The organism is Klebsiella sp. 141198, from assembly GCF_050600785.1.
GTDB lineage: Bacteria > Pseudomonadota > Gammaproteobacteria > Enterobacterales > Enterobacteriaceae > Klebsiella > Klebsiella aerogenes.
Map to the genome: position 1 here is coordinate 287,946 of NZ_JAQIRM010000005.1, position 104,337 is coordinate 392,282.

At 55.6% G+C, this 104,337-nt stretch carries 89 protein-coding genes (1 of these 89 cut by a window edge); 51 read left to right on the top strand and 38 right to left on the bottom strand.

Features of this window, described 5'->3' with window-relative positions:
• Positions 1–480, top strand: partial view of a beta-lactamase regulator AmpE gene (gene ampE, locus PGR10_RS19070; protein ID WP_087860876.1) — the 3' portion only. It extends 375 nt beyond the left edge of the window; only the last 480 of its 855 coding nucleotides appear in the window; the start codon falls outside the window, past its left edge; the stop codon is at positions 478–480.
• A 120-nt stretch (positions 481–600) separates the two neighbouring features.
• Here the strand turns inward: ampE and PGR10_RS19075 are convergent, their stop codons facing one another.
• The 3 genes from PGR10_RS19075 to aroP all read right to left on the bottom strand — a co-directional run bounded on the left by PGR10_RS19075 (position 601) and on the right by aroP (position 4,502).
• Positions 601–1,551, bottom strand: coding sequence for a glycoside hydrolase family 43 protein (locus PGR10_RS19075; RefSeq protein WP_430923943.1), 951 nt, complete (start codon positions 1,549–1,551; stop codon positions 601–603).
• On the bottom strand, positions 1,551–2,957 hold the full coding sequence (locus PGR10_RS19080; RefSeq protein ID WP_430923944.1) for a glycoside-pentoside-hexuronide (GPH):cation symporter: 1,407 nt from the start codon (positions 2,955–2,957) through the stop codon (positions 1,551–1,553). Before PGR10_RS19080 ends, PGR10_RS19075 begins: the two co-directional genes overlap by 1 nt.
• 171 nt (positions 2,958–3,128) lie before the next feature.
• A complete protein-coding gene (aroP, locus tag PGR10_RS19085) occupies positions 3,129–4,502 on the bottom strand; it encodes an aromatic amino acid transporter AroP (RefSeq protein WP_430923945.1) in 1,374 nt (457 codons plus the stop codon).
• A gap of 645 nt (positions 4,503–5,147) precedes the next feature.
• Here aroP and pdhR point away from each other — a divergent pair.
• The 5 genes from pdhR (at position 5,148) to PGR10_RS19110 (ending at position 12,748) form a co-directional block, all read left to right on the top strand.
• Positions 5,148–5,927 (top strand): pyruvate dehydrogenase complex transcriptional repressor PdhR, encoded by a 780-nt coding sequence (pdhR, locus tag PGR10_RS19090; protein ID WP_015368223.1) that lies wholly within the window; start codon positions 5,148–5,150, stop codon positions 5,925–5,927.
• A 140-nt stretch (positions 5,928–6,067) separates the two neighbouring features.
• The gene (aceE, locus tag PGR10_RS19095; protein WP_015368222.1) at positions 6,068–8,731 is read left to right on the top strand and encodes a pyruvate dehydrogenase (acetyl-transferring), homodimeric type; all 2,664 of its coding nucleotides are present in this window, start codon (positions 6,068–6,070) and stop codon (positions 8,729–8,731) included.
• A gap of 14 nt (positions 8,732–8,745) precedes the next feature.
• The gene (gene aceF, locus PGR10_RS19100; protein ID WP_430923946.1) at positions 8,746–10,668 is read left to right on the top strand and encodes a pyruvate dehydrogenase complex dihydrolipoyllysine-residue acetyltransferase; all 1,923 of its coding nucleotides are present in this window, start codon (positions 8,746–8,748) and stop codon (positions 10,666–10,668) included.
• A gap of 206 nt (positions 10,669–10,874) precedes the next feature.
• Positions 10,875–12,299, top strand: coding sequence for a dihydrolipoyl dehydrogenase (lpdA, locus tag PGR10_RS19105; RefSeq protein WP_015368220.1), 1,425 nt, complete (start codon positions 10,875–10,877; stop codon positions 12,297–12,299).
• A 164-nt stretch (positions 12,300–12,463) separates the two neighbouring features.
• Complete coding sequence (locus tag PGR10_RS19110) at positions 12,464–12,748, top strand: hypothetical protein (protein ID WP_087860872.1); 285 nt, start codon at positions 12,464–12,466, stop codon at positions 12,746–12,748.
• 44 nt (positions 12,749–12,792) lie between these two features.
• On the opposite strand, the gene PGR10_RS19115 is transcribed toward PGR10_RS19110, so the two are convergent.
• Complete coding sequence (locus PGR10_RS19115; protein ID WP_430923948.1) at positions 12,793–13,599, bottom strand: DUF2950 family protein; 807 nt, start codon at positions 13,597–13,599, stop codon at positions 12,793–12,795.
• A 10-nt stretch (positions 13,600–13,609) separates the two neighbouring features.
• Positions 13,610–15,265 (bottom strand): DUF3300 domain-containing protein, encoded by a 1,656-nt coding sequence (locus PGR10_RS19120; RefSeq protein WP_430923949.1) that lies wholly within the window; start codon positions 15,263–15,265, stop codon positions 13,610–13,612.
• Between the two features lie 355 nt (positions 15,266–15,620).
• On the opposite strand from PGR10_RS19120, the gene acnB reads away from it, so the two are divergent.
• Both acnB and yacL read left to right on the top strand, forming a co-directional pair.
• Complete coding sequence (acnB, locus tag PGR10_RS19125; RefSeq protein ID WP_072201386.1) at positions 15,621–18,218, top strand: bifunctional aconitate hydratase 2/2-methylisocitrate dehydratase; 2,598 nt, start codon at positions 15,621–15,623, stop codon at positions 18,216–18,218.
• 186 nt (positions 18,219–18,404) lie between these two features.
• The gene (gene yacL, locus PGR10_RS19130) at positions 18,405–18,767 is read left to right on the top strand and encodes a protein YacL (protein ID WP_015368214.1); all 363 of its coding nucleotides are present in this window, start codon (positions 18,405–18,407) and stop codon (positions 18,765–18,767) included.
• Positions 18,768–18,839: 72 nt separating this feature from the next.
• Here yacL and speD read toward each other — a convergent pair whose 3' ends face one another.
• The 5 genes from speD to PGR10_RS19155 all read right to left on the bottom strand — a co-directional run bounded on the left by speD (position 18,840) and on the right by PGR10_RS19155 (position 22,959).
• Entirely contained in the window at positions 18,840–19,634 is a 795-nt protein-coding gene (gene speD / locus PGR10_RS19135; RefSeq protein WP_015368213.1) for an adenosylmethionine decarboxylase, read from the bottom strand.
• Positions 19,635–19,658: 24 nt separating this feature from the next.
• Positions 19,659–20,519 (bottom strand): polyamine aminopropyltransferase, encoded by an 861-nt coding sequence (gene speE, locus PGR10_RS19140; protein WP_087860869.1) that lies wholly within the window; start codon positions 20,517–20,519, stop codon positions 19,659–19,661.
• Between the two features lie 122 nt (positions 20,520–20,641).
• Complete coding sequence (locus PGR10_RS19145) at positions 20,642–21,925, bottom strand: FKBP-type peptidyl-prolyl cis-trans isomerase N-terminal domain-containing protein (protein WP_430923951.1); 1,284 nt, start codon at positions 21,923–21,925, stop codon at positions 20,642–20,644.
• Between the two features lie 8 nt (positions 21,926–21,933).
• The gene (locus PGR10_RS19150; protein ID WP_430923953.1) at positions 21,934–22,347 is read right to left on the bottom strand and encodes a hypothetical protein; all 414 of its coding nucleotides are present in this window, start codon (positions 22,345–22,347) and stop codon (positions 21,934–21,936) included.
• 264 nt (positions 22,348–22,611) lie between these two features.
• Entirely contained in the window at positions 22,612–22,959 is a 348-nt protein-coding gene (locus tag PGR10_RS19155) for a YacC family pilotin-like protein (RefSeq protein WP_087860926.1), read from the bottom strand.
• A 145-nt stretch (positions 22,960–23,104) separates the two neighbouring features.
• Between PGR10_RS19155 and cueO the strand changes: the two genes are divergently transcribed.
• Entirely contained in the window at positions 23,105–24,700 is a 1,596-nt protein-coding gene (gene cueO / locus PGR10_RS19160) for a multicopper oxidase CueO (protein ID WP_430923954.1), read from the top strand.
• Between the two features lie 74 nt (positions 24,701–24,774).
• Here the strand turns inward: cueO and PGR10_RS19165 are convergent, their stop codons facing one another.
• Positions 24,775–27,165: a glucose/quinate/shikimate family membrane-bound PQQ-dependent dehydrogenase gene (locus tag PGR10_RS19165; protein WP_430923955.1), complete on the bottom strand. Its 2,391-nt coding sequence runs from the start codon at positions 27,163–27,165 to the stop codon at positions 24,775–24,777.
• A 78-nt stretch (positions 27,166–27,243) separates the two neighbouring features.
• Here PGR10_RS19165 and PGR10_RS19170 point away from each other — a divergent pair, with 78 nt between their 5' ends.
• Complete coding sequence (locus tag PGR10_RS19170) at positions 27,244–27,348, top strand: hypothetical protein (protein ID WP_370429761.1); 105 nt, start codon at positions 27,244–27,246, stop codon at positions 27,346–27,348.
• A gap of 19 nt (positions 27,349–27,367) precedes the next feature.
• A complete protein-coding gene (gene hpt / locus PGR10_RS19175) occupies positions 27,368–27,904 on the top strand; it encodes a hypoxanthine phosphoribosyltransferase (RefSeq protein WP_015368206.1) in 537 nt (178 codons plus the stop codon).
• A 57-nt stretch (positions 27,905–27,961) separates the two neighbouring features.
• Here hpt and can read toward each other — a convergent pair whose 3' ends face one another.
• Positions 27,962–28,624 carry a carbonate dehydratase gene (gene can, locus PGR10_RS19180; RefSeq protein WP_045390077.1) on the bottom strand — a complete coding sequence of 221 codons (663 nt, stop codon included), beginning with the start codon at positions 28,622–28,624 and terminating at the stop codon, positions 27,962–27,964.
• Between the two features lie 106 nt (positions 28,625–28,730).
• Between can and PGR10_RS19185 the strand changes: the two genes are divergently transcribed.
• The 4 genes from PGR10_RS19185 (at position 28,731) to PGR10_RS19200 (ending at position 32,298) form a co-directional block, all read left to right on the top strand.
• Positions 28,731–29,657: an ABC transporter ATP-binding protein gene (locus PGR10_RS19185; RefSeq protein WP_015368204.1), complete on the top strand. Its 927-nt coding sequence runs from the start codon at positions 28,731–28,733 to the stop codon at positions 29,655–29,657.
• Complete coding sequence (locus PGR10_RS19190) at positions 29,654–30,424, top strand: ABC transporter permease (protein ID WP_015368203.1); 771 nt, start codon at positions 29,654–29,656, stop codon at positions 30,422–30,424. Before PGR10_RS19185 ends, PGR10_RS19190 begins: the two co-directional genes overlap by 4 nt.
• 123 nt (positions 30,425–30,547) lie before the next feature.
• Positions 30,548–30,988, top strand: a complete 441-nt coding sequence (locus PGR10_RS19195; protein ID WP_015368202.1) for a PTS sugar transporter subunit IIA — start codon at positions 30,548–30,550, stop codon at positions 30,986–30,988.
• 56 nt (positions 30,989–31,044) lie between these two features.
• Positions 31,045–32,298 (top strand): polysaccharide deacetylase family protein, encoded by a 1,254-nt coding sequence (locus PGR10_RS19200; protein ID WP_430923956.1) that lies wholly within the window; start codon positions 31,045–31,047, stop codon positions 32,296–32,298.
• A 34-nt stretch (positions 32,299–32,332) separates the two neighbouring features.
• Here PGR10_RS19200 and panD read toward each other — a convergent pair whose 3' ends face one another.
• From panD to thpR, 9 genes are all read right to left on the bottom strand, one after another.
• Positions 32,333–32,713: an aspartate 1-decarboxylase gene (panD, locus tag PGR10_RS19205; protein WP_087860863.1), complete on the bottom strand. Its 381-nt coding sequence runs from the start codon at positions 32,711–32,713 to the stop codon at positions 32,333–32,335.
• 80 nt (positions 32,714–32,793) lie between these two features.
• Positions 32,794–33,648: a pantoate--beta-alanine ligase gene (panC, locus tag PGR10_RS19210; protein WP_213794589.1), complete on the bottom strand. Its 855-nt coding sequence runs from the start codon at positions 33,646–33,648 to the stop codon at positions 32,794–32,796.
• A gap of 11 nt (positions 33,649–33,659) precedes the next feature.
• On the bottom strand, positions 33,660–34,451 hold the full coding sequence (panB, locus tag PGR10_RS19215; protein ID WP_213794588.1) for a 3-methyl-2-oxobutanoate hydroxymethyltransferase: 792 nt from the start codon (positions 34,449–34,451) through the stop codon (positions 33,660–33,662).
• A gap of 120 nt (positions 34,452–34,571) precedes the next feature.
• A complete protein-coding gene (folK, locus tag PGR10_RS19220; RefSeq protein ID WP_047065193.1) occupies positions 34,572–35,051 on the bottom strand; it encodes a 2-amino-4-hydroxy-6-hydroxymethyldihydropteridine diphosphokinase in 480 nt (159 codons plus the stop codon).
• Entirely contained in the window at positions 35,048–36,445 is a 1,398-nt protein-coding gene (pcnB, locus tag PGR10_RS19225) for a polynucleotide adenylyltransferase PcnB (protein WP_087860859.1), read from the bottom strand. Before pcnB ends, folK begins: the two co-directional genes overlap by 4 nt.
• A 119-nt stretch (positions 36,446–36,564) precedes the next feature.
• Complete coding sequence (gene gluQRS, locus PGR10_RS19230) at positions 36,565–37,446, bottom strand: tRNA glutamyl-Q(34) synthetase GluQRS (protein WP_087860858.1); 882 nt, start codon at positions 37,444–37,446, stop codon at positions 36,565–36,567.
• Positions 37,447–37,505: 59 nt separating this feature from the next.
• Entirely contained in the window at positions 37,506–37,961 is a 456-nt protein-coding gene (gene dksA / locus PGR10_RS19235; RefSeq protein ID WP_007373199.1) for an RNA polymerase-binding protein DksA, read from the bottom strand.
• Between the two features lie 163 nt (positions 37,962–38,124).
• Positions 38,125–38,841, bottom strand: a complete 717-nt coding sequence (sfsA, locus tag PGR10_RS19240; RefSeq protein WP_045390098.1) for a DNA/RNA nuclease SfsA — start codon at positions 38,839–38,841, stop codon at positions 38,125–38,127.
• On the bottom strand, positions 38,841–39,377 hold the full coding sequence (thpR, locus tag PGR10_RS19245; protein ID WP_087860857.1) for an RNA 2',3'-cyclic phosphodiesterase: 537 nt from the start codon (positions 39,375–39,377) through the stop codon (positions 38,841–38,843). Before thpR ends, sfsA begins: the two co-directional genes overlap by 1 nt.
• A 72-nt stretch (positions 39,378–39,449) precedes the next feature.
• Here thpR and hrpB point away from each other — a divergent pair, with 72 nt between their 5' ends.
• The 6 genes from hrpB (at position 39,450) to fhuB (ending at position 50,967) form a co-directional block, all read left to right on the top strand.
• Positions 39,450–41,879, top strand: coding sequence for an ATP-dependent helicase HrpB (gene hrpB / locus PGR10_RS19250; RefSeq protein ID WP_113374430.1), 2,430 nt, complete (start codon positions 39,450–39,452; stop codon positions 41,877–41,879).
• A 370-nt stretch (positions 41,880–42,249) separates the two neighbouring features.
• Positions 42,250–44,802 (top strand): bifunctional glycosyl transferase/transpeptidase, encoded by a 2,553-nt coding sequence (gene mrcB, locus PGR10_RS19255; protein WP_087860854.1) that lies wholly within the window; start codon positions 42,250–42,252, stop codon positions 44,800–44,802.
• A gap of 242 nt (positions 44,803–45,044) precedes the next feature.
• Positions 45,045–47,255 (top strand): ferrichrome porin FhuA, encoded by a 2,211-nt coding sequence (gene fhuA, locus PGR10_RS19260; protein WP_430923957.1) that lies wholly within the window; start codon positions 45,045–45,047, stop codon positions 47,253–47,255.
• A 45-nt stretch (positions 47,256–47,300) separates the two neighbouring features.
• On the top strand, positions 47,301–48,098 hold the full coding sequence (gene fhuC / locus PGR10_RS19265) for a Fe3+-hydroxamate ABC transporter ATP-binding protein FhuC (protein WP_213317272.1): 798 nt from the start codon (positions 47,301–47,303) through the stop codon (positions 48,096–48,098).
• Positions 48,098–48,988, top strand: a complete 891-nt coding sequence (fhuD, locus tag PGR10_RS19270) for a Fe(3+)-hydroxamate ABC transporter substrate-binding protein FhuD (protein WP_430923958.1) — start codon at positions 48,098–48,100, stop codon at positions 48,986–48,988. Before fhuC ends, fhuD begins: the two co-directional genes overlap by 1 nt.
• Positions 48,985–50,967, top strand: a complete 1,983-nt coding sequence (gene fhuB / locus PGR10_RS19275; protein ID WP_087860851.1) for a Fe(3+)-hydroxamate ABC transporter permease FhuB — start codon at positions 48,985–48,987, stop codon at positions 50,965–50,967. The genes fhuD and fhuB overlap by 4 nt, the downstream gene beginning before the upstream one ends.
• A gap of 117 nt (positions 50,968–51,084) precedes the next feature.
• Here the strand turns inward: fhuB and hemL are convergent, their stop codons facing one another.
• The gene (gene hemL / locus PGR10_RS19280) at positions 51,085–52,365 is read right to left on the bottom strand and encodes a glutamate-1-semialdehyde 2,1-aminomutase (protein WP_045376565.1); all 1,281 of its coding nucleotides are present in this window, start codon (positions 52,363–52,365) and stop codon (positions 51,085–51,087) included.
• A gap of 179 nt (positions 52,366–52,544) precedes the next feature.
• Between hemL and clcA the strand changes: the two genes are divergently transcribed.
• Both clcA and erpA read left to right on the top strand, forming a co-directional pair.
• Complete coding sequence (clcA, locus tag PGR10_RS19285; RefSeq protein ID WP_075052432.1) at positions 52,545–53,963, top strand: H(+)/Cl(-) exchange transporter ClcA; 1,419 nt, start codon at positions 52,545–52,547, stop codon at positions 53,961–53,963.
• Between the two features lie 81 nt (positions 53,964–54,044).
• The gene (gene erpA / locus PGR10_RS19290) at positions 54,045–54,389 is read left to right on the top strand and encodes an iron-sulfur cluster insertion protein ErpA (protein ID WP_008807363.1); all 345 of its coding nucleotides are present in this window, start codon (positions 54,045–54,047) and stop codon (positions 54,387–54,389) included.
• 79 nt (positions 54,390–54,468) lie between these two features.
• Here erpA and PGR10_RS19295 read toward each other — a convergent pair whose 3' ends face one another.
• Genes PGR10_RS19295 through mtnN form a run of 3 tightly spaced genes read right to left on the bottom strand, consistent with a single transcriptional unit; the run spans position 54,469 to position 56,618 of the window.
• Complete coding sequence (locus tag PGR10_RS19295) at positions 54,469–55,092, bottom strand: TRIC cation channel family protein (RefSeq protein WP_087860849.1); 624 nt, start codon at positions 55,090–55,092, stop codon at positions 54,469–54,471.
• Between the two features lie 34 nt (positions 55,093–55,126).
• A complete protein-coding gene (gene btuF / locus PGR10_RS19300; protein ID WP_087860848.1) occupies positions 55,127–55,927 on the bottom strand; it encodes a vitamin B12 ABC transporter substrate-binding protein BtuF in 801 nt (266 codons plus the stop codon).
• Entirely contained in the window at positions 55,920–56,618 is a 699-nt protein-coding gene (gene mtnN, locus PGR10_RS19305) for a 5'-methylthioadenosine/S-adenosylhomocysteine nucleosidase (protein ID WP_015704439.1), read from the bottom strand. The genes btuF and mtnN overlap by 8 nt, the downstream gene beginning before the upstream one ends.
• An 83-nt stretch (positions 56,619–56,701) precedes the next feature.
• Here mtnN and dgt point away from each other — a divergent pair, with 83 nt between their 5' ends.
• From dgt to PGR10_RS19320, 3 genes are all read left to right on the top strand, one after another.
• Positions 56,702–58,216 (top strand): dGTPase, encoded by a 1,515-nt coding sequence (gene dgt / locus PGR10_RS19310; RefSeq protein ID WP_113374437.1) that lies wholly within the window; start codon positions 56,702–56,704, stop codon positions 58,214–58,216.
• Between the two features lie 141 nt (positions 58,217–58,357).
• The gene (degP, locus tag PGR10_RS19315; RefSeq protein WP_087860846.1) at positions 58,358–59,791 is read left to right on the top strand and encodes a serine endoprotease DegP; all 1,434 of its coding nucleotides are present in this window, start codon (positions 58,358–58,360) and stop codon (positions 59,789–59,791) included.
• A gap of 175 nt (positions 59,792–59,966) precedes the next feature.
• Positions 59,967–61,124, top strand: coding sequence for a CdaR family transcriptional regulator (locus PGR10_RS19320; RefSeq protein ID WP_087860845.1), 1,158 nt, complete (start codon positions 59,967–59,969; stop codon positions 61,122–61,124).
• Between the two features lie 37 nt (positions 61,125–61,161).
• Here PGR10_RS19320 and PGR10_RS19325 read toward each other — a convergent pair whose 3' ends face one another.
• From PGR10_RS19325 to map, 5 genes are all read right to left on the bottom strand, one after another.
• Positions 61,162–64,149 carry a putative mucin/carbohydrate-binding domain-containing protein gene (locus tag PGR10_RS19325; protein WP_430923959.1) on the bottom strand — a complete coding sequence of 996 codons (2,988 nt, stop codon included), beginning with the start codon at positions 64,147–64,149 and terminating at the stop codon, positions 61,162–61,164.
• A gap of 196 nt (positions 64,150–64,345) precedes the next feature.
• Positions 64,346–64,732, bottom strand: coding sequence for a DUF3461 family protein (locus tag PGR10_RS19330; protein WP_015368173.1), 387 nt, complete (start codon positions 64,730–64,732; stop codon positions 64,346–64,348).
• A 107-nt stretch (positions 64,733–64,839) separates the two neighbouring features.
• The gene (dapD, locus tag PGR10_RS19335; RefSeq protein ID WP_015368172.1) at positions 64,840–65,664 is read right to left on the bottom strand and encodes a 2,3,4,5-tetrahydropyridine-2,6-dicarboxylate N-succinyltransferase; all 825 of its coding nucleotides are present in this window, start codon (positions 65,662–65,664) and stop codon (positions 64,840–64,842) included.
• 31 nt (positions 65,665–65,695) lie between these two features.
• Positions 65,696–68,359, bottom strand: coding sequence for a bifunctional uridylyltransferase/uridylyl-removing protein GlnD (gene glnD / locus PGR10_RS19340; protein WP_087860844.1), 2,664 nt, complete (start codon positions 68,357–68,359; stop codon positions 65,696–65,698).
• A 57-nt stretch (positions 68,360–68,416) separates the two neighbouring features.
• Positions 68,417–69,211, bottom strand: coding sequence for a type I methionyl aminopeptidase (gene map / locus PGR10_RS19345; protein ID WP_045376596.1), 795 nt, complete (start codon positions 69,209–69,211; stop codon positions 68,417–68,419).
• 322 nt (positions 69,212–69,533) lie between these two features.
• Between map and rpsB the strand changes: the two genes are divergently transcribed.
• The 21 genes from rpsB (at position 69,534) to tilS (ending at position 95,183) form a co-directional block, all read left to right on the top strand.
• Positions 69,534–70,259: a 30S ribosomal protein S2 gene (rpsB, locus tag PGR10_RS19350; protein ID WP_004858107.1), complete on the top strand. Its 726-nt coding sequence runs from the start codon at positions 69,534–69,536 to the stop codon at positions 70,257–70,259.
• Positions 70,260–70,378: 119 nt separating this feature from the next.
• Complete coding sequence (gene tsf, locus PGR10_RS19355) at positions 70,379–71,230, top strand: translation elongation factor Ts (RefSeq protein ID WP_015368168.1); 852 nt, start codon at positions 70,379–70,381, stop codon at positions 71,228–71,230.
• Positions 71,231–71,380: 150 nt separating this feature from the next.
• Positions 71,381–72,106, top strand: coding sequence for a UMP kinase (gene pyrH, locus PGR10_RS19360; RefSeq protein ID WP_004098747.1), 726 nt, complete (start codon positions 71,381–71,383; stop codon positions 72,104–72,106).
• Between the two features lie 150 nt (positions 72,107–72,256).
• Positions 72,257–72,814 carry a ribosome recycling factor gene (gene frr, locus PGR10_RS19365; protein WP_015368165.1) on the top strand — a complete coding sequence of 186 codons (558 nt, stop codon included), beginning with the start codon at positions 72,257–72,259 and terminating at the stop codon, positions 72,812–72,814.
• A 229-nt stretch (positions 72,815–73,043) separates the two neighbouring features.
• Positions 73,044–74,228 carry a 1-deoxy-D-xylulose-5-phosphate reductoisomerase gene (gene ispC / locus PGR10_RS19370; protein ID WP_087860843.1) on the top strand — a complete coding sequence of 395 codons (1,185 nt, stop codon included), beginning with the start codon at positions 73,044–73,046 and terminating at the stop codon, positions 74,226–74,228.
• Positions 74,229–74,494: 266 nt separating this feature from the next.
• Positions 74,495–75,256, top strand: coding sequence for a (2E,6E)-farnesyl-diphosphate-specific ditrans,polycis-undecaprenyl-diphosphate synthase (gene ispU / locus PGR10_RS19375; RefSeq protein WP_087860842.1), 762 nt, complete (start codon positions 74,495–74,497; stop codon positions 75,254–75,256).
• A 12-nt stretch (positions 75,257–75,268) separates the two neighbouring features.
• Positions 75,269–76,126: a phosphatidate cytidylyltransferase gene (gene cdsA, locus PGR10_RS19380; RefSeq protein ID WP_087860841.1), complete on the top strand. Its 858-nt coding sequence runs from the start codon at positions 75,269–75,271 to the stop codon at positions 76,124–76,126.
• Positions 76,127–76,137: 11 nt separating this feature from the next.
• Positions 76,138–77,490 (top strand): sigma E protease regulator RseP, encoded by a 1,353-nt coding sequence (gene rseP / locus PGR10_RS19385; RefSeq protein ID WP_045390141.1) that lies wholly within the window; start codon positions 76,138–76,140, stop codon positions 77,488–77,490.
• Between the two features lie 31 nt (positions 77,491–77,521).
• Positions 77,522–79,939: an outer membrane protein assembly factor BamA gene (gene bamA / locus PGR10_RS19390; RefSeq protein ID WP_087860840.1), complete on the top strand. Its 2,418-nt coding sequence runs from the start codon at positions 77,522–77,524 to the stop codon at positions 79,937–79,939.
• Between the two features lie 122 nt (positions 79,940–80,061).
• Entirely contained in the window at positions 80,062–80,547 is a 486-nt protein-coding gene (gene skp, locus PGR10_RS19395; RefSeq protein ID WP_087860839.1) for a molecular chaperone Skp, read from the top strand.
• 3 nt (positions 80,548–80,550) lie between these two features.
• On the top strand, positions 80,551–81,576 hold the full coding sequence (gene lpxD, locus PGR10_RS19400) for a UDP-3-O-(3-hydroxymyristoyl)glucosamine N-acyltransferase (RefSeq protein WP_113374441.1): 1,026 nt from the start codon (positions 80,551–80,553) through the stop codon (positions 81,574–81,576).
• A gap of 106 nt (positions 81,577–81,682) precedes the next feature.
• Complete coding sequence (gene fabZ / locus PGR10_RS19405; RefSeq protein ID WP_004145858.1) at positions 81,683–82,138, top strand: 3-hydroxyacyl-ACP dehydratase FabZ; 456 nt, start codon at positions 81,683–81,685, stop codon at positions 82,136–82,138.
• 3 nt (positions 82,139–82,141) lie between these two features.
• Positions 82,142–82,930 (top strand): acyl-ACP--UDP-N-acetylglucosamine O-acyltransferase, encoded by a 789-nt coding sequence (gene lpxA, locus PGR10_RS19410; protein WP_015368155.1) that lies wholly within the window; start codon positions 82,142–82,144, stop codon positions 82,928–82,930.
• Positions 82,930–84,078, top strand: coding sequence for a lipid-A-disaccharide synthase (lpxB, locus tag PGR10_RS19415; protein ID WP_430923960.1), 1,149 nt, complete (start codon positions 82,930–82,932; stop codon positions 84,076–84,078). The genes lpxA and lpxB overlap by 1 nt, the downstream gene beginning before the upstream one ends.
• Entirely contained in the window at positions 84,075–84,674 is a 600-nt protein-coding gene (rnhB, locus tag PGR10_RS19420; RefSeq protein WP_015368153.1) for a ribonuclease HII, read from the top strand. The genes lpxB and rnhB overlap by 4 nt, the downstream gene beginning before the upstream one ends.
• Before the next feature lie 17 nt (positions 84,675–84,691).
• Complete coding sequence (dnaE, locus tag PGR10_RS19425; protein WP_087860838.1) at positions 84,692–88,174, top strand: DNA polymerase III subunit alpha; 3,483 nt, start codon at positions 84,692–84,694, stop codon at positions 88,172–88,174.
• Positions 88,175–88,186: 12 nt separating this feature from the next.
• Positions 88,187–89,146: an acetyl-CoA carboxylase carboxyl transferase subunit alpha gene (gene accA, locus PGR10_RS19430; protein WP_045390153.1), complete on the top strand. Its 960-nt coding sequence runs from the start codon at positions 88,187–88,189 to the stop codon at positions 89,144–89,146.
• A gap of 191 nt (positions 89,147–89,337) precedes the next feature.
• A complete protein-coding gene (locus PGR10_RS19435) occupies positions 89,338–91,122 on the top strand; it encodes a chitinase (protein ID WP_087860837.1) in 1,785 nt (594 codons plus the stop codon).
• Between the two features lie 100 nt (positions 91,123–91,222).
• On the top strand, positions 91,223–93,361 hold the full coding sequence (locus PGR10_RS19440; RefSeq protein ID WP_430923961.1) for a lysine decarboxylase LdcC: 2,139 nt from the start codon (positions 91,223–91,225) through the stop codon (positions 93,359–93,361).
• 62 nt (positions 93,362–93,423) lie between these two features.
• Complete coding sequence (locus PGR10_RS19445) at positions 93,424–93,813, top strand: VOC family protein (RefSeq protein WP_015704453.1); 390 nt, start codon at positions 93,424–93,426, stop codon at positions 93,811–93,813.
• A gap of 68 nt (positions 93,814–93,881) precedes the next feature.
• Positions 93,882–95,183, top strand: coding sequence for a tRNA lysidine(34) synthetase TilS (tilS, locus tag PGR10_RS19450; RefSeq protein WP_087860835.1), 1,302 nt, complete (start codon positions 93,882–93,884; stop codon positions 95,181–95,183).
• Between the two features lie 15 nt (positions 95,184–95,198).
• Here tilS and rof read toward each other — a convergent pair whose 3' ends face one another.
• Entirely contained in the window at positions 95,199–95,459 is a 261-nt protein-coding gene (gene rof / locus PGR10_RS19455; protein WP_113374446.1) for a Rho-binding antiterminator, read from the bottom strand.
• Complete coding sequence (locus PGR10_RS19460) at positions 95,446–95,646, bottom strand: YaeP family protein (RefSeq protein ID WP_087860833.1); 201 nt, start codon at positions 95,644–95,646, stop codon at positions 95,446–95,448. The genes rof and PGR10_RS19460 overlap by 14 nt, the downstream gene beginning before the upstream one ends.
• 196 nt (positions 95,647–95,842) lie before the next feature.
• Between PGR10_RS19460 and PGR10_RS19465 the strand changes: the two genes are divergently transcribed.
• The 3 genes from PGR10_RS19465 to nlpE are packed head-to-tail and all read left to right on the top strand — an operon-like array spanning position 95,843 to position 97,539.
• Positions 95,843–96,388, top strand: coding sequence for a YaeQ family protein (locus tag PGR10_RS19465; protein ID WP_430923962.1), 546 nt, complete (start codon positions 95,843–95,845; stop codon positions 96,386–96,388).
• The gene (arfB, locus tag PGR10_RS19470; protein WP_047038088.1) at positions 96,385–96,798 is read left to right on the top strand and encodes an alternative ribosome rescue aminoacyl-tRNA hydrolase ArfB; all 414 of its coding nucleotides are present in this window, start codon (positions 96,385–96,387) and stop codon (positions 96,796–96,798) included. Before PGR10_RS19465 ends, arfB begins: the two co-directional genes overlap by 4 nt.
• A gap of 42 nt (positions 96,799–96,840) precedes the next feature.
• Entirely contained in the window at positions 96,841–97,539 is a 699-nt protein-coding gene (gene nlpE, locus PGR10_RS19475) for an envelope stress response activation lipoprotein NlpE (RefSeq protein ID WP_430923963.1), read from the top strand.
• Positions 97,540–97,601: 62 nt separating this feature from the next.
• On the opposite strand, the gene proS is transcribed toward nlpE, so the two are convergent.
• From proS to metN, 6 genes are all read right to left on the bottom strand, one after another.
• On the bottom strand, positions 97,602–99,320 hold the full coding sequence (gene proS, locus PGR10_RS19480; protein WP_047065175.1) for a proline--tRNA ligase: 1,719 nt from the start codon (positions 99,318–99,320) through the stop codon (positions 97,602–97,604).
• A gap of 111 nt (positions 99,321–99,431) precedes the next feature.
• Positions 99,432–100,139 (bottom strand): tRNA (N6-threonylcarbamoyladenosine(37)-N6)-methyltransferase TrmO, encoded by a 708-nt coding sequence (gene tsaA, locus PGR10_RS19485; protein WP_020079574.1) that lies wholly within the window; start codon positions 100,137–100,139, stop codon positions 99,432–99,434.
• Positions 100,136–100,543 (bottom strand): Rcs stress response system protein RcsF, encoded by a 408-nt coding sequence (rcsF, locus tag PGR10_RS19490; protein ID WP_015704458.1) that lies wholly within the window; start codon positions 100,541–100,543, stop codon positions 100,136–100,138. The genes tsaA and rcsF overlap by 4 nt, the downstream gene beginning before the upstream one ends.
• Before the next feature lie 108 nt (positions 100,544–100,651).
• Positions 100,652–101,467 carry a methionine ABC transporter substrate-binding lipoprotein MetQ gene (metQ, locus tag PGR10_RS19495; protein ID WP_015368138.1) on the bottom strand — a complete coding sequence of 272 codons (816 nt, stop codon included), beginning with the start codon at positions 101,465–101,467 and terminating at the stop codon, positions 100,652–100,654.
• Between the two features lie 43 nt (positions 101,468–101,510).
• Positions 101,511–102,164, bottom strand: a complete 654-nt coding sequence (locus tag PGR10_RS19500) for a methionine ABC transporter permease MetI (RefSeq protein ID WP_045390177.1) — start codon at positions 102,162–102,164, stop codon at positions 101,511–101,513.
• Positions 102,157–103,188, bottom strand: coding sequence for a methionine ABC transporter ATP-binding protein MetN (gene metN / locus PGR10_RS19505; RefSeq protein ID WP_087860830.1), 1,032 nt, complete (start codon positions 103,186–103,188; stop codon positions 102,157–102,159). The genes PGR10_RS19500 and metN overlap by 8 nt, the downstream gene beginning before the upstream one ends.
• A gap of 188 nt (positions 103,189–103,376) precedes the next feature.
• On the opposite strand from metN, the gene gmhB reads away from it, so the two are divergent.
• Positions 103,377–103,943, top strand: coding sequence for a D-glycero-beta-D-manno-heptose 1,7-bisphosphate 7-phosphatase (gene gmhB, locus PGR10_RS19510; RefSeq protein WP_047044557.1), 567 nt, complete (start codon positions 103,377–103,379; stop codon positions 103,941–103,943).
• Positions 103,944–104,337 lie beyond the last annotated feature (394 nt).

Genomic DNA, 104,337 nt, shown 5'->3' on the forward strand with positions numbered 1-104,337 from the left:
CAGGAATATCTTCGCGAGCTGCAAAACGCGCTGCTATGGATTAACTATCGCTACTATCTGGCGCCGTTGTTCTGGCTGGTGGTCGGCGGCCCGTGGGGGTTATTGACGCTGACGGCCTATTGCGTCCTGCGCGCCTGGCAGACCTGGCTTGCGCGCTATCAGACGCCGCGCCATCGTTTACAGTCCGGCATTGACGGTATTCTGCATATTGTCGATTGGGTGCCGGTGCGGTTGGTTGGCGTGGTATACGCGCTGCTGGGACACGGCGAAAAAGCGCTGCCGGCGTGGTTTGCCTCGCTAGGCGACCGTCACTCTTCGCAGTATCAGGTATTAACTCGTCTGGCCCAGTTCTCGCTGGCCCGCGAGCCGCACGTCGATGCGGTTGAGACGCCAAAAGCGGCGGTTTCCATGGCGAAGAAAACCTCGCTGGTGGTGGTGGTGATTATGGCGCTGTTGACCATCTACGGGACTTTGATTTAACAGCCCGAAGCCAGGCGCTGCTGGGCTTGGCGCACTCATGTCGCCGGATGGCGCTGCGCTTATCCGGCCTACGGTCCGCGGCCCGGTAAGCGCAGCGCTCGCCGGGCGGGGATTGACTCGCTACAGCGTATCAGCGGGCGGGATGCCGAAGTCGGGCATCCCGTTTTCTTGCCAGCGTACCAGCTTTAGCCGGGTATGACGGTTAGGATCGTACAGCGGGTCGCCTTCAATTTCGGTGTAGTTGCGCGCGTGGTACACCAGCACATCTTCCCCCTGCGGCGTTTGCGTAAAGCTATTGTGGCCGGGACCATACTGGCGGTTTTCATAGCTGGTGCGAAATACCGGCTGCGGGGCTTTATGCCAGTTAGCCGGCTGTAGCGGATCGGCCTGAATATCTATCCATAATAATCCCATGCAGTAGTTTTCATCGGTCGCGCTGGCGGAATAGCTGATAAATAGCTTATCGCCGTGTACCAGCACCGCAGGCCCCTCATTGACCATAAATCCCCGGCATTCCCAGGCGAACTCCGGCTTGCTCAGCATGAGCGGCGCGCCTTTTAGCGTCCACGGGTTTTCCAGCTCCGCCAGATAGAGATTGCTATTGCCGGCGATCTGCGGGTCTTTCTGCGCCCATAAATACCAGCGTTTCCCTTGATGGCTGAAGGTGGTGGCGTCGAGGGCAAAGGTATCGAACGTGGTGATAATTTGCCCTTTTTCATGCCAACGGCCGCTGAGCGGATCGCTGTCGGTACACTCAAGGGCAAACATCCGGTGCTGGAACATCCCCTGGGCGTCGAGGTCATGGGTCGGGGCGGCGGCGAAATAGATATACCACTTGCCGTCGATGTGGTGGAGCTCCGGCGCCCAAATCAGCTGGCTCATCGGCCCGTTTTGCGGCTTGCGCCAGACGGTCACCGGCTCGGCTTCACGCAGGCCTTCCAGCGTGGCGGCGCGGCGAATCTCCAGCCGATCGTATTCCGGCACGGAGGCCATAAAATAGTAGTGGTCGTGATGGCGCAGGATAAAAGGGTCCGCGCGTTGTTCAATAAAGGGGTTAGGCCAGTTGTTCATCAGGCTTTCCTTATGTGTTCACTGGTTTTCAATTCCTGGAGCTCATTCAGTTCGCTGTAGTTACTGCGGCGCTTTTCCAAATCATTCTGGATTTGGCGCATCAGATTGCGGTCAACTTTCAGCAGGCGTACGACGCCTGCGGTAATCAGGTAGCCAACGCCGGGGATCACTGAGAACAGCAGCACGATACCATTTAGCGCCGAGGCGCTTTGCTCCTTCGCGCCGGCATCGTAGCCGTACCACGACAGCAGGAAACCCACCATAGCCCCGGCGACCGCCAGCCCCACTTTCAGGAAGAACAGGTTGCCGGAGAAGCTGATGCCGGTGATCCGTTTACCGGTTTTCCACTCGCCGTAGTCATCAACGTCGGACATCAGCGACCAGTGCAGCGGCGACGGGATTTGATGCAGGATATTGAGCAGGAAGTAGAGCACCAGAATCAGCGTCGTGGCATGCGGATTAAAGAAGTAGAACGCGCAGGAGAAGACCGCCAGTACAATGTTGGTCCAGAAAAAGACCTGCAGTTTACACCAACGGTCGGTCAGCACTTTCGCCAGCATGCTGCCGATCATCATGCCGACGACGCCAAGGCTGATAAACAGGGTGGCGAAATGGGTACTTTGCCCCATGACCCAGGTGACGTAGTACATGGTGGCGGCCATACGGATAAAGCCGGGGCAAACGTTGCACAGGGTTAAGAGCAAAATGCGAACCCACTGGTCGTTTTTCCACACATCTTTGAGGTCTTTTTTCAGCTCGTCGTTGGTTTGGACCGCCGGGCGGATGCGCTCGCGTACGGTGGCGAAGCAGAACAAAAACATACACATGCCGATGAACGCCAATACGGTCATCGCCATTTGATAACCTTTCGCTTTATCGGCGCCGCCGAACCACTCCGCCATAGGCAGCAGAGTCAGCGAGAGCAGAAGCGTCGCAATACCGACCAGCACAAAGCGGTATGACTGGCAGGCGACACGTTCTTGCGGGTCGGATGTCATCACCGTCCCCAAAGAGCAGTAGGGGATGTTTATCGCGGTATAGGTTATCGACAGCAGGAAGTAGGTGACGAAGGCATAGATAACCTTGCTGTTGTAGGTCCATTCCGGGGTGGTGAACATCAGTACGCTGAACAGGGCGTAGGGGAAGGCCATCCACAGCAGCCATGGGCGAAAGCGGCCATATTTACTGCGGGTGCGGTCGGCCATCGCTCCCATGATCGGGTCGGTGACGGCATCGATGACGCGCACCGAAAGCAGCAGCACCCCAACCAGCGCCGGCGCAAGACCAAAAATATCCGTATAAAAGTAGTTAACGAACAACATGATGGCGCCAAAGATAATGTTACATCCGGCGTCGCCCATCCCGTAGCCAATCTTTTCTTTCAGCGAAAGTGTATTGCCTGTCATCCTGGAACTCTCCATTGCAGTCTGGAGAGAATTATTGGTCTTAGCGTCGGGAATTACGTTGCAGTAATCCGTCATCGATATGGAGAAAACTGTTACAGGAAGGAAAGTGTGAAGCAGATAACAATGCGCCGTGCCCGTCGCTCGAGGACGGACACGGCGTGACGAGATGTATTATTGTGCTTTTACGACGCCGGCGCTTTTCTGTTTAAACAGATAGCCAACGCCGAGAACGGCAATCCATACCGGTATCAGCCACACCGAAATCGCCATCCCCGGGGTCATCAGCATGATGGCCAGTACCGCGATCATAAACAGCAGGCATACCCAGTTACCCAGCGGGTAGAACAGCGCCGGGAAACGCGTTTTCACGCCTTCCTGCTGCTTGGCGCGACGGAATTTGATATGCGCGAGGCTAATCATCGCCCAGTTAATCACCAGCGCGGAGACCACCAGCGCCATCAGCAGTCCGAACGCCGATTCCGGCGCCAGATAGTTGATCAGCACGCACAGCGCGGTGACCACGGCGGATACCAGAATGGTGTTGACCGGTACGCCGCGCTTATCGAGAGTCAGCAGCGCTTTCGGCGCATTGCCCTGCTGCGCCAGGCCGAATAGCATACGGCTATTACAGTATACGCAGCTGTTGTAAACCGAGAGCGCGGCGGTCAGCACCACGATGTTGAGGGCGTTTGCCACCAGCGTGTCGCCGAGTTCGTGGAAGATCAGGACGAACGGGCTGGTATCGGCGGTGACGCGCGTCCACGGCAGCAGCGAGAGCAGCACGGCCAGGGAGCCTACATAGAAAATAAGGATACGGTAGATAACCTGGTTGGTGGCTTTCGGGATGCTCTTTTCCGGGTTGTCCGCTTCCGCCGCGGTGATCCCCACCAGTTCCAGACCGCCGAAGGAGAACATAATGATCGCCATCATCATCACCAGCCCGGAGAAACCGTGCGGCAGGAAACCGCCCTGATCCCACAAGTTTCTGACCGTAGCCTGCGGGCCGCCGTTGCCGCTGAACAACAGCCAGGCGCCGAACAGAATCATGGCCACTACCGCGACGACTTTAATAATCGCGAACCAGAATTCCATTTCGCCGAACACTTTTACGTTGGTCAGGTTAATGGCGTTAATGGCGATGAAGAAGACCGCTGCCGAGGCCCAGGTAGGGATTTCCGGCCACCAGAACTGGATGTATTTACCGACGGCGGTTAGCTCCGCCATGGCGACAAGCACATACAGCACCCAATAGTTCCAGCCGGAGGCAAAGCCGGCAAAGCCGCCCCAGTATTTATAAGCAAAATGGCTGAATGAACCGGCTACCGGTTCTTCGACGACCATTTCGCCGAGTTGGCGCATGATCAGGAAGGCGATAAACCCGGCGATAGCGTAGCCGAGAATAATACCAGGACCTGCAGATTGAATCACTGACGCACTTCCCAGGAATAAGCCCGTACCGATAGCGCCTCCTAGCGCAATGAGCTGTATATGGCGGTTCTTCAAGCCGCGCTTGAGTCGATCGCCATGCTGTTGACCTTCCATCATGAAACCTCGTGTGTGGTTATTATGTTTATACGCTTCATCCTTCAGGTTGCTGCTTTGCTGTCCGTCTCTGCCAAATAGCATAGTTAGCTAATTTCAAGGCGTTTGAGGCCAGTTTTTACCCGAGTGACGCAACGCACACATTGTTGTGTTTGTGTAATTATGAAATTCCATTTTTGTATTGATTTCTTTACGGAAAGCAAAGCGGAAATTCCCTCAAAGACCTTTCGCCTGATGCAGAATAATGGTAAGGGCGTGCGAATGCACCTGCTTTATGAAGGGATGATGACGGAACGAACAAAAAGACACCGTTTGTCATTTTTTCTTACCACCGTCGCCGCTACCCTTTATTGGTTATCTATTCACTTTATTGGTTTATAAATGCACTTTTTCGCTTCTTGAATCGGTTCAGAAAGCGTAATTTTTCGTTTATATAAAGTTAATGCTACCCCTTGCTGGGTAAATGTAAGTTTTGTGCAAGGTTACATTTCTGAAACGTTATTTCTGTAAGGTTGTTAAAAAAGGCCAGGTTTACTGATTTCAATCAAAACCTGTATGGACAGGAGGTGAATACTTTGTTACTTTAGCGCTACGAACTTTAAATTGGTAAGACCAATTGACTCCGGGCGAATGGCAGAGACAGGGAATATGGCCTACAGCAAGATCCGCCAACCAAAACTTTCTGATGTGATAGAGCAGCAGCTGGAGTTTCTGATTCTTGAGGGGACGTTGCGCCCCGGTGAAAAACTCCCGCCTGAACGCGAACTGGCAAAACAGTTCGACGTTTCCCGTCCCTCGCTCCGTGAGGCGATTCAACGCCTCGAAGCCAAGGGCCTGTTGCTTCGTCGCCAGGGCGGTGGAACCTTTGTACAAAGCAGCCTGTGGCAGAGCTTTAGCGACCCGTTGGTCGAGCTCCTGTCCGACCACCCTGAATCCCAATTCGATTTGCTGGAAACCCGTCACGCGCTGGAAGGCATCGCGGCTTATTACGCGGCGCTGCGCAGCAATGATGAAGATCGCGACCGTATTCGCGAGCTGCATCAAGCCATTGAGCGGGCCCAACAGTCCGGCGATCTCGACGCCGAATCCGGCGCTGTCGTCCAGTACCAAATCGCCGTCACCGAAGCGGCGCACAATGTGGTGTTGCTCCATCTGCTAAGGTGTATGGAGCCGATGCTGGCACAAAACGTTCGTCAGAACTTTGAATTGCTGTATGCCCGCCGGGAAATGCTCCCGTTGGTCAGCAACCATCGTACTCGCATTTTCGAGGCGATAATGGCCGGGGAGCCGGAGCAGGCGCGTGAGGCGTCGCACCGTCACCTGGCGTTCATTGAGGAAATTTTGCTGGATCGTAGCCGTGAACAGAGTCGTAGAGAACGTTCACTGCGTCGTTTACAGCAACGAAAGGACGAGAACTCCGGTTCTTAAGCGCCATTTTTTAGAGCGCGGCAACTAAACGCAGAACCTGTCTTATTGAATTCTTGGTTGTTCATCAGAGTGAAACGCTAAAGAGTTCAATGGGACAGGTTCCAGTTAAATCAACGATTAGATAGATAAGGAATACCCCCATGTCAGAACGTTTCCAGAATGACGTGGATCCGATCGAAACTCGCGACTGGCAACAGGCGATCGAATCGGTCATCCGTGAAGAAGGTGTTGAGCGTGCTCAGTATCTGATCGACCAGCTTCTTTCTGAGGCCCGCAAAGGCGGCGTGAAAGTAGCGGCCGGTGCGGCAGCGCATAATTACGTCAACACTATTGCCGTTGAAGATGAACCGGAATACCCGGGCAATCTGGAGCTGGAACGCCGTATTCGTTCAGCGATCCGTTGGAACGCCATCATGACCGTTCTGCGCGCATCGAAGAAAGATCTGGAGCTGGGTGGCCACATGGCATCCTACCAGTCTTCCGCTACCTTCTACGAAGTTTGCTTCAACCACTTCTTCCGTGCGCGCACTGAGAAAGACGGCGGCGATCTGGTTTACTTCCAGGGCCACATCTCTCCGGGCGTATATGCACGTGCCTTCCTGGAAGGTCGTCTGACTGAAGAGCAGATGAACAACTTCCGTCAGGAAGTTCACGGTAATGGTCTGTCCTCTTATCCGCACCCGAAACTGATGCCGGAATTCTGGCAGTTCCCGACCGTATCGATGGGTCTGGGGCCGTTGGGCGCTATCTATCAGGCTAAATTCCTGAAATATCTGGAACACCGTGGTCTGAAAGACACCTCTGCGCAAACCGTTTACGCCTTCCTGGGCGATGGCGAGATGGATGAGCCGGAATCTAAAGGCGCTATCACCATCGCGACCCGTGAAAAACTGGATAACCTGGTCTTCGTCATCAACTGCAACCTGCAGCGTCTGGACGGCCCGGTCACCGGTAACGGTAAAATCATTAACGAACTGGAAGGCATCTTCGGTGGTGCTGGCTGGAACGTTATCAAGGTTATCTGGGGCGGTCGTTGGGATGAGCTGCTGCGTAAAGACACCAGCGGTAAGCTGATTCAGCTGATGAACGAAACCGTTGACGGCGACTACCAGACCTTCAAATCCAAAGACGGCGCCTACGTTCGTGAGCACTTCTTCGGTAAATATCCGGAAACCGCCGCGCTGGTTGCCGACTGGACTGACGAGCAGATCTGGGCCCTGAACCGTGGTGGTCACGATCCGAAGAAAGTCTACGCTGCACTGAAAAAAGCGCAGGAAACCAAAGGCCAGCCGACCGTGATTCTGGCGCATACCATTAAAGGTTATGGTATGGGCGACACCGCGGAAGGTAAAAACATCGCGCACCAAGTTAAGAAAATGAACATGGACGGCGTTCGCTACGTCCGCGATCGTTTCAACGTGCCGGTGGCTGATGCCGATATCGAAAAACTGCCGTACGTGACCTTCCCGGAAGGTTCCGAAGAGCACACTTACCTGCACGCTCAACGTGAAAAGCTGAACGGCTACCTGCCGACTCGTCAGCCGAAATTCACTGAGAAACTGGAGCTGCCGACCCTGGCCGACTTCAGCGCGCTGCTGGAAGAGCAAAACAAAGAAATCTCTACCACTATCGCTTTCGTTCGTGCCCTGAACGTGATGCTGAAGAACAAGTCGATCAAAGATCGTCTGGTGCCGATCATCGCCGATGAAGCGCGTACTTTCGGTATGGAAGGTCTGTTCCGTCAAATCGGTATCTACAGCCCGAACGGCCAGCAGTACACCCCGCAGGACCGTGAGCAGGTTGCATACTACAAAGAAGACGAGAAAGGCCAGATTCTGCAGGAAGGTATTAACGAGCTGGGCGCAGGCGCATCCTGGCTGGCTGCTGCGACCTCCTACAGCACCAACGACCTGCCGATGATTCCGTTCTACATCTACTACTCGATGTTCGGCTTCCAGCGTATCGGCGATCTGTGCTGGGCGGCAGGCGATCAGCAGGCTCGCGGCTTCCTGATCGGCGGTACTTCTGGTCGTACTACGCTGAACGGCGAAGGTCTGCAGCACGAAGATGGTCACAGCCACATTCAGTCGCTGACTATCCCGAACTGCATCTCCTACGACCCGTCTTACGCGTACGAAGTCGCTGTCATCATGCATGACGGTCTGGTACGTATGTACGGCGAAGCGCAAGAGAACGTTTACTACTACATCACTACGCTGAACGAAAACTACCACATGCCGGCCATGCCGGAAGGCGCCGAGGAAGGTATCCGTAAAGGTATCTACAAACTCGAAACCCTCGAAGGTAGCAAAGGTAAAGTTCAGCTGCTGGGCTCTGGTTCTATCCTGCGTCACGTTCGTGAAGCAGCGCAGATCCTGGCGAAAGACTACGGCGTGGGTTCTGACGTGTATAGCGTCACCTCCTTCACCGAACTGGCGCGTGATGGCCAGGATTGCGAACGCTGGAACATGCTGCACCCGCTGGAGACTCCGCGCGTACCGTACATCGCTCAGGTGATGAACGACGCTCCGGCTGTGGCATCCACTGACTATATGAAACTGTTCGCCGAGCAGGTTCGTACTTACGTACCGGCTGATGATTACCGCGTACTGGGTACCGATGGCTTCGGTCGTTCCGACAGCCGTGAAAACCTGCGTCACCACTTCGAAGTCGATGCTTCCTATGTGGTCGTTGCGGCGCTGGGCGAACTGGCTAAACGTGGTGAAATCGATAAGAAAGTCGTGGCTGACGCCATTGCTAAATTCGACATCGATGCAGAAAAAGTTAACCCGCGTCTGGCGTAAGAGGTAAGAGAATAATGGCTATCGAAATCAAAGTACCGGACATCGGGGCTGATGAAGTTGAAATCACCGAGATCCTGGTCAAAGTTGGCGACAAAGTTGAAGCTGAACAGTCGCTGATCACCGTAGAAGGCGACAAGGCCTCTATGGAAGTTCCGTCTCCGCAGGCTGGCGTCGTGAAAGAGATTAAAGTCTCCGTCGGCGACAAAACCGAGACTGGCAAACTGATCATGATTTTCGATTCCGCCGAGGGTGCAGCAGCCGCTGCACCTGCGCAGGAAGAGAAAGCAGCTGCTCCGGCACCGGCAGCAGCGCCGGCGGCAAGCGCAGCGAAAGAAGTTCACGTACCGGATATCGGCGGCGATGAAGTTGAAGTCACCGAGATCATGGTTAAAGTGGGCGACACCATCGCCGCTGAGCAATCCCTGATCACCGTCGAAGGCGACAAAGCTTCTATGGAAGTTCCGGCGCCGTTCGCGGGTACCGTAAAAGAGATCAAAATCAACACCGGCGACAAAGTGTCCACCGGCTCCCTGATCATGATCTTCGAAGTGGCGGGCGCTGCGCCTGCAGCCGCTCCGGCACAGGCTGCCGCTCCGGCTGCCGCGGCACCGGCTGCTGCAGCTGGCGTGAAGGATGTTAACGTACCGGATATCGGCGGCGACGAAGTTGAAGTCACCGAAGTGATGGTAAAAGTCGGCGATAAAGTTGCCGCTGAGCAGTCACTGATCACCGTCGAAGGCGACAAAGCTTCTATGGAAGTTCCGGCGCCGTTCGCGGGTACCGTAAAAGAGATCAAAATCAGCACCGGCGACAAAGTGTCTACCGGCTCTCTGATCATGGTCTTCGAAGTGGAAGGCGCCGCGCCTGCTGCTGCTCCAGCTCAGGCTGCTGCACCGGCACCGGCACCGGCTGCTGCACCGGCACCGGCACCGGCTGCTGCACCGGCACCGGCTCAGAAAGCTGCCGCGCCGGCTGCGAAAGCAGAAGGTAAAACCGAATTCGCTGAAAACGAAGCTTACGTTCACGCGACTCCGCTGATTCGCCGCCTGGCGCGCGAGTTCGGCGTAAACCTGGCGAAAGTGAAAGGGACTGGCCGTAAAGGTCGTATCCTGCGCGAAGACGTTCAGGCTTACGTGAAAGAAGCGGTTAAACGCGCTGAATCCGCACCGGCTGCTGCCGCAGGCGGCGGTCTGCCGGGCATGCTGCCATGGCCGAAAGTTGACTTCAGCAAGTTTGGCGAAATCGAAGAAGTGGAACTGGGTCGTATCCAGAAAATCTCTGGCGCTAACCTGAGCCGTAACTGGGTGATGATCCCGCACGTTACGCACTTCGACAAAACCGATATCACCGATCTGGAAGCGTTCCGTAAGCAGCAGAATGCCGAAGCTGAGAAGCGCAAACTGGATGTGAAATTCACCCCAGTGGTCTTCATCATGAAAGCCGTTGCCGCTGCGCTTGAGCAGATGCCGCGCTTCAACAGCTCGCTGTCCGAAGACGGTCAGCGTCTGACGCTGAAGAAATACATCAACATCGGTGTGGCGGTTGATACTCCGAACGGTCTGGTGGTTCCGGTCTTTAAAGACGTGAACAAGAAGAGCATCACCGAGCTGTCTCGCGAACTGACCACCATCTCGAAGAAAGCGCGCGATGGCAAGCTGACTGCTGGCGAAATGCAGGGCGGTTGCTTCACCATCTCCAGCATCGGCGGCCTGGGTACCACCCACTTCGCGCCGATTGTTAACGCGCCGGAAGTGGCCATCCTGGGCGTGTCTAAGTCCGCGATGGAGCCGGTATGGAATGGTAAAGAGTTCGTTCCGCGTCTGATGATGCCGATCTCTCTGTCCTTCGACCACCGCGTCATCGACGGTGCTGATGGTGCCCGTTTCATTACCATCATCAACAACACCTTGAGCGACATTCGCCGCCTGGTGATGTAAGCGAAAAAGCCGGCCTGACGGCCGGCTTTTTTCTGATAACCTCAGGCTGTTGAGGATTATCAGCAACAAAGGACAAAATCGTTTGCCGTTTGTTGTTTAAAAATTGTTAACAATTTTGTAAAATACACGCGGATAGAACGTCCCGGTGGACTTGGGCGTAATAATAAAAGCGTCAGACCCGCCGGATATAAATTACAGAGGTCATGATGAGTACTGAAATCAAAACTCAGGTCGTGGTACTTGGGGCAGGTCCTGCAGGCTACTCTGCAGCCTTCCGTTGCGCTGATTTAGGTCTGGAAACCGTCATCGTAGAACGTTACAGCTCCCTGGGCGGCGTTTGCCTGAACGTGGGGTGTATCCCTTCTAAAGCACTACTGCACGTTGCTAAAGTTATCGAAGAAGCGAAAGCGCTGGCCGAACACGGCATCGTTTTCGGCGAACCGAAAACCGACATTGACAAGATCCGCACCTGGAAAGAAAAAGTCATCACTCAGCTGACCGGTGGTCTGGCTGGCATGGCCAAAGGTCGTAAAGTGAAGGTGGTTAATGGTCTGGGTAAATTCACCGGCGCTAACACCCTGGAAGTTGAAGGCGAAAACGGCAAAACCGTGATTAACTTCGACAACGCGATCATCGCGGCGGGCTCCCGTCCGATTCAACTGCCGTTTATCCCGCATGAAGACCCGCGCGTTTGGGATTCCACCGACGCTCTGGAACTGAAATCTGTACCGAAACGCATGCTGGTTATGGGCGGCGGTATCATCGGTCTGGAAATGGGTACCGTATACCATGCGCTGGGTTCAGAGATTGACGTGGTTGAAATGTTCGACCAGGTTATCCCGGCTGCCGACAAAGACGTGGTTAAAGTCTTCACCAAACGTATCAGCAAGAAATTCAACCTGATGCTGGAAACCAAAGTAACTGCCGTTGAAGCAAAAGAAGACGGTATTTACGTTTCCATGGAAGGTAAAAAAGCCCCGGCGGAAGCGCAGCGTTACGACGCGGTGCTGGTGGCTATCGGCCGCGTGCCGAACGGTAAAAACCTCGACGCAGGCAAAGCCGGCGTGGAAGTTGACGATCGCGGCTTCATTCGCGTTGACAAACAAATGCGCACCAACGTGCCGCACATCTTTGCTATCGGCGATATCGTCGGCCAGCCGATGCTGGCGCACAAAGGCGTACACGAAGGTCACGTTGCCGCAGAAGTTATCTCCGGCCTGAAACACTACTTCGATCCGAAAGTTATCCCGTCTATCGCCTACACCGAGCCAGAAGTGGCATGGGTTGGCCTGACTGAGAAAGAAGCGAAAGAGAAAGGCATCAGCTACGAAACCGCCACCTTCCCGTGGGCTGCTTCCGGCCGTGCTATCGCTTCCGACTGCGCAGACGGTATGACCAAACTGATCTTCGACAAAGAGACCCACCGTGTTATCGGCGGCGCGATTGTCGGCACCAACGGCGGCGAGCTGCTGGGTGAAATCGGTCTGGCTATCGAAATGGGCTGCGACGCGGAAGACATCGCGCTGACTATCCACGCTCACCCGACTCTGCACGAGTCCGTTGGCCTGGCGGCAGAAGTCTTTGAAGGTAGCATTACCGACCTGCCAAACGCGAAAGCGAAGAAAAAGTAACTTTTTCTTTCGGGTAAAATGCATAAGCGGCTCTCAGAGCCGCTTTTTTTATCGCTAATGTTTAGAACTATGTCCGTGTTCACAAACCGCTACACCTCATACATACTTTGAAAATAGTCACTCAGTAAACTAATAGGCAGTTAATTATGTATCTGAGGTGTGAGATGAAACGCTTGTTAACCACGGCGCTGTTAGCGACGACATTAGTTTCCGGTATGGCCTGTGCGGCCGATGCGGTCATTCCCTGGGCTGCGAACAGCGGCGGCACTGAAAATAGCCATATTGCGGCGATGGGCCAGGATCTGAATGCGCAGCATCAGTTGGTGACGAAAACTACTGAAGGGGTGTGGGCGGCGAATTCCGGGAGCATCAGCTCGGATGAAGCGGCGCTGACCAGTCAGAAACCTGCTTTTGCCGGTTATCCGGAGCTGATGCCGCACCAGGGCTAAGCACCAGAGAGTGCCCGGTTGCTATCGCGCAACCGGGCATTTTTTTATTGATTGACCGCCTGCCATCCGGCTGCAGAATCGGGGGCAAAATGCGTAATTGCCTGTGCTTTCGTCGCGCTCTCTTCGCCCAGGTTCGCCTGCCAGACCTTATCGTTCTGATCGATCATAAAGCTCATCACCCCGGTTTCTCCCCACTCTACCGGCCATGCCAGTAAAGCGACGCCTTGATTATCGTTATCGGCGATAATGCGGAAGCGGTAGCCATGATACCCGGCGCCGGGCTCCGTCGGGCTGAATGCCGGCCCCAGCGGGCTTGGCGTTTCACCCGGCGAGGTAGGCCAGTACAGGCCATCTTTTTTGCCTTCGCTGCTGATGATTTTTTGTGCCCAGCGATGATTCATTTGATAGTAATCCTGCTGGGCATCAACGTAGGCGTGCATGGCGGCAATTGCCGACAGTTCATTGCGGCCGATGGCGCGTGTGAGAATTTCATCTTCCCCGGCCGCCATATCAAAACGCCAGCCCTGTTCATCTTTGACAATGGGAATCGGCAACCGCCACGCTTCGCTACCGACATCGAGCCAGGCGCTGTTACCCTGCTGGACAATGACGTGTTTCACCTGCCAGTCGCGCTGAAAGCGGTCGACGGCATTGGGATCAATACCATCGGTGGGTAAAAAGTGCTGCCAGTTATCGCCGAGCAGATTATTGAGCGCGGCTTTATCACGATGATTGAGCGCATCGGCCAGCGCGCTTGCCGCTTTCTCCGGCGTGGGGAACGGTTGCTGGGCGAAGGCGGCGAGCGGCGACAGCATTAGCGTGAATAGGGCGATCTGTAATGGTTTTCTCATCTGCTCATCCTCAGCGACGACGCAATTCATGATGTTCGGAAAGACGCTCTCTGGCGGCGCCGCGCTGTTCGCTGCTCAAGCCGGAAATATTGCGGCTTTGCAGCCCGCGCGCCTGCTGCGATTGCCAGGAGGGGGAGCGACTTTCGTTGCCGCTTAAGGCATTGGCGCGTGCCGTGCTCACCGCTTGCTGACGTTGGGCCGGCGTCGCGGAATGAATCTGCTGACGGCGCTGTTGTTGCTGAGGCGTAGGATTTTGCACGTGGCTTTTCACGGCGTCGCGATGCTGTTGCTGCTGCGGCGTTGGATGTTGCAGCTGCGTTTTCGCCGCTTCGCGACGCTGCTGTTTGGCAGGCGTCGGCGTGCTGTCGTAGCCACGGTAGCTGCTGCGCTGGGTGGCCTGCTTCAATTGTTGAGAAGCCGCCTGACGCTGCGCATCGCGAGAGGCATTATTAGCCGCCAGCTTGCCTGCGCTGGCGGCAGGCGCGTTGGGATGCTGGAGCTGCGTCATCGCCGCTTGCCGTTGAGCGTTGCGATCGACCGGCGCGTGTTGGGTCGCGCTGAGTCCGCCGGGCACATTGGTCTGATGATAGCGCTGGGCGACATTATTATTCGGATAAGGCACGTTGCCGCGATAGGCGGGGTTATGCTGCCAGTTAACATGGTTACCCGGCAGATTCTGCCCGGTAATGCGGTTGAAATTATTCACATTAATATTGATGTTATCGCCATTGTGCTGGTAGCCGCCGTGATGGTAATCGTCATCATGATGATGGTAATCATCGTCATCATCCCAGTCGATGCTGCTGAAAAGTGCCCAGGTAGTGGCGACGCCAAGGCTGTAACCAAAACCTTTGACGAAGCTATCGGTGAACTGCTCTCCCGGAGGCGGCGGCAGATAGACCGGGGGATAGGCGCTATTCGGCCAACTGCCGTAGACGGTCGAAGGGTTATAGCTCGGAACGTATACCACTTGCGGGTTAGTCGGTTCAATTTTGATAATCTGCGAAGGCGCTGGCGATGCGGTTGAGCTTGTCGAGGATGATACCGTGCTATTGCTATTCGATGACCTCGAAGAGGCGGGTGCCGAGGCCGTGACGGTCACTTTCTGTTGCGGCGTGGATTTCAATGTCCCGGTTTGTTGGGCAATGGCGCGCAGACGCTGTACGGAATCCATCACATCGTGCGGCTGGGCTAAAAATGCGTCGCCAAGGTTTTCCACCCACGGCGGATTTTCGCCCATCATTGCCAGCAGGGCGGGAAAAGCGACGAGGGATTTGACGCTCGGATCCCACGGTTGGCTGGCAACGGCCTGAACGGCCGCGTCGCCTTTCATCGATGGGTTATCCTGCGACCACTGCACCGCCTGCATAACGTTGTCCGGATAGGTGGAGGCCATCAATACCTGCGAGAGCAAACTATCCGGGTAGAGCGCGATTGGCGCGACCCATTGGTCGATTTGCGCCTGGGTATAGGTGGCCGCGACCGGTTGTCCCGCCGCCGGTGCAGTCGGGGATGCTGGTGCTGGTTCCGTTGTGGGCTGCGCCGTCACCGGCGCTTCAGCGATAGTCTCTGGAGTACGGCTTTTAACATATAGCGTTCCCGCCGCCGCGAGTAAGCCTGCGCTGCAGAGCAGGGCGATAATATGGGGTTTGAACGGTAGTGACATGGAAGCTCCTGACACAGAAATGTTACCCATCTCGCTCAAGTATCGGCGAAAACGGTACGTTACGGGAGTATATGAAGACGATATTGTTTTTTTTGATTTTTGTTGGGATCCTGACATTAAATCTGTAACAGAAATAAATTTATCTACCAGCATTTGAACAGAAAGCCTGCAATATCCTGCCCTTAACGATTCAGCTAAATTTTAATGTTGCTTTTTTGTAAACAGATTAACACCCTTCAAAAATCCTGCTATGCTGCCGTCGCGGTATCGGGCATTTACCCTACAAACTGCTGTCTCACAGGAGCGTGAAGAAAATCGCCTACCGCATTTTACAATGAGAGCGAGGAGAACCGTCGTGCTAGAAGAATACCGTAAGCACGTAGCTGAGCGTGCAGCCATGGGGATTGTTGCCAAACCCTTAGACGCAACCCAAATGGCCGCGCTGGTAGAACTGCTGAAAAACCCGCCAGCGGGTGAAGATGAATTCCTGTTAGATCTGCTTACCAACCGTGTACCGCCGGGCGTCGATGAAGCCGCCTATGTTAAAGCCGGATTCCTTGCCGCTATCGCCAAAGGCGAAGCGACCTCCCCACTGGTTACCCCTGAAAAAGCCGTTGAACTGCTGGGCACCATGCAGGGCGGTTACAATATTCACCCCCTGATTGAAGCGCTGGACGATGCCAAACTGGCGCCGATTGCCGCGAAAGCGCTGTCCCATACCCTGCTGATGTTCGATAACTTCTATGACGTAGAAGAGAAAGCCAAAGCGGGTAATGAGTACGCTAAACAGGTTATGCAATCCTGGGCTGATGCCGAGTGGTTCCTGAACCGTCCGCAACTGGCGGAAAAAATCACCGTTACCGTCTTCAAAGTTACCGGCGAAACCAATACCGATGACTTGTCTCCGGCGCCTGATGCCTGGTCCCGTCCGGATATCCCACTGCACGCTCTGGCGATGCTGAAGAACGCTCGCGAAGGAATTGAACCGGATCAGCCGGGCGCGGTCGGTCCGATTAAACAAATTGAAGCGCTGCAGCAGAAAGGCTTCCCGCTGGCCTACGTTGGCGACGTTGTCGGTACCGGTTCTTCGCGTAAATCCGCCACCAACTCGGTGCTGTGGTTCATGGGCGACGATATCCCGAACGTACCGAACAAGCGCGGCGGCGGCCTGTGCCTGGGCGGCAAAATCGCGCCTATCTTCTTCAACACCATGGAAGATGCGGGCGCGCTGCCTATTGAAGTGGACGTGAGCAACCTCAACATGGGCGACGTCATTGACGTTTACCCGTTCAAAGGTGAAGTGCGTAACCACGAAACCAACGAGCTGTTGGCAAGCTTCGAACTGAAAACCGATGTACTGATCGACGAAGTGCGCGCCGGTGGCCGTATTCCGCTGATCATCGGTCGCGGCCTGACGACCAAAGCGCGCGAAGCGCTGGGTCTGCCGCACAGCGATGTCTTCCGTCATGCGAAAGACGTAGCGGAAAGCAACCGCGGCTTCTCTCTGGCGCAGAAAATGGTTGGCCGCGCCTGCGGCGTTGCCGGTATCCGTCCGGGCGCTTATTGCGAGCCGAAAATGACCTCCGTCGGTTCTCAGGACACCACCGGTCCAATGACCCGCGATGAGCTGAAAGACCTGGCGTGCCTGGGCTTCTCCGCTGACCTGGTGATGCAGTCCTTCTGTCACACCGCAGCTTATCCGAAGCCGGTTGACGTCACCACGCACCACACTCTGCCGGACTTCATCATGAACCGCGGCGGTGTTTCACTGCGTCCGGGCGATGGCGTTATCCACTCCTGGTTGAACCGTATGCTGCTGCCGGATACCGTCGGTACCGGCGGTGATTCCCATACCCGTTTCCCGATTGGTATCTCCTTCCCGGCGGGCTCTGGTCTGGTGGCCTTCGCCGCCGCGACCGGCGTGATGCCGCTGGATATGCCGGAATCAGTACTGGTGCGCTTCAAAGGTAAAATGCAACCGGGCATTACCCTGCGCGATCTGGTTCACGCCATCCCGCTGTATGCTATCAAGCAGGGCCTGCTGACCGTTGAGAAGAAAGGGAAGAAAAACATCTTCTCTGGCCGCATCCTTGAAATCGAAGGTCTGCCGGATCTGAAAGTCGAGCAGGCATTTGAACTGACCGATGCTTCCGCCGAGCGTTCTGCTGCTGGTTGTACCATCAAGCTGAACAAAGAGCCGATCGTTGAGTATCTGAACTCCAACATCGTCCTGCTGAAGTGGATGATCGCAGAAGGTTACGGCGATCGTCGTACGCTGGAGCGCCGTATCCAGGGCATGGAAAAATGGCTGGCGGATCCGCAACTGCTGGAAGCCGACGCTGATGCGGAATACGCGGCAGTGATCGACATCGATCTGGCGGATATCAAAGAGCCAATTCTGTGTGCGCCGAACGATCCGGACGATGCGCGTCTGCTGTCGGACGTACAGGGTGAGAAGATCGACGAAGTGTTTATCGGTTCCTGCATGACCAACATTGGCCACTTCCGTGCTGCAGGTAAGCTGCTGGACAGCCATAAAGGCCAACTGCCTACTCGCCTGTGGGTGGCGCCGCCAACCCGTATGGATGCCGCGCAGCTGACTGAAGAAGGCTACTACAGCGTGTTTGGTAAAAGCGGCGCGCGTATCGAAATCCCTGGCTGTTCCCTGTGTATGGGCAACCAGGCGCGCGTGGCTGACGGCGCGACGGTCGTGTCGACCTCTACCCGTAACTTCCCGAACCGTTTAGGTACCGGCGCCAACGTCTATCTGGCCTCTGCCGAACTGGCGGCGGTCGCTTCTCTGCTGGGCAAACTGCCGACGCCGGAAGAGTACCAGACCTTCGTCGCTCAGGTTGATAAGACGGCGGAAGATACCTATCGCTATCTGAACTTTAACCAGCTGGATCAGTACACTGAAAAAGCTGATGGCGTGATTTTCCAGACCGCTGTGTAATCCGTTCGGTCAGCCTGGCTGACCGTTTGGCTACAAACTCTCCAATGCCCGCTGAACATTGCATCAGCGGGCATTTTTATTTTTAAACCTCCCACCCGTTGCGCTTTTTTTCTTCCTGTCTGCTGCGATAATTAGGTTATGGGTACAGTGCAGCGGTGACGCATTGCCCTTGCAGAGGAAAAGATTATGGATTACGAATTTCTGCGCGATATTACCGGTGTGGTAAAGGTGCGAATGTCGATGGACCACGAGGCGATTGGTCACTGGTTCAACGAAGAGGTGAAAGATAACCTGGCCCTTCTGGATGAAGTGGAACAGGCAGCGCGCACCGTGAAAGGCAGTGAACGTTCCTGGCAGCGGGCCGGCCATGAATATACGTTGTGGCTGGATGGCGAAGAAGTGATGATCCGCGCCAACCAACTGGAATTTTCCGGCGATGAAATGGAAGAGGGGATGAACTACTACGACGAAGAGAGCCTCTCTCTTTGCGGCGTGGAGGATTTCCTGCAGGTGGTTGCCGCATACCGTGAATTTATGCAGCAGCGTTAATGATTCGTTTTGTGCCGGGCGGCGCGGAACCGTAGGCCCGGCATGCAAAAGCGCCGCCGGGCATTTCAGGCATTACACCGCAGGTATATTGCGGGCGTAATAAATTTCCCGCATCTCTTTCCACAGCAGGTCGGTAATCACCTTGCGCTCTTGCTCGCTTAACTCTTCCGGTTTGGTGTGGAACATGTAGTGTTTCAGATCGAACTCTTTCAGCATCATTTTGGTATGGAACATATTTTCCTGATAGACGTTCACGTCCACCATGTCATACAGCGACTTCATATCTTCTGACATGAAGTTCTGAATAGAGTTGATTTCATGATCGATAAAATGCTTCATGCCATTGATATCACGGGTGAAACCACGCACGCGATAATCAATGGTTACGATATCGGATTCCAGTTGGTGAATCAGGTAGTTCAGCGCCTTCAGCGGTGAAATCACGCCGCAGGTGGAGACTTCAATATCGGCGCGGAAGGTGCACAGACCGCCTTCCGGATGACTTTCCGGATAGGTATGCACGCAGATGTGGCTTTTATCGAGATGTGCGACCACGGTCTCAGGCAGCGGGCCCGGATGCTCGCTCTGATCGATAAGCTGCGGGTCGATAGGCTCTTCGCTAACCAAAATGGTGACGCTTGCGCCCTGCGGTTCATAATCCTGGCGTGCGATGTTGAGTATGTTGGCGCCAATGATTGAACAGGTCTCGGAGAGGATCTCCGTCAGGCGATTGGCATTATAGAGTTCATCGATATAGGCGATATAGCCATCGCGCTCTTCGGCGGTTTTAGCGTAGCAGATATCGTATATACAAAAACTCAGGCTTTTAGTCAGGTTGTTGAAGCCGTGCAGCTTAAGCTTTTTCAATTTGGTTCACCTCCTCGTTTCAGGTTAGCTGGCGGACAGCGCATCCAGCAGGTACTGCGGTAGCGCGAAAGCCGCGGTATGAATTGCCGGGTTGTAATAACGGCATTTCAGCCCGGCGCTATGGAAGCGGGCCTGAATAATTTCCGTCGACAAATGACGCAGGGCTTCATTATCGGTCGCCCAGGCAAAGGTCATGATGCCGCCATAGTAGGTCGGGATCGCTGCCTGATAGAAGCTGACATCGTTGAAGTAATGGCTGAGTTTGCGATGACTACCGACCGCTTCATCCTGCTGCAGGAAGCTTACGCCGTTCTGAGCAACGAAAATTCCGCCGGGGTTCAGGCAACGTTTACAACCGGCATAAAACGCCGAGGTAAACAGGCTCTCACCGGGGCCAATCGGGTCGGTACAGTCGGAGATAATGACATCAAAGGTTTGTGACGTTTGGTTGACGAAGTTCACGCCGTCATCGATCACCAGCGTAAAGCGCGGGTCGTCATAGGCGCCGGCGTTATGGTTTGGGAGATACTGACGACAGAACGAGACCACCCCGGCGTCGATTTCCACCATGGTAATGGTTTCGATATGTTGATGGCGGGAGACTTCGCGCAGCATCGCGCCATCGCCGCCGCCAATGATCAGCACGTGCTTTGCGTGACCATGGGCCAGCAGCGGAACGTGGGTCATCATTTCATGATAAATAAACTCATCGCGCTCGGTGGTTTGCACCACGCCATCAAGCGCCATCACGCGGCCAAATGCCGCATTTTCGAAGATGATTAAATCCTGATGATCGGTCTTCTCATGGTACAGCACGTTATCAACGGTAAAATATTGACCAAAATGGTCGTGCAGCGTCTCATGCCACTGATTACTCTCGGCCATGGCTTACTCCTCCTTTGTTAACTTCTGTCGCGCCCGCAAAGCGGGCACCACATCATAGCCAACTATAGGTAGAGATTGATATGGCGAATAGTAAACCATCTGTAGTTTGGCGGAACTCTCGCTTAGCGTGAGGCTTTCGGCGCAGATGCTTTAGGCTGTTGGTCGCTGTTGGGCCTGGCGTCAACAATTCGCACGGTATACACCATCGTCGAGCCAGGCGGAATTTTTCCAGGGATTCCTTTGCTGCCGTAGGCCCGCTCCGGTGGAACAACAATAGTGATGGCGCCATGGTTATTCAGGCGTTTAAGCGGTTCGCGGAAGGTCGCGGGATACTGACTTAGCGCCTGTGACCAGACCTTATCTTCGGCTTCCATATCGTTTATCACGGTACCGTCGATCAAGCTTTCTTTGATAACGACGGTGACGATATCGTTATCAGCGACCTTACCTTTACCGGGGTAGTCTATACGGCTGTAAATACCCGCTTTAAGCGCTACGCCTTTCTGCGCGGCAAATTGCTGTTGATACTTTTTGCCTTCGCGGAGAGTGTGTTGCTCAAGCTTATCAATGTTCTTGTATAACCGCTGCGAGACGTCGAAAAGCGCCTTATTGCGCGCTTGTTCATCCAGCGCCGGCTTACCGGCAAAAACATCGTTAATGCCCTTAAGAACGGTTTCCTGTTGCAGGTTTAACCCCTTAGCGGCCTGGCTGGACAGCGTTTTAAGCGCATCTTGCCCTATCGACACGCCAACCGAATATGCCTGCTGCTGTGGAGCGCTGCTGAGGTTTAGCGTGGGTGCTTTGGCTGTCGTGGCGGCGGTGGTTTTTACGCCGGCGAGTTCGGCGCTCAGTTTCTGCTGCTCCGCCATTGCCGTAGCCAGCTTATCGCTCAGCGCCTGCTTGTCTGTCTCCAGCGCGTTGAGCTTTACCTTTTGCGCCTGCAGAGCGGCGGCAGAGCGTTTGAGATTATCCGCGGCGTCGACTTTTTCCTGCTGGACGGTATGGACTTGCTGAACAAGCCGTTTGTTTTCCGTGTCCAAAGCAGCGATCCGGCGCTGGAGCTGTTCGATAGTGTTATTCAACGTTGCATTATCTACCGTCGCTGGCATCCTGGCGGGAGGTGGCGATTTGAGCTGTGCCTGTAGTTGGCGGATGGTCTTATCTTTGTCGGCGATGAGAATTTTTTGCGCGGCCAGTTTTTTGTGCAGCGCTGCCGTGTTGTTCTCGCGGGCTCTGGAGGGTTTACTGACCTCCGGTGCCGGAGGTATCTCTTTCTTCTCTTTTTTCTCCTGCTGCTGGACATAGTTGAGAAACGCAGGCGCGCCGTCATCCGCGTGCGCATGACTAATAAAAAGGGACGCCAGCAAAATGAAGGCCAGCGTCAATATATTAAGGCGATTTATCATGGCGCCTGTCACTTCACCGCATTATCGCCGCGCATGACCAGGCTATCGATCAGCGACTTTTCAATATCGGCGCAAAGCTTAATGGATTTAAATTGATACATGGAATCGATGCCCTGACGGGTTGGGTCGGCGACTTTCGTACGCACCGAGTTATATTGCGACGCCGCGCCTATCAGGGCGGTGAATTCACTACCCAGTCTTGAAGCTTCTTTCGGATTGACTTCTTTTAACGAATCCAACGCCTGGCGGCAGGCATTAAGTCGCTCCTGCTCAGCGGCCAGCCGCAGCTTTTCATTCGCCTGCGCGTCGGTGGCGATGGCGATTGGTGGCGTTATGGGAGCGTTAGCCTGACGATGCGCCTGGCAGCCAGCTAACATGAGAACAGTGAACGGAAGTAAGCGAAAAACAGGTGAGATATTCAAAATGTCATTCCATTGCAATAAGAGAGGTTGCAGGCGATTTTAATTAGCCAGCAGGTCTTTGCAATAAACGATGAGTTGAATTGTTTACTCTCGAATGTGATTTTTACAGATAAATTAAGCTTACAGTTAATTAATAAAAACAGAGAATAACCGAGAGCATGAAATAAAAATATTGTTTAATGAATTCATGTTTAGTCAATATTAACGGAGATGGGAAGTCAGAAATCTACAGAGACAGCCGCATCGCCGCGGCTGCAGATAGGCTTACTTCACATAGGCCAGCAGGCTAAGGGAGTCACGCGCCAGAGCTTTGCACTTTTTGGCGGTCGGGATTTTGATACCGCTGAGATCGCGATAGCTGTCCTCACCTAATGCTTTCATATTAAAGCTATCGTAGTTGCTGAGATCCCATTGGTTTTGCTGGGCAAAAAAGACCAGCGCGCGGCGAATTTGCGTATTTGGCAAATTTTGATAGCCGCAATCGTTTTTCAGGAACACAAATACCGCCGTTAAATCAGCCATATCTTCCGCTTCGGACTCGTTTAATGCATAGCTATTGGCGGAGAGGGCGAGCAGGCTGCCAAACAGCATTGTTCTGAAAAACGTCTTCATTTTTTCTACCATTGAAACACGGACAATCAAAGTTAGCATACTTCTTTACACCACGCAGAGCTTTATTCACAAGCTTCTGCTTGACCTTCCCGTTGCGGGAGGGTTTAAGCTTAAATATTCACCAGCAGAATAAAAGGATGTGAAAATGCAACGTCGTGAGTTTATCAAATTAGGCGCCGCGCTTGGCGCGGTCAGCGCCTTACCGCTCTGGAGCCGTTCGGTATTCGCTGCCGGCCGTCCGGCTTTGCCGGTTCCGGATTTATTGACCGCCGACGCGCGCAATCGCATTACGCTGACGATTCAAGCCGGAAAGACGCAGTTTGGCCCGCATCTTGCGACGACCTGGGGCTATAACGGCAACCTCCTCGGCCCCGCGTTGAAGCTGAAGCAAGGTGAAGCGGTAACGGTAGATATTCATAACCGCCTGGCGGAGGAGACCACGGTCCACTGGCACGGACTGGAAGTGCCTGGCGAAGTCGATGGCGGTCCGCAGGGCGTCATCGCCGCAGGAGCCTCAAGGACGGTGAAATTTACGCCGACGCAGCGAGCGGCAACCTGCTGGTTCCATCCTCATCAGCATGGTAAAACCGGCCGTCAGGTCGCGATGGGGCTGGCGGGTTTGGTGCTGATTGAAGATGTCGAAAGCGGGCAATTACTGCTACCGAAGCAGTGGGGAATTGATGATATTCCGGTGATCGTGCAGGACAAAAGATTCAATGCCAATGGCGAAATAGATTATCAGCTCGATATCATGAGCGCCGCCGTTGGCTGGTTTGGCGATACCCTGTTGACGAACGGCGCGCTGTATCCCGAACACGCTCCGCCGCGCGGTTGGCTGCGCCTGCGTCTGCTTAATGGCTGTAATGCCCGCTCGCTGAATTTCGCTACCAGCGATCGCCGCCCAATGTACGTAGTAGCAAGCGACGGCGGCCTGTTGGCGGAACCGGTCAAAGTGAGCGAACTGCCGGTGCTGATGGGCGAACGATTTGAGGTGTTGATTGATACCCGCGATGGGAAGGCATTTGATCTGCTGACGCTGCCGGTGAGCCAGATGGGGATGGCGATTGCGCCATTTGATAAACCGCAACCGGTGCTCCGTATACAGCCGCTATTGATCCCGGCCTCCGGTAAGTTACCCGATACTTTGGCGGCGATGCCTGCGCTGCCCTCACTGGAGGGGCTGACGCAGCGCACGCTGCAGCTGTCGATGGATCCTATGCTCGACATGATGGGAATGCAGGCGTTGATGAAGAAATATGGCGGCCAGGCGATGTCCGGTATGAACCATGGGATGATGATGGACCATGGTGACATGGGCAATATGAATCATGGCCAGATGGAGACTATGAACCACGGCGGCGGCATGGCGCATGGAACCTCATCAGGAAAGGGCTTCGATTTCCATAACGCCAACCGCATCAACGGCAAAGCCTTTGATATGAATGTGCCGATGTTTGCCGCGGCCCGAGGTCAGTACGAGCGCTGGCTGATCTCCGGCAAGGGCGACATGATGTTGCATCCTTTCCATATTCATGGCACGCAATTCCGTATTCTGAGTGAAAATGGCCAGGCGCCGGCGGCGCATCGTCGCGGCTGGAAGGATACGGTAAGAGTGGAGGGCGGGGTGAGTGAAGTGCTGGTGAAGTTCGATCATCAGGCGCCAAAGGAGTTTGCCTATATGGCGCACTGTCATCTGCTGGAGCATGAAGATACCGGGATGATGTTGGGGTTCACCGTTTAGGGCTATGCGACCTGCCGCCTTCTCCTGTGAGGGGGCAAATAAAAAAACGGCAACTTTCGTTGCCGTTTTGCATTTTACTTCGCGTCATCCGGTAGCGCGTAGGCAACGATGTAGTCACCCATCTTGGTACCGAACGAGCCATGACCGCCTGCAGAGATGACAACGTACTGCTTGCCATTCACTTCATAGGTCATCGGCGTCGCCTGGCCACCTGCCGGCAGACGCGCCTGCCACAGTTTTTCGCCATTGCTCATGTTGTAAGCGCGCAGGTAGTTATCGGCGGTGGCGGCGATAAACAGCACGTTACCGGCGGTTGAGATCGGACCGCCCAGCATCGGCATACCCATATTGAACGGCAGCGGGACAGGCAGCGGGAACGGCAGACTATCCTGCGGCGTCCCGATGCGTTTTTTCCACACCACTTCATTGGTCTTCAGATCCAGCGCCGAGATATAACCCCATGCCGGTTGTTTACACGGCAGGCCAAACGGCGACAGGAACGGGTTCAGGGTGACGCCGAACGGGACGCCATACTGCGGCTGAACGCCGGACTCGGTACCAGAGCCTTTCGCGTCTTTTGGCGGTTCCATCGGGTTGCCCGGGCCGCGCGGGATTAATTTAGAGACGAACGGCAGCGCCATCGGGTTGGCGATAGCCACCTGACGGTTTGGATCGACGGAGATACCGCCCCATTCAAACATCCCCAGGTTACCAGGGAACACCAGCGTGCCCTGTTCAGACGGCGGAGTGAAGATACCTTCATAGCGCATCTGATGGAAGATAACGCGGCACACCAGCTGGTCAAACATGGTGGCGCCCCACATGTCTGCGCCGGTCAGGTCTTTCTTCGGACGGAAACTCAGCTCGGAGAACGGCTGGGTTTTAGCGACATAATCGCCTTTCGCCGCACCTTGCGGAACCGGTTTTTCCGGCGCCGGGACCACCAGTTCGCCATTACGGCGATCCAGCACGAAGATGTTGCCGGTCTTGGCCGGAGCGTAAATCACCGGTACGGTTTTACCGTTCACATCAATGTCGGCCAGCGTCGGCTGCGACGGCATATCCATATCCCACAGATCGTGGTGTACGGTTTGGTAGCTCCACGCCAGTTTCCCGGTGGTTGCGTTCAGCGCCACGATAGAGCTGGCGTAACGTTCCTGTTCCGGCGTGCGGTTGCCGCCCCAGATATCCGGGGTGGTAACGCCCATCGGCAGATAGACTAAATCCAGCTTCGCGTCATAGGCGGCAGGCGCCCAGGAGTTAGGTGAATTGAGTGTGAAGTGATGCTCATCGCTCGGGATCGCATTAGGGTCTTTCGCGCCCGGGTCAAAGGCCCACAGCAGTTTACCGGTATTCACATCAAAGCCGCGGATAACGCCTGATGGCTCGCGGGTTGAGAAGTTATCGGTTACCGCGCCGGCAATGACGATAGTCTTATCAGTGATAATCGGCGGCGACGTCGGTTCATACATACCCGGCGTGGTTACCGGCATATTGGTTTGCAGGTTGAGAATGCCTTTGTTGGCAAAGGTTTCGCACAGCTTACCGTTGTCGGCGTTCACCGCGAACAGACGGCCATCGTTGACCGGCAGAATAATACGGCGCGGGCAGTCGGCGACGACGTCGGCAGGGGCGTTATCCGCTTTCGCTTCATGATAGGAGACGCCACGGCAGGTCACGTGCTGGAACGACGGATCGGCGTTCAGCTGCGGGTCAAAATGCCACTTCTCTTTACCGGTGGCCGCGTCAAGCGCGAACAGACGCTGGTGCGCGGTACACAGATACAGCGTGTCGCCAACTTTAATCGGCGTCACTTCGTTAGTGATTTCACCCGGATCGTTCGGCTGCTTCAGGTCGCCGGTGCGGAATACCCAGGCTTCTTTCAGGTTCTTCACGTTGTCGGCGTTAATTTGCTTCAGCGGCGAATAACGCTGGCCTTCCTGGTTACGGCCATAGGCCGGCCAGTCGCTATCTGCGACGGTAGAAATCGGCGCGGCCGGCGTCGCGTCAGCGCTCAGCGTACCGTTCACTTCCTGCGGGTCGTTGAAACCGGCCCAGGTCAGGATCCCGCCGCTAATCAGCAGGGCGATAACCAGACCGCCAACGGCGCCGGCGGAAGGGACCGGCAGCCGACGCCAGACAAATGGCAGAATCAGCCAGATGCCAAAGAAGACCAGGATGTCGCTACGCGGCGTCAGCGCCCAGAAGTCGAAACCGACTTCCCATACCCCCCAAATCATGGTTGCCAGCAGCAGGGCGGCATACAGCCACAGCGCTGAGCGCTTGCCGCGGAACAGCATGATGGTGACGGCCAGCATCACCAGGCCTGCGATAGGGTAGTACCATGAACCGCCGATAGCGGCCAGCCATACCCCACCGATTAACAGATACAGGCCACAGAAGGCGGCAAATAGCGCCGTCAGCGTGACGAGTAACCGTGATTGTTGAGATTTTGTTTCTGCCATAGAAAGACACTCTTCAGTTGTTAATTTTTTAACTGCAATTAATTATAGGATTTAACAACTGTGATCGGAATCACAAATATGGCTTTATTATTCACTGCACCGAAGATTTCGTTTTGCTGGTATACTGTATCGCTTGCCGGTCAACGTCGATGTGAAAGCAACGGCTTTGAAGATTTATCCTAAGAATCAAATGGTTAGTTTAATGAAACATACTGTAGAAGTGATGATCCCGGAAGCCGAGATCAAAGCGCGTATCGCCGAACTGGGTCGTCAAATTAATGAACGCTATAAAGACAGCGGCAGCGAAATGGTGCTGGTGGGTCTGCTGCGCGGTTCATTTATGTTTATGGCTGACCTGTGCCGTGAGGTTCAGGTGCCGCATGAAGTCGACTTTATGACCGCCTCCAGCTATGGCAGCGGCATGTCCACCACCCGCGATGTCAAAATCCTTAAAGACCTGGATGAAGATATTCGCGGTAAAGACGTATTGATCGTCGAAGACATCATCGATTCCGGCAACACCCTGTCTAAAGTGCGCGAAATCCTCAGCCTGCGCGAGCCGAAATCGCTGGCTATCTGTACGCTGCTGGATAAACCAAGCCGTCGTGAAGTGAACGTCCCGGTGGAGTTTGTCGGTTTTGCGATTCCGGATGAGTTCGTGGTGGGCTACGGCATCGACTACGCTCAGCGCTATCGCCACCTGCCGTACGTCGGTAAAGTTATCCTGCTGGACGAGTAATTATTGTTGCGGTCCCGGATAGGGTGAGCGCCTTATCCGGGGCGGTGAGCGCGGCGGCTATTTATGGTTGGCGTGCTTGCTCTTGAGATTGGAAATCCCGTGGCGATAGCGCTGCTCGAGGGTTTCCCGGCTGACGGCGGTGACATCAAGATCGCGCAGTAGTCCGTCGTGAATACCATAAGCCCAGCCATGGATCGTCACCTTTTGGCCACGTTTCCACGCCGATTGCATGATCGTCGAGTGTCCCAGGTTGTATACCTGCTCCATCACGTTCAGTTCGCAAAGCGTATCCAGACGCCGATCTTCCGGCATTTCACCGAGCAGCGAGCTGTGTTTAAACCAGATATCGCGAATGTGCAGCAGCCAGTTATCAATAAGCCCCAGTTCCGGGTTTTCGACCGCCGCCTGTACGCCGCCGCAGCCGTAGTGGCCGCAGATAATAATGTGTTCGACTTCCAGTACGTCAACGGCGTATTGCACCACCGACAGGCAGTTCAGGTCGGTGTGGATCACCAGATTGGCGACGTTACGATGTACGAATAGCTCACCGGGTTCCAGGCCGGTTAAGCGCTCCGCGGGGACGCGGCTATCGGAACAGCCAATCCACAGAAAGCGCGGTTTCTGCGCCTGCGACAATTTCGCAAAGAAGCCGGGGTCCTCTTCCACCAGCATTTTTGACCATAGTGCATTATTGCTGATGAGTGTATCTATATCATTCATGGACGTTTACGGCCTGTAACCAAGTAAGTGCGTTGCGCTAATATAGGGTAAGCTCACCTTTTTGAAAACATTACATCACGTGTGATGACACGAGAAGAGACATTTAATGACCATTGCTCTGGAATTAAAACAGCTCAAGAAAACCTATCCCGGCGGGGTTCAGGCGCTGAAAGGCATTGACCTGCAGGTTGAAGCCGGCGACTTTTATGCGCTGCTGGGCCCGAACGGCGCGGGGAAATCCACGACTATCGGTATCATTAGTTCGCTGGTTAATAAAACCTCCGGCCAGGTTAATGTATTTGGCTACGACCTGGAAAAAGATGTGGTGAACGCCAAGCGCCAGCTCGGGCTGGTGCCGCAGGAGTTCAACTTCAACCCATTCGAAACCGTACAGCAAATCGTGGTTAACCAGGCGGGTTACTACGGCGTTGAGCGTAAAGAAGCAATTTTGCGTAGCGAAAAGTATTTGAAACAGCTCGATCTGTGGGAAAAGCGCAATGAACGCGCGCGTATGCTCTCCGGCGGGATGAAGCGCCGCCTGATGATTGCCCGCGCGCTGATGCATGAGCCGAAGCTGCTCATTCTTGATGAACCCACCGCTGGCGTTGATATCGAGCTACGTCGCTCGATGTGGGGTTTCCTCAAAGATCTCAACGATAAAGGCACCACCATTATCCTCACGACCCACTATCTGGAAGAAGCGGAAATGCTGTGTCGTAATATCGGCATTATCCAGAGCGGCGAGCTGGTGGAAAATACCTCGATGAAGGCGCTGCTGGCTAAGCTGAAATCGGAAACCTTTATCCTCGATCTGGCGCCGAAAAGCCCGCTGCCAACCCTCGACGGGTATCAGTACCGGCTGGTTGATACCTCGACGCTGGAAGTTGAAGTGCTGCGCGAGCAGGGGATTAACAGCGTTTTCGCCCAGCTAAGCGCCCAGGGCGTGCAGGTATTAAGTATGCGTAACAAGGCCAACCGTCTGGAAGAGCTGTTTGTCACGCTGGTGCACGACAAAAAAGGAGAATCAGCATGATGCAGCTTTACTGGGTCGCGCTGAAAAGCATCTGGACCAAAGAGATCCACCGGTTTATGCGTATCTGGGTACAGACGCTGGTGCCGCCGGTGATCACCATGACCCTCTATTTCGTCATCTTTGGCAATCTGATCGGCTCGCGGATCGGCGAGATGCACGGTTTTACCTATATGCAGTTTATCGTGCCGGGGCTAATTATGATGGCGGTGATCACCAACGCCTACGCCAACGTCGCTTCGTCGTTCTTTAGCGCCAAGTTCCAACGCAACATTGAGGAACTGCTGGTGGCGCCGGTGCCAACCCACGTGGTGATCGCCGGTTACGTCGGCGGCGGGGTGGCGCGTGGGCTGTGTGTCGGCATTCTGGTGACGGCTATCTCGCTGTTCTTCGTCCCGTTCCAGGTTCATTCCTGGCTGTTTGTCGCCCTGACGCTGATTTTGACGGCAATTCTGTTCTCGCTGGCGGGCCTGCTCAATGCGGTGTTTGCGAAAACCTTCGACGACATCAGCCTGATCCCGACTTTCGTGCTGACGCCGCTGACCTACCTGGGCGGGGTGTTCTATTCGCTGACGTTGCTGCCGCCGTTCTGGCAGGCGCTGTCGCATCTCAACCCTATCGTCTACATGATTAGCGGCTTCCGTTTTGGCTTCCTCGGCATTCATGACGTCCCGCTGGCGACCACCTTTGGTGTGCTGGTGGTGTTTATCGTGGCCTTCTATATTCTGTGCTGGTACCTGATCCAGCGTGGACGTGGCCTGCGTAGCTAATCCTCTCTACAAGCGCCCCCGCTAATTTCACCTTGCCGGGGCGCTAAGCGGTAATTTTTGATACCCATCACCCCACCTCAACGCTTGCCCTGCTAAATTGTTTGCCTGCTAAGGAGGTAGGCGATGTTAGGTTGGGTAATTACCTGCCATGATGAGCTGGCGCAGGAGATGCTGGATCGTCTGGAGAAAAAGTTTGGCCCGCTGGCGCAGTGCCGGGCGGTGAATTACTGGCGTAATCTGAGCGTCAATATGCTGAGCCGCATGATGTGCGATGCGCTACATGCCACGGACTGCGGCGATGGCGTGATTTTTCTCACCGATAAAACCGGTGCCGCGCCATATCGCGCCGCCGCGCTGATGAGTCACAAACACACCCACTGTGAAGTTATTTCCGGCATTCGCTATCCATTGCTGGAGGAAATGTATTTACAGCGCTATACCCTCAGCAGTGATGCCTTCCGTAATGCTATCGTTAGCGCTGGAGGCCCGACGGTGAGCAGTCTTTGGCATCAACAGCAAAAAAATCCGCCTTTTCGTCTACTGCATGATACGTTCGGAAATTAGGCATTAGCATTGATGCCGCTTTTGTTACAATGGCGGCATTCAGGTTTACCGGTTCGATGCGCATGTTTGCCCGAGTCATAACATTATTCCTTTTGCTGACGTCAGTCAGCGTTTCCGCCAGCCTGCTCAGCCAACAGGGCGTCCCCGCACGCTATATGCAAATCACAGAAGATGCCGATATCTGGGCGCAGGTCGGCAACCATGTAGTGAGCGTCGGCAACGTTCGCGCCGGGCAGATCCTCGCCGTGGTGCCGACCACGGCAGACTATTATGAATTCAATTTCGGCTTCGGTACTGGCTTTATTGATAAAGGGCATCTGGGGCCGGTGCAGGGCGCGAAACGGGTTGAGGATAATCTGGGTGATTTACATCAGCCGTTGAGCAACCAGAACCTGCTGACCTGGAAAGACACGCCGGTTTACGATGCGCCGTCAGTGGGCAGCCCGCCGTTTGGCACCCTGGCCAATAACCTGCGCTATCCCATTATCAGCAAGCTGAAAGACCGCCTTAATCAAACCTGGTATCAGATTCGTATCGGTAACCGGTTGGCGTGGGTAAGCAGCCTGGATGCGCAGGAGGATAACGGCATTCCGCTACTGACTTATCACCATATTCTGCGTGATGAAGAAAATAGCCGTTTCCGCCATACCTCGACCACCACCTCGGTACGCGCTTTCAGTAACCAGATGACCTGGCTGCGTGACCAGGGCTATACCACGCTGACGATGTATCAACTGGAAGGGTATTTACGTAACAAGGTTAATCTGCCTGCGCGCTCGGTGGTGATTACCTTTGATGACGGCCTCAAGTCGGTGAATCGCTACGCTTATCCGATCCTCAAGCAGTACGGCTTCCACGCGACGGCATTTATTATCTCATCGCGGATCAAACGTCATCCGCAAAAGTGGGATCCGAAATCGCTGCAGTTTATGAGTATCTCTGAGCTCAGACAGATTCAGGACGTGTTTGATGTGCAGTCGCATACCCATTTTCTGCACCGGGTCGATGCCGCCCGTCACCCGATATTACTCAGCCGGAATTATCACAACATTCTCTTTGATTTCGAGCGTTCCCGGCGAGCGCTGAGCCAGTTTAATCCGCACGTGCTGTATCTTTCGTATCCGTTCGGCAGCTATAACGCCACGGCGGTCAAGGCGGCGAACGATGCCGGTTTTCATCTGGCGGTAACGACGGTGAGAGGGAAGGTGAAACCGGGGGATAATCCGTTCCTGCTGAAGCGGTTGTATATCCTGCGTACCGATTCGCTGGAGACGATGTCGCGGCTTATCAGCAATCAGCCGCAAGGGTAAACCGGCGCTGCGGCTGAGCGCAGCGCCGCAAGAATCAGGCGACCTGCACCGGAATAGCTTTCGCCTGGCGCTTCATTTCGTTATCGCCTTCGAAATAGGCGATCTTCGGCTGCCAGGTGCGGGCTTCTTCGTCAGACATGGTCACGAAGCTGGCGATAATGAGGATATCGCCGACGCTTGCGCAGTGCGCCGCAGCGCCGTTGACGGAGATAATCTTCGAACCACGCTCGGCGGCGATCGCATAAGTCGAGAAACGGTTACCGTTGGTCACGTTCCACAAATGAATGGCTTCATTTTCCAGAATACCGGCCGCTTCGAGGAAATCCTGGTCAATGGCGCAGGACCCTTCGTAATGCAGGTCAGCCTGCGTGACTTTAACGCGGTGGAGCTTGCCCTGCAGCATATTACGCATCATAACTTCTACCTTCCAACCTTTATGTAGCAAAGCGGACACGGCATCCGCTTTGAGAAAATAACCCGATTTTTCGTTCCAGGCTACTGGCCCAGCTTGACGATTTTGTTATCAATCAGACGCGCCTGGCCCAGCCATGCCGCCATCAGGATCACCGCGCGTTTGCTGGCATCCGTGAGCTCCAGCAGGGTGTCGGCATCACGGATCTGGATATCGTCGGCGCGAAAACCTGATTCGTTGAGCTCCTGCTCGGCGATGGCAATGATTTCCTCGAGGTTACGCTCGCCAGCGGCAAGTTTATCCGCCACCGAACTCAGCACTTTGTACAGACCCGGGGCGATTTTACGCTGCTCGGCGGTCAGATAACCGTTGCGCGAACTTAGCGCCAGGCCGTCTTTCGCGCGGATAATCGGCACGCCGACGATCTCGATGTCGTAGCCCATATCGGCGACCATTTTGCGGATCAGCGCCAGCTGCTGGAAATCTTTCTCGCCGAAGCAGGCGACATCCGGCTGCACCAGGTTGAACAGCTTGCTGACAATGGTCGAGACGCCGCGGAAGTGGCCAGGGCGGCTGGCGCCTTCCAGCATGGTCGACAGGCCAGGAACGTCAACGAAAGTCTGTCCTTCAGTACCCTGCGGATAAATTTCCGCCGGCGCCGGTGCAAAGACAAAATCGACCTTGCGCTTGTTCAGCTTTTCGCAATCCTCCTGCAGGGTGCGCGGATAGCGCGCCAGATCGTCCGGACGGTCAAATTGCATCGGATTCACGAAGATACTGACCACCACGACGTCTGCGCAGGCTTTGGCTTCATCGACCAGCTTCATATGGCCATCGTGCAGGTTGCCCATGGTGGGAACCAGCGCAATGCGCTTGCCTTCCTGGCGTAAACGACGGATATGCTGGCGCAGCAGCGGCAGGGTTTCAATTATCAGCACAACAAGACTCCTTAATGGAAACTATGTTCTTCGCCCGGATAGACCCCGGATTCGACTTCGGCAATATACTGCCGTACCGCGGCGCGGATGTCGCCCGCTTCTGCGAGGAAATTCTTCGCGAATTTAGGAATATGGCCGCCGGTGATCCCGAAAGCGTCATGCATCACCAGGATTTGCCCGTCGGTGACGTTACCTGCGCCGATGCCGATAACCGGGATCGTCAGCGCTTCGGTAATGCGTTTTGCCAGCTCTACCGGCACGCACTCCAGCACCAGCAGCTGCGCGCCAGCCGCTTCCAGGGCTAACGCGTCATCGAACAGCGCCTGCGCCGCATCGCCGCGCCCCTGAACTTTATAGCCGCCAAAAACGTTCACCGACTGCGGCGTCAGGCCGAGATGACCACAAACTGGCACCGCGCGTTCCGCCAGCATCCTGACGGTATCAGCCAGCCACGCGCCGCCTTCAAGTTTGACCATATTGGCGCCGGCGCGCATCACGACGGCGGCATTTTCGAAAGTTTGCTGCGGCGTGGCGTAGGCCATAAACGGCAGGTCGGCGAGCAGCAGACTGTTCGGCGCGCCGCGACGAACCGCGCGGGTGTGGTAAGCGATATCGTCAACGGTCACCGGCAGCGTGGAGTCGTGGCCCTGTACCGTCATCCCCAGTGAATCGCCCACCAGCAGGACGTTAATGCCTTCATCGGCAAAAAGCTTAGCGAAGCTGTAGTCGTAGGCGGTGATAGTGGCGAAGCGCTTTTTCTCCTGTTTGCATTTCTGCAGCAGGGCAATGGTGGTCGGTTTCATAACGTTTCCTGATGATGAAAGTCATATTAACCGGCATTCTAACAGCAGCATTCAGGGGGGCAATGATTTTGGGCAACCGATTACCACTATCGCCGTAAATGCTAAAAAAGGGAGTAGGGGTTACCAGAGAGCGGGTTTTTCGGCGCCCAGATTTTCCAGCGCGGCGCGAAGGGCGAGGCCATCGGGGAAGTGGAGCTGTGGGGCGATTTCAAACAGCGGCCAGAGCATAAAACCGCGATTTTTCATATCGTAGTGCGGCACCGTCAGACGCTCGCTGTTAATGACCGCATCGCCAAACAGCATGATGTCGAGGTCCAGCGTACGCGGCCCCCAGCGTTCGGCTTTGCGCTCCCGTCCCTGCTGCAGCTCAATGCGCTGAGTGTGATCGAGCAGCGCTTCTGGCGCGAGCGAGGTTTCAAGCGCGACGGCGGCATTGAGATAGTCAGGCTGATCCTGCGGCCCCAGCGGCGGCGTACGGTAGAGCGAAGACACGCTCGCCACGCGGCTGTCCGGAATGTCGGCCAGCGCGCGGATAGCGGCATTCACCTGCTCGAGCGGCGAGGCAAGATTACTGCCAATGGCGATATAGACCAGGGTCATGCGTTACCCTGACGCGGCGCGCGTTTACGCGGGCGGCGATGGCGACGGCGCGGAGCGGGATCGTCGCCGAGATCGTTGAGCATATCTTTCTGTTCCGGCGGCGCGGCCACCTGGAACTCGCCCCACCATTTGGTCAGGCGCTGCAGTTCGTGGTTGTTCTCGGCGCCTGCGCGCAGTTCAAGCAGGTCATAGGCGGCGCGGAACTTCGGATGCTCCATGAGTTTCCACGCGCGTTTGCCCTGACGGCGGGACATACGTAGCTGCAACTGCCAGATGTCGCGCACCAGGGTGGTGATGCGTTTAGGGATTGCCAGCGTCCGGCAGGCTTCATCCAGTACATCGTTCATCGCCAGCGCGAAGGCGTCGTAATAGGCCAGCCCGCTCTCCTGCGCGATTTTCTGCGCCATTTCCAGCAACGGATACCAGAACATGACCGCGAACAGGAACGCTGGATTGACGCGCATATCGTTATGCAGGCGGTTATCGGTATTCTTCAGCACCTGGATAATGATACGTTCCATGGGGCTATCGCCGCGCTCGGTGAAGTAGCGGGTGATTGTCGGGAACAGGGGCTGGAACAGGCTGTATTCGCGCAGCAGTTGATAGGTTTCATAACCATAACCTGCCTGCAGCAGCTTCAGCACTTCTTCAAACAGACGCGCTGGCGGTACGTCGTGTAGCAGGGCGGCCAGACGCGGAATTGGCTCGGCGCTTTCGGCGCTGATGCGCATATGGAGTTTGGCGGCGAAGCGTACCGCGCGCAGCATACGCACCGGATCTTCACGGTAACGGGTTTCCGGGTCGCCAATCAGGCGAATTACCCCTTCCTGCAGATCGCGCATTCCACCAACGTAGTCACGTACGGTGAAATCCGCCACGCTGTAATAAAGGCTGTTGATGGTGAAGTCGCGGCGCTGGGCATCTTCTTCGATAGAGCCGAAGATGTTATCGCGCAGCAGCATGCCGTTCTGGCCGCGCTGGGAGGTGACGCGGTCGTTGGTGTGGCCTTCGTGATGGCCGCGGAAGGTGGCGACTTCAATGATTTCCGGCCCGAACATCACGTGCGCCAGGCGGAAGCGACGGCCGACCAGGCGGCAGTTGCGGAACAGTTTACGTACCTGATCCGGGGTCGCGCTGGTGGTGACGTCAAAATCTTTTGGCTTCTTGCCCAGCAGCAGGTCGCGAACGCCGCCGCCGACCAGGTAAGCTTCGTAGCCCGCCTTGTTCAGTCGATAGAGCACCTTGAGCGCGTTTTCACTGATATCTTTGCGGGAAATTGCATGCTGTTCACGCGGGATCACCGTCATATGCGTTTGTTCGACGGCGGCAGCCTCTGCCTCGCGCTCTTCACGGCTTAGCACCTTGCGGCAAAAATTAGCGACTCGGGTAAAAATGGTGCACCTCGTAGTGTCAGACGAACTTCGGATAAAACATTACTCTATGGGCTTCAGGTTGCATTTAAACGGCAAATTCAGGGGCAACCTGAAGGGCGACGAGCAAAAATAGCGGCTAATCATAGCTCAGCGGGAGCCATTTGAGAATGCTGGATTTTTGCAGGCTGCCAGTTGGCTACCGCTTGTTTGAGTAAATCTTCAATACTCAGCGCTTGCCAATCCTCGACGACATCCTGATTCAAAAATGTTAATGCCCGCACAATTTCCGGGCGCGGATCGCCCTCCGGCAGGGCCGGGGCGTGGTTCTGTTTTGAGAGCTTATTACCTTCGGCATTCAGCGCCAGCGGCAGGTGCACGTAGTCTGGTACAGGCCAGCCAAAGTGTTGATACAGCGAAATTTGTCGTACCGTTGGCTCGATAAGATCGGCGCCGCGAACGATTTCGCTGACCCCCTGAAAATGGTCGTCAACCACTACCGCCAGGTTATAGGCGAACAGCCCGTCGCGACGATGGATGATGAAATCTTCCCGCGCCAGCGGTTCGTCGGCGACGAGGGTCCCGCGCAACTGGTCATAAAATTCCAGTACCGGACGGGTCTGGCGCAGGCGCAGCGCGGCGTTTTCGGCGCCAAGGCGCAAATCGCGACAGTGACCGTCGTAGATCCCCCCGACGCTGTGAATGCGCGCGCGGGTGCAGGTGCAGTAGTAGCAAAGATCCCGATCGCGCAGCCAGGCGAGGCGTTCGCGATAAGCATCGTGCCGCTGGGATTGCCACAGTACTTCGCCGTCCCAGTGCAGACCGTAGCGATCGAGCTGTCGCAAAATGGTGTCGGCGGCGCCAGGAACTTCCCGCGGCGGGTCGATATCTTCAATGCGTACGCGCCAGATACCGCCTTTCGCCCGCGCTTGTAGATAGCTGCCAAGGGCGGCGATTAATGAGCCGAAGTGGAGTTCGCCGGAAGGTGAGGGAGCAAAGCGCCCGATATAGTCTGAGTCGGTCATGTTAAACACAAGGGGAATCAGGCGGGAGAAACTCCCGCCAGAGAGTGAGGTAGCTGGGATTAACCCGCCATCTGTTTTTCGCGAATTTCCGCCAGCGTCTTGCAGTCGATGCACAGGTCAGCTGTTGGACGCGCTTCCAGACGGCGAATGCCAATCTCCACGCCACAGGATTCGCAGAAGCCGAAGTCTTCGTCTTCGACTTTTTTCAGTGTTTTCTCAATCTTCTTGATGAGTTTACGTTCGCGGTCGCGGTTACGCAGCTCCAGGCTGAACTCTTCTTCCTGCGCGGCACGGTCGACCGGGTCCGGGAAGTTGGCAGCTTCATCCTGCATATGCGTTACGGTGCGATCCACTTCATCCCTGAGTTGATTACGCCATGCTTCAAGAATGCGCTTGAAGTGCGCCAGCTGGGCTTCGTTCATATACTCTTCGCCCGGCTTCTCTTGGTACGGCTCCACCCCAGCGATGGCGAGAATACTCAGGGACGATGTTTTACGGTTTTGCCCTTCTTGCATGTTGCTTCTCCTTAACACGCACTATCGATCCCCATGTGGGGGAAAAATCAGGCCGCTATAAATAGCAGATGCTTTTCCGGATAGCAATTATCTAAACGTTACACTTGACAACGCTGTGAAGAAAAGCGTATTTGCGCTCGCGAACCGGACACAATTTAGCCTTTTAATTACCGGGGGTTAACGCCACGGCAATCGGCTTATTCAGAGTCATCATTTTGGTAGAAAGTTCCGCTTTCCAGGCGAGAATTTCTACCCCCTTTTCCTGCGCCTCTATCAACAGCTGTGCGTATTTGGCATCAATATGATGCGCGGGTGAGAAACGGTCTATCGCCGAATGCAGCACGGCGAATAAAATCACGGCCCGATGGCCTGCGGCCGCGACGCTCATTAGCTCCCGCAGGTGCTTCTGGCCGCGTGCGGTAACGGCATCGGGAAAATAACCGTACTCTTTTTCCGCCAACGTAACCGATTTCACTTCAATATAGCAGTTACGGCGGCCTTCTGCCTGTAACATAAGGTCGATTCGGCTATTTTCTTCGCCATATTTTACTTCGCTTTTCAGAATGTTATACCCGGCAAGCTCAGGGATATTTCCGGCGAGTACCGCCTCCTTCGCCAGAGTATTGGCCCGCAGCGTGTTGACGCAGATCACCGCGCCCTGTTGGGTTTCAGTTAATTCCCAGGTATGTGCATATTTACGTTTAGGATTATCGGAAGTGGAATACCAGACGGTATCGCCCGGCGCAGCGCAGCCGGTCATGGCGCCGGTATTCGGGCAGTGCAGCGTCAGCTCCTGGCCCTCCGGCGTGACGACATCGGCCAGAAACCGTTTGTAACGTTTAATTAAAGTGGCGGACTGCAAAGGCGGAGTGAACAGCATCAGAGTTCCCTGGTAAATGGATAACGTTCCAGCACGTTGTAGCGGGTGCGACCGCGGAGAAAGCTGGACTCATAAAGCACGAATTCGTTGACCGGCACCTGCCAGCAAAAACCCGGCGGCGGGATCGGCACCGCGTGGCGGGCGTCGCGCAGGAGGGTGATATGCGGATGAAACGGCTGCGGGCTTTGATAGCAGCCGCTTCGCGCCGCCTGAGCGCGCAGCATATTTGCCAGCTGCAGCATGCCGCGCGGCGGCTGGCGGGTACCGAGCCAGACTACGCGAGAGCGCAGCCACTGGCCGGCGTCGTCGAGCGTCAGGGTAAATGGCGGTTGTTGAATGCGTCCGGCCATTGCCGATAGCGCGCGCTGTTTTTCAGCGCTGACGTCGCCGAGAAACGCCAGCGTCAGATGTAGGTTATCGGCGGCGACCGGCCTTCCGGCATCGTCGGAAAAATGGGCGGCGCGCCAGTGAATAATCTGTTTCTGTATCGCTTTCGGCAGTTCAAGAGCGAAAAACAGCCGTTTCGGCTCGGACATGATAGAGACTCGGTAATGAATTACGGGGATGCTACAATGCTTGCCCTCGAATGTTAACCTCCGGAGCCTTTCGTGTCCTCATTGCCGGTTGCCGCAATTCTTCCCGAACTTCTTTCCGCCCTGCAGCAGGCGCCGCAGGTGCTGCTTAACGCCCCTACCGGCGCGGGTAAATCAACCTGGCTGCCGCTACAGATCCTCGCCGACGGCAACATCGACGGCCGGATAATTCTGCTGGAACCGCGGCGGCTGGCGGCGCGTAACGTCGCCCAGCGCCTGGCGGAGCTGCTGGGAGAAAAACCGGGAGAAACGGTAGGCTACCGGATGCGCGCCGAAAGCTGCATAGGGCCAAATACCCGTCTGGAAGTGGTCACTGAAGGGATCTTAACCCGCACTTTGCAGCACGATCCGGAACTTTCCGGCGTGGGGCTGGTGATCCTCGATGAATTTCATGAACGTAGCCTGCAGGCCGATCTGGCGCTGGCGTTGTTGCTGGATGTCCAGCAGGGGCTGCGTGACGATCTCAAGTTATTGATCATGTCGGCGACGTTGGATAACGATCGTCTGCAGCGCCTGTTGCCGGAAGCGCCGGTGGTAGTTTCCGAAGGGCGTGCGTTTCCGGTTGAACGTCGCTTTGCGCCGCTAGCGACCCATCAGCGTTTTGCCGAAGCGGTAGCGATCGCCGCCGCGGATCTGCTGCGTGAGGAGCAGGGCTCGATGCTATTATTCCTGCCGGGCGTTGGCGAAATTCAGCGCGTACAGGAACAATTAAGCGAGCGCGTAGCCAGCGATGTGCTGTTATGCCCGTTGTACGGCGCGCTGCCGCTGAGCGAACAGCGCAAAGCGATTCTCCCGGCGCCTGCCGGAATGCGCAAAGTGGTGCTGGCGACCAATATCGCTGAAACCAGTTTGACGATCGAAGGCATTCGCCTGGTGGTCGACAGCGCTCAGGAACGGGTCGCGCGCTTCGATCCGCGCACCGGCCTGACCCGGCTAATCACCCAGCGGATAAGCCAGGCGTCAATGACCCAGCGCGCCGGTCGCGCCGGGCGTCTGGAGCCGGGGATCTGCCTGCATTTGCTGGCGAAAGAGCAGGCGGAGCGCGCGGCGGCGCAGAGCGATCCGGAAATTCTGCAAAGCGATCTGTCGGGTCTGCTGCTGGAGTTGCTGCAGTGGGGCTGCCGCGATCCGGCCGAGCTTCGCTGGCTGGATCTACCGCCGGCGATAAATCTGGCGGCGGCGCGGCGTCTGTTGACGGCGTTATCGGCGCTGGAGGGCGAACGCCTTTCGGCTCACGGGCGCAAAATGGCGATGCTGGGTAATGACCCGCGTCTGGCGGCCATGTTGACGGCGGCCGATTCCGCGGATGACGCGGCGACGGCGGCGAAACTGGCGGCTATTCTTGAGGAGCCGCCGCGCGGCGGCAGCAGCGATTTAGGCGCCGCGTTTGCCCGCCAGCAGGGCAACTGGCAGCAGCGGGCGCAGCAGTTATTGAAGCGGCTGGCCAGCCGAGGCGGTCAGCCTGATGCTGAGCGGATGGCGGCGTTGCTGGCTCCAGCCTTTGCCGACCGTATCGCCCGTCGACGCGGCCAGGAGGGACGCTATCAGTTGGCTAACGGCATGGGCGCGATGCTGGATGCCGATGATGCGCTCGGCCGTCACGAATGGTTAATTGCGCCGCTGCTGCTGCAGGGCAGTTCGGCGCCCGATGCGCGAATTTTGCTGGCGCTGCCGCTGAACATTGACCAACTCGTCGCGCAGCGCCCTGAGCTGATACAGCGCTCCGATACCGTGGAGTGGGATGAAGCGCAGGGGACGTTAAAAGCCTGGCGGCGTAACTGTATTGGCCAACTGGTGATAAAAACCCAGCCGTTGGCGAAGCCGTCGGAAGCGGAGCTGCATCAGGCAATGCTCAACGGTATTCGCGATAAAGGGCTCAGGGTGTTGAACTGGACGCCGGAGGCTGAACAACTGCGCCTGCGTCTGCACTGCGCCGCGCAGTGGTTGCCGGAGGCAGGCTGGCCAGCCGTTGATGACGCATCGCTGTTGGCTGCGCTGGAGGCATGGCTGTTGCCGCAGATGACCGGCGTGCATTCGCTTCGGGCGCTTAACGCGGTGGACCTGCGGCAGGCGCTGCAAAACTGGCTGCCGTGGACGTTACGCCAGAAGCTGGATAGCGAGCTGCCGACCCATTACACGGTGCCGACCGGTAGTCGTATCGCCATTCGCTATCATGAAGATAACCCGCCGGCGCTGGCGGTACGAATGCAGGAGATGTTTGGCGAGGCGACGACGCCGCGCATTGCCGAAGGGCGGGTTCCCCTGGTGCTGGAATTACTTTCGCCGGCGCAGCGACCATTACAAATTACCCGCGATTTGAGCGCCTTCTGGCAAGGGGCGTACCGCGAGGTGCAAAAAGAGATGAAGGGGCGCTACCCGAAACATGTCTGGCCGGATGACCCGGCGAATACCGCGCCGACCCGGCGGACGAAAAAATACAGCTGAGGCGCCGCACCCTTGCTGTGGGCGCGGTTCCGAAAATCGCTGGCCGCAGTCACACGGCGCAATATTTATGTTATTAAAAAACATCATATTTTACCGTTTATCGCGTTTTGCGGTTGTAAAATGCTGGTTAAGAATGTCGCGGATTAGTGCTATTCTCTGTGGCCTGGACAATTCGTGCTATGTCCGGAGATATTCTTCAGCTTAAACAGATAATTATATGATTTGTTTAATGAATTATTCTTCGAAGATGATATGAAAGACGTCGGCCGCGGCAGCGCGGCGGGTGTGAAATTGAGAGATATCTTCTTCCTCCTAAAGGGGGAAGTATTGAGAATCAGGCCTTTACGCCTGAAAGTTGCGGAGAAAAAGCATGGCGGGAGATGACCGCGAGCCTATCGGACGTAAAGGGAGACCTTCACGCCCGGCAAAACAAAAAGTCACCCGTCGCCGGGTCCGGGATGAGGACTACGACGATGATTACGATGACGATTATGAGGATGAACGACCGATGCCGAAGAAAGGAAAGGGCAAAGGCAATAAGCCTCGTCGTAAGCGCAGCTGGCTGTGGCTGCTGGTCAAGCTGGGGATTGTCTTTGCGGTAATTATCGCCGCCTATGGCGTCTACCTCGACCAGAAAATTCGCAGCCGCATTGACGGTAAAGTCTGGGAACTGCCGGCGGCAGTGTATGGCCGGATGGTCAACCTTGAGCCGGATATGCAGATCAGCAAAAACGAGATGGTGCGCCTGCTTAATGCGACCCAGTACCGTCAGGTCAGCGCAATGACGCGTCCTGGCGAATACACCGTACAGGCTAACAGCATCGAGATGATCCGTCGTCCGTTCGATTTCCCGGATAGCAAAGAGGGGCAGGTACGCGCGCGTCTGACCTTTGATGGCGATCATCTGGATACCATCGAGAATATGGATAACAACCGTCAGTTCGGTTTCTTCCGTCTCGATCCGCGCCTGATCACCATGCTGCAGTCGGCGAACGGCGAGCAGCGCCTGTTCGTTAAGCGTAGCGGTTTCCCGGATCTGCTGGTGGATACCCTGCTGGCGACCGAAGACCGCCACTTCTACGAGCATGACGGCATCAGCCTGTACTCAATGGGCCGCGCGGTGCTGGCGAACCTGACGGCGGGGCGTACGGTGCAGGGGGCGAGTACCCTGACCCAGCAACTGGTGAAGAACTTGTTCCTTTCCAGCGAGCGTTCCTACTGGCGTAAGGCCAACGAAGCCTATATGGCGCTGATTGTTGACGCCCGTTACAGCAAGGATCGTATCCTTGAGCTGTACATGAACGAAGTGTATCTCGGCCAGAGCGGCGATAACGAAATCCGCGGTTTCCCACTGGCGAGCCTTTACTACTTTGGCCGCCCGGTTGAAGAGCTGAGCCTTGACCAGCAGGCGCTGCTGGTCGGGATGGTCAAAGGCGCGTCAATCTACAACCCGTGGCGTAACCCGAAACTGGCGCTGGAGCGGCGTAACCTGGTGCTGCGTCTGCTGCAGCAGCAGAATGTTATCGACCAGGAGCTGTACGATATGCTGAGCGCGCGTCCGCTGGGCGTGCAGCCGCGCGGCGGGGTGATTTCTCCGCAGCCGGCGTTCATGCAGATGGTGCGTCAGGAGCTGCAGGCGAAACTGGGCGATAAAGTGAAAGATCTCTCCGGCGTGAAGATCTTTACCACCTTTGACCCGGTGGCTCAGGAGGCGGCGGAAAAAGCGGCCATTGAAGGGATCCCGGTACTGAAGAAACAGCGTAAGCTGCCGGATCTGGAAACCGCCATGGTGGTGGTCGATCGCTTTACCGGTGAAGTCCGGGCGATGGTCGGCGGCGCGGAGCCGCAGTTTGCCGGCTACAACCGCGCGATGCAGGCGCGTCGTTCGATTGGTTCGTTAGCGAAACCGGCCACTTATCTGACCGCGCTGAGCCAGCCGAACCAGTACCGCCTGAATACATGGATTGCCGATGCGCCGGTGACGATCCGCCTGGCTAACGGCCAGACCTGGTCGCCGCAGAACGACGATCGTCGCTTTAGCGGTCAGGTGATGCTGGTGGATGCGCTGACCCGTTCGATGAACGTGCCGACGGTTAACCTCGGGATGTCGCTGGGTCTGCCGGCGATCACCGATACCTGGCAGAAGCTGGGCGTACCGAAAGAGCAACTGAATGCGGTTCCGGCGATGATCCTCGGCGCCCTCAACCTGACGCCAATCGAAGTGGCGCAGGCATTTCAGACCATCGCCAGCGGCGGTAACCGCGCGACGCTGTCGGCGCTGCGTTCCGTGATTGCTGAAGATGGTACGGTGCTGTACCAGAGCTACCCGCAGGCGGAACGCGCCGTTCCGGCGCAGGCGGCCTATATGACCCTGTGGACCATGCAGCAGGTGGTGCAGCGCGGTACCGGCCGTCAGCTTGGCGCCAAGTATCCTGGCCTGCATCTGGCGGGTAAAACCGGGACCACCAACAACAACGTGGATACCTGGTTTGCCGGTATCGATGGCAGCCAGGTGACGATTACCTGGGTTGGCCGCGATAACAACCAGCCAACCAAGCTGTACGGGGCCAGCGGCGCGATGTCGATTTATCAGCGCTATCTGGCTAACCAGACCCCGACGCCACTGGCGCTGACGCCGCCGGAAGACGTGGTGGATATGGGCGTGGACAGCAATGGTTACTTCCAGTGCAGCGGCGGTATGCGTACCCTGCCGGTGTGGACCACCTCGCCGGATGCGCTGTGCCGTCAGGGCGAAGCCCTGCAGCAGCAACAGCAGCAACAACAGGAAGCCAATAACCCGTTCAACCAATCCGGGCAGCAGCAGCCTGCTAACCAACCGCAGCAGCAACAGCAGCAACCTGCGAAGCAGGAGAAGAGCGATGGCGTGGCCGGCTGGATTAAAGATATGTTTGGCGGCAACTAAAACCGTTTAAGCTGAACGTCTGAACAGCCCCTTAATACGAAAGTATTAAGGGGCTTTTTTATTGTGGGCATCTGCGTAACACCGTGATAACTCCCTAATAACCGTCTGGTTATTTATTAATCCCTTGGCATTTCGTTCCCGGCATAGCGCTTGCCTTAGATTCCGCGTTTCGCCTATTATGTCACCCGTCATAATAATAATTCTCGTTTACGTTATCATTCACTTTCATCAGAGATATACCAATGGCGCGTCTTAAAACTGCTCAGCCAAATCACTCGCTGCGTAAAATCGCAGTCGTAGTAGCCACGGCGGTTAGCGGCATGTCTGTCTATGCACAGGCTGCGGAACAACCGAAAGAAGAAACCCTCGTCGTTACCGCGGCGCCCGCCAGCCAGGAAAGCGCCTGGGGACCGGCTCCGACTATCGCGGCGAAGCGTTCCGCCACGGCGACCAAAACCGATACTCCCATTGAAAAAACGCCGCAGTCTATCTCCGTGGTGACCCGCGAAGAGATGGACATGAAGCAGCCGACAACGGTTAAAGAAGCGCTCTCATACACCCCGAGCGTATTCTCTACCCGCGGTAGCTCGACCACCTATGATGTAGTCACCATTCGTGGATTCACCACATCCAGCACGGTGAACACCAACCAGTATCTGGATGGCATGAAGCTGCAGGGTAACAACTACTCTGAAGTCTCCATGGATCCGTATTTCCTGGAACGCGTGGAAGTGATGCGCGGGCCAACTTCGGTGCTGTACGGCAACAGCAACCCGGGCGGTATCGTCAGCATGGTCAGCAAGCGTCCGACCACCGAGCCGCTGAAAGAAGTACAGTTTAAGATGGGCACCGATAACCTGTGGCAAACCGGTTTCGACTTCAGCGACGCCATCGATGATGACGGCGTGTGGTCTTACCGCCTGACCGGATTAGGCCGCAGCCAGGATGCGCAGCAGCAGATGGCGAAATCGACCCGTTACGCCGTCGCTCCGTCTTTCAGCTGGCGTCCGGATGATAAAACCGATTTCACCTTCCTCAGCAACTTCCAGAATGACCCGTATGCCGGCTATTACGGTTGGCTGCCGCGTGAAGGCACCGTGGTGCCGTATTACGATGCCAACGGTAAGCCCCACAAGCTGCCGACCGATTTCAACGAAGGCGAGTCCGATAACAAGATGGCGCGTCGCCAGCAGATGGTTGGCTATAGTTTCTCCCACCAGTTCGATGACACCTTTACCGTACGTCAGAACCTGCGCTATGCCGACGTGCATACGCTGTATCGTTCGGTCTACGGCAATGGTTACCAGGAGCCGGGGAAAATCAATCGTGCCTACGTGCGTTCCGATGAGCACCTGAATACCTTTACCGTTGATACGCAACTGCAGTCTGATTTTGCTACCGGCGCGGTGAACCATACGCTGCTGACCGGCGTCGACTACTCGCGGATGCGTAACGACGTTGACGCAGACTACGGCACGGCCGATGCCATTAGCATGACCAATCCGCAGTACGGCAACCCGAACGTGAACGTCAACTTCCCGTATGCGGTCCTTAACCGTATGGAGCAGACGGGGCTGTACGCGCAGGATCAGATGGAGTGGGACAAATGGGTGATGACCTTAGGTGGCCGCTACGATTACGCCACCACGTCTACCTTCACCCGTTCCTCCAGCAGCATGGCGGAAAATCACGACCAGCAGTTCAGCTGGCGCGGCGGGATCAACTATCTGTTCGATAACGGCATCTCCCCGTACTTCAGCTACAGCGAATCGTTCGAACCGGTATCGGGTTCCAATAGCACCGGCAAGCCGTTCGATCCGTCGCGCGGAAAGCAGTATGAAGCCGGCGTGAAGTATGTGCCGAAAGATATGCCGGTGGTGGTAACCGCGGCGGTCTATCAGCTGACTAAAGATAAGAACCTGACGGCAGACCCGAACGATCCGACCGGACTGTTCAGCGTACAAACCGGTGAAATCCGCTCCCGCGGCTTTGAGCTGGAGGCGAAAGCGGCGGTCAATGCCAATATCAACCTGACCGCGGCGTATAGCTACACCGATGCCGAGTACACCCACGACACCGTCTTCGAAGGCAAGCGCCCGGCGGAAGTGCCGCGTAATATGGCCTCGCTGTGGGCGGATTACACCTTCCACGAAACTGCGCTCAGCGGGTTGACCATTGGCGCGGGCGCGCGTTATATCGGTTCTACAGTCAGCTACTACAAAAATGACACCAGCACCGGTAAGAAAAATGACTCCTTCAATGTGGCCGGTTATGCGCTGATGGATGCGACGGTGAAATACGATCTGGCGCGCTTTGGTCTGCCGGGGTCTTCGGTCGGCGTCAACGTCAACAACCTGTTTGACCGCGAATATGTCTCCAGCTGCTATAGCGAGTACGCATGCTACTGGGGAGCGGAACGTCAGGTTGTTGCTACCGCAACCTTCCGCTTCTAACTACTCACGGGCGCGGTTCGCCGCGCCCAATATCAGGTTGTTGCTATGCAGGAACAGACTCCGCACTCTGAGACGACGTTTGCGTTAAATCGCGTGACCTTTCGCGTGCCTGGCCGCACGCTGCTTCATCCCCTTTCGTTGACCTTCCCGGCAGGAAAAGTCACTGGCCTGATAGGCCATAACGGTTCCGGCAAATCCACGTTATTGAAAATGCTTGGCCGCCATCAGCCGCCTTCCGATGGCGATGTGCTGCTGGACGGCCAGCCGCTGGACAGCTGGAGCAGTAAGGCGTTTGCCCGCAAAGTGGCCTATCTGCCGCAGCAGCTGCCGGCGGCGGAAGGGATGACGGTGCGCGAGCTGGTGGCGATTGGCCGCTATCCGTGGCACGGCGCGCTGGGGCGCTTCGGCGTGGCGGATCGCGAAAAAGTAGAAGAGGCGATTGCGCTGGTGGGGCTGAAACCGCTGGCGCATCGGCTGGTGGACAGTCTTTCCGGCGGCGAGCGCCAGCGCGCGTGGATCGCCATGCTGGTGGCGCAGGACAGCCGCTGTTTGCTGCTTGATGAACCGACGTCGGCGCTGGATATCGCCCACCAGGTCGATGTGCTGGCGCTGGTGCATCGTCTCAGCCAGCAGCGCGGCCTGACGGTGATCGCGGTCCTGCACGATATTAATATGGCCGCTCGCTATTGCGATTATCTGGTCGCGCTGCGCGGCGGTGAAATGATCGCCCAGGGGACGCCCGCGGAGCTGATGCGCAGCGAAACGCTGGAGCAAATCTACGGCATCCCGATGGGGATCCTGCCGCACCCGGCGGGCGCAGCGCCGGTAAGTTTTGTCTATTGATGGAAAATTCGAACTTCTTCTCACGCCGGCTCCTGTTGACGGCAATGGCGCTGTCGCCGCTGCTGTGGCAGATGCGCGGCGCGCAGGCGGCGAACGTTGACCCGCAGCGCGTCGTCGCGCTGGAGTGGCTGCCGGCCGAACTGCTGCTGGCGCTCGGCGTTACGCCCTACGGCGTGGCCGATATTCCCAACTACAACCTGTGGGTCAATGAGCCGGCGTTACCCGCCTCGGTGATTGATGTCGGCCTGCGCACTGAACCCAATCTTGAATTACTGACGCAGATGAAACCGTCGTTTATCGTCTGGTCGGCAGGCTATGGCCCGTCGCCGGAAAAGCTGGCGCGTATCGCGCCCGGTCGCGGTTTCACCTTCAGCGACGGCAAACGGCCGCTGGCGATGGCTCAGCGTTCGCTGCTGGAAATGGCCGATCTGCTGGGTAAACAGCAGCAGGCGAAGCGCCATCTGGCGGAGTTCGACGCGTTGATGGAAAGCCTGCGTCCGCGATTTGCCGACCGTGGCGATCGCCCGCTGCTGATGATTTCGCTACTTGATGCCCGACATGTGCTGGTATTCGGCGAGAACTGCCTGTTCCAGGAAGTGCTCGATCGTTTTGGCATCAAAAACGCCTGGCGCGGTGAAGCGGCATTCTGGGGCAGTATCACCGTAGGCATCGATCGGCTGGCGGAATTTAAAGAGGCCGATGTTATCTGTTTCGATCACGGCAACGAACGGGAGATGGCCCAACTGATGGCGACCCCGCTGTGGCAGGCGATGCCTTTCGTGCGCGCGGGGCGTTTCCAGCGTCTTCCAGCGGTGTGGTTCTATGGCGCGACGCTGTCGGCGATGCATTTCGCCCGCGTACTGGCCGATGCGCAGGGGAGGGCGGTATGAAGGCGCGTTTCTCGCCGTTAGCCATTATCCTGTTGGTCGTGTTGCTGGTTGCCGCTTTCGCGCTGAGCATCATCAACCTTCAGGTTGCTTTACCTTACGCGCAGTGGCGTCAGGCGCTGTGGCAGCCGGATAGCGATAATATCGCCCAGATGCTGTTCCATTACAGCTTGCTGCCGAGGCTGGCTGTATCGCTGCTGGTCGGCGCCGGACTGGGGCTCGTTGGCGTACTGTTCCAGCAGGTGCTGCGTAACCCGCTGGCGGAGCCGACCACGCTCGGCGTCGCCACCGGCGCGCAGCTTGGAATGACGGTGACGACGTTATGGGCGATCCCAGGCGTGCTGGCGTCGCAGTTTGCCGCGCTGGCAGGCGCTTGCCTGGTCGGCGCGCTGGTGTTCGGCGTCTCGTGGGGCAAACGTCTGTCGCCGGTGACGCTGATTCTGGCCGGCCTGGTGGTGAGTCTCTATTGCGGCGCGGTCAATCAGCTGATGGTGATTTTCCATCACGACCAACTGCAAAGCATGTTCCTGTGGAGTACCGGTACGCTGACGCAGACCGACTGGAGCGTGGCGCAGCGCCTGTGGCCGCAGCTGCTTGGCGGCGCGATGTTGACGCTGCTGTTGCTACGCCCGTTAACGTTGATGGGGCTGGATGATGGCGTGGCGCGGAATCTCGGGCTGGCGCTCTCTCTGGCGCGCCTTGGCGTCTTGACCCTGGCGATAGTAATAAGCGCGCTGCTGGTCAACGCGGTCGGTATTATCGGCTTTATCGGTCTGTTCGCGCCGCTGCTGGCGAAAATGCTCGGCGCCCGCCGCCTGCTATCGCGGCTGGTGCTGGCGGCGCTACTTGGCGCGTTGATCCTGTGGCTTTCCGACCAAATTATTCTCTGGCTCAGCCGGGTATGGCGGGAGGTGTCGACCGGGTCAGTCACCGCGCTGATTGGCGCGCCTTTATTACTGTGGCTGCTGCCGCGGCTGCGTAGCATCAGCGCGCCGGTGATGAATGGCGGCGATAAAGCGCTGATTGAGCGCCGCAACGTGCAGTGGTTCGCGCTGGGCGGATTGGCGCTGATGCTGTTGGCGGTAACCGCCGCGCTGACCTTTGGCCGCGATGCGCAGGAGTGGCAGTGGGCCAGCGGCGATCTGCTGGAGCAATTGATGCCCTGGCGCTGGCCGCGGGTGTTCTCGGCGCTGTTCGCCGGGGTGATGCTGGCCGTCGCGGGTTGCATTATTCAACGCCTGACCGGTAACCCGATGGCCAGCCCGGAAGTGCTGGGTATCAGTTCTGGCGCGGCGTTTGGCGTGGTATTGATGCTGTTCTTTGTGCCGGGCAACGCCTTTATCTGGCTGCTGCCAGCCGGCAGTCTTGGCGCGGCGGCGACGCTGCTGGTTATCCTTGTTGCCGCCGGGCGCGGGGGATTCTCGCCGCACCGGATGTTGCTGGCGGGGATGGCGCTAAGTACCGCCTTCACCATGCTATTGATGATGCTACAGGCCAGCGGCGATCCGCGAATGGCGCAGATCCTGACGTGGATGTCCGGTTCGACCTATAGCGCGACGCCTGAGATGGTGCTACGTAGCGGGGTGGTAATGCTGGCGCTATTGGCGCTGGTGCCGCTCTGCCGCCGCTGGCTGACCATCCTGCCGCTCGGCGGCGAGGCGGCGCGAGCGGTGGGAATGGCGTTGACGCCATCGCGTATTGGGTTGCTGCTGCTGGCGGCGAGCCTGACGGCAACGGCGACGCTAACCATTGGGCCGTTAAGTTTCGTTGGTTTAATGGCGCCGCACATTGCGAGGATGATGGGATTCCGCCGGACGATGCCGCATATGGTGATTTCCGGGCTGATTGGCGGGATGCTGCTGGTGTTCGCCGACTGGTGCGGGCGAATGATAATGTTCCCTTACCAAATCCCGGCAGGTTTGTTATCGACGTTTATCGGCGCGCCGTATTTTATCTATTTGCTGAGAAAGCAGAGCCGCTAACGATCCCGATAGCCTCAACATCCCCGGTGGCTACAGTACCGCTCGATTTGGTAGCCCGGAGAAGGCGCAATGCGCCGCCTCCGGGAAAATCCCTGCGCCACCAGGCATTCAAGTACCTTACAGCTTGGCAAACACCCGACGCGCGGCGTCGATAGTGTTGTTGATATCCTCTTCGCTATGGGCGACGGACATAAAGCCGGCTTCAAATGCCGACGGGGCGAGGTAAACCCCTTCTTCCAGCATCAGGTGGAAGAAACGCTTGAAACGTTCAACATCGCACTTCACCACGTCCTGATAGCAGGTGACGGTTTCGGCATCGGTAAAGAAGATACCGAACATGCCGCCGACATTATTCACCACCAGCGGGATCCCGGTTTCGCGCGCCGCGTTCAGCAGGCCATCCGCCAGTTGATTGGTCAGCTCGGTCAGGGTTTCATGCACGCCCGGCTGCGCCACTTCGCTTAAGCAGGCGAAGCCTGCGGCCATGGCGATAGGGTTGCCTGACAGCGTACCGGCCTGGTATACCGGACCGGTCGGTGCCAGCGCGTCCATGACCTCGCGGCGGCCGCCGAAAGCGCCCACCGGCATACCGCCGCCGATGATTTTACCCAGACAGGTCAGATCCGGCTCCACGCCGTAATAAGACTGGGCGCCGGCCAGCGCGACGCGGAAGCCGGTCATCACTTCGTCAATAATCAGCAACGCGCCAAACTCGTCGCACAGCGCGCGCAGGCCTGGCAGGAACTCCGGCTGCGGCGGAATGCAGTTCATATTGCCGGCCACCGGTTCAACGATGATACAGGCGATATCCTGCGGATACTGTTCAAACGCCGCGCGAACCGAAGCAAGATCGTTATAGGTGCAGGTCAGGGTATGCTTCGCGAAATCGGCCGGTACGCCCGGCGAGTTCGGCTGGCCGAGGGTCAGCGCACCGGAGCCGGCTTTCACCAGCAGGCAGTCGGCATGGCCGTGGTAGCATCCTTCAAACTTGATGATTTTGTCGCGGCCGGTGAAGCCGCGCGCCAGGCGAATGGCGCTCATGGTGGCTTCGGTGCCGGAGTTTACCATGCGCACCATATCCATGGTCGGTACCAGTTCAGTAACCAGTTCCGCCATTTTGACTTCCATTTCGGTTGGCGCGCCGAAGCTTAACCCGCGCTCTGCCGCTTCAATCACCGCGTTACGAATGGCCGGGTGGTTGTGACCCAGCACCATTGGGCCCCAGGAACCGACATAATCGATATAAGCTTTACCATCGACATCGTACAGGTAGGCGCCATCCGCACGTTCAATAAACAGCGGGGTGCCGCCGACGCCAGTAAAGGCGCGGACCGGCGAGTTGACGCCGCCGGGGATAAGTTCGCGGGCGGCGTTATACAGATTTTCAGATTTGCTCATGGCCAGGATCCTGGTTCGTGAATAAAGTTATCGGGCTATTCTAAGTTATTCCATGAAGGTTATGAAAGTTTTGCCCAATTGAAACATTAAGTAGACGAAACAATTTTTTGGCGACGCGCGGCGCGGAGGCGGCTAGAATGCCTCTCTTCTCATTTGTATTACCAATAAATGATAATGGCATGAAAGCAGAAACTCCCTCTTTTGAAGCACATCAGTTTGTTCGCGTGCGCCGTAGCGATGCGGTCCGCCGGTTAATTCAACGCGACAAAACGCCGCTGGCGGTATTGTTGATGGCGGCGGTAGTCGGCACGCTGGCCGGGCTGGTGGGCGTGGCGTTTGAAAAGAGCGTGAACTGGGTACAGAACCAGCGAATTGGCGCCCTGGTGCAGGTGGCGGACCACTGGTACCTCGTCTGGCCGCTGGCCTTTATCCTGTCGGCGCTGCTGGCGATGGTCGGTTATTTTCTGGTGCGCCGCTTTGCGCCGGAAGCCGGCGGTTCCGGGATCCCGGAAATCGAAGGCGCGCTGGAAGAGCTGCGCCCGGTACGCTGGTGGCGCGTGCTGCCGGTAAAATTCATCGGCGGCATGGGAACCCTGGGCGCCGGGATGGTGCTGGGGCGCGAAGGGCCGATGGTGCAGCTTGGCGGTAATATTGGGCGCATGGTGGTGGATGTGTTTCGTCTGCGCAGCCCGGAAGCGCGGCACACGCTGTTGGCTACCGGTGCGGCATCGGGCCTCTCCGCGGCCTTCAACGCGCCGCTGGCGGGGATCCTGTTTATCATCGAAGAGATGCGCCCGCAGTTCCGCTACAATCTGATTTCGATTAAAGCCGTGTTTACCGGCGTGATCATGTCGAGCATTGTATTTCGCATTTTTAACGGCGAAGGGGCGATTATCGAAGTCGGCAAGTTAAGCAATGCGCCGGTGAATACCCTGTGGCTGTATCTGGTGCTGGGCATGATTTTCGGCTGTTTCGGGCCATTGTTTAATACCCTGGTGCTGCGGACGCAGGATATGTTCCAGCGCCTCCATGGCGGCAATATCAAAAAATGGGTGTTGATTGGCGGGCTTATCGGCGGGCTGTGCGGCCTGCTGGGTCTGATGCAGCCGACCGCGGTGGGCGGCGGTTTTAACCTTATCCCGATCGCCGCTGCCGGCAACTTCTCGGTTGGGCTGCTGCTGTTCATTTTTATTGCGCGTGTCATCACCACGTTGCTGTGCTTCTCTTCCGGCGCGCCGGGGGGGATTTTCGCTCCGATGCTGGCGCTCGGCACGCTGCTGGGGACGGCATTCGGCATGGCTGCCATCCCGCTGTTTCCGTCCTATCATCTGGATGCCGGTACCTTCGCTATCGCCGGGATGGGGGCGTTGCTGGCGGCTTCGGTACGCGCCCCGCTTACCGGGATTGTGCTGGTGCTGGAGATGACCGATAACTATCAGCTCATTTTGCCAATGATTATTACTTGCCTTGGGGCAACACTATTGGCGCAGTTCCTCGGCGGTAAACCTTTGTATTCGACCATTCTGCAGCGTACCCTGGCGAAACAGAAGGCCGAAGAGGCGGCGAAAGCGCAGCAGGTACCCCGGGAGAATACTTGAACGATTTACCAGGGTATTAGATAATGGCTCAAAAGGTCCGGTTATTCTTTAATCGGCCGGAAGTATCAATGGGAGCAAAAAATGAGTGATGACGTAGCGTTGCCGCTGGAGTTCACCGAAGCCGCAGCGAACAAAGTAAAACATCTGATTGCGGATGAAGACAATCCGAACCTGAAACTGCGCGTGTACATCACCGGCGGCGGTTGCAGCGGTTTCCAGTATGGCTTCACCTTTGACGATCAGGTCAACGAAGGCGATATGACTATCGAGAAACAGGGTGTCGGCCTGGTGGTTGACCCAATGAGCCTGCAGTATCTGGTTGGCGGCGCCGTCGACTATACCGAAGGTCTGGAAGGTTCGCGTTTCATCGTGACCAACCCGAATGCGAAAAGCACCTGCGGCTGCGGCTCCTCGTTCAGCGTTTAAAGGTAGTCACACTAGCTCTTTGCCACAGAGAGCAACGAATACGAAAAACGGTAACCATGAGGTTACCGTTTTGCTTTTATTACCGTCCGTTATCATCCAACGCAAAGGTCGGCAGCTTGAGGTGCCAGCGAATCGCCGCCAGGCGTATTACCAGCGTCACCACCATGCCTAACATCGCCGAGTTTTCCAGCGACAGCTGAAAGGTGTAGTGCGCCGTCGCGTGCACGATACCGCCGACAATGCAGGCGGTGGCATAGATTTCGGTGCGCAGAATCATCGGAATTTCTCGCGCCAGCACGTCGCGGATAATCCCGCCGCCGACGCCGGTGACCACGCCCATGCAAATAGCTACCAGCGGGCCGGTATGGGCAATAAAGGCTTTATTCACGCCGATGCCGACAAACACCGCCAGGCCGACGGCATCTAATACCGGCAGTACCCATTTCGGCATGCGCCGTGGCTGGCGTACCAGCAGAATCGTTAACATACTGGTGACCATCGCCACGACCAGATCGGTAGGGTCCTTAACCCAGAACACCGGGCCATTGGCCAGCGCCATATCGCGGATCGTCCCGCCGCCCACGGCGGTAACCACGCCTAATACCAGCACGCCGAAAGGGTCCATGCGTAATTTTCCCGCCAGCAATACGCCGGAGATAGCAAATACGGCTGTGCCAATAATATCCAGCCAATAGACAAGCATCGTCAGTTCCCGCTATAAGCCTGCTGCCAGGCGGTTATTTTACCTGCTCAAGCGCAGTACAGAGTTGTTTTGCGGCAAGGATAATACGTGGGCCCGCGCGTTCAAACCAGTCGCTATGTAAGGCGATGAGCGAAATTGTGAGCTGATTTTGCCAATAGCGATCCACGGCGGGGATTTTACTGGCGTCGCCGGTGATGACGATAGCCTGCGGATGCCGTGACAGCACCTGTTCGCGGCTAACCTGCGGCCAGGGAACGCGGCTGGCGGCAAAAATATTTTCTCCGCCGCACAGGCTCAATACTTGATTCTGGATCGAGGCGCTATTGCTGGTGAACAGCGGGTTGGCGCCGAACTGTAAAAATACGCGCTTTTTCGGCACGGTGGCATAGCGGGCTTTTAGCGCCTGGTAATCGTCTTGCATCGCCTGCGCGGCCTGACGGGCTTTTTCCGGCTGCGGGCTCCACGGCGCCAGCATCCGCAGAGCGCTAATGATTTGCTCAATCGAACCCGTTTCGACCCAGATAACCTTGATTCCCAGCGAACTGAGCTGATTGACCTGGCGTTCGGCATTGCCGCCGCGCCACGCCAGCACCAGATCGGGCTTCAGAGCGACAATACGTTCAAGGTTCATTCCCTGCCAGCTGGCGACTTGTTCGATTTTAGCCGCGGCGGGAGGGTAGTCGGAATAACTGCTGACGCCGACCGGCGTAATGCCGGCAGCAAAGGCCAATTCGGTGTTGGCCGGGGAGAGCGTCACCACCCGCGGCGCGGCGAAAAGCCACGCCGGGGCGAGTAACAGCAGGGCGGTTAACGCCTTCTGTAGCGACTTAGCCACGCGCCAGGTTCTGCACCAGATTTTCCACCATCAGGGTGGACTGCTTGGCGGCAACGGCGAGGAACTCGTCGAAGCTGAGATGCGACTGCTGGTCAGCGACGTCAGAGATTGCTCGTACCACCACAAATGGAATACTGAAGTTATGGCAGACGTGGGCGATGGCGGTCGCTTCCATCTCTACGGCAACGGCCTGCGGGAAGTTGTGGCGGATTTTCGCCAGCCCTACCGAGCCGTTGATGAATGCGTCACCGCTGACGATCAGCCCGCGAACGGCGTTGAGATTCAGCGCTTTGATGCAGGTTTCCGCGGCGGCAATCAGTTTGTCATCAGCTTTGAAACCCGCCGGACAGCCCGGCAGTTGGCCGTATTCATAGCCAAACGCGGTGACGTCGGCATCGTGATAACGCGCTTCGTCAGAGACCACGATGTCGCCGACTTTCAGCGTCGGCGCCAGACCGCCCGCGGAACCGGTATTGATAATCACATCCGGTTTGCAGCGCTCCAGCAACAGGGTCGCACCCATGGCGGCTGCCACTTTACCAATGCCGGATTTCAGCAGAGCAACCTCGGTACCGTGAAGTTGGCCGGTGTAGATTTCGCTACCGCCGATAGAGATAGTCTGGCGGTTCTCGATTTTGTCGCGCAGAAGAGTAACTTCCTCTTCCATGGCGCCAATAATGCCAATTTTCATAGATTTACTCGCGATATGTCAGGATTAGCTGCATAGTCTATCATGCGCTTAAGGGGAAGCGTATTGCTCGCGCGGGAGAGGCTATGGCAAATATTGATTTTCGCAACAAGATTCACTGGCGTCGGCGCTACCGTTCGCCGCAGGGGGTAGAGACGGAACGCGAGATCCTGCGGGTGTTTGAAAGCGATCGCGGGCGCATTATCAATTCTCCGGCTATCCGGCGGCTGCAGCAAAAAACCCAGGTCTTTCCACTTGAGCGCAACGCGGCGGTCCGCACACGTCTCACCCATTCGCTCGAAGTCCAGCAGGTCGGGCGCTACATCGCCAAAGAGGTGCTAAGCCGCCTGAAGGAGCAAAAGCTGCTGGAACGCTACGGTCTGGATGAACTGAGCGGCCCGTTTGAAAGCGTGGTGGAGATGGCCTGCCTGATGCACGATATCGGCAATCCACCATTTGGCCATTTTGGCGAAGCGGCAATTAACGATTGGTTCAGCAAACGGCTAGCGCCGAAAGATGCCGCCAGCCAGCCGTTAAGCCAGGATCGCTGCCAGGTTGACGCGCTGCGTCTGCATGATGGCGAAGGGCTGCTCAACGAACTACGGCGTAAAGTGCGTCAGGATTTGTGCTGCTTTGAAGGTAATGCTCAGGGTATCCGTCTGGTGCACACGCTGATGCGTATGAACCTGACCTGGACCCAGGTCGGCTGCATTCTGAAATATACGCGGCCGGCGTGGTGGCGGGGAGAGACGCCAGCCAGTCATAGCTATTTAATGAAAAAGCCTGGTTATTATTTAGCCGAAGAAGAGTATATCGCGCGGCTGCGTAAAGAATTGGATCTGGCGCCTTACAATCGTTTCCCATTAACGTGGATTATGGAAGCTGCCGATGATATCTCATATTGTGTTGCTGACCTCGAAGATGCGGTGGAAAAAAGGATATTCAGCGCGGAGCAATTGTATCAGCATCTGTATGACGCATGGGGCGTTCATGAAAAAGGATCGCTGTTCGCACAAGTCGTAGAAAACGCGTGGGAGAAATCGCGTGCTAATTCACTCAGCCGCAGCACTGAAGATCAGTTCTTTATGTATTTACGGGTCAATACGCTGAATAAACTGGTGCCTTATGCGGCGCATCGATTTATCGAAAACTTACCGGCAATTTTTAGCGGCGACTTTAATCATGCGCTGTTAGAGGACGATAGCGATTGTAGTCAGCTACTTGAACTTTATAAAAACGTCGCCATAAAACAGGTGTTTAGCCATCCTGATGTTGAACAGCTGGAATTACAGGGCTACCGCGTTATCAGCGGGCTGTTGGATATCTACGAGCCGCTGCTGAAATTATCGCTGGAGGAGTTCAGCCAATTGGTGGAACAAGAGCGGGTACGCAGTTTGCCTATTGCTTCGAGATTGTTCCAGAAACTCTCAACCCGACATCGGTTGGCTTATGTGGAGGCGGTAAATAAGCTTTCGCGCGATACCGAAGAATATCCCGTGCTGGAGTATTATTACCGTTGTCGATTGATTCAGGACTATATCAGCGGAATGACGGATTTGTATGCGTGGGATGAATATCGTCGTCTGATGGCGGTGGAATAAGTCTGAGTTTTGTAAAGACGGACAATAAATTTTTACTTTTACCGAAACTTAACTCTGGAACTTCGCGCTATAAAATGACTCTGAGAGTGCGTACACAGCAACTTTTTCGTTATCCGAAATTTGAAATTGAGATTGAAACCTATGAAAAAAACCACGTTAGCAATGAGTGCTCTGGCTCTGAGTTTAGGTCTGGCGTTGTCCCCGCTCTCTGCGAGCGCGGCTGAAACGGCTTCCTCGGCGACCACTGCGCAGCAGATGCCGAGCCTGGCGCCGATGCTGGAAAAAGTGATGCCGTCTGTGGTGAGCATCAACGTTGAAGGCAGCACGACTGTTAACACGCCGCGGATGCCGCGTAACTTCCAGCAGTTCTTCGGTGACAACTCGCCGTTCTGCCAGGACGGTTCGCCATTCCAGAGCTCCCCATTCTGTCAGGGCGGCGGCCAGGGCGCGCCTGGCGATAACGCGCAGCAGCAGAAATTTATGGCGCTCGGTTCCGGGGTCATCATTGATGCGGCCAAAGGCTACGTGGTGACCAACAACCATGTGGTCGATAATGCCACCACGATTAAAGTTCAGTTGAGCGATGGCCGTAAATTCGACGCGAAAGTCGTTGGTAAAGATCCGCGCTCCGACATCGCGCTGATTCAAATTCAGGATCCGAAGAACCTGACGGCGATTAAGCTTGCCGACTCTGACGCGCTGCGCGTCGGCGATTACACCGTGGCTATCGGTAACCCGTTTGGCCTCGGCGAAACCGTGACCTCCGGTATCGTCTCCGCATTGGGCCGTAGCGGCCTGAACGTGGAAAACTATGAAAACTTCATCCAGACCGATGCGGCTATTAACCGCGGTAACTCCGGCGGCGCGCTGGTGAATCTCAACGGTGAGCTGATCGGTATCAACACCGCGATCCTTGCACCGGACGGCGGCAACATCGGTATCGGCTTTGCTATCCCGAGCAACATGGTGAAAAACCTGACCGAGCAGATGGTCAAGTTTGGCCAGGTGAAACGCGGCGAACTGGGGATCATGGGTACCGAGCTGAACTCCGAGCTGGCGAAGGCGATGAAAGTCGATGCCCAGCGCGGCGCGTTCGTAAGCCAGGTGATGCCGGGCTCTGCGGCGGCGAAAGCGGGTATTAAAGCCGGCGACGTGATTACTACCCTGAACGGCAAGCCGATCAGCAGCTTCGCGGCGCTGCGTGCGCAGGTCGGTACGATGCCTATCGGCAGCAAAGTCGAGCTGGGCCTGCTGCGCGACGGCAAGCCGGTCAACGTTACCGTTGAACTGCAGCAGAGCAACCAGAACCAGGTTGACTCCAGCAGCATCTTTAACGGTATTGAAGGCGCGGAAATGAGCAACAAGGGCCAGGATAAAGGCGTGGTGGTGAGCAACGTGAAAGCGGGCACCCCGGCGGCGCAGATTGGTCTGAAGAAAGGCGACATCATTGTCGGCGCTAACCAGCAGCCGGTGAAAAACATCGCCGACCTGCGCAAAATCTTCGACGCGAAACCGTCTGTTCTGGCGCTCAATATTCAGCGTGGTGATACCTCTATCTACCTGCTGATGCAGTAACTGATACTAGCGTGAATGCCCCTTTCCCGGTATGGGAAGGGGGCTTTTTTATTCTACCCGCCGGTTCTGTGATTCCCGCCACAACTCCATACTTCTTTGTCATGCTTTGTGCATATGCACAGTGCGTCCTCTTCGTCACTCTTTTATGCTGATGCCCTGCTCAGGGGAGGGTTACATGGCTGGCTGGCATCTTGATACCAAAATGGCGCAGGATATCGTGGCGCGAACGATGCGCATCATTGATACCAATATTAACGTAATGGATGCCCGCGGGCGCATTATCGGCAGCGGCGATCGCGAGCGTATTGGTGAATTGCACGAAGGCGCGCTGCTGGTGCTATCGCAGGGACGGGTGGTTGATATTGATGATGCGGTCGCTCGCCATCTGCACGGCGTACGTCAGGGGATTAATTTGCCGCTGCGTCTTGAAGGGGAGATCGTCGGCGTAATTGGATTAACCGGCGAGCCCGAATCGCTGCGCAAGTATGGTGAGCTGGTGTGTATGACCGCGGAGATGATGCTCGAACAGTCGCGGCTGATGCATCTGCTGGCGCAGGACAGCCGCCTGCGTGAAGAACTGGTCATGAACCTGATTCAGGCGGAAGAAAATACCCCGGCGCTCAACGAATGGGCGCAGAGACTGGGCATCGACCTCAATCAGCCGCGGGTGGTGGCGATGATTGAAGTTGATAGCGGCCAGCTTGGCGTCGATAGCGCGATGGCGGAATTGCAGCAGCTGCAGACGGCGCTGACCACGCCGGATCGCAACAACCTGGTGGCGATTGTCTCGTTGACCGAGATGGTGGTATTGAAACCCGCGTTAAATGCCTTTGGCCGCTGGGACGCCGATGACCACTGCAGGCGCGTTGAGCAACTAATTGCCCGTATGAAAGAGAACGGCCAGCTGCAGTTCCGCGTTGCGTTAGGTAATTTCTTTACCGGACCCGGCAGTATCGCACGTTCTTATCGGACCGCGCGTACGACGATGATGGTAGGTAAGCAGCGAATGCCGGAAAGCCGCAGCTATTTTTATCAGGATCTGATGCTGCCGGTTCTGCTGGATAGCCTGCGCGGCGGCTGGCAGGCCAATGAGCTGGCGCGCCCGCTGACGCGGCTGAAGGCGATGGATAACAACGGCCTGCTGCGCCGCACCTTGCAGGCATGGTTTCGTCATAACGTGCAGCCGCTGGCCACGTCAAAGGCGCTGTTTATTCATCGTAATACCCTGGAGTATCGGCTCAATCGGATTTCGGAATTGACCGGGTTGGATCTCGGGAGTTTTGACGACCGTCTGCTGTTGTACATTGCATTGCAGCTGGATGAGCAACGCTAAAAACACTCCCGCCTGAGGCGGGAGTGGAAATGACGGACTACAGGCGCTGTAGCCCGCGAGCGGTCACTTGCCAGGTGACGGTATTGGACTGTTGCCAGCTATTGCCATTGAGCGGGTTAATAATAACGGAACGATTTCCCGCTTCGGCATGGAAGACTTCAATGGTATAGCCTTCCTCCAGCATAGCGGTATCAACATAGTCGCCCAGCTGCGACGATCCTTTGATCGACTGACGATACACCACCGAACCGCGCGTATTGTAGACATTGACCGTGGCGTATGTGGTCGTAAAGTGCTTGTTCGGCACCACTGGACTCGCGGTAAAGGTCAGCAGACTGTTACCAATATCCAGCTCCATCGCGGCAAAGCACACGTCATCATCGCCAAGCAGCTGCCAGCTGAAGCAATCGCCATACAGCGCGGTGGCCTCCTGAGTTTCCTCTTCTGTACCAGCGGCTTCCTCATCCGGCACATCATGTGCGAGCGCAAAGGCTTCGAGACCCGTTTTCACCACGCGCCAGCGGTTATGTTGCTTAAGGGGGACGGCGTTTTGGGTTGTGCCATTCGTGGCGCTGGAGCGGAATGCTTCATCATGGAAAATATCGATGATCATCCCTTCCGCGAGAGCGATAGTTTCACTGTTTGCCAGATTGTTAGTTGCGCCGGCATAGCTGCGTTGATAAACGACCGTATCGTTCTCGTCGCTGACCGTAATGCTGGCATAAGTATGGGCGACGTAATACGAGTGCGGCGTACCGGCCCGCGTGGCGACCGTCATCGCGCGCTGTTTATTATCAATAACGATCTGGCAAAACTCGTTATTGCCCTGACCGCGGAGATTGAGCGTCACGCTTTTGCCCGTCAGCTCGCCAGGATCGTCATTAGCCAGGGGCAGGACATCGGCATAGGCTTTCAGCAAGCGGCTGCGTTGGGGTTCTTCAATATGAGGGAGCATCAGCCAGAGGTCGTTTTTACAGACGCACTCTTCCTGCGCTAGCAGCGAGGGCTGGCTCCGGATCGCCTGGGCGTTGTGCTCGAAAATAGCCTGTAAATCATCCGCCGGATTATTATTGAGGATAAAGTTATACAGACCATTATCATCAATGCGTATCAGCTGGTATTTCTCGCGTGCGACCAGCGTTAAATATCCGAGAGAAGCTTTCAGCCGTCCAGGTTCCACGTGAGTAATGTACAGGTGATAGTGAGGACTGAATGGGATAACGACTTTTCCGGTGGCGCAATTGGTACCGGTCATGTTGCGTTCGAATACTTTTTCCCCACTGGCGGAAAGTACGTTTACCGCAGCATACAATGCCCCAGGGTAGTAGCTGTGCGGCGTAGAGCTGGTGACATTAAGAATAAGCTGCTGATTTTCGTAATCGATATCAAGGCGGGCGAAAGGCGCGTCACTAAGCCCTAAAAAGGTTATTCTCACGTTACGTTCGCTGGTATCGTTTTGTGGAATGTAGTTAACGGTAACCGCGTTGGCGCCTTCTTTTACGGTGAGATAGCTGATGTCCGGGCGATATTTTTGTGAACGACCTTTTGGAAGCTCAATCTGATACACGCCAATTGGCATCTCTTTCAGGGTCAGGGCGTCCCCATCAATAACCAGTGAATAATGGTTACCGCAATTATCCTTGATAGTCAGCGTCTGACCGTAAATTTGCTCCGGATGATCGATATTCAGCGTCAGGGTTAGCGTCCCCGTTTTACCTAATATTGCCAGCTCGCTGTTATCCACCAGCCAGAAGAAGGAATCCAGCCCTAACTGCTGGCGCGCGCTATCCCACTCGCTTTGCGGCAGAAAACGATACAGTGGATAGAGCGGTTTTGTCGCCAGTGAAACGATATTTTCCCGGGTGGCGTGCTTCAGCGTTAAACCGCAGAGATCGATAAACGGCGTCACATCATATCCCGCAGAGGTAGCAATGGCGGTTGCCAGCATATCGGCAAGCTGATGATCGGTCGGCTGGAAGCCATCGCTGTTGGCGAGTTGGCGATAATTCTGGTTAAAGACGCGGAAAGCGTTGGCGCCTGCTTTGAATAACATCAGCATCAGGAATTGCAGGCGAGGACGCAAACCCCAACTGGTGACTGGCGTCTTATCGGTAATATAGTTTATCAGCTGTGCTTCCTGCACGGCCAGCTGCCCATAGTTGTATAACCAGCCATCGGTATAGAGATGATTATCCTGACTCAGCGTGAGCTGTTGATAAAAGGAGGCGTAAATATTGTTCCACACTTCGCTGACGGACAGCGTGGGATCTTGCATAAATTTACCCTGATAGCCGTGGCCAATTTCATGCAGGATAACCCACTGTGTGGCGACGTTATCCAGCCAGCCTTCGCCCACCGTTGCGGCGGTTTGCGCGCACCAGCTGCTATTATAATAGGCCGCGCCGACGCCATGTTTATCCGCCCGCAGAAAATAGCGGTTAGCAACATCCTGATTCCATTGTGAATCTGGATTATTGCTTAGCCCGGCCCACTCGTTATAGCAGGTGAAAAGGTGATTATAGAAACGGTGTAATGTCGCTAATCCCGCTTTCAGCGCATTATCGCGGTCGGCATAGGGTAGCAGCAGGTTGATAACATCCAAATCAATCAGCGCGAACGATGATTTATTATTCTGCCAGCCAAGGAAAAACGCCTCTTCAGATTGCCCTGATTTCCAGCTGGGGAGCGGTTTCGTCGTCGCGGGTTGCTGGTAAACCACGGAGAACTCGCAGGGGCTGTCGGTATATAATGTATCGATAAAAGGGACGGAATCGACGGTGGTGCTGATCGTTTTCCAATTGGTGGTCAGGGCGCAGGTTTTCTCCAGCGCGGTATCGTCGCAGAGCAGGCGCAGGGTCGAGATGCCGTTGCTGAGATCGGTTTGTCGAATTTGCAGTACGGTATTGGCGGGTAGAATAAACCCCAGCGCCTGACGATCGTGCTGCCGCCCTTTTTCAAAACCGGCTTTATCCAGCCAGGGGGCCGATGGCAGGGTATAACATTTTTGTTCAATTTCCTGTGTCATAGAGCTATCTCCTTTTAAGCGGAAACTGAACATAAACGAAATGAAATTTTAAGTAATTCATATGGATAGGGTTGTGATGTGAAATGATGTCAGTGAGGGATAACTGAGGTTTGCTGATGGCGAAGATGATCTACGGCTAAGGAAACAGGGGATGGGGCAGGGGAAGAGGGCCAGTCGCTGGCCCTATCAGGCTGATTTATTTACGCGTCAGCTTTTCCAGATCGGCTTCAATTTCGCTGATCTTATTGGTGACCACGCTTTCCAGATGGCGTAAATCGTCAAGGATCTTACGCTTGAGGTCGATTTCTGTGCGATCGCGCTGGCAGAGCTGGTCCAGCTCGTCGATCACATAGCGCAGGTTCGGGCTTATCTCCTGCACCTCTTTGTAGCCCTGACCGACGCCGTCGGCGACCACGGTTTTACGCTGGCGTGGGTATTTAAACTTCACGCTTTTGGCGAAGAATTCGCCTTTATCTTTCTGGAAATAGATCTTCAGGATGTCGTTGTTAGCTTCCTGGCGCAGGCTATAGCGATCGATTTCATCAGGATTGGTAATGCCAAGACTTTTCAGATTATCGTACATAACGGTACCTTTGATATCATCATAACCATTGAATAATTAACGAAAAAATCCATCTTCGCCAGCGTCAGATATAAAAAAAGCGGGATATCTCCCGCTTTTTGTTCTGCTTAGTCGATGGTGCGCAGCAGTTCGTTGATGCCGACCTTACCGCGGGTCTTCGCATCAACCTTTTTCACGATCACCGCACAGTACAGGCTGTATTTGCCATCTTTCGACGGCAGGTTGCCGGAAACGACAACCGAGCCCGCCGGCACGCGGCCGTAATGGACTTCGCCGGTTTCGCGATCGTAGATTTTGGTGCTCTGGCCGATGTACACGCCCATGGAGATCACCGCGCCTTCTTCAACGATAACGCCTTCAACGATTTCAGAGCGCGCGCCGATGAAGCAGTTATCTTCGATGATGGTCGGGTTAGCCTGCAGCGGTTCGAGAACGCCGCCGATGCCGACGCCACCGGACAGGTGAACGTTTTTGCCGATCTGCGCGCAAGAGCCGACGGTGGCCCAGGTATCAACCATGGTGCCTTCATCAACATAAGCGCCGATGTTGACGTAGGACGGCATCAGCACGGTATTGCGCGCGATGAACGCGCCCTGGCGGACGGCTGCCGGCGGCACTACGCGGAAGCCTTCTTTCTGGAAGCGCGCTTCGTCGTAGTCGGCGAATTTCATCGGAACTTTATCGAAGTAGCGGCTTTCCGCACCATCGATAACCTGGTTATCGTTAATACGGAAAGAGAGCAGTACCGCTTTCTTCAGCCATTGATGCGTTACCCACTGACCATCGATCTTCTCAGCGACGCGCAGCGCACCGGAATCCAGCAGGGCAATAACCTGGTTAACCGCTTCGCGGGTGACGGTATCCACATTTGCCGGCGTGATGTCGGCGCGACGCTCAAAGGCGGACTCAATAACGTTCTGTAACTGCTGCATTGTTTCTTTCCATTCACTTAAAAAAAATACGTTACCCTTTATCGTTTGGATTGAGGGCCTCTGTCAACCGTTGTTGCACTTCTTGTTGCAGCTCATTATTAAGGGCACGCCGGTCGGCGGTGGCGATTATAAATAAATCTTCTACTCGCTCACCAATTGTCGTAATTCGGGCTCCGTGAAGCGATATTCCGAGGTCGGCAAACACCTGGCCGACGCGGGCGAGCAGCCCTGGCTGATCGAGCGCAATGAGCTCAAGAAATGATTTTCTGTCGGTATGGGTCGGCAGAAAATTCACTTCAGTGGCGACGGAAAAGTGGCGTAGTTTGGCCGCCTGACGACGCGGGGCCGGCGGCTCCCAGCTGCGTTGGGTTATCGTCTGCTCCAGACCGTGACGAATCGCTTCGTGGCGATCGGCGGAAAGCGGGCTGCCGTCGGGTTCGAGGACGATAAAGGTATCCATCGCCATGCCATCGCGGGTGGTGAAGATCTGCGCATCGTGAACGCTGAGGTTGCGCCGATCCAGCTCGCCGCAGACGGCGGCGAACAGGTAAGGGCGGTCCGGACTCCAGATGAAGATCTCGGTGCCGCCGCGGGTGGCCCGTGAACTCAGCAGGATCATCGGCTTACTGAGATCGTGCTTCAGCAGGTTGCGGGCGTGCCAGGCGAGCTGATTCGGCGTGTGCCGCACAAAGTAGTTCGCCCGGCAGCGGTTCCAGATCTGGTGTAGCGCCTCTTCATTGATATTGTCCATGCGCAACAGCGCCAGCGCCTGCAGCTGATGGTGGCGTACGCGTTCGCGCATATCCGGCGTACTTTGCATACCGCGGCGCAGCTGTTTTTCGGTGGCGAAATAGAGTTCGCGCAGCAGGCTTTGCTTCCAGCTATTCCACAGCGTTTCGTTGGTGGCGCAGATATCGGCGACGGTCAGGCATACCAGATAGCGCAGTCGGTTTTCTGTCTGCACTTCTTCGGCAAACTGTTTAATGACCTCCGGGTCCTGAATATCGCGGCGCTGGGCGGTTACCGACATCAAGAGATGCTGGCGTACCAGCCAGGCGACCAGTTGCGTCTCCCGTGAATTGAGCCCGTGGAGCTCGGCGAATTTCAGCACGTCTTCGGCGCCGAGAATCGAATGGTCGCCGCCGCGGCCTTTAGCGATATCGTGAAACAGGGCGGCGATGAGGATAAGTTCAGGATGGGCCAGCCGCGGCCACAGCTCTACGCACAGCGGATGGCGGCTGCGGGTCTCTTCTTTCGCGAAGCTTTCCAGCTTTAACAAGACGCGTATGGTATGTTCGTCGACGGTATAGGCGTGAAACAGGTCGAACTGCATCTGGCCGACAATATGCGACCACTGCGGCATATAGGCCCACAGCACGCTGTGGCGATGCATCGGCAGCAGACCGCGACTCACCGCGCCCTGATGGCGCAGCATGCTGAGAAAGAGGGTTCGCGCCTCCGGGATATAGCACAGCGGCTGCGTCAGGTGGCGGCGCGCGTGGCGCAGATGACGCAGGGTGGTGGAGTAAATACCGGTGATGCTGCTGTTACGCACCATAATAAAGAACATCCGCAGAATCGCCTGCGGCTCGCGCATAAACAGGGTATCGTCACGCAGGTCTATCAGGGTGCCGCGCAGTTGGAAATCATCATCAATAGGCCGCGGCTTTTCGTTCTCGGTTAGCGCGAGGATCGCCTCGTCAAACAGCTGCAGCAGCATGTTGTTGAGTTCGCTCACCCGGCGCGTAACGCGGAAGAAATCTTTCATCATGTGTTCGATCGGCTGATTACCTTCGCCTTCATAGCCGAGGCGGTGGGCGACATTCAGCTGGCGATCGAAAAGCAGGCGGTTATCGTAGCGATTCACTTCAAGGTGCAAAGCAAAACGGATGCGCCAGAGCTGGTGCAGGCACTCGTTAAGCTCGTTGCGCTCGGCTTCGGTGAGGAAGCCGAAACCGACCATTTCATCAAGCGAGGTAGCGCCGAAGTGGCGGCGGGCCACCCACTGCAGGGTATGTATATCGCGCAGGCCGCCGGGGCTGCTTTTGACGTCAGGCTCCAGGTTGTAACTGGTGCCGTGGTAGCGCTGATGACGGACATTCTGCTCGTCAACCTTGGCGGCGAAGAACTTTTCCGACGGCCAGAAGCCGTCGCTAAAAATATGTTTTTGCAGTTCAAGGAACAGCGCGACGTCGCCGATCAGCAGGCGGGATTCAATTAAATTGGTGGCGACGGTGAGATCCGAAAGTCCTTCCAGCAAACACTCTTCGAGGGTGCGCACGCTATGGCCCACCTCCAGCTTGACGTCCCACAATAACGTCAGCAGTTCGCCGACCTTTTGCGCCTGGTCGTCCGGCAGCTTTTTGCGGCTGAGGATCAGTAGATCGACGTCGGAGAGCGGATGCAACTCGCCGCGACCATAGCCGCCGACGGCCACCAGCGCCAGGTCGCAGACGGAGTCAAAACCGTAGTCGACCCACAGTCGCTGCAGCAACTGGTCGATAAACTCGGTGCGCGCCGCGATGAGCCGCTCTGCGGCGATGCCGTTATCAAACGCCTCTCCGAGCCAGTGCTGGAAGGTATCGATGTGCGCCTTGATTGCGGCACAGTTCAGATCGCCCTGCGGCCAGCTCACGGGATGTTCCGGCGGGATGGGCAGAAGAGGGGAAGCTGTGTCAGGTAAAGAGTTGCTCATCGCGTCACCATAAGAAAAAGCTATCTAATAAAAAAGCCGGCGGGCGCCGGCTTTTCATTATGCATCGTGCGAGATTATCGCCGGGATGGTGTCATCCTTGCGTAGCGTCAGAATTTCGCAGCCGTTATCGGTTACCACAATAGTATGCTCGTACTGCGCAGACAAGCTACGGTCTTTGGTTTTCACCGTCCAGCCGTCCTTCATGCTGCGGATCTCTTTCTTACCGGCATTGACCATCGGTTCGATAGTGAAGGTCATACCCGGCTTGAGCACCACGTCGGTTTCCGGCGAGTCATAGTGCAGTACCTGTGGTTCCTCGTGGAAGCCGCGGCCGATACCGTGCCCGCAGTATTCACGTACCACGGAGAAACCTTCCGCTTCGACGAATTTCTGGATCGCCGCGCCGATCGCGCGCAGGTTAATACCCGGTTTGACCATCTTCAGCGCCAGATAGAGGCTTTCCTGAGTGATGCGGCACAGGCGCTCGCCGAGGATAGTCGGTTTGCCGACGATGAACATTTTTGAGGTATCGCCGTGGAACTCATCTTTAATCACGGTCACGTCGATATTGACGATGTCGCCGTCTTTCAGCAGCTTGCCGTCATCCGGGATGCCGTGGCACACCACTTCATTAATAGAGATACAGACCGATTTCGGGAAGCCGTGATAGCCGAGGCAGGCGGAGACCGCTTTCTGCTCATTAACAATGTAGTCGTTGCAGATGCGATCCAGTTCGCCGGTGCTGACGCCCGGTTTGACGTAGGGTTCAATCATTTCCAGCACTTCGGCGGCCAGACGGCCGGCAACGCGCATTTTTTCGATGTCTTCAGATGTCTTGATAGAGATAGCCATGGAATATGTCCAGCAGTGTCGATTTTTTCGACAATAATAGATTAAGTCCTGTCAATGGTAACAGTCCGGGTACGTTGGTGCCAAATTGAGAATCATTAACAGCACGCGACGTCAACAAGAGTTGGTGTCTGGCCAGGTTTTGTGGTATAAAGCGCGCCGGACTTCCGTTCCATCTCAGATACACAAGGATGGGCGTAAGCGACATACTCATATTGTGTAAATAACACACACGTATCGGCACATATTCCGGGGTGCCCTTTGGGGTCGGTAATATGGGATACGTGGAGGCATAACCCCAATTTAATCTATAGAGGTTTTAAACATGGCAACTGTTTCCATGCGCGACATGCTCAAGGCTGGTGTTCACTTTGGTCACCAGACCCGTTACTGGAACCCGAAAATGAAGCCTTTCATCTTCGGCGCGCGTAACAAAGTTCACATCATCAACCTTGAGAAAACTGTACCGATGTTCAACGAAGCTCTGGCTGAGCTGAACAAAATCTCTGCCCGTAAAGGCAAGATCCTGTTCGTTGGTACTAAGCGCGCTGCAAGCGAAGCGGTAAAAGAAGCTGCTAACAGCTGCGACCAGTTCTTCGTGAACCATCGCTGGCTGGGCGGTATGCTGACTAACTGGAAAACCGTTCGTCAGTCCATCAAACGTCTGAAAGACCTGGAAACTCAGTCCCAGGACGGTACTTTCGAGAAGCTGACCAAGAAAGAAGCGCTGATGCGCACTCGTGAGCTGGACAAGCTGGAAAACAGCCTGGGCGGTATCAAAGACATGGGCGGCCTGCCGGACGCACTGTTCGTTATCGACGCTGACCACGAGCACATCGCTATCAAAGAAGCAAACAACCTGGGTATCCCGGTATTTGCTATCGTTGATACCAACTCTGATCCGGACGGCGTAGACTTCGTTATCCCGGGTAACGACGATGCAATCCGCGCAGTTAGCCTGTACCTGGGCGCTGTTGCAGCTACCGTTCGTGAAGGTCGCTCTCAGGACCTGGCTTCTCAGGCGGAAGAAAGCTTCGTAGAAGCTGAATAATAAGGTTTAAGCCCTTATTAGTACCGTGTATGAATAGGGGCCAATTTTAGGCCCCTTTTTTCAATTTATGCTGTTTGGCCGCAGGCCGGGCAGTTTCCACATCTCCCGAGGATTTTAGAATGGCTGAAATTACCGCTTCCCTGGTAAAAGAGCTGCGCGAACGTACTGGCGCAGGCATGATGGATTGCAAAAAAGCACTGACTGAAGCTAATGGCGACATCGAGCTGGCAATCGAAAACATGCGTAAATCCGGCGCGATCAAAGCGGCGAAAAAAGCAGGCAACGTTGCTGCTGACGGCGTGATCAAAACCAAAATCGACGGCAACTACGGTTACATTCTGGAAGTTAACTGCCAGACTGACTTCGTTGCTAAAGATGGTGGTTTCCAGGCATTTGCTGACAAAGTACTGGACGCCGCTGTTGCTGGTAAAATCTCCGACGTTGAAGTTCTGAAAGCGCAGTTCGAAGAAGAACGTGTTGCCCTGGTTGCTAAAATCGGCGAGAACATCAACATCCGTCGTATCGCTATCCTGGAAGGCGACGTTCTGGGCAGCTACCAGCACGGTGCTCGCATCGGCGTTCTGGTTGCCGCTAAAGGCGCTGACGAAGAGCTGGTTAAGCAGCTGGCAATGCACGTTGCTGCAAGCAAGCCGGAATTCGTTAAGCCGGAAGACGTTTCTGCTGAAGTAGTAGAAAAAGAGTACCAGGTTCAGCTGGACATCGCGATGCAGTCCGGTAAGCCGAAAGAAATCGCAGAGAAAATGGTTGAAGGCCGCATGAAGAAATTCACCGGCGAAGTTTCTCTGACTGGTCAGCCTTTCGTTATGGAACCGAGCAAATCTGTTGGTCAGCTGCTGAAAGAGCACAACGCCGACGTTACTGGCTTCATCCGCTTTGAAGTGGGCGAAGGCATCGAGAAAGTTGAGACTGACTTTGCAGCAGAAGTTGCTGCGATGTCCAAGCAGTCTTAATTTTTAAAAAAAGGAGCCGCCTGAGGGCGGCTTCTTTTTGCGCCTCTCTTGTAAAATCAGCCAATCGCTTATAGTGACTGCGCTGAACGATGGCATACAATGTCGTCAGAATTAACTCATCTCAATCGTTGACAGTCTCAGGAAAGAAACATGGCTACCAATGCAAAACCCGTCTACAAACGTATTCTGCTGAAGTTAAGTGGCGAAGCTCTGCAGGGTTCAGAAGGCTTCGGTATTGATGCAAGCATACTTGACCGTATGGCTCAGGAAATCAAAGAACTGGTTGAACTGGGTATTCAGGTTGGCGTAGTGATTGGTGGCGGTAACCTGTTCCGTGGTGCTGGTCTGGCGAAAGCGGGTATGAACCGCGTTGTGGGCGACCACATGGGCATGCTGGCAACGGTCATGAACGGCCTGGCAATGCGTGATGCGCTCCATCGCGCCTATGTGAACGCTCGCCTGATGTCCGCAATCCCGCTGAACGGCGTGTGCGACAACTACAGCTGGGCGGAAGCGATTAGCCTGCTGCGTAACAATCGCGTGGTGATCCTCTCCGCGGGTACCGGCAACCCATTCTTTACCACCGACTCCGCAGCCTGCCTGCGCGGTATTGAAATCGAAGCCGACGTGGTTCTGAAAGCGACCAAGGTTGACGGCGTGTTTACCGCTGACCCGGCGAAAGATCCTTCCGCTACCATGTACGATCAGCTGACCTATAGCGAAGTGCTGGATAAAGAGCTGAAAGTGATGGATCTTGCCGCCTTCACCCTGGCGCGCGACCACAAACTGCCAATTCGCGTATTTAACATGAACAAACCAGGCGCGCTGCGTCGCGTGGTCATGGGCGAAAAAGAAGGCACGTTGATTACGGAATAATTCCCGTCGGCGCTAATTCCGGGTAATATTCCGCTTTACTTTAGCGGGGAAGTTGCCCGGTTAATTGAATTAATCAGGACTATACTTAGCTCACTTTCGCAGTGGGCGACCGTGTGGTCTGTCTGAGACAAGTTTTCAAGGATTCGTAACGTGATTAGCGATATCAGAAAAGATGCTGAAGTACGCATGGAAAAATGCGTTGAAGCATTCAAAAACCAAATCAGCAAAATTCGCACGGGCCGTGCTTCTCCAAGCCTGCTGGATGGCATCATCGTGGAATACTACGGCACGCCGACCCCGCTGCGCCAGCTGGCAAGCGTTACGGTGGAAGATTCCCGTACGCTGAAAATCAACGTCTTCGACCGCTCTATGAGCCCGGCCGTTGAAAAAGCGATTATGGCGTCTGACCTGGGTCTGAACCCAAGTTCTGCGGGTAGCGATATCCGCGTTCCGCTGCCGCCGCTGACTGAAGAACGTCGTAAAGATCTGACTAAGATCGTGCGTGGCGAAGCTGAGCAGGCGCGTGTCGCCGTGCGTAACGTTCGCCGTGACGCGAACGACAAAGTTAAAGCTCTGCTCAAAGAGAAAGAGATCAGCGAAGATGACGATCGCCGCTCTCAGGACGACGTGCAGAAAATGACTGACGCCGCCATTAAGAAAGTTGATGCGGCGCTGGCAGAGAAAGAAGCGGAACTGATGCAGTTCTGATTTTCTGCCGCTACGCAGGCCCGGGGCATTCGGGGCTGCGTAAAGTCTGAAACGCCGTACAGAAGACCGTACGCTCAATATTTGGGATTGCGTTAAAATCGCTGGCCTTGTAGCCTTCCTTTTTATACCGAAGGTCATTCGCCGCCGTTTTAGCCCCGAGGATTGATGCGTAAAGGGCTTGCTGGCGGCGTTTTGCTTTTTATCCTGTCACAATTCTTCTGGACGTCTCATGAAGCAATTAACCGTTCTCGGTTCGACCGGTTCAATCGGCTGCAGCACGTTGGACGTGGTGCGTCATAATCCCGAAAGCTTTTCCGTCGCCGCGCTGGTCGCGGGGAAAAATGTCGACCGTATGGTTGAACAATGTCTGGAATTTTCTCCCCGATTCGCGGTGATGGATGATGCGCAAAGCGCTGAGCGTTTGCGTACGCTGCTGCGTGAACAGGGCTGCCGCACCGAAGTGCTGAGCGGCAAGCAGGCGGCGGCTGATGTCGCGGCGCTGGATGAGGTCGATCAGGTGATGGCGGCCATCGTTGGCGCGGCCGGCCTGGCGCCGACGCTGGCGGCAATTCGCGCCGGCAAAACGGTACTGCTGGCGAACAAAGAGTCTCTGGTGACCTGCGGCCGCCTGTTTATGGACGCGGTTCAGCAGTATGGCGCTCGACTGTTGCCGGTTGATAGCGAACATAACGCGATTTTTCAGAGTTTGCCGGAAACAATTCAAAACCATCTGGGATACGCTGACCTGACGCAGAACGGCGTCTCGTCGATTCTGCTGACCGGTTCCGGTGGTCCTTTCCGGGAAACGGCGATTTCTGAGCTGGCGGCAATGACGCCGGATCAGGCTTGCCGCCACCCGAACTGGTCAATGGGACGCAAAATTTCCGTTGATTCCGCCACGATGATGAATAAAGGGCTGGAGTACATCGAAGCCCGCTGGCTGTTTAATGCCTCTGCGCAGCAGATGGAAGTCATTATTCATCCGCAATCGGTGATTCACTCCATGGTTCGCTATCAGGACGGTAGCGTGTTGGCGCAATTAGGCGAGCCGGATATGCGCACGCCGATCGCCCATACCATGGGCTGGCCGCAGCGCCTGAACTCCGGCGTTAAACCGTTGGACTTCTGTCAATTGAGCAACCTGAGCTTCTCGGCGCCGGATTACGATCGCTATCCGTGCCTCAAGTTGGCGATGGACGCTTTTGATGTCGGCCAGGCGGCGACGACGGCGTTGAATGCCGCTAACGAAGTCTCGGTGGCGGCGTTTCTGAATAGTGAAATCCGCTTTACCGATATTGCGGCAGTGAACCAGGCGGTGCTGGATAATATGGCGCTCAATGAACCGCAAAGCATTGATGAAGTGGTTGCAATTGATGCCGAAGCACGCGTCGCCGCACAGCGACAACTTCGATAACACATGGCGCAGGGGAGTCCCTACAACGCGTTGTGATATTTGTGGGCGCTGGGCTTCAGTGATATAGTCTGCGCCACCCGATCGTTGCATTTTGTTGTGAAAGATTACGGTGGCCGTGGCAAGACACGGCTTTTTTGCGTAAAGCTTTTGGTTGTTCTCTGCGATTGGCTGTAGCTCCGGCGCCGGATAAAAATGCGTATTCAGCGCTGCCCGGCGGCGTGTGTGTTGTGGCTAAGCTAATCCTTATTATGGACTTAAAACGCGTTATGTTGTCTGCTAATCAAACTGTCAGCAAAATGTCGCCTGCACATGGTTGTCGCCATGTCGCCATTATCATGGACGGCAACGGTCGTTGGGCGAAACAACAAGGTAAAATTCGCGCCTTTGGCCATAAAGCTGGAGCGAAATCTGTTCGTCGCGCGGTCTCCTTCGCGGCGAATAATGGTATTGAAGCATTAACGCTTTACGCATTCAGTAGTGAAAACTGGAACCGTCCGGCGCAGGAAGTGAGCGCGCTGATGGAACTGTTTGTCTGGGCGCTGGATAGCGAAGTCAAAAGCCTGCATCGTCACAATGTCCGCCTGCGGATTATCGGCGAGACGACGCGTTTTAATGCCCGGCTGCAGGAGCGCATCCGTAAGGCGGAGGCGCTAACGGCAAACAATACGGGGTTAACGCTGAATATCGCCGCTAATTACGGCGGCCGCTGGGATATTGTCCAGGGCGCGCGTCAACTGGCCGAACAGGTACAAAAAGGGTTGTTAAAACCTGAAGAGATCACGGAAGAGATGCTTAGCCAGCAGGTGTGTATGCATGAACTGGCTCCCGTTGATTTAGTTATTAGGACCGGGGGAGAGCACCGAATAAGTAACTTTTTGATTTGGCAAATTGCCTATGCCGAACTTTACTTTACGGATGTTCTTTGGCCCGATTTTGCTGAACAGGACTTTGAAGGTGCACTCCATGCATTCGTTAGTCGAGAGCGTCGTTTTGGCGGCACAGAAGAGCCGGGTGGCAGTCATGCCTGATGGGGGTCACTTTTGCTGAAGTATCGCCTGATTTCCGCTTTCGTTTTAATTCCCGTCGTTATTGCGGCGCTTTTTCTATTGCCGCCCGCGGGCTTTGCTATCGTCACCCTGGTCGTTTGTATGCTCGCCGCGTGGGAGTGGGGGCAATTAAGCGGTTTTACCTCAACGACGCAGCGCGTGTGGCTCGCGGTGCTTTGCGGCCTGCTGTTGGCGCTGATGCTCTTTATGTTGCCCGAATACCACTATGACGCGCATCAACCGATGGTTGAGGGATCGTTATGGGCCTCGTTTGGCTGGTGGATTGTCGCGCTGGTGCTGGTTCTCTCTTATCCGGCCTCGGCGGCGTTGTGGCGCCATTCAAAAGCGTTGCGTCTGATCTTCGGCTTGCTGACTATCGTCCCGTTTTTTTGGGGCATGCTGGCGCTGCGCGCATGGCATTATGCCGATAACCACTATAGCGGCGCGGTGTGGTTGCTGTACGTCATGATTCTGGTGTGGGGCGCGGATTCCGGCGCCTACATGTTCGGTAAAATGTTCGGAAAGCATAAGCTGGCGCCGAAGGTTTCTCCGGGTAAAACCTGGCAGGGCTTCTTCGGCGGCCTGTTGACGGCAGCCGTTATCTCTTGGGTTTATGGCGTATGGGCTCATCTGGATGTCACCCCAACCGTGTTGCTGATTTGCTCGGTGGTGGCGGCGCTGGCTTCAGTGCTGGGCGATTTGACGGAAAGTATGTTTAAACGTGAAGCCGGCATCAAGGATAGCGGGCATCTGATCCCTGGACATGGCGGTATTTTAGATCGCATTGATAGCCTGACGGCTGCGGTGCCGGTGTTCGCTTGTCTGCTGTTGTTAGTCTTCAGGACGATTTGACGGAAGGTTTTATGCTGAGCGTTCTCTGGAATTTGGCCGCTTTTATTATTGCGCTTGGCGTACTGATCACCGTGCACGAGTTCGGCCATTTCTGGGTGGCTCGTCGATGCGGCGTGCGCGTTGAACGTTTTTCCATTGGTTTTGGTAAAGCGCTGTGGCGCCGCGTGGATAAGCAGGGGACCGAGTTTGTTATCGCGCTGATCCCGCTCGGCGGTTATGTGAAGATGCTCGACGAACGCGTCGAACCGGTGGCGCCGGAAATGCGTCACTACGCTTTCAATAATAAAACCGTTGGTCAGCGCGCGGCCATCATTGCCGCAGGCCCTATCGCCAACTTCATTTTTGCCATCTTTGCCTACTGGCTGGTGTTTATCATCGGCGTCCCTGGCGTGCGTCCGGTTGTTGATGAAATATCGCCCAATTCCATCGCTGCGCAAGCACAAATTGCAAAAGGAATGGAACTTAAAGCGATAGATGGCATCGAAACGCCTGATTGGGATGCAGTACGTATGGCGTTAGTCGCGAAGATTGGCGACCAACAAACAATACTTACCGTCGCCCCTTTCGGGACGAACCAACGTCAGGATAAAATCCTCGACCTGCGGCACTGGGCGTTTGAGCCGGATAAGCAAGATCCGGTGGCCTCGCTGGGCATCAAGCCGCGTAGTGCGCAGATTGATACCGCGCTGGCTGAGGTACAATCTCAGTCGGCCGCGCAGAAAGCAGGTTTGCAAGCGGGAGACAGGATCGTTAAAGTCGATGGTCAACCGTTAACGCAGTGGATGACGTTTGTTAATCTGGTGCGTGACAATCCGGGCAAGGCGCTGGCTCTGGAGGTCGACAGACAAGGTACGCCGCTGTCGTTGACCCTGACTCCGGATACGAAGTCGGTAAAAGGCAAGGCTGAAGGGTTTGCAGGGGTAGTACCAAAAGTTATCCCGCTGCCTGATGAATACAAGACAGTGCGTCAGTACGGGCCGTTTGCCGCCATCGCCGAAGCCACGGATAAAACCTGGCAACTGATGTCGTTAACGGTCAGGATGCTGGGCAAATTGATAACCGGTGATGTCAAACTGAACAACCTCAGTGGGCCGATCTCTATCGCTCAGGGGGCTGGAATGTCAGCGGAATTTGGGTTGATTTACTATCTGATGTTCCTTGCGCTGATTAGCGTGAACCTCGGAATAATCAACTTGTTCCCGCTACCCGTCCTCGACGGGGGGCATCTGCTGTTTTTAGCGATTGAAAAGCTGAAGGGCGGGCCGGTATCCGAGCGAGTTCAAGACTTTAGTTATCGCATTGGCTCAATACTGCTGGTGCTGTTAATGGGGCTTGCACTTTTCAATGATTTCTCTCGGTTGTAAGAGAGTTTGTTAGGAAGAACGCATAATAACGATGGCGATGAAAAAGTTGCTCATAGCGTCGCTGCTGTTTAGCAGCGCGACTGTATACGGTGCTGAAGGGTTCGTGGTGAAGGACATTCATTTCGAAGGCTTGCAGCGTGTCGCTGTTGGTGCGGCCCTCCTCAGCATGCCAGTGCGTCCTGGCGATACGGTGACCGATGATGATATCAGTAACACCATTCGCGCTCTGTTTGCCACTGGCAACTTTGAGGACGTCCGCGTCCTGCGCGATGGTGATACCCTGCTGGTGCAGGTGAAAGAGCGCCCAACAATTGCGAGCATTACCTTCTCCGGCAACAAGTCGGTGAAGGATGACATGCTCAAGCAAAACCTTGAGGCATCCGGCGTTCGCGTTGGGGAATCTCTCGATCGCACCAAGCTTGCCGATATCGAAAAAGGGCTGGAAGATTTCTACTACAGCGTCGGTAAATATAGCGCCAGCGTAAAAGCTGTCGTGACGCCGCTGCCGCGTAACCGCGTCGACCTGAAACTGGTTTTCCAGGAAGGCGTCTCGGCGAAAATCCAGCAGATTAACATTGTCGGTAACCACGCATTCACCACTGACGAACTGATCTCACACTTCCAACTGCGCGATGAAGTACCGTGGTGGAACGTCGTCGGCGATCGTAAATACCAGAAACAGAAACTGGCGGGCGACCTTGAAACCCTGCGCAGCTACTATCTGGATCGCGGTTACGCGCGTTTCAACATCGATTCGACGCAGGTTAGCCTGACGCCGGACAAGAAAGGCATCTATATCACCGTTAACATCACCGAAGGCGAGCAATACAAGCTCTCCGGCGTGCAGATAACGGGCGATCTGGCGGGCCATTCGGCGGAAATCGAATCGCTGACCAAAATTGAGCCGGGCGAGCTGTATAACGGCACCAAAGTGACCAAAATGGAGAATGATATTAAGAAACTCCTCGGTCGCTATGGTTACGCCTATCCGCGCGTTCAGTCGCAGCCGGAAATCAACGACACGGATAAAACCGTGAAGCTGCATATCAACGTTGATGCCGGCAACCGTTACTACGTGCGTAAAATTCGCTTCGAAGGTAACGATACCTCCAAAGATTCCGTACTGCGCCGCGAAATGCGCCAGATGGAAGGGGCGTGGCTGGGCAGCGACCTGGTTGACCAGGGTAAAGACCGTCTTAACCGTTTAGGTTATTTCGAAACCGTCGATACCGACACCCAGCGCGTGCCGGGTAGCCCGGATCAGGTTGATGTCGTTTACAAGGTGAAAGAACGTAACACCGGTAGCCTGAACTTCGGTATCGGTTACGGTACCGAAAGCGGCGTCAGCTTCCAGGCGGGCGTACAGCAGGATAACTGGTTAGGTACGGGTTACTCGGTTGGCATCAACGGGACCAAGAACGACTACCAGACCTACGCTGAACTGTCGGTCACCAACCCGTACTTCACCGTAGATGGCGTGAGCCTCGGCGGCCGCCTCTTCTATAACGACTTCGATGCGAATGACGCGGATCTGTCTGACTATACCAACAAAAGCTATGGTACGGACGTCACCCTCGGCTTCCCGATCAACGAATACAACTCGCTGCGTGCAGGTTTAGGTTATGTTCATAACTCCCTGTCCAACATGCAGCCGCAGGTGGCGATGGATCGTTACCTTGACTCTGTAGGGTCAGACAGCACCGGCAGCTTTACCGCGAATGACTTCACCTTTAACTACGGCTGGACCTATAACAAGCTGGACCGTGGTTACTTCCCAACGGAAGGTTCGCGCGTCAACCTGAACGGTAAAGTGACCATTCCGGGGTCAGACAACGAATACTACAAAGCGACGTTGGATACCGCGACGTACGTGCCGATCGATGACGATCACCAGTGGGTTGTGCTGGGTCGTACCCGACTGGGTTATGGCGACGGTATCGGCAGCAAAGAGATGCCGTTCTATGAGAACTTCTACGCCGGTGGTTCAAGTACCGTGCGTGGCTTCCAGTCGAACACCATCGGTCCGAAAGCGGTCTATAAATCCGGGGCTTATGCCGGAGATAATAGCGACTACGAAGAATGTTCCAACTCTGACGGTTCATACTGTAAATCAGACGATGCGGTCGGCGGTAACGCCATGGCGGTCGCCAGCCTGGAGCTGATTACCCCGACGCCGTTTATCAGCGATAAATATGCGAACTCGGTACGTACCTCCATTTTCTGGGATATGGGTACCGTGTGGGATACTAACTGGGAAAATACTGCGGCGACTCGAGCAGCAGGCGTGCCTGACTACAGCGATCCGAACAACATTCGTATGTCTGCGGGTATCGCGGTACAGTGGATGTCGCCGTTGGGGCCGTTGGTCTTCTCCTACGCCCAACCGTTTAAAAAGTACGATGGAGACAAAGCCGAGCAGTTCCAGTTTAACATTGGTAAAACCTGGTAATTGTTGGCAACAACGGAATGTAAGTGCAGTATAGCGCTGACTGTAGGCGATAGCGGATGCTATCGCCTGGCCACGCAAATAACGGTACCCCTGGGTACTCATGGGATGGTAAGGAGTCAATTGTGAAAAAGTGGTTATTAGCTGCAGGTCTGGGTTTAGCAATGGTAACTTCCGCTCAGGCGGCAGATAAAATTGCAATGGTTAACATGAACAACCTGTTCCAACAGGTAGCCCAGAAAACTGGCGTTTCCAACACGCTGGAAAATGAGTTCAAAGGCCGCGCTAGCGAACTGCAGCGTTTGGAAGGCGATCTGCAGTCCAAAATGCAGCGTCTGCAGTCTATGAAACCGGGCGCAGATCGTAGCAAGCTGGAAAAAGACGTGATGTCTCAGCGTCAGTCCTTCGCGCAGAAAGCACAGGCTTTTGAGCAGGATCGCGCACGTCGTTCCAACGAAGAACGTGGCAAACTGGTTACCCGTATCCAGACCGCCGTTCAGAGCGTAGCGAAAGATCAGAGCATCGATCTGGTTGTTGACTCTAATGCCGTCGCATACAACAGCAGCGATGTGAAAGACATCACCGCTGATGTACTGAAACAGGTTAAATAAGTAATGCCTTCAATTCGACTGGCTGACTTAGCACAGCAGTTGGATGCAGAGTTACACGGTGATGGCGATATCGTCATCACCGGCGTTGCGTCCATGCAGAGCGCTAAAGCAGGCCAAATTACTTTCATGGTAAATCCTAAATACCGTGAACACCTGGCCGCTTGCCAGGCCTCCGCCGTTGTGATGACGCCGGACGATTTACCCTTTGCCCACGGCGCTGCGCTGGTAGTGCGTAATCCCTACCTGACCTACGCGCGCATGGCTCAAATTTTAGATACCACGCCGCAGCCGGCGAAAGACATCGCGCCAAGCGCGGTGATCGATCCCACGGCGAAGCTGGGTAACAACGTCTCCGTTGGCGCAAATGCCGTTATCGAATCCGGCGTGGTGCTGGGCGATAACGTGGTTATCGGCGCAGGCTGCTTCGTTGGCAAAAATAGCAAAATCGGCGCCGGCTCGCGTTTATGGGCCAACGTTACCGTTTACCATGAGATTGAGATCGGTGAAAATTGCCTGATCCAGTCCAGTACGGTGATCGGCGCGGACGGTTTCGGTTACGCTAACGATCGCGGTAATTGGGTGAAGATCCCGCAGCTTGGTCGCGTTATTATTGGCGATCGCGTGGAGATCGGCGCCTGTACCACCATCGATCGCGGCGCGCTGGACGATACCGTGATCGGCAATGGCGTTATCATTGATAACCAGTGCCAGATTGCGCACAACGTGGTGATTGGCGACAATACCGCCGTCGCTGGTGGCGTGATTATGGCCGGCAGCCTGAAAATTGGCCGTTACTGCATGATTGGCGGCGCCAGCGTGATTAACGGCCATATGGAAATCTGCGATAAAGTCACCGTTACCGGGATGGGGATGGTTATGCGTCCTATCTCTGAACCTGGCGTCTATTCCTCAGGTATTCCGCTACAGCCGAACAAGGCGTGGCGTAAAACTGCGGCGCTGGTGATGAATATTGACGAGATGAGCAAGCGCCTGAAAGCGGTTGAGCGCAAGGTTAATCAACAAGACTAATTCATCATTCGGTCACGTTACATTCCCGGCCTGTTGCATTCGTTAATAAGATTGCCGCAGGCCGTGTTATTATTGCCTTTTAGTATATTTAGACAGGAAGAGTATTTTGACTACTGACACTCATACTCTGCACATTGAAGAGATTCTGGAACTTCTGCCTCACCGTTACCCGTTCCTGCTGGTAGACCGCGTGCTGGATTTTGAAGAAGGTCGTTTTCTGCGCGCAGTAAAAAATGTTTCCGTAAACGAGCCGTTTTTCCAGGGGCATTTCCCTGGTAAGCCGATTTTACCTGGCGTTCTGATTCTGGAAGCGATGGCGCAGGCCACCGGCATTCTGGCATTTAAAAGCGTTGGAAAACTTGAGCCGGGCGAGCTGTACTACTTCGCGGGTATCGATGAAGCGCGTTTCAAACGTCCGGTAGTACCAGGCGATCAGATGATTATGGAAGTCACTTTTGAGAAAACCCGTCGCGGCCTGACCCGTTTCAAAGGCGTTGCGCTGGTTGACGGTAAAGTGGTTTGCGAAGCGACGATGATGTGTGCGCGTAGCCGGGAGGCCTGATACGTGATTGATAAAACCGCCTTTATTCATCCTACCGCCATTGTAGAAGAAGGCGCCGTCATTGGCGCTAACGTTCACATTGGTCCGTTTTGTATTGTGGGCGCCAACGTCGAAATTGGCGAGGGCACCGTACTGAAGTCTCATGTTGTCGTGAATGGCCACACAAAAATTGGTCGCGACAATGAGATCTATCAGTTCGCATCTATCGGTGAAGTCAACCAGGATCTGAAATATGCTGGCGAGCCGACCCGAGTGGAAATTGGCGATCGCAACCGCATTCGCGAAAGCGTCACCATTCATCGCGGTACAGTACAGGGCGGTGGATTAACGAAGGTGGGCAGCGATAACCTGCTGATGATCAACGCCCACGTGGCGCATGATTGTACGCTTGGCGACCGCTGCATTCTGGCCAACAACGCGACGCTGGCCGGTCACGTATCTCTGGATGATTTCGTCATCATTGGCGGCATGACTGCAGTACATCAGTTCTGCATCATCGGCGCGCACGTTATGGTAGGCGGCTGCTCCGGCGTCGCTCAGGACGTTCCGCCGTTCGTGATTGCCCAGGGCAACCACGCCACGCCGTTTGGCGTCAACATCGAAGGTCTGAAACGCCGCGGCTTTAGCCGTGAAGCGATTACCGCGATTCGTAACGCCTATAAACTGCTGTACCGCAGCGGCAAAACGCTGGACGAAGCCAAGCCGGAAATCGCCGAACTGGCGGCTCAGCATCCCGAAGTTCAGCCGTTTGTCGATTTCTTCGCCCGTTCAACTCGCGGCTTGATTCGTTAATGGCCGAACAGCGTCCCCTGACGATTGCCCTGGTCGCTGGAGAAACCTCCGGCGATATTCTTGGCGCCGGTCTTATCCGCGCCCTCAAAGCACGCGTCCCTGATGCGCGCTTTGTCGGCGTGGCGGGGCCGCTGATGCAGGCGGAAGGATGCGAAGCCTGGTACGAAATGGAAGAGCTGGCGGTGATGGGCATTGTTGAAGTGCTTGGTCGTCTGCGCCGCTTACTGCATATTCGCGCCGATTTAACGCGCCGCTTCGGCGAACTGCGTCCCGATGTCTTCGTTGGCATCGACGCCCCTGATTTCAATATTACCCTCGAAGGTAACCTGAAAAAGCAGGGCATCAAAACCATTCATTACGTCAGCCCGTCCGTTTGGGCATGGCGACAAAAACGCGTTTTCAAAATTGGCAGATCCACCGATCTGGTTCTGGCATTCCTGCCTTTCGAAAAAGCGTTTTACGACAGATTTAACGTTCCCTGCCGTTTCATCGGCCACACCATGGCGGATGCCATGCCGCTGGATCCTGGCAAGGGCGCGGCACGTGACCGTCTGGGTATCCCGCATGATGTTCACTGCCTGGCGCTGCTACCCGGTAGCCGCGGCGCGGAGGTCGAAATGCTCAGCGCCGACTTCCTGAAAACCGCGCAGCTTCTGCGTGGTACCTATCCCGATCTGCAGGTTGTGGTGCCGCTGGTCAATGCGAAACGGCGGGAACAGTTTGAACGAATAAAAGCGGAGACGGCGCCGGATATGACGGTGCACATGCTGGACGGTCAGGCGCGCGATGCGATGATCGCCAGTGATGCCGCGCTGCTGGCCTCGGGGACGGCGGCGCTGGAGTGCATGCTGGCGAAATGCCCGATGGTCGTTGGCTACCGTATGAAGCCGTTTACCTTCTGGCTGGCGAAGCGGTTGGTGAAAACCGATTATGTCTCTTTGCCAAATCTGCTGGCCGGGCGCGAGCTGGTGAAAGAGCTGCTGCAGGATGAATGCGAGCCGCAGGCGCTGGCCGCCGCGTTGAAGCCGCTGCTGGCCGACGGCAAAACCAGCCACGATATGCATGATACTTTCCGCGCGCTGCATCAGCAGATCCGCTGCAACGCGGACGAGCAGGCGGCGGACGCAGTACTGGAGTTAGCAAAATGATGGAGTTCGTTTATCCACATACCCATCTGGTCGCCGGTGTCGATGAAGTTGGCCGCGGGCCGCTGGTCGGCGCGGTGGTCACTGCCGCGGTAATCCTGGACCCACGCAAGCCGATCGTAGGCCTCAACGACTCTAAAAAATTAAGCGAAAAGCGCCGCCTGGCGCTGTTCGATGAAATCAAAGACAAAGCGCTGTGCTGGAGCCTGGGTCGCGCCGAGCCGCATGAAATCGACGAGCTGAACATCCTGCACGCCACGATGTTGGCGATGCAGCGTGCCGTCGCTGGTCTGAGTATTACCCCTGAGTTCGTGCTTATCGACGGCAACCGCTGTCCATCGCTACCGATGCCGTCGCAGGCGGTAGTGAAAGGCGATAGCCGGGTGGCGGAAATCAGCGCAGCGTCTATTCTGGCTAAAGTCACTCGCGACGCCGAAATGGCTACGCTGGATATTGCATTTCCGCAATACGGTTTTGCCCAGCACAAAGGCTATCCTACCGTTGTACATCTGCAAAAACTGCAGGAACACGGCGCAACAGAGCACCACCGGCGTAGCTTCGGCCCGGTGAAACGCGCGCTGGGCCTGGCGTCCAACTAAGTCACTGGGATTTAAAGATGTCTGAACCACGTTTCGTACACCTGCGGGTGCACAGCGACTATTCCATGATCGATGGGCTGGCGAAAACCGGGCCGCTGGTGAAAAAGGCGGCCGCTCTAGGCATGCCTGCGCTGGCGATCACCGATTTTACCAACCTCTGCGGTCTGGTTAAGTTCTACGGAACGGGCCATGGCGCCGGGATTAAGCCAATTGTCGGCGCTGACTTCCATGTTCAGTGCGATCTGCTTGGCGATGAATTCAGCGAGCTGACGGTTTTAGCGGCCAACAATACCGGCTATCAGAACCTGACGCTGCTCATTTCTCGCGCCTATCAGCGCGGCTATGGCGCGCTCGGACCCTGGATCGATCGCGACTGGCTGGTTGAGCATCAGGAAGGGCTGATTTTGCTATCCGGCGGGCGTAAAGGCGACGTTGGCGTTAGCCTGATCCGCGGAAACATGCCGCTGGTAGAGCAGTGTCTCTCCTTCTATCAACAACATTTCCCGGATCGCTACTATCTGGAGCTGATCCGTACCGGTCGTCAGGACGAAGAAAGCTATCTTCATGCCGCGGTTCAACTGGCGGAGGAGCATGGTTTGCCGGTAGTGGCGACCAACGATGTGCGCTTCCTGGAAACCGGCGACTTCGACGCTCATGAAATTCGCGTCGCCATTCACGATGGCTTCACCCTCGACGATCCGAAGCGTCCGCGCAACTACTCGCCGCAGCAATATATGCGCAGCGAGGAGGAGATGTGCGAGCTATTTGCCGATATCCCGGAAGCGCTGGAAAACACCGTTGAGATCGCCAAACGCTGCAACGTTACCGTGCGCCTTGGCGAATACTTCCTGCCGCAGTTCCCGACCGGCGACATGACCACCGAAGATTTCCTGGTAATGAAGTCGAAAGAGGGGCTGGAAGAGCGTCTCGAATTCCTGTTCCCGGATCCCGAAGAGCGCGCTAAGCGTCGCCCGGAATATGACCAACGTCTGGATGTCGAACTGCAGGTTATCAACCAGATGGGGTTCCCTGGCTACTTCCTGATCGTCATGGAATTTATCCAGTGGTCGAAAGATAACGGCGTGCCGGTAGGACCGGGACGCGGTTCCGGCGCCGGCTCGCTGGTAGCCTACGCGCTGAAAATTACCGACCTTGACCCGCTGGAGTTTGACCTGCTGTTCGAACGTTTCCTTAACCCGGAACGTGTTTCGATGCCCGACTTCGACGTCGATTTCTGCATGGAGAAACGCGACCAGGTGATTGAGCACGTTGCGGATATGTATGGCCGCGACGCGGTATCGCAGATCATCACCTTCGGTACCATGGCGGCGAAGGCGGTTATTCGCGACGTGGGCCGCGTGCTGGGCCACCCGTATGGCTTTGTTGACCGAATCTCCAAGCTGGTGCCGCCGGATCCTGGCATGACGCTGGCGAAAGCCTTTGAAGCGGAACCGCAGCTGCCGGAAATCTACGAAGCGGACGAAGAAGTTAAAGCGCTGATTGATATGGCGCGTAAGCTTGAAGGCGTGACGCGTAACGCCGGTAAGCACGCGGGCGGCGTGGTTATCGCGCCGACCAAAATCACCGATTTCGCGCCGCTGTACTGCGATGAGCAGGGGCTGCACCCGGTTACCCAGTTTGATAAGAACGACGTTGAATACGCCGGGCTGGTAAAATTCGACTTCCTCGGCCTGCGTACGCTGACCATCATCAACTGGGCGCTGGAGATGATCAATAAGCGCCGGGCGAAGAACGGCGAAGGGCCGCTGGACATCGCCGCGATTCCGCTGGATGACAAGAAAAGCTTCGACATGCTGCAGCGCTCGGAAACCACCGCGGTCTTCCAGCTTGAATCGCGCGGCATGAAAGATCTGATTAAACGTCTGCAGCCTGACTGCTTCGAAGACATGATCGCACTGGTGGCCCTGTTCCGTCCGGGCCCGCTGCAGTCGGGGATGGTAGATAACTTTATCGACCGTAAGCACGGCCGTGAAGAGATTTCCTACCCGGATGTGCAGTGGCAGCACGAATGTCTGAAACCCGTACTGGAGCCGACTTACGGCATCATCCTGTACCAGGAACAGGTCATGCAGATTGCCCAGGAGCTCTCTGGTTATACCCTCGGCGGCGCGGATATGCTGCGTCGTGCGATGGGTAAGAAAAAGCCGGAAGAGATGGCCAAGCAGCGCGGCACCTTTGAAGAAGGGGCGAAAAAGCGCGGCGTGGACGGCGAACTGGCGATGAAAATCTTTGACCTGGTGGAGAAATTCGCCGGTTATGGATTTAACAAATCCCACTCCGCCGCCTATGCGCTGGTTTCCTACCAGACGCTGTGGCTGAAAGCCCACTATCCGGCCGAGTTTATGGCGGCGGTAATGACCGCCGATATGGACAACACCGAGAAGGTGGTGGGCCTGGTCGATGAATGCTGGCGCATGGGGCTTAAAATCCTGCCGCCGGACATCAACTCCGGTCTGTATCATTTCCACGTCAACGACGACGGGGAAATCGTGTATGGTATCGGCGCCATTAAGGGCGTCGGCGAAGGCCCGATTGAAGCCATCATCGAAGCGCGTAACAATGGCGGCTACTTCCGCGAGCTGTTTGACCTGTGCGCCCGTACCGATATCAAAAAGCTCAATCGCCGGGTACTGGAAAAACTGATTATGTCCGGGGCGTTCGACCGCCTCGGCCCACATCGCGCGGCGCTGATGAACTCGCTGAACGATGCGCTGAAAGCCGCCGATCAGCACGCCAAAGCCGAAGCGATTGGTCAGGCGGATATGTTCGGCGTGCTGGCGGAAGAGCCGGAGCAAATCGAGCAATCCTACGCCAGCTGCCAGCCGTGGCCGGAGCAGGTGGTGCTGGATGGTGAAAGGGAAACGCTGGGGCTGTATCTGACCGGCCACCCGATTAACCAATACCTGAAAGAGATCGAACGCTACGTTGGGGGCGTGAGACTCAAAGACATGCACCCGACCGATCGTGGTAAAGTGACCACGGCGGCGGGTCTGGTTATTGCTGCGCGGGTAATGGTCACCAAGCGCGGCAATCGTATCGGCATCTGTACGTTGGATGACCGTTCCGGGCGTCTGGAGGTGATGTTATTCACCGACGCTCTGGATAAATACCAGCAGTTGCTGGAAAAAGACCGCATACTTATCGTCAGCGGACAGGTCAGCTTTGATGACTTCAGCGGGGGCCTTAAAATGACAGCCCGTGAAGTCATGGATATTGACGAAGCCCGGGAAAAATATGCTCGCGGGCTTGCTATCTCGCTGACGGACAGGCAAATTGATGACCAGCTTTTAAACCGACTCCGTCAGTCTCTGGAACCCCACCGTTCGGGAACCATTCCAGTACACCTCTATTATCAGAGGGCGGATGCGCGCGCGCGGTTGCGTTTTGGCGCAACATGGCGCGTCTCTCCGAGCGATCGTTTACTTAACGATCTGCGTGGCCTTATCGGCTCGGAGCAGGTGGAACTGGAGTTTGACTAATACAGGAATACTATGAGTCTGAATTTCCTAGATTTTGAACAGCCTATCGCAGAGCTGGAAGCGAAAATCGATTCCCTGACTGCAGTAAGCCGTCAGGATGAGAAACTGGATATTAACATCGATGAAGAAGTGCATCGTCTGCGCGAAAAAAGCGTAGAGCTGACGCGCAAAATCTTCGCCGATCTTGGCGCATGGCAGGTAGCCCAACTGGCGCGCCATCCACGTCGTCCCTATACCCTGGATTATGTCCGCCTGGCTTTCGACGAATTTGACGAGCTGGCAGGCGATCGCGCCTACGCTGACGATAAAGCTATCGTTGGCGGTATTGCGCGTCTTGATGGTCGCCCGGTGATGATCATCGGTCATCAGAAAGGCCGTGAAACCAAAGAAAAGATCCGTCGTAACTTTGGTATGCCGGCGCCGGAAGGCTACCGCAAAGCGCTGCGCCTGATGGAAATGGCTGAGCGTTTCAAAATGCCGATCATTACCTTCATCGACACCCCTGGCGCCTATCCGGGCGTTGGCGCGGAAGAGCGCGGCCAGTCGGAAGCGATTGCCCGCAACCTGCGTGAAATGTCGCGTCTGAGCGTGCCGGTTATCTGCACCGTGATTGGCGAAGGCGGCTCTGGCGGCGCGCTGGCGATTGGCGTAGGTGATAAGGTCAACATGCTGCAATACAGCACCTATTCGGTTATCTCGCCGGAAGGCTGCGCATCTATTCTGTGGAAAAGCGCGGATAAAGCGCCGCTGGCCGCGGAAGCGATGGGTATCGTTGCCCCGCGACTCAAAGAGCTGAAGCTGATTGATTCCATCATTCCAGAACCGCTGGGCGGCGCCCACCGTAACCCGGAAGCGATGGCGGCGAGCCTGAAGGCACAGCTGTTGGCCGACCTGGCTGACCTGGATACCCTCAGCGAAGAAGAGCTGCGTAACCGCCGCTATCAGCGTCTGATGAGCTACGGCTACGCCTGATTATTCAGCACATTATTTTCTCTAAGGGGCCGGATTTCCGGCCCCTTTTTTTATCATTTTTCTACTGAGGCAAGATGATGCGCCAATGAGGTGATGTGATTAGCCGATGATGTCCTTCTCCCGTGACACTGCGCTAACTGCCGGGGACAACGCCTGGGCAGACCGTTCACAAGGAAAAGGAGAATAATATTATGGCAATTCATAAAACTGTCGCCTTGAGCGCCGTGGCCGCAGGGATCATGTTAAGTCTGAGCGCCGCACAGGCTGCGCCGCTGCTCAGCGCCACTGAAGCCACCACCATGACAGCCAGCGAGCTGGCGGCGAAAGAAAAAGCATTAACCGATTTTCCTCTAATGGACGCGGTGAAGTCTTCTATTCGTACCCTCGATAACGCTTCAGTCGAAAAGATTGAGCCCGGTCGGGCGGCTAACCCGGAGAACGTTAAACGCGTTGAAGGCATGCTCAGCGAGCAGGATTGGGATTATCTGTTCCCGATGCGCGCGCCGGAATATACCTACAGCAACTTCCTGAAGGCGATTGGTAAATTCCCGGCGGTCTGCGGCACCTACACCGACGGTCGTGATAGCGACGCAATCTGCCGTAAATCGCTGGCTACCATGTTTGCCCACTTCGCCCAGGAAACCGGCGGTCACGAGAGCTGGCGCGATATTCCGGAATGGCGCCAGGCGCTGGTCTATCTGCGCGAAGTTGGCTGGACCGAAGGACAAAAAGGCGGCTATAACGGCGAATGTAACCCGGATGTCTGGCAGGGGCAGACCTGGCCTTGCGGTAAAGATGCCGATGGCGATTTCCTCAGCTACTTTGGTCGCGGCGCTAAACAGCTTTCCTATAACTACAACTACGGACCGTTCTCCGAGGCGATGTATGGCGACGTCCGTCCGCTGTTGGATAAACCACAGCTGGTGGCGGACTCATGGATGAACCTCGCCAGCGCGGTCTTCTTCTTTGTTTACCCGCAGCCGCCAAAACCCTCCATGCTGCACGTTATCGACGGCACCTGGCAGCCAAACGATCGTGATAAGAGCAATGGCCTGGTGCCGGGGTTTGGCGTGAGCATCCAGATCATCAACGGCGGCGTCGAATGCGGCGGCGCCACGGAAAATGCCCAGTCGCTTAACCGTATTGCCTATTACAAAGAGTTCGCCAACTACCTCAAAGTGCCTATTGCCGATGATGAAGTGCTGGGCTGTAAGAACATGAAGCAGTTTGATGAAGGCGGTGCCGGCGCGCTGCCAATCTACTGGGAACAGGATTGGGGATGGGATCCGAACAGCGCAGACGGCAAAACCAATGCCTGCCAGCTGGTGAGTTATCAGACGCCGTACAGCGCGTTCAAAGAGGGGGATTACAGCAAATGCGTGCAGCACTACTTCAACGTAACCGTGGTTGATGATGCGGGTAGCGATGGCGCGTCTGATAAGACGGATGACGTTACGCCTGCCCCACAGGTAAACGTGGCGCCGGTGGCGCGTATTGCCGGCCCGGTGGGCGCTGTTGAAGCCGGTAGCCTGGTGTCGCTGAGTGCGGAAGGCTCTACCGATGCTAACGGCGATAAGCTGAGCTATAGCTGGATGTCGCAGGATGGGCAGACGTTAAGCGGCGCGGATAAAGCGGTTATCAATTTCAGCGCGCCGCAGAGCGACAAAGATGCTCAGTATGTGGTTAGCCTGACCGTCAGCGATGGTAGTCTGTCCAGTACCGCAACCTACACTCTCAATGTGAAGGCGAAAACGCCGGCAGAGGAAGCGAAGGATGAGCCGGCAGGCGATAGCGGCGTCATCAGCTATCCAGCGTGGAGCGCCAGCCAGAGCTGGAAGCCGGGTGACATCGTCAATAACCACGGCGCGCTTTTCCAGTGCAAGCCCTTCCCGGAAGGAGCCTGGTGCAACGTGGCGCCAACTTACTACGAACCGGGCGCAGGTCTGGCCTGGGGGGATGCGTGGAAGGCGCTGTAATCATCGCTTTGCTATGATTCAGGACTAAGATAAATCCGCCAGTGCTAAGCACTGGCGCGATTGATATTATGCTTACCTTAGGTAAATCCAGGAGGAAAGCGTGAATATCATCGCCATCATGGGGCCCCACGGCGTCTACCATAAAGACGAACCGATCAAAGAGCTGGAAGCCGCTCTGCAGAAGCAAGGATTCCAGACCATCTGGCCGCAAAACAGCGCCGACCTGCTGCAGTTTATCGAACACAACCCGCGTATCTGCGGCGTTATCTTCGACTGGGACGACTACAGCGTTGATTTATGCAGCGATATCAATCGTCTGAACGAATACCTGCCGCTGTATGCTTTTATCAATACGCACTCGACGATGGACGTCAGCAGCCAGGACCTGCGCATGGCGCTATGGTTCTTCGAATATGCGCTGGGTCTGGCGGAAGATATCGCTACCCGCATTCGCCAGTATACCAATGAATATCTGGACAACATCACGCCACCATTTACCAAAGCGTTATTTAACTATGTGCAGGAGGGGAAATATACCTTTTGTACCCCCGGACACATGGCGGGAACCGCCTACCAGAAAAGCCCGGTCGGCTGCCTGTTTTATGATTTCTTCGGCGGTAATACGCTGAAGGCCGATGTTTCTATCTCCGTTACCGAACTGGGGTCGCTGTTGGACCATACCGGCCCGCATCTGGAAGCGGAAGAGTATATTGCCCGCGCCTTTGGCGCCGAGCAGAGCTACATGGTGACCAACGGTACCTCGACTTCAAATAAAATTGTCGGCATGTATTCGGCGCCCGCTGGCAGTACGTTGCTTATCGATCGTAACTGCCATAAATCGCTGGCGCATCTGCTGATGATGAGCGATATCGTACCGCTATGGCTAAAACCGACCCGTAACGCGCTGGGGATCCTCGGCGGCATCCCGAAACGGGAATTTACCCGCGACAGCGTCCAGCACAAAGTCGAGACAACTCGCGGCGCGCAGTGGCCGGTGCATGCGGTGATCACCAACTCCACCTATGATGGGCTGTTGTATAACACCACCTGGATTAAACAAACCCTTGACGTGCCGTCGATCCACTTCGATTCCGCCTGGGTGCCTTATACCCACTTCCACCCGATTTATCAGGGGAAAAGCGGTATGAGCGGCGACCGCGTACCGGGGAAAGTGATCTTCGAAACCCAGTCGACGCATAAAATGCTGGCGGCGTTGTCACAGGCTTCGCTTATCCATATTAAAGGCAGCTACGATGAAGATACCTTCAATGAAGCCTTTATGATGCATACCTCTACCTCGCCAAGCTATCCGATCGTCGCCTCGATAGAGACCGCGGCGGCGATGCTGCGCGGTAACTCCGGAAAACGCCTGATTCAGCGCTCCATCGAACGCGCGCTACATTTCCGTAAGGAGGTTCAGCGCCTGCGTGAGGAGGCTGACGGCTGGTTCTTCGATATCTGGCAGCCGGAAGAGGTCGAAGAAGCGCAATGCTGGCCTGTTTCCCCTGGAGAAACGTGGCATGGATTCCAGGACGCCGATGCCGACCATATGTTCCTCGATCCGGTCAAAGTCACGATTCTCACGCCGGGTATGGACGAGCAGGGCAATATGGCGGAAGAGGGGATACCGGCGGCGCTGGTGGCGAAATTCCTCGACGAGCGCGGCGTGGTGGTGGAGAAAACCGGGCCGTACAATCTGCTGTTCTTGTTCAGTATCGGAATTGATAAAACTCGGGCGATGGGCCTGCTGCGCGGTCTGACCGAGTTTAAACGCGCCTACGATCTTAACCTGAGGGTGAAAAACATGTTGCCGGATCTCTACGCTGAGGATCCGGACTTCTACCGCAATATGCGCATCCAGGATCTGGCGCAGGGGATCCACCGCCTGATCCGTCAGCACCAGCTCTCACAGCTGATGCTGCGGGCGTTCGACGTGTTGCCGGAGATGAAAATGACCCCGCATCAGGCCTGGCAGCGACAGATTAAGGGCGAAGTAGAAACCATCGAACTGGAGAAACTGGTGGGGCGTATTTCGGCAAACATGATCCTGCCGTATCCGCCTGGCGTGCCGTTGCTGATGCCGGGAGAGATGATCACCGAAGAGAGCCGCGCGGTGCTCGATTTCCTGTTGATGCTCTGTTCGATCGGCCGCCACTACCCAGGTTTTGAAACCGATATCCACGGGGCCAAACGTGATGAAGATGGCGTCTACCGTGTACGAGTCTTAAAAAATAATTAGGGGCTTGCGCGGCGGCGGGCGGCGCGAGTAACGTGTTGGGCTTCAACAGGAGGAGAACAACCATGCTGGGTTTAAAACGGGTTCACCATATTGCCATCATCGCGACAGACTACGCGAAGAGCAAAGCGTTCTATTGCGACATCCTCGGGTTTACGCTGCAAAGCGAGTTCTACCGCGCCGAGCGTGATTCGTGGAAGGGCGACCTGGCGCTGAACGGCGAGTATGTCATCGAGCTGTTTTCGTTCCCGTTCCCTCCTGCGCGTCCAAGCCGCCCGGAAGCCTGTGGTCTGCGCCACCTGGCGTTTAGCGTCGACGATATTGATGCCGCGGTTGCGCATTTGCAGGCGCACGGCGTCGCCTGTGAAGCTATCCGCATCGATCCGTTTACCGATAAGCGTTTTACCTTTTTCAACGATCCCGACGGCCTGCCGCTGGAGATTTACCAACAGTAATACTTGCCAGAACCAGCCCTGGCGCGTAACGTGCCGGGCTATCTCTTCTTAGCTGCATACGCACGATCATGACGCCGGATATTGCCTCATCGCTTCGACCACATCGTCAGTTTCTGCTGGCCTTCAGCGGCGGCCTGGACTCAACCGTCCTGCTGCACCGGCTGGTACGCTGGCGCCAGCGCGAGCCAGCGGTTCAACTGCGCGCGATTCACATTCACCATGGCCTGAGCGCCAACGCAGACCACTGGGTCGAGCATTGCGAACAGATTTGCCAGCAATGGCAGGTACCGTTACAGGTGGTGCGCGTGACGCTGGCGGATGAGGGGTTGGGGATCGAAGCGCATGCTCGCCAGGCGCGCTATCAGGCCTTCCGTGAAGCGCTTTTGCCAGGTGAAGCGTTATTGACGGCACAACATCTCGACGACCAATGCGAGACTTTCCTGCTGGCGCTTAAACGCGGTAGCGGCCCGACCGGCTTATCGGCGATGGCGGCCTGTAGCGAGTTCGCTGGTGGCAAATTGCTGCGTCCGCTGCTCAATGAGAGCCGTGATTCCCTGCATCAGTGGGCGCTGACTTATCAGCTGCGTTGGATTGAAGATGAAAGTAATCAGGATGATGCCTACGATCGCAACTTTCTGCGCCTGCGGGTGGTACCGCTACTGAGCGAGCGCTGGCCGCATTTTGCCGAGGCCGTTGCCCGCAGCGCCAGCTTATGTGGCGAACAGGAACAGTTGCTCGATGAAATGCTGTCGGCGGAGCTCGCCGCGCTGGTCGATGAGCGCGGTTCGCTGGCGATAGAACCGCTAAGCGCGATGAGCGCGGCGCGTCGTGCGGCGCTGCTGCGCCGCTGGCTGGCCTCCCAACAGGCGCCGATGCCGTCGCGCGAAATGCCGGAGCGCATCTGGCAGGAAGTGGCGCTGGCGCGTGAAGACGCCGCGCCTTGCCTACGGTTAGGCGGTTTTGCCGTCCGGCGCTACCAGCAGCGCCTGTATTGGGTAAAGCATCTGCCTGGCCTGACCGAGCGTGAGTTGCCATGGGAGGACCCCACTACACCGCTAATATTGCCGGAAACGCTGGGAGAACTGGCGTTGCAGTCCGGCGGGCCGTTACGCATGCCGCGCGCGGATGAGCCGGTATCGATACGTTTTCGCGCCAGCGGTAATCTGCACATCGTCGGGCGTCCGGGCGGGCGTAAGCTTAAGAAAATCTGGCAGGAAATGGCGGTCGCCCCCTGGCGTCGGGATACTACGCCGCTGCTATTTTATGGCGAAACGTTGATTGCGGCGGCCGATGGACTGTTTGTCACCAGAGAGGGGCAAGTGCAGGAAGGCGAGGGGTTACAGCTGGTATGGCGGAAAACGGGCGGCTAAGCCGCCCGATGGGCTTCAGGATTCGCTGACCACCACGGTGCCAATTTCCGGGTGGCTGAAACTGGCGATTTTATCCAGGCGTAGCTCGCGGACGTTACCGGCAAGTTCTACCACCAGATACTCGACATTTTTACGCGAGATAAGATCGTTCGCTTTGGCCTGCAGCTGTTCACCATCTTTCAGGGCCAGCGCCAGCACCAGGTGATGCTGGCAGGCAAGCTCGAGGTTGTCATAATCATCGCAGTTAATGGGTTGATAAGTATCATTCATTGACATAATCGCTCACCAATAAGTTTGCCGCCGCATAAGCGGCCTTTTCCCTGACTGACTCCGAAAGGGCCTGATCCGCCGCAACCTCATTTAATACTTTCAACGCGCAGCCCAGCGCATCCGGGATATACCCTAAGTCTCCGCTGGCTATTTCCGCATACCGCTTGCGTATTAACTCACAATATTGATCCACATGCCCTCCTGTCAGCGTTCTGACTTAACCGTGGGATGCAAGTTTAAGCCTACGAAGATAAACTCTGTTTAGCAAGGTGACTATACCATAGTCATCTAAGCAATATCAGCAGGATGAAAGGAGTACCTGCGATTGCCGACAGCCTTTTGTCGCCAGTTTCGCTACAATGTACGCCATTTTTTTCAGGAGTTTATTCATGGCGCTGAAAGCGACGATTTATAAAGCTGTGGTGAATGTTGCCGATTTGGATCGCAACCAGTTTCTGGATGCTAACCTGACGCTGGCGCAACATCCCTCAGAAACCCAGGAGCGTATGATGCTGCGCCTGCTGGCGTGGATCAAATATGCTAACGAACGCTTGCAGTTCACCCGCGGGTTGTCCTCGGATGATGAACCGGAGCTGTGGCAATTAAACGACCATTTGGGCGTCGATCTGTGGATTGAGCTGGGGTTACCGGACGAGAAACGCCTCAAGAAAGCCTGCTCGCGGGCGCAGGAGGTGGCGCTGTTTGCCTATAATAGCCGAGCGGCTGAAATCTGGTGGCAGCAGAATCAGAACAAGCTTGCGGCGTATCCGAAGCTGACCATCTGGTATCTTGATGATGCGCAACTGGCGCAGCTGAGCGCTTTTGCCGATCGCACCATGACGCTGCAGGCAACCCTGCAGGACGGCGGTATCTGGTTATCTGACGATCGGAATAATCTGGAAGTTCATTTAACGGCCTGGCAGCAGCCGGCATGATAATGATTAGCCGCAGCGTTTCCATCCCGGATGAGGAGATCTCGCTTACCGGGGTCCGCGCACAGGGGGCGGGCGGTCAGCATGTGAATAAGGCCTCGACGGCGATTCACTTACGTTTTGATATTAAAGCATCGAGCCTGCCTGAGTTTTATAAAGAACGCCTGCTCGCCGCCAGTCACCACTTAATTTCTGCTGACGGTGTGGTTATCATTAAGGCTCAGGAATATCGCAGCCAGGAGATGAATCGCGAAGCGGCGATCTCGCGACTGGTTACGCTGATAAAAGAATTAACCGCAGTGCAAAAAAGCCGCCGGGAGACGCGACCGACTCGGGCGTCAAAAGAGCGACGACTTGCCTCCAAGGCGCAAAAGTCCTCAGTCAAAGCGCTGCGTGGGAAAGTTCGCCATTAAGAGGCGTGGCGGACGGGTGGAATGGATTATAAGGAATTCACAGTGAAGAAAATTGTATTTTCGCTCGCAGCGGCCTGTTCGCTCTTTGCGCTGTTTGGCTGCAATCATCGCGCTGAGGTGGAGACGGTTCAGCCGGCGGCGATGGAAGAGCTGAAACCGATGCAGCAAAGCTGGCGCGGTATTTTGCCTTGCGCGGATTGCGAAGGGATTGAAACCTCTTTGTTCCTTGAGAAAGATGGCACCTGGGTAATGAATGAACGTTATCAGGGCGTTAGCCGCGAGCCGTCATCTTTCGCTTCATATGGGACCTGGGCGCGTACCGCCGATAAACTGGTCTTGACCAATAGCAAAGGCGAGAAATCCTACTATCGGGCGAAAGGCGACAAGCTGGAAATGCTCGATCGTGACGGCAACCCGATTCAGTCAACGCTTAACTATACGCTGGAGTCGGTGAAAGCCAGCCTGCCGACGACACCGATGGCAATGCGCGGGATGTATTTCTATATGGCGGATGCGGCAACCTTTACCGATTGCGTCACAGGTAAAACGGTGGCCGTTGCCAATAACGCTCAGCTTGAACGTGATTACGCCGCCGCGCGCGGGACCGATACTCGTCCGGTACTGCTGGTGGTAGAAGGGCACTTCACTCTCGAAGCGAACCCGGATACCGGCGAGATGATGAAAACGCTAATGACGGATAAAGACAGTAAATTTATTCCAGGTAAAGATTGCGGTAATTAATTCTTGCAGTTGCTATAAAAAAGGCCTCGCTATTGCGAGGCCTTTTAGCTTTAAAGGGGAAATTAACCTTTAATTTGCTGCACCAGGTAATTCACAATATCCCCGGTCTTAATCAGCTGTTTCTCGCCGTTGCGACGATGTTTATATTCAATATCATCGTTGTCGAGGTTACGATCGCCAAGCACGATGGTATGAGGGATGCCGATCAGCTCCATATCGGCGAACATCACGCCCGGACGCTCTTTACGATCGTCCATCAGCACGTCGATGCCATGCGCACGCAGTTCAGCATAGAGTTTCTCGGCCAGCTCCTGCACGCGATAGGACTTGTGCATGTTCATCGGCAGAATAGCGACCTGGAACGGCGCGATAGCGTCCGGCCAGATAATCCCGCGATCGTCAAAGTTCTGCTCAATAGCGGCGGCCACCACGCGGGTCACCCCAATGCCGTAGCAGCCCATGGTCAGGATCTGGTTGCGGCCATCTTCGCCCTGCACCGCGGCATTCATTGCCTGAGAGTACTTGGTGCCCAGCTGGAAGATGTGGCCCACTTCGATACCGCGTTTGATAAGCAGAGTGCCTTTTCCATCCGGGCTCGGATCGCCGGCAACGACGTTACGAATATCAGCAACTTCCGGAGTCGCGACATCGCGATCCCAGTTAATGCCAAAATAGTGTTTGCCATCGATGTTGGCGCCGGCGGCGAAATCGCTCATGGCCGCGACGGTACGGTCGATAACTACCGGAATCGGCATGTTAACCGGACCGAGAGAACCTGGGCCCGCGTTAACGATAGCGCGGATCTCTTCTTCGCTGGCGAAGGTCAGCGGGCTCGCGACCTGCGGCAGTTTTTCCGCTTTTACTTCGTTGAGTTCGTGATCGCCGCGTACTAGCAGGGCGACCAGCGGGTAGCTGCTATCTTCTACCGCTTTCACCAGCAGGGTCTTTACGGTTTTTTCGATTGGCAGATTGAACTGCTCAACCAGCTCGGCGATGGTTTTCGCGTTCGGCGTATCCACCAGCGTCATCTCTTGCGTCGCTGCTGCGCGCGGTTCTTTCGGCGCGACGGCTTCGGCAAATTCAATGTTCGCCGCGTAGTCGGAGCTGTCAGAGAAGATCACGTCATCTTCGCCGCTCTGCGCCAGTACCTGGAACTCATGGGAAGCGCTACCGCCGATCGAACCGGTGTCAGCCTGCACCGCGCGGAAATCCAGCCCCATACGGCTGAAGATTTTGCTGTAAGCGGTATACATCGCGTCGTAGGTTTCCTGCAGCGATTCCTGAGAGGTATGGAAAGAGTAAGCATCTTTCATCAGGAACTCACGGGAGCGCATCACGCCGAAACGCGGGCGGACTTCATCGCGGAACTTGGTCTGAATCTGGTAGAAGTTCAGCGGCAGCTGTTTGTACGAGTTCAGCTCATTGCGAATCAGGTCGGTAATGACCTCTTCGTGAGTCGGGCCGAGAACGAACGGACGATCGCCTCGATCGGCAATGCGCAGCAGCTCAGGGCCATATTGCTCCCAGCGACCGCTCTCCTGCCACAGTTCAGAAGGCTGAACTACCGGCATTAACACCTCGATAGCACCGGCGTTGTTCATCTCTTCACGCACGATGTTCTCGACTTTTTTCAGAACGCGCACGCCGGTCGGCAGCCAGGTGTACAACCCTGAGGCCAGCTTGCGGATCATCCCGGCGCGCAGCATCAGCTGATGGCTGATGACTTCGGCGTCGGCAGGTGTCTCCTTCAGAGTGGAGAGCAGATATTGGCTAGTACGCATGTTGTTACGGTTCCATTTGGACGATCGGAACAGGCTGGAGAGCCAGCCTGAAACAAAAAAGTGGTTTAGTTTACCAGTGTGGCAAAGATGCCAAAAGAGAGGAAAATAAAATTAGCGCGGTTCGAGAGAAAAGACTTCAAAACCGGAGGGGATTACCCGCCAGCGCACGTTGAAATCGAGCAGCCAGACGGCGTAGGTTTTCCCTGCTTCTTCCTCTTTGCGATAAGCCGGGCGCGGATCCTGCGCCAGTACTTCACGGATAAACGCTTTGATATGCGGGTAGCGTTTTTCAAGCGTGAGTAGCTGTGCTTCTATTTCCGGCGTAAAGCTGACATTCATGCCTGCCAGCGGCGCCTGTTGCGCATAGCTAGCGCTGGCATCAGGCAGGGCTTCGGCAAAGGGAAGATAAGGTTTGATATCAACCACCGGCGTGCCGTCAACGAGATCGAGGCTGCCAAGTTCCAGTATTACCTGATCCTTCTGGCAGCGAACGCCTTTCAGTTCAACCAGCGACATGCCGATAGGGTTGGGGCGAAATGTCGAGCGGGTCGCGAAGACGCCCATGCGCGCGTTGCCGCCAAGGCGGGGAGGGCGCACGGTCGGGCGCCAGCCGCCAGCCATGGTCTGATGAAAGACGAACAGCACCCACAGATGGCTGAAGTTTTCCAGTCCACGCACGGCGTCAGCCTGGTTATAGGGCGCGAGCAGATGAAGTTCTCCGCCGCCGTGTTCAACCAGCCCTGGCTGGCGAGGAACGGCAAACTTCTCTTTATACGGCGAGCGGATGACGCCTATCTGCGCGAACTGAAATGCACTCATTGTGCCGAGACGTTAAGCGCTGAACCCAGGCAAACGGCCTGACGGTAGCAGCCTGGCGTACCGCTGGTCACTTCGCAGCTGTGCAGCAGCACGGCGTTGGCCTTCATTTTGGCCGCGTTGATTTGCATGCGTTTACGGGCGGTCGGGATGTTCGGCGGGGAGTCCTGGTTTGAAGCCTGGCATGATTCGCCGCTCACTTCACCCAGATCGCGGAAAGGTTTCCCTACCAGCGCGGCGGCATCGGTATAGATTCTAACCGGTGCGGGACGTGAGACTTTTGGTTTAGCCGTTTCCGTCTGGACTGGCGTGGTTGCGGTGCTTTTAACAGGCTCAACGGGGGATCTGCTTAGCATAGAACAACCGCTTAACATGAGTGCTAACAAACAGACCGGTAAAGCACGCATAGTATTTCCTCAATGAATTATAAAACAGGGCGCTATTGAATCAGGTGCTTGCATAAATGACAAGACGGGCATAAAGCCCGTCCTGAATGATATTACGCTGAAAGCAGATTACCAGCCTTTCACTGCGCCGCCGTTAAAGATTTTGTTAGCGGCTTCGTAAACTTCATCGCTTTGGTAAGCCTGAACAAATTTCTTAACATTTTCCGCGTCTTTATTATCTTCGCGGGCGACGATCAGGTTTACGTACGGCGAGTTTTTATCTTCAACGAAGATACCGTCTTTCGCCGGCGTCAGGCCAATCTGGCTGGCGTAGGTGGTGTTGATGACCGCCAGAGCGATCTGCGCGTCGTCCAGAGAACGCGGCAGCTGTGGCGCTTCCAGCTCAACAATCTTCAGGTTTTTCGGGTTTTCAACCACGTCCAGAGACGTCGGCAGCAGGCCTACGCCTTCTTTCAGTTTAATCAGACCCACTTGCTGCAGCAGCAGCAGAGAACGGCCGAGGTTGGTCGGGTCATTCGGTACGGCAATCTGTGAGCCCGGCTGCAGTTCGTCCAGAGATTTGATTTTCTTCGAGTAGCCAGCGATCGGATAGACGAAGGTGTTACCGACGGAAACCAGTTTATAACCGCGATCTTTAATCTGCTGGTCGAGATACGGTTTGTGCTGGAAGGCGTTAACGTCGATGTCGCCTTTGCTCAGCGCTTCGTTCGGCAACACGTAGTCGTTGAAGGTTACCAGCTCAACGTCGAGTCCATACTTCTCTTTTGCCACTTTCTGCGCGACTTCAGCAACCTGCTGTTCCGCGCCGACGATCACGCCAACTTTAATATGGTTAGGATCTTTTTCATCCTGACCGCAACCCACCAGAGCCAGAGAACCGATTAATGCGCCAACTGCCGCAAAGGTTTTGAAATTAAAGGCCATGTTATTTCCTTCCTGTAAGAATTAGTGTTGTGTGTCAATAACGTTATTTGTGAGTCACAGCCCGGACGATACGATCGCCAGAGAATTGAATTAAATAAACCAGAATAACCAGCAATACCAGTACGGTATTCATTACCGTCGCGTTATAGCCGATGTAGCCGTACTGATAGCCAATCTGACCCAGACCACCGGCACCGACCGCACCGCCCATCGCGGAATAACCCACCAGGGTGATGAGTGTGATGGTGGCGGCGTTCACCAGACCCGGCAGCGCTTCAGGGAGCAGAACTTTACGCACGATCTGCAGCGGCGTTGCGCCCATCGCGCGTGAGGCTTCGATAAGCCCGGTTGGGATCTCCAACAGCGCGTTTTCCACCATACGCGCGATAAACGGCGCGGCGCCAACCGTTAATGGCACAATCGCTGCCTGCAGGCCGATCGAGGTACCGACGATCACGCGGGTAAACGGAATCATCCACACCAGCAAAATAATGAATGGAATCGAGCGGAAGATATTCACCAGCGCCGATAGCGTACGATACAGTCGGGCGTTGGCGGCAATCTGCCCCGGACGGGTAACGTACAGCAGTACGCCGACCGGCAAGCCGAGCACAAAGCCAAAGAAGCCGGAGACAAACGTCATAGCCAGCGTTTCCCACACGCCGCGAACCAGCAGCCAGATCATTGGTTCAGACATATCCCAGTACCTCTACTTTTACATGATGTTCCTGCAGCCAGGCGATCGCCGCCTGGGTATCTTCTGGTGTGCCGTGCATTTCAGTCAGCATGATGCCGAACTTCACTCCGCCGGCGTAATCCATCTGCGCGCTAATAATGTTGTTATTCACATTAAAGCGGCGGGCGGTTTCCGACAGCAGCGGCGCATCGACGGAATGGCCGGTGAACTCCATACGCAGCATCGGCACGCTGTCAGGCAGCGGCGTGGGCTTCAGGCGCGCCTGATAGTCATCCGGAATATCCAGATGCAGGGTAGATTGAATGAACTGTTGGGCGAGCGGCGTCTTAGGATGGGAGAAGACTTCGCTCACGGTGTCCTGCTCGATCAGTTGACCATTGCTAATGACCGCCACGCAGTCGCAGATACGTTTAACCACGTCCATTTCATGGGTGATCAACAGAATGGTCAGCCCCAGACGACGGTTAATGTCTTTTAACAGTTCGAGGATCGAACGGGTCGTTGCCGGGTCGAGCGCGCTGGTGGCTTCATCGCACAGCAGCACCTTTGGATTGCTGGCCAGAGCACGGGCAATCGCCACGCGTTGTTTCTGGCCGCCGGAGAGGTTTGCCGGATAGCTGTCGTGCTTATCGCCAAGACCAACCAGGTCAAGCAGTTCATTAACGCGGCGTTTGATTTCCGCCGGCGGCGTGTTGTCCAGCTCAAGCGGCAGCGCCACGTTGCCGAAAACGGTACGTGAAGCAAGCAAATTAAAGTGCTGGAAGATCATGCCAATCTGACGGCGCGCGCGAGTCAGTTCTTTTTCAGTCAGCGCGGTGAGTTCCTGGTTATCAACCTGCACGCTACCTTCGGTTGGGCGTTCCAGCAGGTTAACGCAGCGAATCAGCGTACTTTTACCTGCGCCGGAAGCGCCGATCACGCCGTAAATTTGCCCGGCAGGGACATGCAGGCTGACATCGTTCAGCGCCTGTATGGTGCGGTTCCCCTGCTGGAACACTTTGGTAATATTCGAAAGTTTAATCATCAGTTATTTATTATCGTTTAGCCGTTTGCCGTGGCATTTTCTTCTGCCGTGTCCAGGCGATGCCTGTCAATGAAATGGATGTTAAGGCATCCAGACGTCTAAATCAATCTGACTCTTTATAATGAGCACTTTCTTGCATGCCGAAACATGCGATACTAACGGCATTAGCCTTTATCAGGAGCAAACCGGTGGCAAAGTCTGTACCCGCAATTTTTCTCGACCGTGACGGCACGATTAATATCGATCATGGTTATGTCCACGAAATCGACAACTTTGAGTTTATCGACGGCGTCATTGATGCCATGCGTGAACTAAAGGCAATGGGATTTGCGTTAGTGCTGGTGACCAACCAGTCAGGCATCGCGCGCGGTAAATTCACGGAAGCGCAATTTGAGACCCTCACCGAATGGATGGATTGGTCGCTGGCAGACCGCGGCGTGGATCTCGACGGTATCTATTATTGTCCGCATCACCCGCAGGGGAGCGTTGAAGAGTTCCGCCAGACCTGCGATTGCCGTAAGCCGCATCCAGGGATGCTCATTTCCGCACGCGATTTCCTGCATATTGATATGGCCGCTTCTTATATGGTGGGCGATAAACTCGAAGACATGCAGGCGGCTGCGGCGGCGAATGTCGGAACGAAAGTGCTGGTGCGTACCGGTAAGCCGGTTACCGAAGAAGCGGAAAGCGCCGCAGATTGGGTGCTAAATAGCCTGGCGGACCTGCCAGCGGCTATCAAAAAGCAGCAAAAATAAGCGTTACGTATAAAAGATGAGCGGTTGAAATAAAAATGTATTTTTCCGCTTGTCATTCCCGGCGGGCTCCCTATAATGCGCCTCCATCGACACGGCAGATGTGAATCACTTCACACAAACAGCCAGTTCGGTTGAAGAGAAAAATTCTGAAATTCAGGGTTGACTCTGAAAGAGGAAAGCGTAATATACGCCACCTCGCGACAGAGCGCTAAAGCGCGTCGCAACTGCTCTTTAACAATTTATCAGACAATCTGTGTGGGCACTCAAAGTGACATGGATTCTTAATGTCTTCGGACAATAAATGAATACCAAGTCTCTGAGTGAACATACGTAATTCATTACGAAGTTTAATTCACGAGCATCAAACTTAAATTGAAGAGTTTGATCATGGCTC

Excerpts from the sequence above, each read along its gene's own strand:
- PGR10_RS19075 (WP_430923943.1), bottom strand. The coding sequence starts at position 1,551 with ATGAACAACTGGCCTAACCCCTTTATTGAACAACGCGCGGACCCTTTT.
- PGR10_RS19080 (WP_430923944.1), bottom strand. The coding sequence starts at position 2,957 with ATGACAGGCAATACACTTTCGCTGAAAGAAAAGATTGGCTACGGGATG.
- aroP (WP_430923945.1), bottom strand. The coding sequence starts at position 4,502 with ATGATGGAAGGTCAACAGCATGGCGATCGACTCAAGCGCGGCTTGAAG.
- pdhR (WP_015368223.1), top strand. The coding sequence starts at position 5,148 with ATGGCCTACAGCAAGATCCGCCAACCAAAACTTTCTGATGTGATAGAG.
- aceE (WP_015368222.1), top strand. The coding sequence starts at position 6,068 with ATGTCAGAACGTTTCCAGAATGACGTGGATCCGATCGAAACTCGCGAC.
- aceF (WP_430923946.1), top strand. The coding sequence starts at position 8,746 with ATGGCTATCGAAATCAAAGTACCGGACATCGGGGCTGATGAAGTTGAA.
- lpdA (WP_015368220.1), top strand. The coding sequence starts at position 10,875 with ATGAGTACTGAAATCAAAACTCAGGTCGTGGTACTTGGGGCAGGTCCT.
- PGR10_RS19110 (WP_087860872.1), top strand. The coding sequence starts at position 12,464 with ATGAAACGCTTGTTAACCACGGCGCTGTTAGCGACGACATTAGTTTCC.
- PGR10_RS19115 (WP_430923948.1), bottom strand. The coding sequence starts at position 13,599 with ATGAGAAAACCATTACAGATCGCCCTATTCACGCTAATGCTGTCGCCG.
- PGR10_RS19120 (WP_430923949.1), bottom strand. The coding sequence starts at position 15,265 with ATGTCACTACCGTTCAAACCCCATATTATCGCCCTGCTCTGCAGCGCA.
- yacL (WP_015368214.1), top strand. The coding sequence starts at position 18,405 with ATGGATTACGAATTTCTGCGCGATATTACCGGTGTGGTAAAGGTGCGA.
- speE (WP_087860869.1), bottom strand. The coding sequence starts at position 20,519 with ATGGCCGAGAGTAATCAGTGGCATGAGACGCTGCACGACCATTTTGGT.
- PGR10_RS19145 (WP_430923951.1), bottom strand. The coding sequence starts at position 21,925 with ATGATAAATCGCCTTAATATATTGACGCTGGCCTTCATTTTGCTGGCG.
- PGR10_RS19155 (WP_087860926.1), bottom strand. The coding sequence starts at position 22,959 with ATGAAGACGTTTTTCAGAACAATGCTGTTTGGCAGCCTGCTCGCCCTC.
- cueO (WP_430923954.1), top strand. The coding sequence starts at position 23,105 with ATGCAACGTCGTGAGTTTATCAAATTAGGCGCCGCGCTTGGCGCGGTC.
- PGR10_RS19165 (WP_430923955.1), bottom strand. The coding sequence starts at position 27,165 with ATGGCAGAAACAAAATCTCAACAATCACGGTTACTCGTCACGCTGACG.
- PGR10_RS19170 (WP_370429761.1), top strand. The coding sequence starts at position 27,244 with ATGGCTTTATTATTCACTGCACCGAAGATTTCGTTTTGCTGGTATACT.
- hpt (WP_015368206.1), top strand. The coding sequence starts at position 27,368 with ATGAAACATACTGTAGAAGTGATGATCCCGGAAGCCGAGATCAAAGCG.
- can (WP_045390077.1), bottom strand. The coding sequence starts at position 28,624 with ATGAATGATATAGATACACTCATCAGCAATAATGCACTATGGTCAAAA.
- PGR10_RS19185 (WP_015368204.1), top strand. The coding sequence starts at position 28,731 with ATGACCATTGCTCTGGAATTAAAACAGCTCAAGAAAACCTATCCCGGC.
- PGR10_RS19190 (WP_015368203.1), top strand. The coding sequence starts at position 29,654 with ATGATGCAGCTTTACTGGGTCGCGCTGAAAAGCATCTGGACCAAAGAG.
- PGR10_RS19195 (WP_015368202.1), top strand. The coding sequence starts at position 30,548 with ATGTTAGGTTGGGTAATTACCTGCCATGATGAGCTGGCGCAGGAGATG.
- PGR10_RS19200 (WP_430923956.1), top strand. The coding sequence starts at position 31,045 with ATGCGCATGTTTGCCCGAGTCATAACATTATTCCTTTTGCTGACGTCA.
- panD (WP_087860863.1), bottom strand. The coding sequence starts at position 32,713 with ATGATGCGTAATATGCTGCAGGGCAAGCTCCACCGCGTTAAAGTCACG.
- panB (WP_213794588.1), bottom strand. The coding sequence starts at position 34,451 with ATGAAACCGACCACCATTGCCCTGCTGCAGAAATGCAAACAGGAGAAA.
- folK (WP_047065193.1), bottom strand. The coding sequence starts at position 35,051 with ATGACCCTGGTCTATATCGCCATTGGCAGTAATCTTGCCTCGCCGCTC.
- gluQRS (WP_087860858.1), bottom strand. The coding sequence starts at position 37,446 with ATGACCGACTCAGACTATATCGGGCGCTTTGCTCCCTCACCTTCCGGC.
- dksA (WP_007373199.1), bottom strand. The coding sequence starts at position 37,961 with ATGCAAGAAGGGCAAAACCGTAAAACATCGTCCCTGAGTATTCTCGCC.
- sfsA (WP_045390098.1), bottom strand. The coding sequence starts at position 38,841 with ATGCTGTTCACTCCGCCTTTGCAGTCCGCCACTTTAATTAAACGTTAC.
- thpR (WP_087860857.1), bottom strand. The coding sequence starts at position 39,377 with ATGTCCGAGCCGAAACGGCTGTTTTTCGCTCTTGAACTGCCGAAAGCG.
- mrcB (WP_087860854.1), top strand. The coding sequence starts at position 42,250 with ATGGCGGGAGATGACCGCGAGCCTATCGGACGTAAAGGGAGACCTTCA.
- fhuA (WP_430923957.1), top strand. The coding sequence starts at position 45,045 with ATGGCGCGTCTTAAAACTGCTCAGCCAAATCACTCGCTGCGTAAAATC.
- fhuC (WP_213317272.1), top strand. The coding sequence starts at position 47,301 with ATGCAGGAACAGACTCCGCACTCTGAGACGACGTTTGCGTTAAATCGC.
- fhuD (WP_430923958.1), top strand. The coding sequence starts at position 48,098 with ATGGAAAATTCGAACTTCTTCTCACGCCGGCTCCTGTTGACGGCAATG.
- fhuB (WP_087860851.1), top strand. The coding sequence starts at position 48,985 with ATGAAGGCGCGTTTCTCGCCGTTAGCCATTATCCTGTTGGTCGTGTTG.
- hemL (WP_045376565.1), bottom strand. The coding sequence starts at position 52,365 with ATGAGCAAATCTGAAAATCTGTATAACGCCGCCCGCGAACTTATCCCC.
- clcA (WP_075052432.1), top strand. The coding sequence starts at position 52,545 with ATGAAAGCAGAAACTCCCTCTTTTGAAGCACATCAGTTTGTTCGCGTG.
- erpA (WP_008807363.1), top strand. The coding sequence starts at position 54,045 with ATGAGTGATGACGTAGCGTTGCCGCTGGAGTTCACCGAAGCCGCAGCG.
- PGR10_RS19295 (WP_087860849.1), bottom strand. The coding sequence starts at position 55,092 with ATGCTTGTCTATTGGCTGGATATTATTGGCACAGCCGTATTTGCTATC.
- mtnN (WP_015704439.1), bottom strand. The coding sequence starts at position 56,618 with ATGAAAATTGGCATTATTGGCGCCATGGAAGAGGAAGTTACTCTTCTG.
- dgt (WP_113374437.1), top strand. The coding sequence starts at position 56,702 with ATGGCAAATATTGATTTTCGCAACAAGATTCACTGGCGTCGGCGCTAC.
- degP (WP_087860846.1), top strand. The coding sequence starts at position 58,358 with ATGAAAAAAACCACGTTAGCAATGAGTGCTCTGGCTCTGAGTTTAGGT.
- PGR10_RS19320 (WP_087860845.1), top strand. The coding sequence starts at position 59,967 with ATGGCTGGCTGGCATCTTGATACCAAAATGGCGCAGGATATCGTGGCG.
- PGR10_RS19325 (WP_430923959.1), bottom strand. The coding sequence starts at position 64,149 with ATGACACAGGAAATTGAACAAAAATGTTATACCCTGCCATCGGCCCCC.
- PGR10_RS19330 (WP_015368173.1), bottom strand. The coding sequence starts at position 64,732 with ATGTACGATAATCTGAAAAGTCTTGGCATTACCAATCCTGATGAAATC.
- dapD (WP_015368172.1), bottom strand. The coding sequence starts at position 65,664 with ATGCAGCAGTTACAGAACGTTATTGAGTCCGCCTTTGAGCGTCGCGCC.
- glnD (WP_087860844.1), bottom strand. The coding sequence starts at position 68,359 with ATGAGCAACTCTTTACCTGACACAGCTTCCCCTCTTCTGCCCATCCCG.
- map (WP_045376596.1), bottom strand. The coding sequence starts at position 69,211 with ATGGCTATCTCTATCAAGACATCTGAAGACATCGAAAAAATGCGCGTT.
- rpsB (WP_004858107.1), top strand. The coding sequence starts at position 69,534 with ATGGCAACTGTTTCCATGCGCGACATGCTCAAGGCTGGTGTTCACTTT.
- tsf (WP_015368168.1), top strand. The coding sequence starts at position 70,379 with ATGGCTGAAATTACCGCTTCCCTGGTAAAAGAGCTGCGCGAACGTACT.
- pyrH (WP_004098747.1), top strand. The coding sequence starts at position 71,381 with ATGGCTACCAATGCAAAACCCGTCTACAAACGTATTCTGCTGAAGTTA.
- ispC (WP_087860843.1), top strand. The coding sequence starts at position 73,044 with ATGAAGCAATTAACCGTTCTCGGTTCGACCGGTTCAATCGGCTGCAGC.
- ispU (WP_087860842.1), top strand. The coding sequence starts at position 74,495 with ATGTTGTCTGCTAATCAAACTGTCAGCAAAATGTCGCCTGCACATGGT.
- rseP (WP_045390141.1), top strand. The coding sequence starts at position 76,138 with ATGCTGAGCGTTCTCTGGAATTTGGCCGCTTTTATTATTGCGCTTGGC.
- bamA (WP_087860840.1), top strand. The coding sequence starts at position 77,522 with ATGGCGATGAAAAAGTTGCTCATAGCGTCGCTGCTGTTTAGCAGCGCG.
- lpxD (WP_113374441.1), top strand. The coding sequence starts at position 80,551 with ATGCCTTCAATTCGACTGGCTGACTTAGCACAGCAGTTGGATGCAGAG.
- lpxB (WP_430923960.1), top strand. The coding sequence starts at position 82,930 with ATGGCCGAACAGCGTCCCCTGACGATTGCCCTGGTCGCTGGAGAAACC.
- rnhB (WP_015368153.1), top strand. The coding sequence starts at position 84,075 with ATGATGGAGTTCGTTTATCCACATACCCATCTGGTCGCCGGTGTCGAT.
- dnaE (WP_087860838.1), top strand. The coding sequence starts at position 84,692 with ATGTCTGAACCACGTTTCGTACACCTGCGGGTGCACAGCGACTATTCC.
- accA (WP_045390153.1), top strand. The coding sequence starts at position 88,187 with ATGAGTCTGAATTTCCTAGATTTTGAACAGCCTATCGCAGAGCTGGAA.
- PGR10_RS19435 (WP_087860837.1), top strand. The coding sequence starts at position 89,338 with ATGGCAATTCATAAAACTGTCGCCTTGAGCGCCGTGGCCGCAGGGATC.
- PGR10_RS19445 (WP_015704453.1), top strand. The coding sequence starts at position 93,424 with ATGCTGGGTTTAAAACGGGTTCACCATATTGCCATCATCGCGACAGAC.
- tilS (WP_087860835.1), top strand. The coding sequence starts at position 93,882 with ATGACGCCGGATATTGCCTCATCGCTTCGACCACATCGTCAGTTTCTG.
- rof (WP_113374446.1), bottom strand. The coding sequence starts at position 95,459 with ATGTCAATGAATGATACTTATCAACCCATTAACTGCGATGATTATGAC.
- PGR10_RS19465 (WP_430923962.1), top strand. The coding sequence starts at position 95,843 with ATGGCGCTGAAAGCGACGATTTATAAAGCTGTGGTGAATGTTGCCGAT.
- arfB (WP_047038088.1), top strand. The coding sequence starts at position 96,385 with ATGATAATGATTAGCCGCAGCGTTTCCATCCCGGATGAGGAGATCTCG.
- proS (WP_047065175.1), bottom strand. The coding sequence starts at position 99,320 with ATGCGTACTAGCCAATATCTGCTCTCCACTCTGAAGGAGACACCTGCC.
- tsaA (WP_020079574.1), bottom strand. The coding sequence starts at position 100,139 with ATGAGTGCATTTCAGTTCGCGCAGATAGGCGTCATCCGCTCGCCGTAT.
- rcsF (WP_015704458.1), bottom strand. The coding sequence starts at position 100,543 with ATGCGTGCTTTACCGGTCTGTTTGTTAGCACTCATGTTAAGCGGTTGT.
- metQ (WP_015368138.1), bottom strand. The coding sequence starts at position 101,467 with ATGGCCTTTAATTTCAAAACCTTTGCGGCAGTTGGCGCATTAATCGGT.
- PGR10_RS19500 (WP_045390177.1), bottom strand. The coding sequence starts at position 102,164 with ATGTCTGAACCAATGATCTGGCTGCTGGTTCGCGGCGTGTGGGAAACG.
- metN (WP_087860830.1), bottom strand. The coding sequence starts at position 103,188 with ATGATTAAACTTTCGAATATTACCAAAGTGTTCCAGCAGGGGAACCGC.